This is a genomic window from Streptomyces sp. NPDC020996, from assembly GCF_040641355.1.
Taxonomy (GTDB): domain Bacteria; phylum Actinomycetota; class Actinomycetes; order Streptomycetales; family Streptomycetaceae; genus Streptomyces.
The window spans coordinates 46,848-128,957 of record NZ_JBFADM010000017.1; the positions used below are offsets into that span (position 1 = coordinate 46,848).

General features: G+C 72.3%; 79 protein-coding genes and 1 riboswitch. Of the genes, 59 read left to right on the forward strand and 20 right to left on the reverse strand.

Annotated elements, in window-relative coordinates; all coding sequences use genetic code 11:
* Positions 1-251 precede the first annotated feature (251 nt).
* The 3 genes from AB0G63_RS14970 to AB0G63_RS14980 all read left to right on the forward strand — a co-directional run bounded on the left by AB0G63_RS14970 (position 252) and on the right by AB0G63_RS14980 (position 3,356).
* On the forward strand, positions 252-1,046 hold the full coding sequence (locus AB0G63_RS14970) for a lysophospholipid acyltransferase family protein (protein ID WP_360749733.1): 795 nt from the start codon (positions 252-254) through the stop codon (positions 1,044-1,046).
* Positions 1,043-2,053 (forward strand): NAD(P)H-dependent glycerol-3-phosphate dehydrogenase, encoded by a 1,011-nt coding sequence (locus tag AB0G63_RS14975; RefSeq protein WP_360749736.1) that lies wholly within the window; start codon positions 1,043-1,045, stop codon positions 2,051-2,053. Before AB0G63_RS14970 ends, AB0G63_RS14975 begins: the two co-directional genes overlap by 4 nt.
* Before the next feature lie 145 nt (positions 2,054-2,198).
* Positions 2,199-3,356, forward strand: coding sequence for a D-alanine--D-alanine ligase family protein (locus tag AB0G63_RS14980; protein ID WP_360749738.1), 1,158 nt, complete (start codon positions 2,199-2,201; stop codon positions 3,354-3,356).
* Between the two features lie 91 nt (positions 3,357-3,447).
* Here the strand turns inward: AB0G63_RS14980 and AB0G63_RS14985 are convergent, their stop codons facing one another.
* Both AB0G63_RS14985 and AB0G63_RS14990 read right to left on the reverse strand, forming a co-directional pair.
* Positions 3,448-3,930 (reverse strand): DUF3515 domain-containing protein, encoded by a 483-nt coding sequence (locus AB0G63_RS14985; protein WP_360749741.1) that lies wholly within the window; start codon positions 3,928-3,930, stop codon positions 3,448-3,450.
* A gap of 20 nt (positions 3,931-3,950) precedes the next feature.
* A complete protein-coding gene (locus AB0G63_RS14990; protein ID WP_324788849.1) occupies positions 3,951-4,184 on the reverse strand; it encodes an Lrp/AsnC ligand binding domain-containing protein in 234 nt (77 codons plus the stop codon).
* Between the two features lie 206 nt (positions 4,185-4,390).
* On the opposite strand from AB0G63_RS14990, the gene AB0G63_RS14995 reads away from it, so the two are divergent.
* Positions 4,391-5,356, forward strand: a complete 966-nt coding sequence (locus AB0G63_RS14995; RefSeq protein ID WP_324788850.1) for a thiamine-phosphate kinase — start codon at positions 4,391-4,393, stop codon at positions 5,354-5,356.
* Complete coding sequence (thiD, locus tag AB0G63_RS15000) at positions 5,353-6,153, forward strand: bifunctional hydroxymethylpyrimidine kinase/phosphomethylpyrimidine kinase (protein ID WP_360749746.1); 801 nt, start codon at positions 5,353-5,355, stop codon at positions 6,151-6,153. Before AB0G63_RS14995 ends, thiD begins: the two co-directional genes overlap by 4 nt.
* A 101-nt stretch (positions 6,154-6,254) precedes the next feature.
* Here the strand turns inward: thiD and rpmB are convergent, their stop codons facing one another.
* Positions 6,255-6,440: a 50S ribosomal protein L28 gene (gene rpmB, locus AB0G63_RS15005; RefSeq protein ID WP_003993230.1), complete on the reverse strand. Its 186-nt coding sequence runs from the start codon at positions 6,438-6,440 to the stop codon at positions 6,255-6,257.
* Positions 6,441-6,706: 266 nt separating this feature from the next.
* Between rpmB and AB0G63_RS15010 the strand changes: the two genes are divergently transcribed.
* The gene (locus tag AB0G63_RS15010; protein WP_360749925.1) at positions 6,707-8,434 is read left to right on the forward strand and encodes a DAK2 domain-containing protein; all 1,728 of its coding nucleotides are present in this window, start codon (positions 6,707-6,709) and stop codon (positions 8,432-8,434) included.
* 587 nt (positions 8,435-9,021) lie between these two features.
* Here the strand turns inward: AB0G63_RS15010 and AB0G63_RS15015 are convergent.
* Positions 9,022-12,015, reverse strand: coding sequence for a tetratricopeptide repeat protein (locus AB0G63_RS15015; protein WP_360749749.1), 2,994 nt, complete (start codon positions 12,013-12,015; stop codon positions 9,022-9,024).
* Positions 12,012-13,862, reverse strand: a complete 1,851-nt coding sequence (locus tag AB0G63_RS15020; protein WP_360749752.1) for an HSP90 family protein — start codon at positions 13,860-13,862, stop codon at positions 12,012-12,014. Before AB0G63_RS15020 ends, AB0G63_RS15015 begins: the two co-directional genes overlap by 4 nt.
* Positions 13,863-14,026: 164 nt before the next feature.
* On the opposite strand from AB0G63_RS15020, the gene recG reads away from it, so the two are divergent.
* The 9 genes from recG to mutM all read left to right on the forward strand — a co-directional run bounded on the left by recG (position 14,027) and on the right by mutM (position 21,489).
* Positions 14,027-16,255, forward strand: coding sequence for an ATP-dependent DNA helicase RecG (gene recG, locus AB0G63_RS15025; protein ID WP_360749755.1), 2,229 nt, complete (start codon positions 14,027-14,029; stop codon positions 16,253-16,255).
* A gap of 19 nt (positions 16,256-16,274) precedes the next feature.
* Positions 16,275-16,433 carry a PT domain-containing protein gene (locus tag AB0G63_RS15030; protein ID WP_360749758.1) on the forward strand — a complete coding sequence of 53 codons (159 nt, stop codon included), beginning with the start codon at positions 16,275-16,277 and terminating at the stop codon, positions 16,431-16,433.
* Between the two features lie 48 nt (positions 16,434-16,481).
* Complete coding sequence (gene rsmD, locus AB0G63_RS15035; RefSeq protein WP_360749761.1) at positions 16,482-17,069, forward strand: 16S rRNA (guanine(966)-N(2))-methyltransferase RsmD; 588 nt, start codon at positions 16,482-16,484, stop codon at positions 17,067-17,069.
* A 26-nt stretch (positions 17,070-17,095) separates the two neighbouring features.
* Positions 17,096-17,575, forward strand: a complete 480-nt coding sequence (coaD, locus tag AB0G63_RS15040) for a pantetheine-phosphate adenylyltransferase (RefSeq protein ID WP_324788946.1) — start codon at positions 17,096-17,098, stop codon at positions 17,573-17,575.
* 58 nt (positions 17,576-17,633) lie between these two features.
* A complete protein-coding gene (locus AB0G63_RS15045; protein WP_360749764.1) occupies positions 17,634-18,713 on the forward strand; it encodes an ATP synthase F0 subunit B in 1,080 nt (359 codons plus the stop codon).
* Between the two features lie 128 nt (positions 18,714-18,841).
* Positions 18,842-19,498 carry a YceD family protein gene (locus AB0G63_RS15050; RefSeq protein ID WP_360749767.1) on the forward strand — a complete coding sequence of 219 codons (657 nt, stop codon included), beginning with the start codon at positions 18,842-18,844 and terminating at the stop codon, positions 19,496-19,498.
* 2 nt (positions 19,499-19,500) lie between these two features.
* Entirely contained in the window at positions 19,501-19,674 is a 174-nt protein-coding gene (gene rpmF / locus AB0G63_RS15055) for a 50S ribosomal protein L32 (protein ID WP_007493396.1), read from the forward strand.
* 7 nt (positions 19,675-19,681) lie between these two features.
* Positions 19,682-20,539, forward strand: coding sequence for a ribonuclease III (rnc, locus tag AB0G63_RS15060; RefSeq protein ID WP_360749773.1), 858 nt, complete (start codon positions 19,682-19,684; stop codon positions 20,537-20,539).
* An 89-nt stretch (positions 20,540-20,628) separates the two neighbouring features.
* Entirely contained in the window at positions 20,629-21,489 is an 861-nt protein-coding gene (gene mutM / locus AB0G63_RS15065; protein ID WP_360749776.1) for a bifunctional DNA-formamidopyrimidine glycosylase/DNA-(apurinic or apyrimidinic site) lyase, read from the forward strand.
* Here mutM and AB0G63_RS15070 read toward each other — a convergent pair.
* Both AB0G63_RS15070 and AB0G63_RS15075 read right to left on the reverse strand, forming a co-directional pair.
* Positions 21,462-21,863 carry a helix-turn-helix domain-containing protein gene (locus tag AB0G63_RS15070; protein WP_360749779.1) on the reverse strand — a complete coding sequence of 134 codons (402 nt, stop codon included), beginning with the start codon at positions 21,861-21,863 and terminating at the stop codon, positions 21,462-21,464. The genes mutM and AB0G63_RS15070 overlap by 28 nt on opposite strands.
* 199 nt (positions 21,864-22,062) lie before the next feature.
* Entirely contained in the window at positions 22,063-23,199 is a 1,137-nt protein-coding gene (locus tag AB0G63_RS15075; RefSeq protein ID WP_360749782.1) for a CAP domain-containing protein, read from the reverse strand.
* 168 nt (positions 23,200-23,367) lie between these two features.
* On the opposite strand from AB0G63_RS15075, the gene AB0G63_RS15080 reads away from it, so the two are divergent.
* From AB0G63_RS15080 to AB0G63_RS15095, 4 genes are all read left to right on the forward strand, one after another.
* Positions 23,368-23,649, forward strand: coding sequence for an acylphosphatase (locus tag AB0G63_RS15080; RefSeq protein WP_360749785.1), 282 nt, complete (start codon positions 23,368-23,370; stop codon positions 23,647-23,649).
* 381 nt (positions 23,650-24,030) lie between these two features.
* Positions 24,031-24,234, forward strand: coding sequence for a hypothetical protein (locus tag AB0G63_RS15085; protein ID WP_055623302.1), 204 nt, complete (start codon positions 24,031-24,033; stop codon positions 24,232-24,234).
* Positions 24,235-24,468: 234 nt separating this feature from the next.
* Positions 24,469-28,035 (forward strand): chromosome segregation protein SMC, encoded by a 3,567-nt coding sequence (smc, locus tag AB0G63_RS15090; RefSeq protein ID WP_360749788.1) that lies wholly within the window; start codon positions 24,469-24,471, stop codon positions 28,033-28,035.
* Between the two features lie 222 nt (positions 28,036-28,257).
* Complete coding sequence (locus AB0G63_RS15095; RefSeq protein ID WP_360749790.1) at positions 28,258-29,676, forward strand: sugar porter family MFS transporter; 1,419 nt, start codon at positions 28,258-28,260, stop codon at positions 29,674-29,676.
* An 88-nt stretch (positions 29,677-29,764) separates the two neighbouring features.
* On the opposite strand, the gene AB0G63_RS15100 is transcribed toward AB0G63_RS15095, so the two are convergent.
* Positions 29,765-30,736 (reverse strand): LLM class flavin-dependent oxidoreductase, encoded by a 972-nt coding sequence (locus AB0G63_RS15100; protein WP_360749793.1) that lies wholly within the window; start codon positions 30,734-30,736, stop codon positions 29,765-29,767.
* 144 nt (positions 30,737-30,880) lie between these two features.
* Here AB0G63_RS15100 and ftsY point away from each other — a divergent pair, with 144 nt between their 5' ends.
* Positions 30,881-32,086, forward strand: a complete 1,206-nt coding sequence (gene ftsY, locus AB0G63_RS15105) for a signal recognition particle-docking protein FtsY (protein ID WP_360749796.1) — start codon at positions 30,881-30,883, stop codon at positions 32,084-32,086.
* A gap of 95 nt (positions 32,087-32,181) precedes the next feature.
* On the opposite strand, the gene AB0G63_RS15110 is transcribed toward ftsY, so the two are convergent.
* Complete coding sequence (locus AB0G63_RS15110; protein ID WP_360749799.1) at positions 32,182-32,838, reverse strand: bifunctional DNA primase/polymerase; 657 nt, start codon at positions 32,836-32,838, stop codon at positions 32,182-32,184.
* A gap of 445 nt (positions 32,839-33,283) precedes the next feature.
* On the opposite strand from AB0G63_RS15110, the gene AB0G63_RS15115 reads away from it, so the two are divergent.
* The 5 genes from AB0G63_RS15115 (at position 33,284) to ffh (ending at position 41,081) form a co-directional block, all read left to right on the forward strand.
* Entirely contained in the window at positions 33,284-34,777 is a 1,494-nt protein-coding gene (locus AB0G63_RS15115; protein ID WP_360749802.1) for a hypothetical protein, read from the forward strand.
* Between the two features lie 313 nt (positions 34,778-35,090).
* The gene (locus tag AB0G63_RS15120) at positions 35,091-36,422 is read left to right on the forward strand and encodes an ammonium transporter (protein ID WP_360749805.1); all 1,332 of its coding nucleotides are present in this window, start codon (positions 35,091-35,093) and stop codon (positions 36,420-36,422) included.
* A complete protein-coding gene (locus tag AB0G63_RS15125; RefSeq protein ID WP_003997576.1) occupies positions 36,419-36,757 on the forward strand; it encodes a P-II family nitrogen regulator in 339 nt (112 codons plus the stop codon). The genes AB0G63_RS15120 and AB0G63_RS15125 overlap by 4 nt, the downstream gene beginning before the upstream one ends.
* A gap of 26 nt (positions 36,758-36,783) precedes the next feature.
* Positions 36,784-39,300: a [protein-PII] uridylyltransferase gene (locus AB0G63_RS15130; protein WP_360749809.1), complete on the forward strand. Its 2,517-nt coding sequence runs from the start codon at positions 36,784-36,786 to the stop codon at positions 39,298-39,300.
* A gap of 227 nt (positions 39,301-39,527) precedes the next feature.
* Positions 39,528-41,081 carry a signal recognition particle protein gene (gene ffh, locus AB0G63_RS15135; protein ID WP_360749812.1) on the forward strand — a complete coding sequence of 518 codons (1,554 nt, stop codon included), beginning with the start codon at positions 39,528-39,530 and terminating at the stop codon, positions 41,079-41,081.
* Between the two features lie 144 nt (positions 41,082-41,225).
* Here ffh and AB0G63_RS15140 read toward each other — a convergent pair whose 3' ends face one another.
* Positions 41,226-42,083, reverse strand: coding sequence for an SAM-dependent methyltransferase (locus AB0G63_RS15140; RefSeq protein ID WP_360749815.1), 858 nt, complete (start codon positions 42,081-42,083; stop codon positions 41,226-41,228).
* Positions 42,084-42,280: 197 nt separating this feature from the next.
* Here AB0G63_RS15140 and proS point away from each other — a divergent pair, with 197 nt between their 5' ends.
* The 18 genes from proS to AB0G63_RS15230 all read left to right on the forward strand — a co-directional run bounded on the left by proS (position 42,281) and on the right by AB0G63_RS15230 (position 57,422).
* Positions 42,281-43,705, forward strand: coding sequence for a proline--tRNA ligase (proS, locus tag AB0G63_RS15145; protein ID WP_360749818.1), 1,425 nt, complete (start codon positions 42,281-42,283; stop codon positions 43,703-43,705).
* A gap of 259 nt (positions 43,706-43,964) precedes the next feature.
* Positions 43,965-44,561 carry a hypothetical protein gene (locus AB0G63_RS15150; protein ID WP_360749821.1) on the forward strand — a complete coding sequence of 199 codons (597 nt, stop codon included), beginning with the start codon at positions 43,965-43,967 and terminating at the stop codon, positions 44,559-44,561.
* Positions 44,562-44,894: 333 nt separating this feature from the next.
* Positions 44,895-45,323 (forward strand): 30S ribosomal protein S16, encoded by a 429-nt coding sequence (gene rpsP, locus AB0G63_RS15155; RefSeq protein ID WP_351887286.1) that lies wholly within the window; start codon positions 44,895-44,897, stop codon positions 45,321-45,323.
* A gap of 2 nt (positions 45,324-45,325) precedes the next feature.
* Entirely contained in the window at positions 45,326-45,565 is a 240-nt protein-coding gene (locus AB0G63_RS15160) for an RNA-binding protein (RefSeq protein WP_003973401.1), read from the forward strand.
* Between the two features lie 278 nt (positions 45,566-45,843).
* Entirely contained in the window at positions 45,844-46,389 is a 546-nt protein-coding gene (gene rimM, locus AB0G63_RS15165; RefSeq protein ID WP_360749826.1) for a ribosome maturation factor RimM, read from the forward strand.
* Complete coding sequence (gene trmD / locus AB0G63_RS15170; protein WP_324788876.1) at positions 46,386-47,219, forward strand: tRNA (guanosine(37)-N1)-methyltransferase TrmD; 834 nt, start codon at positions 46,386-46,388, stop codon at positions 47,217-47,219. The genes rimM and trmD overlap by 4 nt, the downstream gene beginning before the upstream one ends.
* 135 nt (positions 47,220-47,354) lie before the next feature.
* Positions 47,355-47,705, forward strand: coding sequence for a 50S ribosomal protein L19 (rplS, locus tag AB0G63_RS15175; protein ID WP_324788877.1), 351 nt, complete (start codon positions 47,355-47,357; stop codon positions 47,703-47,705).
* A 45-nt stretch (positions 47,706-47,750) separates the two neighbouring features.
* A complete protein-coding gene (lepB, locus tag AB0G63_RS15180; protein WP_360749831.1) occupies positions 47,751-48,467 on the forward strand; it encodes a signal peptidase I in 717 nt (238 codons plus the stop codon).
* On the forward strand, positions 48,460-49,566 hold the full coding sequence (gene lepB / locus AB0G63_RS15185) for a signal peptidase I (RefSeq protein WP_360749834.1): 1,107 nt from the start codon (positions 48,460-48,462) through the stop codon (positions 49,564-49,566). The genes lepB (AB0G63_RS15180) and lepB (AB0G63_RS15185) overlap by 8 nt, the downstream gene beginning before the upstream one ends.
* Positions 49,454-50,449 (forward strand): signal peptidase I, encoded by a 996-nt coding sequence (gene lepB / locus AB0G63_RS15190; protein WP_360749837.1) that lies wholly within the window; start codon positions 49,454-49,456, stop codon positions 50,447-50,449. The genes lepB (AB0G63_RS15185) and lepB (AB0G63_RS15190) overlap by 113 nt, the downstream gene beginning before the upstream one ends.
* A 149-nt stretch (positions 50,450-50,598) precedes the next feature.
* Positions 50,599-51,378, forward strand: a complete 780-nt coding sequence (gene lepB, locus AB0G63_RS15195) for a signal peptidase I (RefSeq protein WP_360749840.1) — start codon at positions 50,599-50,601, stop codon at positions 51,376-51,378.
* Positions 51,368-51,874 carry an NUDIX hydrolase gene (locus AB0G63_RS15200; protein ID WP_360749843.1) on the forward strand — a complete coding sequence of 169 codons (507 nt, stop codon included), beginning with the start codon at positions 51,368-51,370 and terminating at the stop codon, positions 51,872-51,874. The genes lepB (AB0G63_RS15195) and AB0G63_RS15200 overlap by 11 nt, the downstream gene beginning before the upstream one ends.
* Before the next feature lie 56 nt (positions 51,875-51,930).
* Complete coding sequence (locus AB0G63_RS15205) at positions 51,931-52,239, forward strand: DUF2469 domain-containing protein (protein WP_003965949.1); 309 nt, start codon at positions 51,931-51,933, stop codon at positions 52,237-52,239.
* A gap of 88 nt (positions 52,240-52,327) precedes the next feature.
* On the forward strand, positions 52,328-52,690 hold the full coding sequence (locus AB0G63_RS15210) for a YraN family protein (RefSeq protein ID WP_360749846.1): 363 nt from the start codon (positions 52,328-52,330) through the stop codon (positions 52,688-52,690).
* Positions 52,690-54,315, forward strand: a complete 1,626-nt coding sequence (locus tag AB0G63_RS15215; protein ID WP_360749849.1) for a YifB family Mg chelatase-like AAA ATPase — start codon at positions 52,690-52,692, stop codon at positions 54,313-54,315. Before AB0G63_RS15210 ends, AB0G63_RS15215 begins: the two co-directional genes overlap by 1 nt.
* Positions 54,312-55,661, forward strand: coding sequence for a DNA-processing protein DprA (gene dprA, locus AB0G63_RS15220; RefSeq protein ID WP_360749852.1), 1,350 nt, complete (start codon positions 54,312-54,314; stop codon positions 55,659-55,661). The genes AB0G63_RS15215 and dprA overlap by 4 nt, the downstream gene beginning before the upstream one ends.
* 288 nt (positions 55,662-55,949) lie before the next feature.
* Positions 55,950-56,792 (forward strand): RNA polymerase sigma factor WhiG, encoded by an 843-nt coding sequence (gene whiG / locus AB0G63_RS15225; RefSeq protein WP_360749855.1) that lies wholly within the window; start codon positions 55,950-55,952, stop codon positions 56,790-56,792.
* A gap of 72 nt (positions 56,793-56,864) precedes the next feature.
* A complete protein-coding gene (locus AB0G63_RS15230) occupies positions 56,865-57,422 on the forward strand; it encodes a helix-turn-helix domain-containing protein (RefSeq protein WP_360749929.1) in 558 nt (185 codons plus the stop codon).
* A gap of 367 nt (positions 57,423-57,789) precedes the next feature.
* Here the strand turns inward: AB0G63_RS15230 and AB0G63_RS15235 are convergent, their stop codons facing one another.
* Positions 57,790-58,359 carry a M23 family metallopeptidase gene (locus AB0G63_RS15235; protein ID WP_360749858.1) on the reverse strand — a complete coding sequence of 190 codons (570 nt, stop codon included), beginning with the start codon at positions 58,357-58,359 and terminating at the stop codon, positions 57,790-57,792.
* A 271-nt stretch (positions 58,360-58,630) separates the two neighbouring features.
* Here AB0G63_RS15235 and rpsB point away from each other — a divergent pair, with 271 nt between their 5' ends.
* The 5 genes from rpsB (at position 58,631) to AB0G63_RS15260 (ending at position 63,286) form a co-directional block, all read left to right on the forward strand.
* Entirely contained in the window at positions 58,631-59,515 is an 885-nt protein-coding gene (gene rpsB, locus AB0G63_RS15240; RefSeq protein WP_360749860.1) for a 30S ribosomal protein S2, read from the forward strand.
* A gap of 179 nt (positions 59,516-59,694) precedes the next feature.
* Positions 59,695-60,531, forward strand: coding sequence for a translation elongation factor Ts (gene tsf, locus AB0G63_RS15245; protein ID WP_360749863.1), 837 nt, complete (start codon positions 59,695-59,697; stop codon positions 60,529-60,531).
* Between the two features lie 186 nt (positions 60,532-60,717).
* Complete coding sequence (gene pyrH / locus AB0G63_RS15250; RefSeq protein ID WP_360749866.1) at positions 60,718-61,476, forward strand: UMP kinase; 759 nt, start codon at positions 60,718-60,720, stop codon at positions 61,474-61,476.
* Positions 61,477-61,604: 128 nt separating this feature from the next.
* Positions 61,605-62,162, forward strand: a complete 558-nt coding sequence (gene frr, locus AB0G63_RS15255) for a ribosome recycling factor (protein WP_324788892.1) — start codon at positions 61,605-61,607, stop codon at positions 62,160-62,162.
* A complete protein-coding gene (locus tag AB0G63_RS15260) occupies positions 62,162-63,286 on the forward strand; it encodes a phosphatidate cytidylyltransferase (protein WP_360749869.1) in 1,125 nt (374 codons plus the stop codon). The genes frr and AB0G63_RS15260 overlap by 1 nt, the downstream gene beginning before the upstream one ends.
* Here AB0G63_RS15260 and AB0G63_RS15265 read toward each other — a convergent pair.
* The gene (locus AB0G63_RS15265; protein WP_360749872.1) at positions 63,207-64,511 is read right to left on the reverse strand and encodes a PP2C family protein-serine/threonine phosphatase; all 1,305 of its coding nucleotides are present in this window, start codon (positions 64,509-64,511) and stop codon (positions 63,207-63,209) included. The two genes, AB0G63_RS15260 and AB0G63_RS15265, sit on opposite strands and share 80 nt — an antisense overlap.
* A 244-nt stretch (positions 64,512-64,755) precedes the next feature.
* Here AB0G63_RS15265 and rlmN point away from each other — a divergent pair, with 244 nt between their 5' ends.
* The 4 genes from rlmN to AB0G63_RS15285 all read left to right on the forward strand — a co-directional run bounded on the left by rlmN (position 64,756) and on the right by AB0G63_RS15285 (position 69,878).
* Positions 64,756-65,862 carry a 23S rRNA (adenine(2503)-C(2))-methyltransferase RlmN gene (gene rlmN, locus AB0G63_RS15270; protein ID WP_360749875.1) on the forward strand — a complete coding sequence of 369 codons (1,107 nt, stop codon included), beginning with the start codon at positions 64,756-64,758 and terminating at the stop codon, positions 65,860-65,862.
* Positions 65,863-65,896: 34 nt separating this feature from the next.
* Positions 65,897-66,004, forward strand: a riboswitch (TPP riboswitch).
* Between the two features lie 80 nt (positions 66,005-66,084).
* Complete coding sequence (locus tag AB0G63_RS15275) at positions 66,085-67,194, forward strand: thiamine ABC transporter substrate-binding protein (protein ID WP_360749878.1); 1,110 nt, start codon at positions 66,085-66,087, stop codon at positions 67,192-67,194.
* A 62-nt stretch (positions 67,195-67,256) separates the two neighbouring features.
* The gene (locus tag AB0G63_RS15280; protein ID WP_360749932.1) at positions 67,257-68,858 is read left to right on the forward strand and encodes an iron ABC transporter permease; all 1,602 of its coding nucleotides are present in this window, start codon (positions 67,257-67,259) and stop codon (positions 68,856-68,858) included.
* Complete coding sequence (locus tag AB0G63_RS15285; protein WP_360749881.1) at positions 68,859-69,878, forward strand: ABC transporter ATP-binding protein; 1,020 nt, start codon at positions 68,859-68,861, stop codon at positions 69,876-69,878.
* A gap of 164 nt (positions 69,879-70,042) precedes the next feature.
* Here the strand turns inward: AB0G63_RS15285 and AB0G63_RS15290 are convergent, their stop codons facing one another.
* The 7 genes from AB0G63_RS15290 to AB0G63_RS15320 all read right to left on the reverse strand — a co-directional run bounded on the left by AB0G63_RS15290 (position 70,043) and on the right by AB0G63_RS15320 (position 77,049).
* Positions 70,043-70,744: an LAETG motif-containing sortase-dependent surface protein gene (locus tag AB0G63_RS15290; protein ID WP_360749884.1), complete on the reverse strand. Its 702-nt coding sequence runs from the start codon at positions 70,742-70,744 to the stop codon at positions 70,043-70,045.
* Between the two features lie 161 nt (positions 70,745-70,905).
* Positions 70,906-72,027 carry an LOG family protein gene (locus AB0G63_RS15295; protein WP_360749887.1) on the reverse strand — a complete coding sequence of 374 codons (1,122 nt, stop codon included), beginning with the start codon at positions 72,025-72,027 and terminating at the stop codon, positions 70,906-70,908.
* A 190-nt stretch (positions 72,028-72,217) separates the two neighbouring features.
* Positions 72,218-72,625, reverse strand: a complete 408-nt coding sequence (locus tag AB0G63_RS15300; protein ID WP_360749890.1) for a VOC family protein — start codon at positions 72,623-72,625, stop codon at positions 72,218-72,220.
* Positions 72,626-72,719: 94 nt separating this feature from the next.
* Positions 72,720-74,252 carry a hypothetical protein gene (locus tag AB0G63_RS15305; RefSeq protein ID WP_360749893.1) on the reverse strand — a complete coding sequence of 511 codons (1,533 nt, stop codon included), beginning with the start codon at positions 74,250-74,252 and terminating at the stop codon, positions 72,720-72,722.
* Positions 74,234-74,974 carry an ATP-binding cassette domain-containing protein gene (locus AB0G63_RS15310; RefSeq protein ID WP_360749896.1) on the reverse strand — a complete coding sequence of 247 codons (741 nt, stop codon included), beginning with the start codon at positions 74,972-74,974 and terminating at the stop codon, positions 74,234-74,236. The genes AB0G63_RS15305 and AB0G63_RS15310 overlap by 19 nt, the downstream gene beginning before the upstream one ends.
* A 192-nt stretch (positions 74,975-75,166) precedes the next feature.
* The gene (locus tag AB0G63_RS15315; RefSeq protein ID WP_360749899.1) at positions 75,167-76,549 is read right to left on the reverse strand and encodes an aspartate aminotransferase family protein; all 1,383 of its coding nucleotides are present in this window, start codon (positions 76,547-76,549) and stop codon (positions 75,167-75,169) included.
* Positions 76,534-77,049, reverse strand: a complete 516-nt coding sequence (locus AB0G63_RS15320; protein WP_360749902.1) for an Lrp/AsnC family transcriptional regulator — start codon at positions 77,047-77,049, stop codon at positions 76,534-76,536. Before AB0G63_RS15320 ends, AB0G63_RS15315 begins: the two co-directional genes overlap by 16 nt.
* A 169-nt stretch (positions 77,050-77,218) precedes the next feature.
* Between AB0G63_RS15320 and AB0G63_RS15325 the strand changes: the two genes are divergently transcribed.
* The 6 genes from AB0G63_RS15325 to AB0G63_RS15350 all read left to right on the forward strand — a co-directional run bounded on the left by AB0G63_RS15325 (position 77,219) and on the right by AB0G63_RS15350 (position 81,740).
* The gene (locus AB0G63_RS15325; RefSeq protein ID WP_360749905.1) at positions 77,219-78,658 is read left to right on the forward strand and encodes a gamma-aminobutyraldehyde dehydrogenase; all 1,440 of its coding nucleotides are present in this window, start codon (positions 77,219-77,221) and stop codon (positions 78,656-78,658) included.
* Positions 78,659-78,899: 241 nt separating this feature from the next.
* Positions 78,900-79,331 (forward strand): sortase-dependent protein, encoded by a 432-nt coding sequence (locus AB0G63_RS15330; RefSeq protein WP_360749908.1) that lies wholly within the window; start codon positions 78,900-78,902, stop codon positions 79,329-79,331.
* A complete protein-coding gene (locus AB0G63_RS15335) occupies positions 79,328-79,951 on the forward strand; it encodes a class F sortase (RefSeq protein WP_360749911.1) in 624 nt (207 codons plus the stop codon). The genes AB0G63_RS15330 and AB0G63_RS15335 overlap by 4 nt, the downstream gene beginning before the upstream one ends.
* Positions 79,948-80,439, forward strand: a complete 492-nt coding sequence (locus tag AB0G63_RS15340; RefSeq protein WP_360749913.1) for an RNA polymerase sigma factor — start codon at positions 79,948-79,950, stop codon at positions 80,437-80,439. The genes AB0G63_RS15335 and AB0G63_RS15340 overlap by 4 nt, the downstream gene beginning before the upstream one ends.
* A complete protein-coding gene (locus AB0G63_RS15345) occupies positions 80,423-80,962 on the forward strand; it encodes a hypothetical protein (protein ID WP_360749916.1) in 540 nt (179 codons plus the stop codon). Before AB0G63_RS15340 ends, AB0G63_RS15345 begins: the two co-directional genes overlap by 17 nt.
* 256 nt (positions 80,963-81,218) lie before the next feature.
* Entirely contained in the window at positions 81,219-81,740 is a 522-nt protein-coding gene (locus tag AB0G63_RS15350) for a hypothetical protein (protein ID WP_360749919.1), read from the forward strand.
* On the opposite strand, the gene AB0G63_RS15355 is transcribed toward AB0G63_RS15350, so the two are convergent.
* The gene (locus tag AB0G63_RS15355) at positions 81,733-81,891 is read right to left on the reverse strand and encodes a hypothetical protein (protein ID WP_360749922.1); all 159 of its coding nucleotides are present in this window, start codon (positions 81,889-81,891) and stop codon (positions 81,733-81,735) included. The genes AB0G63_RS15350 and AB0G63_RS15355 overlap by 8 nt on opposite strands.
* Before the next feature lie 73 nt (positions 81,892-81,964).
* Between AB0G63_RS15355 and AB0G63_RS15360 the strand changes: the two genes are divergently transcribed.
* The coding region (locus AB0G63_RS15360; protein ID WP_360749935.1) for a transposase domain-containing protein at positions 81,965-82,110 on the forward strand (146 nt) is incomplete at its 3' end.

Here is an 82,110-nt window from a genome sequence, read left to right on the forward strand (position 1 = left end):
GGAGGAGAAGGGGCGCGAAGCTCCTTGGAAGGGTGGGGGTGGGTGACGGGCCGGGAGGAGAAGGGGCGCGAAGCTCCTTGGAAGGGTGGGGGTGGGTGACGGGCCGGGAGGAGAAGGGGCGCGAAGCTCCTTGGAAGGGTGGGGGTGGGTGACGGGCGGGCGTACGGTGTTCTCGACAGACCGGCGGCCTGGGGCGACACTTGTGCGGCCCCCCGGCCCGACGTCCTTGATCCCTAGAGGAAGGTGTCCGCGTGCCCCGCCGCAGAATCGGCTTCTGGTACCGCTTCGCCGCGGTGATCTGCAAACCGCCGCTGGTGGTTCTGATCAAGCGGGACTGGCGCGGAATGGAGCACATTCCGGCCGAGGGCGGATTTATCACCGTGGTGAACCACAATTCCCACGTGGATCCCGTCGCATACGCGCACTTTCAGTACAACACCGGACGGGTCCCCCGATTTCTGGCGAAGAGCGGCCTTTTCCGGAAGGGATTCGTCGGTGCCGCGATGCGCGGCACCGGGCAGATCCCCGTCTACCGCGAGAGCACGGACGCCCTGAGCGCCTTCCGGGCGGCGATCGACGCCGTGGAACGCGGCGAGTGCGTCGCCTTCTACCCCGAGGGCACCCTCACCCGCGACCCGGACGGCTGGCCGATGACCGGCAAGACCGGCGCCGCCCGCGTCGCCCTGCAGACCAAGTGCCCGGTGATTCCGGTCGCCCAGTGGGGCGCCAACGAACTGCTGCCGCCGTACGCGAGGAAGCCGGACCTCTTCCCGCGCAAGACCCACCACGTGCTCGCCGGCCCGCCCGTGGACCTCTCGCGCTTCTACGACAAGGAGATGACTCCCGAGCTGCTGAAGGAGGCGACCGAGGCCATCATGGCCGCCATCACCCGCCAGCTGGAGGAGATCCGCGGCGAGAAGGCGCCGGGGACGCCGTACGACCCGCGTCGTGAGCGGATCGAGCAGCGCCGCAGGACCGAGGCACAGACCGGCCAGGCGCACGCCGGCCAGGCGCAGATCGGCCGGGAAAGGGACGGCAGCAAGTGAGCGAACCTGTCAAGGCGGCGGTCTTCAGCGCCGGTTCGTGGGGCACGGCGTTCGGGACGGTGCTGGCCGACGCCGGCTGCCAGGTCACCCTGTGGGCGCGCCGCGCGGAGGTCGCCGAGGCGATCAACTCCGGGCGCACGAACCCCGACTACTTCCCCGGCGTGGAGCTCCCGGAGAACCTCCGGGCCACCACCGACCCCGCCGAGGCCGCCGCGGGCGCCGACTTCACGGTCCTCTCGGTGCCCTCCCAGACGCTGCGCGCCAACCTCGCCGAGTGGGTGCCGCTGCTGGCCCCGGACACGGTCCTGGTCTCGCTGATGAAGGGCGTCGAACTCGGTTCCGCCATGCGGATGAGCGAGGTGATCGAGGACGTCGCCAAGGTCGGCGCGGACCGGATCGCCGTGGTCACCGGGCCCAACCTGGCCCGGGAGATCGTCGCCCGGATGCCGGCCGCCTCGGTGGTCGCGTGCACCGACGAGGCCGTCGCCCGGCGGCTGCAGGCCGCCTGTCACACGCCGTACTTCCGGCCGTACACCAACACCGACGTGGTCGGCTGTGAACTGGGCGGCGCGGTCAAGAACGTCATCGGTCTCGCGGTCGGCATCGCGGACGGCATGGGCCTCGGCGACAACGCCAAGGGCTCCCTCATCACGCGCGGACTCGCCGAGACCACCCGGCTCGGGGTCGCGCTGGGCGCCGACCCGCTGACGTTCTCCGGGCTGGCCGGACTGGGCGACCTGGTGGCGACCTGCTCCTCGCCGCTGTCGCGCAACCACACCTTCGGCACCAACCTCGGCAAGGGAATGACCCTGCAGGAGACCATCGCGGTCACCAAGCAGACCGCCGAGGGCGTCAAGTCCTGCGAGTCCGTGCTGGATCTGGCGCGCCGGCACGGCGTCGACATGCCCATCACCGAGACGGTCGTCGCCATCGTGCACGAGGGCAAGTCCCCGGTGGTCGCCGTCAAGGAGCTGATGTCGCGCAGCGCGAAGCCGGAACGACGCTGAGCGACCCGGCGCCCGGCGCCCGGCGCCGACGTGCTCGGTCCTGCGGGCCCGTGCGGGTTCGCGCCACCGACGCCGACGCGCCCTCCGGCTCACCGGGGGGCGCACGCTGTCTCCGGGCACCACCACCGGGTACGCTCATCGCGATATGAGCACCGAGAACCTTCCCCAGAGCCCTGAGCAGCCGCCTCGCAAGCCGCGCGTGGCCGTCGTGTTCGGGGGGCGCAGCTCCGAACACGGGATCTCCACGGTCACCGCCGGCGCCGTCCTGAGGGCCATCGACCGGACGAAGTACGACGTCCTGCCGATCGGCATCACCCGGGAAGGCCGCTGGGTGCTCACCGCCGACGAACCGGACCGCATGGCGATCACCGACCGCCGCACCCCGGAGGTCGCGGAACTGGCCGAGTCCGGCGAGGGCGGCGTGGTGCTCCCCGTCGACCCCGCCAGCCGCGAAGTCGTCTACAGCGAGCCCGGATCGGTGCCCAAGGCGCTCGGCGAGGTCGACGTCGTCTTCCCCGTCCTGCACGGCCCGTACGGCGAGGACGGCACCCTGCAGGGGCTGCTGGACCTGGCCGGCGTGCCGTACGTCGGCTCGGGCGTGCTCTCCTCGGCCGTCGGCCAGGACAAGGAGTACATGAAGCGGGTGTTCGCCTCCTTCGGGCTCAAGGTCGGCCCGTACGTGGTGATCCGGCCGCGCGAGTGGCAGCGGGACGAGCCGGCCGCCCGCAAGCGGATCGTCGACTTCGCCGGCGAGCACGGCTGGCCGCTGTTCGTGAAGCCCGCGCGCGCGGGCTCGTCCATCGGCATCACCAAGGTCGACGACCTCTCGGGCCTGGACGAGGCGATCGCGGAGGCCCAGCGGCACGACCCGAAGATCCTCGTGGAGGCGGCCGTGCGCGGCCGTGAGATCGAGTGCGGCGTCCTGGAGTTCGAGGACGGCCCGCGCGCCTCCGTGCCCGCGGAGATCCCGCCGCCGGACGCGCACGCCTACTACGACTTCGAGGCCAAGTACATCGACTCCACCCCGGGCGTCGTGCCGGCGCCGCTGACGCCGGAGCAGACCGCCGAGGTGCGGGCGCTCGCCGTGGAGGCGTTCGAGGCGGCCTCCTGCGAGGGGCTGGTGCGCGCGGACTTCTTCCTCACCGAGGACGGGGAGTTCGTGATCAACGAGATCAACACGATGCCCGGCTTCACGCCCATCTCGATGTACCCGCAGATGTGGCAGGCCAGCGGGATCGGCTACCCGGAATTGGTGGACCGGCTGCTGCGGGCGGCGCTGCGCAGGTCCACGGGCCTGCGCTGAGCCGCCGGCCCGCACGGGCGGGCCGGCGCCGAGGATCTGCGCTGAACCGGCCGGCGTCAGGCCGGCCGACAGGGAGTCAGCCGGACGCGAGTCAGTCGGCGATCCCCTCGGGGATCGCCTTCTCGACGGCCGGCGCCAGGTCCACCAGCGGCGCCAGGCCGTTGCCGGTGCGCGCCTTCGGGATCGTCACCTCCACGTACACCACGCGCAGCGTCGTGGTGAAACGGAACGAGCCGTCGTCCCGCTTCTGCAGCAGCCAGCCCACCCCGTTCGCCTCCACGCCGTCGGCCTCCGGATCGTTCATCTCCGAGGGCCGCGGCACACCGCACCGCAGTATGATCGCCGGGCTCCCCCAGCCCGCGGTCAGCGCGGACGCGGGCTGGGGATCCCGGCGGCTCTGACCGTCCACCTTCGCGGGCAGCGCCTCGTCGAGGTTCCGGCACAGTTTCGCGGCCTTCGGGGAGGGGCTGGGAACCGCCGCCGTCGCATGCCCGTCTGCCGAGGAGCAGCCGGTGACGGTGACCAGCAGGGCGAACGCGGACAGGCCGATGAGCCGGTGACGGAAGAACTTCACCGGCCAAGGGTAGACGGGGGCTACAGATGCACGACCGGGCAGGTCAGGGTGCGCGTGATGCCGTCCACTTGCTGGACCTTCGCGACCACCATTCGACCGAGGTCGTCCACGGTGTCGGACTGGGCGCGCACGATCACGTCGTACGGTCCGGTCACGTCCTCGGCCTGGATGACTCCAGGGAGCTTGCTGATCGTCTCGGCGACGGTCGACGCCTTGCCGACCTCCGTCTGGATCAGAATGTACGCCTGTACCACGGAACCTCCAGGGCGGCCACGAGGATCATGTGGGGAAAAGGAACGCCACCGTATCGCGTCGCCGCGTGCCACGGGGAGACCCGCGGTAGCCGGGGCCTGCGCGCCGCGGTGCGGGCACGACCGAAGCCGACGGCCACCTCGACCGTATCGGGGACACTGATGACGCGCGACCGGGCACGGCACGGGACGGAAGGGGAGCAAGGGAAATGAAGGGCACTGTTGGTGAGCTCGGGGAGTTCGGGCTCATCAGGGAGCTCACCTCCCGTCTCACCACCACCCCGGCGGTCCGGGTCGGCCCCGGCGACGACGCCGCGGTCGTCGCCGCGCCCGACCGGCGGGTCGTGGCCAGCACCGACATCCTCCTGGAGGGACGGCACTTCCGCCGCGACTGGTCCACCGCCTACGACGTGGGACGCAAGGCGGCCGCGCAGAACCTCGCGGACATCGCCGCCATGGGCGCCGTGCCGACCGCGCTGCTGCTCGGCCTGGTCGTGCCGGCCGAGCTGCCGGTGACCTGGCCGAGCGAGCTGATGGACGGCCTGCGCGACGAGTGCCAGGTCGCGGGCGCGTCCGTGGTCGGCGGCGACGTGGTACGCGGCGACACGATCATGGTGTCGATCACCGCGCTCGGCGACCTGCGCAACCAGGAGCCCGTCACCCGGGGCGGCGCGCAGCCCGGCGACCGGGTCGCGGTCACCGGCTGGCTGGGCTGGTCCGCGGCCGGGCACGCGGTGCTCTCCCGCGGCTTCCGCTCCCCGCGGGCGTTCGTGGAGGCGCACCGGCGTCCCGAGCCGCCCTACCACGCCGGGCCGGCCGCCGCGGCGCTCGGCGCGACCGCGATGTGCGACGTCAGCGACGGTCTGATCGCCGACCTCGGGCACATCGCCGAGGCGAGCAAGGTCCGCATCGACATCCGCTCCGGCGCGATCGACATCCCGTCCCAGATGAACGACATCGGGCAGGCCGTCGGCGTCGACCCCATGCAGTGGGTGCTGACCGGAGGAGAGGACCACGCGATCGTGGCGACCTTCCCGCCGGACGTGAAGCTGCCCGCGCGCTGGAAGGTGATCGGCGAGGTGCTCAACCCCTCGGCGCTGCCCCAGGTGACGGTCGACGGGGCGCCGTGGACCAGCAAGGGCGGCTGGGACCACTTCGGGGACATCGAGGCGTGATCCCGCGCGTGCTGACGGTGGCCGGCTCCGACTCCGGCGGGGGCGCCGGGATCCAGGCCGACCTGAAGACCATGCTGGCGCTCGGGGTGCACGGGATGAGCGTCGTCACGGCGGTCACCGCGCAGAACTCCCTGGGCGTGCAGGGCGCCTGGGAGCTGCCGGTGGAGGCGGTGCGGGCCCAGTACCGCAGCGTGGTCGACGACATCGGCGTACAGGCCGTGAAGACCGGGATGCTCGCCTCGGCCGAACTCGTCGAGGCGGTGGCCGAGTTGATCGGCGCGACGGACGCGCCGGCGGTCGTCGACCCGGTGGGCGTCTCCAAGCACGGGGACCCGCTGCTCGCGGCCTCCGCGCTGGACGCCGTACGGACGAAGCTGCTTCCGGTCGCGACCGTCGCGACGCCGAACCTCGACGAGGTGGCCCGGCTCACGGGGGTGCGGGTGGAGTCGGAGGCGCAGCTGCGCCCGGCCGCGGCGGCCGTCCTCGCGTACGGTCCGGCGTGGGTGCTGATCAAGGGCGGTCACCTGCCCGGCGACGCCGTGGACCTGCTCACGGACGGCTCCGTTGAGCACTGGCTGCGCGCGCCCCGGCTCGACAACCGGCACACGCACGGCACGGGCTGCACCCTCGCCTCGGCGATCGCCGCGCAGCTCGCGAAGGGGCGGTCCGTGCCCGAGGCGGTGGCCGCGGCCAAGGAGTACGTCACCGGGGCGATCGCCGCCGGCTTTCCGCTCGGCGCCGGCATCGGACCCGTCGACCACGGGTGGGCCCTCAGGAGGGAGACTCCCCCGCCCTGACCCGCCTCCGGGCCCCGGACACAGCAGGAAGCCGGCCCACCTGGTGGTGGACCGGCTCCGTGCAGCGAACCAGCGGTGGCCGCGCGCTCAACAGCAGAGCGTCAGCGCGAGACCTTGCCGGCCTTGATGCACGAGGTGCAAGCGTTCACGCGCTTCGGCGTCCCGCCCACCACGGTACGCACACGCTGGATGTTCGGGTTCCAGCGGCGGGACGTACGGCGGTGCGAGTGCGAGATGTTGTTGCCGAAGCCCGGCCCCTTGCCGCAGACGTCGCAGTTGGCAGCCACGGGTCACTCCAAAGACTTCAGATGCACTTACGGTTGATCCCGGCATGCCGGGATCAAGATCTAGGATCAGAGATCTGGATGGCGTTGCCAGGGGAATGGCCCGATCAGGATCGGGCAACCGGAGCAGCATACAACGACCGCGCCGGTGCAACGAAACTACCATGGCTGCTCAGACCCCCGCTCCCGGCCCCCGCCCGGCCCGCCGCCGGGCCCGCACCGGCCCGGGGTCTACGCTGCGTGCAGTCCAGCAGCTCAAGGAGGCGCAGGTGGCGCACGTGCCGCAGACATTCTTCGATGCTCTCGCGGTGCGCACCTGGTGCGGCCTCGCGCTGGAGGCGCTCGGACGCGCGCGCGAGGAGATCGACGCGATCAACGTCTTCCCCGTCGCCGACGGGGACACCGGCACGAACCTGTACCTGACCGTGGAGTCCGCCGTCGCGGCGGTCGAGGCGGTGTTCACGGCCCACGAGGCCGGCTCCCGGGCGCCGGGCAGGACCGACGGGCCCCTGCTGGCCGACGCGGTGCACGCGATGGCGCACGGGGCGCTGATCGGCGCGCAGGGCAACTCCGGGACGATCCTCGCGCAGTTGCTGCGCGGCATGGCCCAGGTCCTCGCCGACGGTGAGACACCGCACACCGACGGACCCGGCCTGCGGCGCGCCCTGCACAACGCCGCCGAGTCCGCCCGCCGGGCCGTCGAGCACCCCGTCGAGGGCACGGTCCTGTCGGTCGCCGCCGCCGCCGCGGAGGCGGCCGTCGCGGCGGACGGGGACTGCGGGGCGGTCGCGCGGGCCGCCTACGAGGGCGCGCGCGCGGCACTCGCCGCGACGCCCGGGCAGCTGGGGGTGCTGGGCCGCGCCGGGGTGGTCGACGCCGGCGGCCGGGGGCTGGTGGCGGTGCTGGCCGCGCTGGTGGAGACGTTCACGGGGGAGACGCCGAGGGCGGTGCCGGTGCGGGTCGCCCCGGTCCACGCGCGCGTGGCGGACGCGGCCGACGGGCCCGAGGAAGGCGCGGCGGACCGCACGACCGCCGGCGCCGGCGGCGAGTGCGGCGACGGCCCGGCGGACGGCGGCCCCGCCTTCGAGGTGATCTACCTCCTGGAGGCCGGGGACGCGGCGGTGGCGCGGCTGCGCGAACGCCTCGACGGCCTTGGGGACTCCCTGGTCGTGGTCGGCGGCGACGGGCTGTGGAACGTCCACGTGCACGTGGACGACGCGGGTGCCGCCGTGGAGGCGGGCATCGAGGCCGGACGGCCGCACCGGATCAGGATCACCCACTTCGGGGCCGGCACCGTGCACACGCGCGCCGGTGAGCGCCTGCCGCAGGAGCCCGCCCAGCGCGCGGTGGTGGCGGTCGTGCCCGGCGAGGGACTGGCCGGGCTGTACGCCGAGGCCGGCGCGACCACCGTGCTCGCCCGCCCGGGGGAGCCGCCCGCCAGCGGGGAGCTCGTGGACGCCGTACGGCGGGCCCACGCGCGCGAGGTCGTGCTGCTGCCCAACGACGCCGAGTTGCGCCACACCGCTGCCGCGGCGGCCGAGCAGGCGCGCGCCGAGGGCGTCCGGGTGGCCCTGATCCCGACGCGCTCCCCGGTCCAGGGGATCGCGGCGCTGGCCGTGCACGAGCCCGGGCGGCGCTTCGACGAGGACGTCGTGTCGATGACCTCGGCGGCGGGCGCGACCCGGTACGCCGAGGTGGCCGTCGCCGAACGCGAGTCCTGGACCACGGCCGGCATCTGCCAGGCCGGCGACGTGCTCGGCCTGATCGAGGGCGACGTGGCCGTGATCGGCTCCGACGTCACCGCCGTCGCCGAGACGGTCCTCGACCGCATGCTCGCGGCCGGCGGCGAACTCGTGACGCTCGTCCTCGGCGACGAGGCGCCCGAGTCCATCGCCGGCCACCTCGAAGCACGCGTGCGTGAGTCGTACCTCGCCGTCGACACGGTCGTCCACCACGGCGGACGACAGGGCGCCCCGCTGCTGATCGGCGTCGAGTAGCACGCCCCCGCGGCCCCTTGTGGACCCGCCGCCTCGCGTCCTGGCGTCCTGTGCCTCGCGGTCGTGCGTGTGCGGGCTTGTGGGGCGGGGCAGCTCGGTCGGCGTGCGGCTCCCGGACGACCGCAGCGCTGCGTTCCGCAGGCCTGGGTCCTGGCGCCTTGGGCCGGCAGCCTTGTGCCCCGCCGCCTTGCGTCACTCCGCCCGCGCGTCCGCCGCCTTGCGTCCTGGCGTGCTGTGCCCTGCGGTCCTGCGTGCGCGGGCTTGTGGGGCGGGTCAGCTCGGTCGGCGTGCGGCTCCCGGACGACCGCAGCTCTGGCGTCCCGCGGTCTTGCGTCACTCCGCCCGCGCGTCCGCCGCCTTGCGTCCTGGCGTGCTGTGCCCTGCGGTCCTGCGTGCGCGGGCTTGTGGGGCGGGTCAGCTCGGTCGGCGTGCGGCTCCCGGACGACCGCAGCGCTGCGTTCCGCAGGCCTGGGTCCTGGCGCCTTGGGCCGGCAGCCTTGTGCCCCGCCGCCTTGCGTTGTGCCGCCGCCTCGCGTCACTCCGCTCTGCGCGTCCCAGACCCGCGACCAGCAGCCCTGCGGGGCCGCTCAGCCGGCCTGCTGCTCCCGGACGACCCGCAGCAGGTGCTCCGCCTCCGCCCGCCGCCCCGCGATGGTCCCGTCGGGCTCGTCCGGCTCGTCGGTCGTCTCCGCCTCGTCGCGGCCGTCGTACGCGGCCAGCACCGCACGCGCGCGTGCCGACGCCCGCTCGGGCCGGCCGAGGTCGGCCTCCAGCCACCCGGCGGCCAGTTCGGCGCCGGTGCGGCTGTGCAGGGCGTCGCCGCCGAGGGAGGCGAACACCACGGCCGCCTCGGAGACCTGGGACAGGGCCGCCTCCAGCGTGGCCCGGATGGCGTCGCCGTCGGCGTCGTCGGCGTCCTCGGCGGCGGAACGGGCCAGCAGCTCGCCGAACTGGCGGTGCGTGTGCCCGAGTTCGGCGAGCAGGTGCGGCCGCGCCGGATCGTCGGGCGGGCCGGCGTCCAGCGCCGCCCGGCACTCCCGGACCGCGTCCGCCATCAACTCCCGTGCCGCCCCGGCCCCGTCGTCCGTTCGCAGCGCGAGCCACGCGCGGGCGCGCAGGGAGCGCACCAGGCCGTGCACGTCGCCGAGGGAGCGCCACAGCTCGCCCGCGCGCACGTAGGCCCGGTCGGCCTCGGCCGGCAGCCCCGCGTGCCCGAGGGACTCGGCGGCGAGGTGGGCGAGCGTGGCGTGGTCCTGCTGCTCCGGCCAGTGCCGGGCGATCTCGGCCGCCCGCAGCCGCCGTTCCGCGGACGCGCGGTGCTCGCCGAGCTCGCTCAGGCAGTCGCCGAGCCACCACAGCGTCTGCACGACCGAGCCGTCGCCGTGCGTCCGGGCGTGCAGGTCGGGCAGCGCGGACTCCAGCACCTCCGCGGCCTCCGCCCACCGGCCCTGGCGCAGCAGCAGGCCGCCGAGCTGGTGCCGGGCCCAGGCGCCCAGCGCGGGCCCCTCGTCGGCCTCGTCGGCCCAGTGGGCGGCCTCCAAGGCGTGCGCGGCGGCCTCCTCGGCCAGGTCCCGCCCGCCGAGCACCTCGGCGAGCTGGAGGTGGAGCTGGGCCCGTCCGACCGCCTCCAGGTACGGTCCGCCGTGCTCCAGGGCCGCCCGCAGCGCCCGTTCCGCCTCGGCGACGTCGCCCAGGTGATGCGCCAGTCCGGCCAGCCGCGCCTCGTACTCCACCGCGAACCACGGCAGCCCCGCGTCGACGAACTGCGCGGCGGCCCGCCGGAACAGCTCCGCCGCCTCCGCCACGTCCCCCGCGCCGGCCGCCAGGTCCGCCAGCATCGCCCGCGCCTCGGCCGCCCGCGAGGCGAGCCGTATGTCGCCCCCGGCGTGCCCGTCGACGAGGGTGAGCACCTCGCGCACCGCGGCCTCGGCCCCGGCGGTGATCTCCTCCGCGACGCCTGCGCCCCCGGCGGCCTCGCCCGCCTCCTGCACCCGCCGCATCCAGATCCGCGCCCGCCCCATCAGCACGGACGCCGTCTGCCGCAGGCCCGTGGCCCCCTCGGCGTACAGCGCCAGCACCCGGTCGCAGGGCTCGGCGACCGCGGCGAGGGCTTCCTCGACCCGGCCCGCCAGGGCGCGTACGTAGGCCGCACGCGTGCGTGCCGCCAGCGCCTCCCCGGGATCGCCCGCCTCCGCGTACAGCTCGGCGGCCCGCTCGAACAGTTCGGCGCCCTCCGGTCCCCGGCCCATCGCCTCGTGGTCGACGACCTCGGCGCGGTCGCGGGCGTCCAGCCGGTCGCCCCCGGCCGCCTCCGCGGCCCGTGCGACCGCCGCCCACGCCTCGACGGCGTGCGGCCGCAGGCCCTCCGACAGCCGCCGCGCCTCGGCCAGCAGGGCGTCCAGGCCGGGCTCGCTCGCGCCCGCGGCGACCGGCGGCGCCACGGGAGGCGGCGGCGCGGAGACCGGGCGGGCGGTGCGCACACCGAGCGGCAGCCGTTCCACCAGCGGCTCCTGCGCCATACGTGCGCGGGCCCGGTCGCTGACGTACGGGGTGCCGTTGCGCTGGTCGAACCGTGCCGCCAGGGCGAGCGCCTCCGCGCGTGCGTGCGCGCCCAGTTCCCGCGCCGTCCACGCCCGGCCCGCCGGACCCGGCACCTGCTCCTCGCCCAGCCCCCGCTGCTCCAGCCGGTCCATGAGCAGCGCCACGACCGCCATGAAGTCCAGCTTGCTGCGCGGATGCCCGGTGTCCGTGAAGTACGCCGGCCGCTCCGCGAGCAGTTCGAGACCGCGCGCCTCGTTGCCGGTCAGCGCGCAGAACTCCACATGGTCCGCGTACGCACCCCGCATGCTCTCCATGGACCGCACCAGCCGGAAACCCCGCAGGTGGTTGGCGCGCGCCTCGTCGGGCCGGTCCAGCCGCAGCAGCGGCACCAGGGAGGACGCCAGCACCGTGTGCGGCTCGTGCGCGCAGGTGAACTCGCCGTCCAGGACCGGCCGCCACAGCAGCAGCGCCTCCGCGTCCCGGCCCCGCTCCGCCTGCCACCAGCCCTGCCCGTGCAGCTCGCACGCGTGGCAGTCGGCCATGGCGTCCCGGTCCGCGGCCAGCCACGCCGCGTACGCCCGCTCCGCCCGCGGCACGTCCCCGACATGCGCGGCCACGCTCAACTCGGCGCTGCGCACCGCCCGTTCGGAGTGACCCGCGAGCCGGTAACGGTGCTCCATCTCGGCGAGCCACTTCTCGATCGAGGCGAGCGGGATGTGCGGCTGGTCGAGCATGCCGGCCGACATCCACTTGAAGACCCAGTGCAGCGAGTGCGTCTCGTACTCGTCGAAGTCCTCCGGACGCTCGTCCCACATACGCAGCAGGCGCGCGAAGGGGACGAACATCTTGTCCTTCTCGGAGCTGTAGTTGTAGACCTTCAGCTGGTGCCCGAGCGCCTCGATCACGGCCAGCGGGACGTCCAGCTTCTCGGCCTCGGCGAGCAGCTGCTCCGCGCGCGCGTTGCGGGCCGGCCCCTCCGGCTGCTCGGAGTTGTCCGCCATCGCCCGGCGGAGGGAGTCGATGTCCGTGATGCCGCTCACCGGTGACCGTCCTCGCCGTGCGTGGCCCACTCCAGCAGGCCGATGAACGCCCTGTTCAGCAGCGCCGAGTCGGCCGGCCGCAGCGGGCGCTGGGACATCAGCAGGGCCTGCCCGTACAGGGACTCCGTCGCGGTGCCGATCAGCTCCGGATCACCCAGCGAACTGATCCGCCGCACCAGCGGGTTGAGGTGGTTGAGCACCAGACGCGCGCGCGGGGCGCTGCCGCGCAGCGAGCCGAGGATGCCGGCCCACAGGTCGTCGGCCTGCTCCTCCGCCTCGGCGCGGGCCTGTTCGTGACGCGCCGCGCGGTCGTCCAGGTGGAGGGCGGGAACGGACAGCGGGTGGAAGGCGCGCAGCACGATGTCGCACCCCACCGGGTCCAGCCTGGCCCGCGCCGCCGCCAGGAACCCGGCCAGCGCCAGCTCCTCCGACGGGTCGACGGCGTCCAGGTGCGCGGTCACCGTGTCCGCGTCCAGCTCGGCGACCACCGTCCCCGGCCGCACCGACGGCAGCGCCTCGACCAGCTCGCTGTCGTACGTGTAGCCGCCGTTGATCACCCCGACGCCCTGCGCGGACGCGATCGGAGCGACCTGCCGGTACTCCTCGACGGTCCGCGTGAAGTGCACCACCGGGTGCCGTTGCGCGAACTCCTCCAGCGACAGCCGCCCGTCCGTCGTCTCGAAGGGCAGCCACGGCAGCATCGTGCGCAGCATCTCCCTGTCGTGCCGGGCGAGTGACTTCACGCCCAGGTGGTGCACGGCCAGGAAGGCCGCCAGCCGCTCCGGGTCCCCGGCCGCGAGCCCCGTCAGCCACGACCGGATCCGCTCGCCGAGCGCCTCCCGCACGGCCGCCAGCGTCTCGTCCTCGTAGAGCGACTCCCGCGAGGCCGTCGGCCGCAGGCTGTCCGTGTCCAGGACGCAGCGCACGAAGAACGCCCAGTCCGGCAGCAGCTGTTCGGCCCGCTCGGTCAGCAGCATGCCCTTGAGGTGGACGCGGTGCGTCGCCCGCTGGGCGGGGCTGACGGCAGAAGGCAGGACGTAGGCCACCCCGCGGATCCCGGCGAGCGGCACGTCCAGCCCGATCGAGTCCAGCGGGGTGAACCCGAACAGCTCGTGACAGTGCCGCGCCAGCGCCACCCGGCGGGCGGCGGGGGAGGGGTACGCGCGGTCCCAGGGCGCGGGCAGGTCGGTGACCGTCTCGTCGCCGACCCGGACGTCGTAGGGCAGCAGGGAGCCGAAGTGGCGCGCCAGCGTGAACACCCGCTCCGGCGACAGCCACTCCGCGGCCCCGGCCCGCGCCACCAGGTGCACGGTGGTGCCCGGTTCGGGCCGCGCCTCACGGGGCAGCGTCCGCACGGTGTACGAGCCGTCGTCGCTCGCCGTCCACTCCACGGGCGCCGCGTCCGGGGTCCGGGCGCTGCGGCTGACCACCCGGATCCGCTCGGCGACCACGAAGCAGGCCAGCAGGCCGATGCCGAACTGCCCGAGGAAGTCCGAGCGGACCTCCTGGATGCCGTCGGCGCGCTTGGAGCTGCGTCCGATGGTGGCCAGCAGGTCGTGCACGTCCGACTCCGTCAGCCCGACGCCGGTGTCCTCGATCCGCAGGGCGGCGCCGCCGTCGGGGGAATCCGCGTGGAGCCGCACCCGCGCGGGGGCGCCGGGCTCCTCCGCGCGCCGGGCCGTGATGGCGTCGACGGCGTTCTGCAGCAGCTCCCGCAGGTAGACCTTGGGGCTCGAGTAGAGGTGATGGGACAGCAGGTCCACCAGGCCGCGCAGGTCGACCTGGAACATGTGAGGTGGGTGGGGTGGGTGGGACGGCTGGGATGACTGTGAGGTCTGGGAGTCCATCGTCGCTGCGCCGGTGGGGGGACGGGGGAGGCGCGGGGTCGGGCGGTCCCTGGTGGGGCGGTGACCGCGGGATGGCCGGAGGCGCGTCATCCTAGGGCCGGACCGAACCGCCTGACCATGGGTTTCGGGGTACGTATAAGGCAATGTCAGTGCCGTGGTGTGCAATGGATCCCGTGCCCGCACTGCAAGGACCACTGCAACAGCCGCTGAAGTCGGTGCTCGGCCCCGCCACCGCGAAGGTGATGGCCGAGCACCTCGGCCTGCACACCGTCGGCGACCTCCTCCACCACTACCCGCGCAGATACGAGGAGCGCGGCCAGCTCACCCACCTCGCCGACCTCCCGATGGACGAGCACGTCACGGTGGTCGCGATGGTCGCCGACGCCCGCCTGCACACCTTCGCCTCCTCCAGGGCCCCCCGGGGCAAGGGCCAGCGCCTCGAGGTCACGATCACGGACGGCAGCGGCAGGCTCCAGCTGGTCTTCTTCGGCAACGGCGTGCACAAGCCCCACAAGGAACTCCTGCCGGGCACCCGCGCGATGTTCTCCGGCAAGGTCTCCGTCTTCAACCGACGCCTCCAACTGGCGCACCCCGCATACGAGTTGCTGCGCGGCGCGGAGGACGACCCAGGGGAGACGCCCGAGACCTGGGCCGGCGCCCTGATCCCCATCTACCCCGCCACCGCCAAGCTGGAGTCCTGGAAGATCGGCAAGGCGATCCAGACGGTGCTGCCCACCGCACAGGACGCGATCGACCCCCTTCCGCCCTCCCTGCGCGAGGGCCGCGGCCTGGTCCCCCTGCCCGAGGCCCTGCTGAAGATCCACCGCCCGCACACCAAGGCCGACGTCGCCGACGCCCGCGCCCGCCTGAAGTGGGACGAGGCCTTCGTCCTCCAGGTGGCCCTGGCCCGTCGCCGCCACGCCGACACCCTGCTGCCCGCCGTACCCCGCAGACCGTCCCCCGACGGCCTCCTCACGGCCTTCGACGCCCGCCTCCCCTTCACCCTCACCGAGGGCCAGCGGAAGGTCTCCGAGGAGATCTTCGCCGACCTCGCGACCGAGCACCCGATGCACCGGCTGCTGCAGGGGGAGGTCGGTTCGGGGAAGACCCTGGTCGCCCTGCGCGCCATGCTCGCCGTCGTCGACGCCGGCGGTCAGGCCGCGATGCTCGCGCCCACCGAGGTGCTCGCCCAGCAGCACCACCGGTCCGTGGTGGAGATGATGGGGGAGCTGGCCGAGGGGGGCATGCTCGGCGGGGCCGAGCATGCCACGAAGGTGGTCCTGCTCACCGGCTCCACCGGCGCGGCCGCCCGGCGGCAGGCACTGCTCGACCTCGTCACCGGGGAGGCGGGCCTCGTCATCGGCACGCACGCGCTGATCGAGGACAAGGTGCAGTTCCACGACCTCGGGCTGGTCGTGGTCGACGAGCAGCACCGCTTCGGCGTCGAACAGCGCGACGCCCTGCGCGGGAAGGGCAAGCAGCCGCCGCACCTGCTCGTCATGACCGCCACCCCCATCCCGCGCACCGTCGCCATGACCGTCTTCGGCGACCTGGAGACCTCCGTCCTCGACCAGCTCCCGGCCGGCCGCTCGCCCATCGCCAGCCATGTCGTCCCGGCCGCCGACAAGCCCCACTTCCTCGCCCGCGCCTGGGAGCGGGTGCGCGAGGAGGTGGCGGGCGGCCACCAGGCGTACGTCGTCTGCCCGCGCATCGGCGACGAGGACGACGAGGGCGCGGACCCGAAGAAGCGGAAGTCGCCGGAGGACGAGGCCGAGAAGCGGCCCCCGCTCGCCGTCCTCGACGTGGCCGCCCAGCTGGCGAAGGGCCCGCTCCAGGGGCTCCGCATCGAGGTCCTGCACGGCCGTATGGCGCCGGACGACAAGGACGCCGTCATGCGCCGCTTCGCCGCCGGCGAGACCGACGTCCTGGTCGCCACCACCGTCATCGAGGTCGGCGTCAACGTCCCGAACGCCACCGCGATGGTGATCATGGACGCCGACCGCTTCGGCGTCTCCCAGCTCCACCAGCTGCGCGGCCGCGTCGGCCGGGGCTCCGCGGCCGGCCTGTGCCTGCTGGTCACCGAGATGCCGGAGGCCGCCCCGGCGCGTCAGCGCCTGAGCGCGGTCGCCGCCACCCTCGACGGCTTCGAGCTCTCCCGCATCGACCTCGAACAGCGCCGCGAGGGCGACGTCCTCGGCCAGGCCCAGTCCGGCGCCCGCACCAGCCTGCGCATGCTCACGGTCATCGAGGACGAGGAGATCATCGCCGAGGCGAGACAGGAGGCGACCGCCGTGGTGGCGGCCGACCCGGAGCTGACCGGCCTGCCGGGCCTGCGCACCGCCCTGGACGCCCTGCTGGACGAGGAGCGGGAGCAGTACCTGGAGAAGGGGTGAGTCCGGCCGCCGACAGCGCGTGAGCACCCCCTTGCCCCCGGCTGCGAGACTGGACCCGTGGCCATCCGGCCGGCCGTCCGACGACCCGTCGGACCACCCGTCCGACGACCTGTCGGATGGGCCGTCCGACGAGCCGTCGGACGACCCGTCCATGACCCGTCCGACGGCCCATCCATGACCCAATCCATGACCCATCCATGACCCACCCGACGAACGAGGACCCGCGATGACCCGCGTGATCGCCGGCGCGGCCGGCGGACGCCGCCTGGCCGTCCCTCCCGGTACCGGCACCCGCCCGACCTCCGACCGCGCGCGCGAGGGCCTGTTCTCCACCTGGCAGTCCCTGCTCGGCGGCCCCCTCGACGGCGAGCGGGTCCTCGACCTGTACGCCGGCTCCGGCGCCGTCGGCCTGGAGGCGCTCTCCCGCGGCGCCGGCCACGTCCTCCTCGTCGAGGCCGACGCCCGCGCGGCCCGCGTCGTGCGGGAGAACGTCGGCCGCCTCGGCCTGCCGGGCGCCGAGGTCCGGGCGGGCCGCGCCGAACAGGTCGTCCGGTCGCCGGCGCCCGAGGAGCCGTACGACATCGTCTTCCTCGATCCGCCCTACGCCGTCCCGGACGACGATCTTCGGGAGATTCTCCTCACACTCCGCTCGCAGGGCTGGCTCGCGGCGCGGGCCCTCGTCACCGTGGAGCGCAGCACCAGAGGCGGCGAGTTCAGGTGGCCGGACGGTTTCGCCGCGATCCGGGCCCGTCGCTACGGCGAGGGAACGTTTTGGTACGGTCGCGCCGCCTCTACGTGCGAAGACGCACGATGACCGGACCGGAGAGCGAGGGATCACAAGTGCGCCGCGCCGTATGTCCCGGGTCGTTCGACCCGATCACCAACGGACACCTCGACATCATCTCCCGCGCCTCCCGCCTCTACGACGAGGTGTACGTCGCGGTGATGATCAACAAGTCCAAGAAGGGCCTGTTCGAGATCGACGAGCGGATGGACCTGATCCGCCAGGTCACCGCCGAGTACGGCAACGTGACCGTGGAGGCATTCCACGGCCTCCTCGTCGACTACTGCAAGGAACGCGACATCCCGGCCATCGTCAAGGGCCTGCGCGCGGTCAGCGACTTCGACTACGAGCTGCAGATGGCCCAGATGAACAACGGGCTCTCCGGCGTGGAGACCCTGTTCGTGCCGACCAACCCCACCTACAGCTTCCTGTCCTCCTCGCTCGTCAAGGAGGTGGCGACCTGGGGCGGCGACGTCTCCCACCTGGTGCCGCCGGTGGTCCTGGAGGCCCTGAACGAGCGCCTGCGCCAGGGCTGATGGGGCTACAGTCGTCCCGTCCGTCTCCAACACATCGGCAGGAAGTGGCGAGCACACGGTGGACGTGCAGAAGAAGCTCGATGAGATCGTCGCCGCGGTCTCCGGCGCCCGGTCCATGCCCATGTCGGCCTCGTGCGTGGTCAACCGCGCCGAACTGCTCGCGATGCTGGACGAGGTGCGCCAGGCCCTGCCCGGCTCGCTGGCGCAGGCGCAGGAGCTGATCGGCGACCGCGAGCAGATGGTGGAGCAGGCCCGTCAGGAGGCCGAGCGGATCATCGGGCAGGCGCACGCCGAGCGCGGCTCCCTGGTCTCCGACACCGAGATCGCCCGCCGCTCCCAGGCCGAGGCGGACCGCATCCTCGCCGAGGCCCGCAAGGAGGCCGAGGAGATCCGCGCCGAGGCCGACGACTACGTCGACTCCAAGCTCGCCAACTTCGAGGTCGTCCTCACCAAGACCCTCGGCTCGGTCGGCCGTGGCCGCGAGAAGCTGCTCGGCACGGGCCCCGGCCTCGACGAGCAGGGCTACGAGGACGAGGACGCCCCGGAACGCAGCCACGACCCGGAGACCCTGCGCCGCGACGCGGACGCGTACGTGGACAGCAAACTGGGCGCCTTCGAGGCGGTCCTCGCCAAGACCCTGGAGGCCGTCGGCCGCGGCCGGCAGAAGCTGCACGGCCGCATCGCCACCGACGACCTCGGCGCCCTCGCCGACGACCAGGGCACCGTGCAGCACTCCAGCGACGCCGACTACCTGGCCGACCTGGCGGCCCTGGCGGAGCAGGACGCCCAGGCGGCGGCAGGCCGGTCCCAGCAGTACGACCAGCAGCCGGCGTACTCCACCGCCTCCGGCTACGCCCCGGCGGGAGGCGCCCCCGTGCAGCAGCAGGACGCCTACGGCGGCTACCAGCAGCAGTACGGCGGCCAGCCGGACCCGTACGGCTACCAGCAGGCCGACCCGTACACCGCCTTCCAGGGCTACGACGCCCAGCAGCCCGCCTACGACCCGAACCAGGCCCCGCAGCCTCAGCAGGCCTCGCAGGCCCAGGCGGGATACGCCCTCGACGAGACCAGCCTGTTCGACACCGGCATGATCACCCCCGAGCAGCTGCGGGCGTACGAACAGGGCCGCGGCCAGTGAGCAATCCGCCGATTGGGCCGTAGGCGAAAGGTCCAGTATCCTGGCTCTTCGGTCGCGCGTACTTCCGCGATCAACGCTGCCCGCACACCTGAGGGCGGCGTCCCCCCGAGTTCGGATCGAAAGCAGGAATGGCCTCCAACGCCCGCCTCGACCACCGCAACCCTCTCGTGTTCGACACGCACGAGCTGGGCCGGCGGCCCGGCGCGCTGCAGCGCCTGAACCGCACCGTCGACGCTCCCAGGGACCTGGGTATCCAGGGGGTCATCGGAGTGCCGGAAGGCGCCCCGGTGGAACTCGAACTCCGGCTCGAGTCGGTCATGGAAGGGGTGCTCGTCACAGGCACCGCCCGTGCACAGGCCGAGGGGGAGTGCGTAAGGTGTCTGGAGCCGCTTCAGCTCGATGTCGAAGCGGACTTCCAGGAGATGTTCTCGTACCCTGACGCCGACGACCGGGGCCGCACGCACCACGCGGAACCGGGCGACGACGCCGAGGACGACGAGGACAGGCTCTTCCTCGAGGACGGCCTGTTCGACCTCGAACCAGTGCTGCGTGATGCGGTGGTGCTCGCACTGCCGATGCAGCCGGTGTGCCAGGAAGACTGCCCGGGACTGTGCGCCGAATGCGGAGCACGCCTTGCGGACGACCCGGACCACCACCATGACGCCGTCGACATCCGTTGGGCGGCACTGCAGGGACTCGCCGACACCATGACGGACGGCGAGAAGGACGAGATGAGCGGCGACGCGACTCGATCAGCGCGCGTCGACGAGAAGCAGGAGAAGTAGCCGTGGCTGTTCCGAAGCGGAAGATGTCGCGCAGCAACACGCGCCACCGCCGGTCGCAGTGGAAGGCTGCGGTCCCCACCCTGGTTGCGTGCGAGCGCTGCCACGAGCCCAAGCTGCAGCACATCGCGTGCCCGTCTTGCGGCACCTACAACAAGCGCCAGGTCCTCGAGGTCTGAGCGGCTGGTGAGAGGCACCGTGTCCACTGCCAAGAAGGCGGATGACGCCAAGGCGGACCCGTCCGCCAAGAAGAAAGCGGACAACACGGCCTCGTCCCACACGCTTCTGGAAGGGCGGCTCGGCTACAAGGTCGAGTCCGCCCTTCTGGTGCGAGCGCTGACCCACCGTTCCTACGCATACGAGAACGGCGGTCTGCCGACCAACGAGCGCCTGGAGTTCCTCGGGGACTCCGTGCTCGGCCTCGTGGTCACGGACACGCTGTACAACACCCACCCCGACCTGCCCGAGGGCCAGCTGGCCAAGCTGCGGGCCGCGGTGGTCAACTCGCGTGCGCTGGCGGAGGTCGGCCGCGGTCTCGACCTTGGCTCCTTCATCCGGCTCGGCCGCGGTGAGGAAGGCACGGGAGGCCGGGACAAGGCGTCCATCCTCGCCGACACCCTGGAAGCGGTGATCGGCGCGGTCTATCTCGACCAGGGCCTCGACGCGGCCTCCGAACTGGTGCACCGCCTGTTCGACCCGCTGATCGAGAAGTCCTCCAACCTCGGAGCCGGCCTGGACTGGAAGACGTCCCTGCAGGAGCTCACCGCGACCGAGGGGCTCGGCGTTCCCGAGTACCTGGTCACGGAGACCGGCCCCGACCACGAGAAGACCTTCACCGCTGCCGCCCGCGTCGGAGGCGTCTCGTACGGCACCGGCACCGGCCGCAGCAAGAAGGAGGCGGAGCAGCAGGCCGCCGAGTCCGCGTGGCGGTCCATCCGGGCCGCGGCGGACCAGCGCGCCGCTGCGGCGGCCGAGACGGTGGCCGAGGCGGTCGCCGAGGAAGCCGCCGGAGACGGGGAGAGCCCGACGTCGCTCTCCGCCTGACCGCACAGCGAACAGCACATCCCGAGCGCCCGTTCCCGACCCGGGACGGGCGCTCGGCTCGTACACCGGTCTGCCCACGGGGGGATCCCATGCCCGAGTTGCCCGAGGTCGAGGTCGTCCGGCGCGGCCTGGAACGGTGGGTCGCCCACCGGGTCGTCGCCGACGCCGAGGTGCTGCACCCGCGCGCCGTGCGCCGGCACGTGGCCGGCGCCGACGACTTCACGCACCGTCTCAAGGGCCACCGCGTCGGCGTGCCCAGCCGCCGCGGCAAGTACCTGTGGCTGCCCCTGGAGGACACCCGCCAGGCGGTGCTGGCGCACCTCGGCATGAGCGGCCAGCTGCTGGTCCAGCCGCACGAGGCGCCGGACGAGAAGCACCTCAGGGTCCGGGTCCGGTTCGCCGACGACCTGAACACCGAACTCCGCTTCGTCGACCAGCGCACCTTCGGCGGGCTGTCGCTGCACGACACCACCGACGACGGCCTGCCCGACGTCATCGCGCACATCGCCCGCGACCCCCTGGACCCGCTGTTCGACGACGAGGCCTTCCACCGGGCCCTGCGCCGCAAGCGGACGACGATCAAACGGGCCCTGCTCGACCAGTCGCTGATCAGCGGGGTCGGCAACATCTACGCGGACGAGGCCCTGTGGCGCGCCCGCATCCACTTCGAACGCCCCACCGCGACCTTCACGCACCCGCGCACCGCCGAACTCCTCGGCCACATCCGGGACGTGATGAACCAGGCCCTGGCGGTCGGCGGCACCAGCTTCGACAGCCTCTACGTCAACGTCAACGGCGAGTCCGGCTACTTCGACCGCTCGCTCGACGCCTACGGCCGTGAGGGGCTGCCCTGCAGACGCTGCGGTACGCCGATGCGCCGGCGCCCCTGGATGAACCGGTCCAGTTACTTCTGCCCGCGCTGTCAGCGGGCGCCGCGCGTCTCGTCGTAGCGGCGGCGGGCCTCGAGCACGTCGTCCATGCGGCCCTCCACGAAGTGGATGAGACCCAGCAGGCGCTCGGCGACCTCGCGGCCGAGCGGGGTGAGTTCGTAGTCCACGCGGGGCGGGTTCGTCGGCTGTGCCTCGCGGTGCACCAGGCCGTCGCGCTCCAGCGCGTGCAGCGTCTGGGACAGCATCTTCTCGCTCACGCCGTCGACCCTGCGGCGCAGTTCGTTGAAGCGCAGGGAGCCGTCGTGCAGCGCGCCGAGGATGAGCGCGCCCCAACGGCCCGTGACATGCTCCAACGTGCCGCGCGACGGGCAGGCCCTGGCGAACACGTCGTAGGGCAGGTCCCACGCCGGCGCGCGCTCCTCGGTGCTGTCCATGACGTCAGCGTACTCGGACACAGCGCTGCCTGACGGGGTGCGCTGCACAGCGGTCAGCGCTCCCGTCCGAGATGGCGGCGGCGTGCCCCGCCGTCGTGCCCGGCCGTTCCGACGGCGGACCCGCCTACGGCGAGCGTGTGCACACCTGTGACCCGGCGGACCGTGGACGGCCCGCCGGGTCAGGGCGACGCCGGTCGCCTCAGTAGCCGAAGTCCTGCGTCCACCAGGGGCCGCCCGACCCGAAGTGCACGCCGACGCCCAGCGTCTTGAAGTCGCAGTTCAGGATGTTCGCGCGGTGGCCGGGGCTGTTCATCCAGGCATCCATCACCGCGGCCGGGTCCGTCTGGCCGCGGGCGATGTTCTCGCCGCCGAGGTTGCTTATGCCGAGCTTCGCCGCCCGGTCCCACGGCGTCGCGCCGCTGGGGTCGGTGTGGTCGAAGAAGCCCTCCTCGGCCATGGCGTCGCTGAAGTCGCCGGCCAGCTCGCCCAGCGAGCTGTTGGCGGCCAGCGCGCTGCAGCCCACCTTGGCGCGCTCGTCGTTGACCAGCCTGAGCACCTCGGCCTCGGCGGCCGTCGCCGCCGACACCGTCACCGCGGGGGCGGCGGTCTGCGCGGGCTTCGAGGTCTGCTTCTTCGAGGGCGTCGTCTTCGGCTTCCTGGCCTTGCCCGGCTCAGGCTTCGGCTTCGGCCGCTGCGTCGTCGGCGCCTCGCTGGGCGCGGCCGTCGACGTGGACGGCGCCGGGGACGAGGGCGACGCGGTGCGGCCGGTGCCGCGGCTCGTCGAGGAGCCGGCGGCGCGGCTGTCCGCGCTGCCGGACGTGCCGCCCTGTTCGCTCGCCGAGTTGGTCGGCGAACCCGCGGCCTGCACCTTGTCGCCGCTGCTGCTGCTGCCGCCGCCGAGCTTGTAGTTGTCGAGCCCCGGCACCGCGCCGGTGCTCACCGCGACGGTGCCCAGGGCCACCGCCGCCGAGACGCCGAGCAGACCGCTGCGCACCGGCGTCACGGCCCGCTTCCTGCGCCGGCGGTGGCTGCCGCCGCGCCGCGTGCCGCCGTCGGGCGTGAACCCGTGCTCCGGGAAGACGGTGGCGAAGTCGTCCTCGCTGGCGAAGAGGTACGCGGCGCTCCTCGCCGACGCCTCGGCGTACGCCTCCGTGTCCAGGAACGGCGCGGTGCCCATGCCGGGCGACCCGCCCGGGCCGGACGTCTGCGGCGGGTCGTAGGAGTACGAGTACTGCGGGGGGTCGTAGCTGCCCGGGTAGGAGCCGCCCGTTTCTGTAACCCCCGTGGCGCGGCCCGTGGCGGCGCGGCCGGCGGCGGAGCGTCGGTGGCGTCCCATGTTCTGGCCTTCCTCGTCCTGGCGGCAGCCCGGCTCGCACGGAGCGTGCGGGTGACGCCGCTCACTCGAAGGAGTGAGTTTCATATGAGATTCATTGGGTCGGGACGGTACCGCATGCCGTGCGGGGAGGAAGTGCCCAGGGAGACATCGGCCCGCTAGGTTGCAGCCATGAGCGAGGATGTGCGACTGGTCGCCTGGGTGCGAGGACGCGTCCAGGGTGTGGGTTTTCGCTGGTTCACGCGGGCCAAGGCCCTCGAGATCGGCGGCCTGAGTGGTTTTGCTCTCAATTTGGGCGACGGGCGGGTCCAGGTGGTCGCGGAGGGCCCGCGGGAGCGCTGCGAGGGGCTGCTCGACTGGCTCCAGGGCGACGACACGCCCGGACGTGTGGACGGCGTCACCGAGATCTGGGACACACCCCGCGGGGCCTACGACGGCTTCGCCGTCCGGTGATCCGGCCCGGTGCCGTCCGGGGACCGGAGCCCGGTACATGCCGCCGGCACCTGCCCGAACCCGGACTGACCTGGTGGTTGCCAAGAACCGCTCGTCATGGCAGGCTCCGCACCTGAGGATGATCTCCCCGCCCCCAGGGGCCCCGCAGGGATCGCGGCGCTGCCCCTTCCGGCCGCGCGACCCAGGGTTGCCCGCCGATACGGGGCGTGATCGTGTTGACCGTCAAACTTTTTGGTGAGACGCTGAAAGCACCCCGCGCACCCTGGCTGTTTGGCATGGTTGAACGGCAGTGTGAGCTCAACAGTGTCAAGCACCGCGGGTGCGAATCCCTCACGACCCACACCGCATCGGTCGGTCACTCATTGTGGAGGACCATCCATCATGGCAAAGGCGCTTCTCGGTTACGTCGGCGGCTCCGACCCTCGACTCCTCGCCGAGATGCGACGGCTCCAGCAGCGCGTACAGGACCTGGAATCCGAGCTGGTACGGATCCAGGCCGAGAACGAGGCGCTGACGGCTGCCGCTTCTCACGACAGGATCATGGAGAGCATCGACGCACACCAGGCGGAGCCTGCGCTCACCTGATCACTGCAGCACACAATGACAGCGGTGGTTGGGGTGCTCGTACCAACCGCTGGGTTGTCAGATTTGCAAGGGACGCCTCGGCGTCCCTTCTTTCTTGCCCCCGCGCTGTTCTTTGTCCCCCGCGCATCCTTTCACCGTCTTAACTTCTGGTGTGCCCTGCGCCATCGTGGGTGAAACCGCAAGTGCGCCGCCGTTCACGGTGTGAGACGGACCCCGGGAGTAAAGTCCAGCGGCGTGCACCTCAAGGCCCTGACCCTCCGCGGCTTCAAGTCGTTCGCCTCGGCGACCACGCTCCGGTTCGAGCCGGGGATCACGTGCGTCGTCGGACCGAACGGCTCGGGCAAGTCCAACGTGGTGGACGCCCTCAGCTGGGTCATGGGCGAACAGGGCGCCAAGTCGCTGCGCGGCGGCAAGATGGAGGACGTCATCTTCGCCGGCACCACCGGCCGCCCCCCGCTCGGCCGGGCCGAGGTCTCGCTGACCATCGACAACTCCGACGGCGCCCTCCCGATCGAGTACTCCGAGGTCACCATCACGCGGATCATGTTCCGCAACGGGGGCAGCGAGTACCAGATCAACGGCGACACCTGCCGCCTGCTCGACATCCAGGAACTGCTCTCCGACTCCGGCATCGGCCGGGAGATGCACGTCATCGTCGGCCAGGGCCGGCTCGACTCCGTCCTGCACGCCGACCCCATGGGCCGCCGCGCCTTCATCGAGGAGGCGGCCGGCGTCCTCAAGCACCGCAAACGCAAGGAGAAGGCGCTGCGCAAGCTGGACGCGATGCAGGCCAACCTCGCGCGCGTGCAGGACCTGACCGACGAGCTCAGGCGGCAGCTCAAGCCCCTGGGCCGGCAGGCGGCGGTCGCGCGACGGGCGGCCGTCATCCAGGCCGACCTGCGCGACGCCCGGCTGCGCCTGCTCGCCGACGACCTGGTACGGCTGCGGGAGGCGCTCAAGGCCGAGATCGCCGACGAGGCCGCCCTCAAGGAACGCAAGGAGGCCGCCGAGCGGGAACTGCGCAAGGCCCTGCAGACCGAGGCACTCCTGGAGGACGAGGTACGGAAGCTCGCGCCGCGCCTGCACAGCGCCCAGCAGACCTGGTACGAGCTCTCCCAGCTCGCCGAGCGGGTGCGCGGCACGATCTCGCTGGCCGACGCGCGCGTCAAGAGCGCCACCTCCGCGCCCCCCGAGGAGCGGCGCGGCCGCGACCCCGAGGACATGGAGCGCGAGGCCGCCCGCATCCGTGAGCAGGAGGCCGAACTCGAAGCGGCCCTGGAGGCCGCCGAGCGCGCCCTGGAGGACACCGTCGCCCACCGCGCCGACCTGGAGCGGGACCTCGCCCTGGAGGAACGGCGGCTGAAGGACGTAGCCCGCGCCATCGCCGACCGGCGCGAGGGCCTCGCCCGGCTCAGCGGGCAGGTGGGCGCGGCCCGATCGCGGGCCGCCGCCGCGCAGGCCGAGATCGACCGGCTGGCCGCCGCCCGCGACGAGGCGCAGGAGCGGGCCGCCGCGGCCCAGGAGGAGTACGAGGCACTGCAGGCCGAGGTCGACGGCCTCGACGCCGGCGACGCCGAGCTCGCCGAACGGCACGAGGCCGCGAAACGGCGGCTGGCCGAGGCCGAGGCCGCCCTGACCGCCGCCCGGGAGGCCGCCACGGTGGCGGAACGCAGGCGCGCGGCGACCCAGGCCCGCCACGAGGCGCTCGCCACAGGCCTGCGCCGCAAGGACGGCACGGGGGCGCTGCTCGGCGCGAAGGACCGCCTCACCGGGCTCCTCGGCCCGGCGGCCGAGCTGCTGACGGTGACCCCCGGCTACGAGGTCCCGCTGGCCGCGGCCCTCGGCGCCGCCGCGGACGCCGTCGCGGTGACGACCACGTCCGCGGCCGCCGACGCCATCCGCCTGCTGCGCAAGCAGGACGCGGGCCGGGCGACGCTGCTGCTGGCGGGCGCCCCGGAGGAACAGCGGGACGCCGAGCCGGCGCACCTCCGCGCCGGTGCCGCGCCCTTCGCCGCCGACCTCGTCCGCGGGCCCGCCGAGCTCATGCCGGCGGTACGCCGGCTGCTGCGCGGCATCGTCGTCGTCGGCACCCTGGAGGACGCCGAGGACCTCGTCCACGCGCGCCCCGGGCTGACCGCGGTGACCGCCGAGGGCGACCTGCTGGGCGCGCACGTCGCGCACGGCGGGTCCGCGGGGGCGCCCAGCCTGCTGGAGGTGCAGGCGTCCGTGGACGAGGCCGCCGCCGAGCTGGCCGAACTCGCCGTGCGCTGCGAGGAACTGGCCGAGGCGCAGCACGCGGCGGCCGAGCGGCGCGGGGAGTGCGCCGCGCTCGTGGAGGAACTGGGCGAGCGCAGGCGGGCCGCCGACCGGGAGAAGTCGGCCGTGGCCCAGCAGCTCGGCCGGCTCGCCGGGCAGGCCAGGGGGGCGGCGGGGGAGGCCGAGCGGTCAGTGGCCGCCGCCGCCCGTGCCCAGGAGGCCCTCGACAAGGCCCTGCGGGAGGTCGAGGAACTCGCCGAGCGGCTCGCCGTCGCCGAGGAGATGCCGGCCGAGGAGGAGCCCGACACGTCGGTACGCGACCGTCTCGCCGCCGACGGCGCCAACGCCCGGCAGACCGAGATGGAGGCCCGCCTCCAGGTCCGCACGCACGAGGAACGCGTCAAGGGGCTCGCCGGACGCGCCGACTCCCTGGACCGGGCCGCCCGTGCCGAACGCGAGGCACGCGCGCGTGCCGAACAGCGGCGTGCCCGGCTGCGGCACGAGGCGGCCGTCGCCGGGGCCGTCGCCCACGGCGCCCGCCAGCTCCTCGCGCACGTCGAGGTCTCCCTCGCCCGCGCCGAACAGGAGCGGGCCGCCGCCGAGGCCGCCAAGGCCCGGCGCGAGGAGGAACTCGCAGCCGCCCGCACCACCGGCCGGGACCTCAAGGCCGAACTCGACAAGCTGACGGACTCGGTCCACCGGGGCGAGGTTCTCGGCGCCGAGAAACGGCTGCGCATCGAGCAGCTGGAGACCAGGGCGCTGGAGGAACTCGGTGTGGAACCGGCGGGCCTGGTGTCCGATTACGGCCCCCACCAGCCGGTCCCGCCCTCGCTCCCCGCCGACGGCGAGCAGCTGCCCGAGGACCCGGAGCACCCGCGCAACCGGCCGAGGCCGTTCGTCAGGGCCGAGCAGGAGAAGCGGCTCAAGGCCGCCGAACGCGCCTACCAGCAGCTCGGCAAGGTCAACCCGCTCGCCCTGGAGGAGTTCGCGGCCCTGGAGGAACGCCACAAGTTCCTCAGCGAACAGCTCGAGGACCTCAAGAAGACCCGCGCCGACCTGCTGCAGGTGGTCAAGGAGGTCGACGAACGCGTCGAGCAGGTCTTCACCGAGGCCTACCGGGACACGGCCCGGGAGTTCGAGGGCGTCTTCGGCCGGCTGTTCCCGGGCGGCGAGGGGCGACTGGTCCTGACCGATCCGGACAACATGCTCACCACCGGCGTGGACGTCGAGGCGCGCCCGCCGGGCAAGAAGGTCAAGCGGCTGAGCCTGCTCTCGGGCGGCGAACGGTCGCTGACGGCCGTCGCGATGCTCGTGTCGATCTTCAAGGCCCGGCCGAGCCCCTTCTACGTCATGGACGAGGTCGAGGCCGCCCTCGACGACACCAACCTGCAGCGGCTGATCCGCATCATGCAGGAACTGCAGGAGACCTCGCAGCTGATCGTGATCACCCACCAGAAGCGCACGATGGAGGTCGCCGACGCGCTGTACGGCGTCTCCATGCAGGGCGACGGTGTGTCGAAGGTCATCAGCCAGCGGCTCCGCTGAGCGGGAGCACCACGCCGTCAAGTTCAAAGAATGAACGCATGGCCCACTGATCTATCGCCCAAGTCACACAGATCATGCATTGACTTCGAAGCTTGAAGGAATAGCCTCAGCGGCGTTGCTTTTGTCTTCATGTCTCAGCGGCGTGTCATGGACGCGCGACGGGGCATCCGTAAGGGGCCGACCCCCACCCGGCGACGTTGCCGGTGGCCCGAGGAGTGGAACGTGACCAGCACGACGCAGACGCGGCAGTCAAGAGCCGGGACGGCTCACCCCGATCATCTCGGGCACGTCATATTCATCGCGGCGGCGGCCGCGATGGGCGGTTTCCTCTTCGGCTACGACAGCTCCGTGATCAACGGCGCCGTCGAGGCCGTCCGGGACCGCTACGACGTCGGCTCCGCGGCCCTGGCCCAGGTCATCGCCGTCGCGCTGATCGGCTGCGCCGTCGGCGCCGCGACCGCCGGCCGCATGGCCGACCGCATCGGCCGCATCCGCTGCATGCAGATCGCCGCCGTGCTGTTCACCGTCAGCGCCGTCGGCTCGGCGCTGCCGTTCGCCCTGTGGGACCTCGCCCTCTGGCGTGTCGTCGGCGGCTTCGCCATCGGCATGGCCTCCGTGATCGGCCCCGCCTACATCGCCGAGGTCGCCCCGCCCGCCTACCGCGGCCGGCTCGGCTCCTTCCAGCAGGCCGCGATCGTCGTCGGCATCGCCGTCTCCCAGCTGGTCAACTGGGGCCTGCTGAACGCGGCCGGCGGCGACCAGCGCGGCAGCCTGATGGGCCTGGAGGCCTGGCAGGTCATGCTCGGCGTCATGGTCGTCCCCGCCGCCCTCTACGGCCTGCTCTCCTTCGCGATCCCGGAGTCCCCGCGCTTCCTGGTCTCCGTCGGCAAGTACGACCGCGCCCGCGGGATCCTGACGGAGGTCGAGGGCGCGGACGTCGACCTCGACGCCCGTATCGCCGAGATCGAGCTCGCGATGAAGCGGGAGGACAAGTCCACCTTCCGGGACCTGCTCGGCGGCTCCTTCTTCTTCAAGCCGATCGTCTGGATCGGCATCGGCCTGTCGGTCTTCCAGCAGTTCGTCGGCATCAACGTCGCGTTCTACTACTCCTCGACGCTGTGGCAGTCGGTCGGCGTCGACCCCACGGACTCGTTCTTCTACTCGTTCACGACGTCGATCATCAACATCGTCGGCACCGTCATCGCCATGATCTTCGTGGACCGCGTCGGCCGTAAGCCGCTGGCCCTGATCGGTTCCGCCGGCATGGCGGTCGGCCTCGGGCTGGAGGCCTGGGCCTTCTCCCACCACCTGGTCGACGGCAGGCTCCCGGCCGCCCAGGGCTGGACCGCCCTGATCGCCGCGCATGTCTTCGTCCTCTTCTTCGCCCTGTCCTGGGGCGTGGTCGTCTGGGTGTTCCTCGGCGAGATGTTCCCGAACAGGATCCGCGCCGCCGCCCTGGGCGTGGCCGCCTCCGCGCAGTGGCTCGCCAACTGGGCCATCACCGCGAGCTTCCCGTCGCTGGCCGACTGGAACCTGTCCGCGACCTACGTGATCTACGCGGCCTTCGCCGCGCTCTCCGTCCCCTTCGTCCTCAGGTTCGTCAAGGAGACCAAGGGCAAGGCGCTGGAGGAGATGGGCTGATCCGGTCCCGCGAGAGGCCCCCGGACCCGGGGAGAAGGGCCCAGTCCCCGCCGCCCCTCTCCTCGCCCCGTGGGCGCACCGCCCCGGCTCACGCACCGAGCCGGGGCAGTACGTCCTCGCAGAACAGCCGCAGCCCGCGCCACCCCTCGTCCACCGGCATCCCGCCCGCCAGCGGGTGCAGGACGAGGCTGTCCAGGCCCTGCGCCACGCACTCGTCCGGCGTGAGGACCCGGTACACGCCCTCGGCGCGCAGCCGGTCCACGGTCGTGGCCGCCGACCGCACCGCCGACCGGATGGAGCCGGACTGCCAGGAGGCGTAGGTCCGCGCCTCGTGCAGGAAGTGCTCGCCGTACGCCGCCCAGACCCGGTCGGGATCCTCGGCCACGTGCAGCAGCGGGGTCTCGGCCGCCGGCATCATGGTCCAGCCCTCGGTGCCGTACTCGGCCAGCCGCTCCTTGTAGTACGCCGCCAGCTCCGGCAGGTGCGCGCTCGGGAAGAAGGGCAGGCCGAGCCGCGCGGCACGGCGGGCGGCGGCCTTCGAGGAGCCGCCGACCAGCAGCAGCGGGTGCGGCGCGGAGCACGGGCGCGGGGTGACCCGCACCGTCCGGCCCCGGTAGCTGAACTCCTCGCCGGTCCAGGCCTTCAGCAGGGTCTCCAGCAACTCGTCCTGGAGCCTGCCGCGCCGCTCCCAGTCGACGCCGAACTGCGCGTACTCCTCGGGCCGGTATCCGATCCCCGCGACCGTCACCAGCCGCCCGCCGCTCACCAGGTCCAGCACCGCGATCTCCTCGGCCAGGCGCAGCGGGTCGTACAGCGGGCCGATGGCGGCCGACACCGTGACCGCGATCCGCCGGGTCGCCCCGAAGACCGCGCCCGCGAAGGCGAACGGCGACGGCAGCCAGTTGTCGGCGACGCCGTGGTGCTCCTCGGTCTGCACGGTGTCGATCCCGCGGTCGTCGGCGTACGCGGCCATCTCCAGGGCGGCCCGGTAGCGGGCGGCGAGGGAGGCCGGGCCGGCACCGGGTTCGACGAGGTTGAAGCGTACGACCGTGACGGGCATGGCGGTCCCCTCGGCCGGGGTGGACGGGTGCCGGTGCCGGGACCTTAGCTGACGTACCGTCAGGTTTCCAGGGTCGCGGCACGTCTCCGTTCCCCCGCCGGGCGACGGCCCGCCGGGGGAGGGGTCGCGCATACTGGAGCCGTTATGGAATTCGTCATCCTTGCTGTAGTCATCGCCGTGGTCGTGTTCGGCGTGCTCGGCGGGCTCATCGTCGGCAGCCGGCGCAAGAAGTCGCTGCCTCCGCCACCGCCCGCCGCACCCGACATCACCGCCCCACCGGCCGAGCCGCACGTCGGCGAAGAGGCCGAGACGCCGCGCGAGGAACCTCGCCGGACCATAGAGGAGGTGGATCTTCCGGGCGGCCCGGCTCCGGTCGTCGTCGAGGAACCGATCGCCGCCGCGGAGGCGCCCGCGATCGAGATCCCGGAGCCCACCGCAGGGCGCCTGATCCGCCTGCGCGCCCGCCTCTCCCGCTCCCAGAACGCCCTCGGCAAGGGGCTGCTCACGCTGCTGTCGCGCGAGCACCTCGACGAGGAGACCTGGGAGGAGATCGAGGACACGCTGCTCACCGCCGACGTCGGCGTGGCCCCCACCCAGGAGCTGGTGGACGGCCTGCGCGGGCGGGTGAAGGTCCTCGGCACCCGCACCCCCGAGGAGCTGCGCGGCCTGCTGCGCGAGGAGCTGCTCAAGCTGGTCGGCACCGACCTCGACCGCACGGTCAGGACCGAGCCCGCGACCAGCAAGCCCGGCATCGTGATGGTCGTCGGCGTCAACGGCACCGGCAAGACCACCACCACCGGCAAGCTCGCCCGCGTCCTGGTGGCGGACGGCCGCAGCGTGGTGCTGGGCGCCGCCGACACCTTCCGCGCCGCCGCCGCCGACCAGCTGCAGACCTGGGGCGAGCGGGTCGGCGCCTACACCGTGCGCGGGCCGGAGGGCGGCGACCCCGCCTCCGTCGCCTTCGACGCGGTGAAGGAGGGCAAGGAGATGGGCGCCGACGTCGTGCTCATCGACACCGCCGGGCGGCTGCACACCAAGACCGGCCTCATGGACGAGCTCGGCAAGGTCAAGCGAGTGGTCGAGAAGCACGCGCCGCTGGACGAGGTGCTGCTCGTGCTGGACGCCACGACCGGGCAGAACGGTCTGGTGCAGGCCCGCGTGTTCGCCGAGGTCGTCGACATCACCGGCATCGTGCTCACCAAGCTCGACGGCACGGCCAAGGGCGGCATCGTGGTCGCGGTCCAGCGTGAGCTGGGCGTGCCGGTGAAGCTGGTCGGCCTGGGCGAGGGCGCGGACGACCTGGCGCCGTTCGAGCCGGAGGCGTTCGTGGATGCGCTCATCGGCGACTGAGCAGGAAACGCGCGCGAAGAAGCGCCCGCCCCCCGAGGTGCAGTCGGGGAGCGGGCGCTTCGCTGTGCGGGCTGCCGGGGCCCCGGTCGCGGGCCCTAAGCGCGCGACCGGTGGGCGACGTACGCCAGCGTCCCCAGCAGCAGGCGGGCCTGCGGTGGCTTCGAGGCCGTGTCCAGGGCGGGGGAGCGCAGCCAGCGGACCGGGCCGAGCCCCGCCCGGTCGGACGGCGGGGCGGTGATGTAGGTGCCGGGGCCGAAGCCGCGCAGGTCGAGGGAGACCGGGTCGTCCCAGCCCATGCGGTACAGCAGCCCCGGCAGCTCGGCGGCGCCGCCCGGCGCGACGAAGAAGTGGGCGCGGCCGTCGGGGGTCGCGGTGACCGGGCCGACGGGCAGGCCCATGCGCTCCAGCCGCACCAGGGCGTGACGCCCGGCCGGCTCGGCCACCTCGATCACGTCGAACGCGCGGCCCACCGGCAGCATCACCGCGGCGCCGGGGAACTCCGCCCACGCCCTGGTCGCCTCGTCGAGCGTGGCGCCGGCCGGGATCGGCGGCGCGAACTCCAGCGGGTGCGCGCCCGGCGCGCGGCAGTCCGGCCGGCCGCACGAGCAGGCGCCCGCCGCCGTCCGCGCGCCCGGCACCACGTCCCAGCCCCACAGCCCCGTGAACTCGGCGACGGCGGTGCACTCCGAGGAGCGGCCGCGCCGACGCACGCCGGAGCGGATCTCCCGGATCCCGCCGATCGTGAAGTCCATGCCCCCTCCAACGGTTCCGACGCGCCGACGGTTACGGCGCGGAAGCGGAACGTGACTCTCTGTTTCGGACTCCCCGGCTTCGCGCGGTCCATGCGGCGCATTGATGCGCCATGGGTGGTGATTCCGGCGGCGCGCGCCCCTGAGTGCAACGCTCCGCCCGCGTTCGGTTGTCCTGTGTCAAGTGAATCGTGCGGAGGCTGCTGTGGATTCATTCGAAGGGGTGGCGAATGGTGGCGTTTCCGTGTTCGCCATGGCTGGACGGGTGATCGTAGGATTACGGTGAGTGCGCGAGTCCCCGGGGCACATGCACTCATGGGTATGCCGGAGGCAAGGCGGCCCCCCGTTCGACGGGTGAGGACCGCCGGACGGGCGACCGTATCCACCGGCATTCTGGTAGGGCTTGGCGCACTCGGCGACAAGTGGTCTCAGGAATGGGGGCGTTCCAGTGAGCGGCAACGGAGGAAGCGGGACGACCGCGGTCGGCGCGGAGAAGCGTCCCAACGAGCTGCTCATGTCGTGGTTCGTCCGCAGCGGCTGGTCGAAGGGCGAGCTCGCCCGTCAGGTCAACCGCAGGGCGCGGCAGCTGGGGGCCAACCACATCTCCACCGACACCTCACGGGTGCGCCGCTGGCTGGACGGTGAGAACCCCCGCGAGCCCATCCCCAGGATCCTGTCCGAGCTGTTCTCCGAACGCTTCGGCCTCGTCGTCTCCGTCGAGGACCTCGGCCTGCGCGCCACCCGCCAGTCGGCGTCCGTGTCCGGCGTCGACCTGCCCTGGACCGGCCCACAGACAGTGGCCCTGATCAGCGAGTTCTCGCGCAGCGACCTGATGCTGGCGCGGCGCGGCTTCCTCGGGAGCTCGCTGGCCCTGTCTGCGGGCCCGGCGCTCATCGAGCCCATGCAGCGCTGGCTCGTGCCCACCCCGCAGGCGCCGCAGACCCCGCAGTCCGGCCCCGAGCCCATGCCCGCGAGCCGCCGCCCGGGCCGGCTGTCCGAACCGGAGCTGGACCTGCTGGAGTCCACCACGGTGATGTTCCGGCGGTGGGACGCCCAGTGCGGCGGCGGCCTGCGCCGCAAGGCGGTCGTCGGCCAGCTGCACGAGGTGACCGACCTGCTGCAGGAGGCCCAGCCCGAGGCCACCACCCGCCGGCTGTTCAGGGTCGCCGCCGAGCTGGCCGAGCTGGCCGGATGGATGTCCTACGACGTCGGGCTCCAGCCGACCGCGCAGAAGTACTTCGTGCTCGCCCTGCACGCGGCGAAGGAGGCGGGCGACAAGCCGCTCGGCTCGTACATCCTCTCCAGCATGAGCCGCCAGATGATCCACGTAGGGCGGCCCGACGACGCCCTGGAACTGATCCACCTCGCACAGTACGGCAGCCGGGACTGCGCGAGCCCGCGCACCCAGTCGATGCTGTATGCGATGGAGGCCCGCGCGTACGCCAACATGGGCCAGCCCGGCAAGTGCAAGCGGGCGGTCCGGATGGCCGAGGACACCTTCACCGAGGCCGGCGAGTGGGACGAACCCGACCCGGACTGGATCCGTTTCTTCTCCGAGGCGGAGCTGTACGCCGAGAACAGCCACTCCTTCCGCGACCTCGCCTACGTCGCCGGCCGCAGCCCCGCGTACGCCTCCCTGGCCGAACCCCTGATGCGGCGGGCCGTAGAGCTGTTCGCCGACGACCCCGAGCACCAGAGGTCGTACGCCCTGAACCTGGTCGGCCTGGCCACGGTGCACCTGCTGCGGCGCGAGCCCGAGCAGAGCGCGCTCCTGGTCGAGCGGGCCCTGCGGACCGCCAGGAACGTCCGCTCCGAACGCGTCAACACCCGCATCCGCAAGACCGTCGACGCGGCCGTACGCGATTACGGCGGCGTCGCCGAAGTCGTCGACCTCACCGAAAAGCTCGCGATCGCGCTCCCGGAGACCGCCGAGGCGGTCTGACCCCCCGACTCCGGCCGCGGCCGGCCCTCCCGAACTGCCCGACTCGGCTCCCCCCATGCCAGGTCATCGGAAGGCCGGCCGCGGCCGGATCCTTGCCTGCGCGGAAGGTTGCGCCACGATAACGATCGCGCGGCGGGACATCCGGGGGTTCATCGACGCGTAACACGCAAGGCGCCTTCGTCACTGCGGCGAAACAACGAGGGGCGTCCACGGAAACGGTGCTGCGCCAATCTCATGGCTCATAACCGGCCCACCCCTCACATCCGCTCAGGCTTCGCCCGCACGCGGCCGTACCAACGACGAGGAGACGCCGATGGCACCAGCCATCACGCTTGCCGCAGACAAACTGTCTGCCGCCAACACGGGCTTCATGCTCATCTGTTCCGCCCTGGTGCTGATCATGACCCCGGGCCTCGCCTTCTTCTACGGGGGCATGGTCCGCGTCAAGAGCACCCTCAACATGCTGATGATGAGCTTCATCAGCATGGGCATCGTCACCATCCTGTGGGTGCTCTACGGCTTCTCCATGGCGTTCGGCACGGACCACGGCTCCCTCATCGGCTGGGAGTCCGACTTCGTCGGATGGACCGGCATCGACAAGGCCGACATCTGGTCCGGCTACACCATCCCGGTCTTCGTCTTCGCCGTCTTCCAGATGATGTTCGCGATCATCACGCCCGCCCTGATAAGCGGCGCCATCGCGGACCGCGTCAAGTTCACCGCCTGGTCGATCTTCCTGGTGCTGTGGGCGACGATCGTGTACTTCCCGGTCGCCCACTGGGTCTGGGGCACCGGCGGCTGGGCCTTCGAACTCGGCGTGATCGACTTCGCCGGCGGTACGGCGGTCCACATCAACGCCGGCGCCGCGGCGCTCGGCGTGATCCTCGTCATCGGCAAGCGCGTCGGATTCAAGAAGGACCCGATGCGCCCGCACAGCCTCCCGCTGGTCATGCTCGGCGCCGGCCTGCTGTGGTTCGGCTGGTTCGGGTTCAACGCCGGCTCGTGGCTCGGCAACGACGACGGCGTCGGCCCGCTGATGTTCGTCAACACGCAGATCGCCACCGCCGCCGCCATGCTCGGCTGGCTGCTGTACGAGAAGATCCGCCACGGCGCGTTCACCACCCTGGGCGCCGCCTCCGGCGCGGTCGCCGGTCTGGTCGCCATCACCCCCTCCGGCGGCGCGGTCACCCCGGTCGGCGCGATCGCGGTCGGCGCCATCGCCGGTGTGCTGTGCGCCATGGCCGTCGGCCTGAAGTACAAGTTCGGCTACGACGACTCGCTCGACGTCGTCGGCGTCCACATGGTCGGCGGTATCGCCGGCTCCCTGCTGATCGGCTTCTTCGCCAGCGGCAAGGGCCAGTCCGACGTCGCGGGCCTCTTCTACGGCGGCGGCCTGGACCAGTTCTGGAAGCAGTGCGCCGGTGTGTTCGCCGTCCTCGCCTACTCCCTGGTCGCCTCCGCCATCCTCGCCTTCCTGCTCGACAAGACGATCGGCATGCGGGTCAGTGAGGACGAGGAGGTCTCCGGCATCGACCAGGCCGAGCACGCCGAGACCGCGTACGACTTCAGCGGCGCCGGCGGCGGTGCCGCCCGGACCGTCCCGGCCCCGGTCGCCGACACTGCGAGCAAGAAGGTGGACGCATGAAGCTCATCACCGCCGTCGTGAAGCCCCACCGGCTCGACGAGATCAAGGAAGCCCTGCAGGCCTTCGGGGTCCACGGACTCACGGTCACCGAGGCGAGCGGTTACGGTCGTCAGAGAGGCCACACCGAGGTCTACCGCGGTGCCGAGTACACGGTCGACCTGGTGCCCAAGATCCGCATCGAGGTCCTGGCCGAGGACGACGACGCCGAACAGCTGATCGACGTCATCGTCAAGGCGGCGCGGACCGGCAAGATCGGTGACGGCAAGGTCTGGTCCCTGCCGGTCGAGACGGCCGTCCGGGTCCGCACCGGCGAGCGCGGCCCGGACGCGCTCTGAACGGAAAGAAAGACAGGAGTCGCTGGGTGACGAGTACGGACGTGGACAAGCAAGCAGATGACTCGGGACCCAGCGGCTACGCGGCGGCCCGGCTGCGCCTCCTCACCGAGGGGGCGCGGTCCGGGCCGCCGCGCCGTACGGAACTCTCCGAGCTGACGGACGACTGGCTGTCGGGCCTGTTCGGCGCGGCGGCCGAGCGGCTGCGCGGGGTCTCCCTGGTGGCCGTCGGCGGCTACGGGCGCGGTGAGCTCTCGCCGCGCAGCGACCTCGACCTGCTCCTGCTGCACGACGGCGGCGACACCAAGGCCGTGGCCGCCCTCGCCGACCGCATCTGGTACCCCGTCTGGGACCTGGGCCTCGCCCTCGACCACTCCGTACGGACCCCCGCGGAGGCCCGCAGGACGGCCGGCGAGGACCTCAAGGTCCAGCTCGGCCTCCTGGACGCCCGCCACATCGCCGGCGACCTCGGCCTGACCACCGGTCTGCGCACGGCCGTCCTCGCCGACTGGCGCAACCAGGCGCCCAAGCGCCTGCCGGAACTGCGGGAGCTGTGCGCCGAACGGGCCGAGCGCCAGGGCGAACTGCAGTACCTGCTCGAACCCGACCTCAAGGAGGCCCGCGGCGGCCTCCGCGACGCCACCGCGCTGCGCGCCGTCGCCGCCTCCTGGCTGGCCGACGCCCCGCGCGAGGGCCTCGACGACGCCCGGCGCCGCCTCCTCGACGTCCGCGACGCCCTCCACCTGGCCACCGGCCGCGCCACCGACCGGCTCGCCCTGCAGGAGCAGGACCAGGTCGCCGCCGAGCTCGGCCTGCTGGACGCCGACACACTGCTGCGGCAGGTCTACGAGGCGGCCCGCGTCATCTCGTACGCCAGCGACGTCACCTGGCGCGAAGTGGGGCGCGTGCTCAGATCGCGCGCCGTGCGGCCGCGCCTGCGCAAACTGGCGAGGGAGCGAAGCGACTTCCTCAGAAGGGCGGTGGTGGGCGACGGGAGGGCCCTCGGCGGCGGCAAGCCGGTCACCGAGCGCTCCCCGCTGGCGGAGGGCGTCGTGGAACAGGACGGCGAGGTGGTGCTCGCCCGAGCCGCGCGCCCCGAACGCGACCCGGTGCTGCCGCTGCGCGCCGCGGCCGCCGCCGCGCAGGCCGGACTCCCGCTCTCCCTGCACGCCGTACGGCGCCTCGCCGCCACCGCGCGCCCCCTGCCCACGCCCTGGCCCGCCGAGGCGCGCGAGCAACTGGTCACCCTGCTGGGCTCCGGACAGCCCACCGTCCCGGTCTGGGAGGCGCTGGAGGCCGAGGACCTGATCACCCGCCTGCTGCCCGACTGGGAGCGGGTGCGCTGCCGCCCCCAGCGCAACGCCGTGCACATCTGGACCGTCGACCGGCACCTGATCGAGACCGCCGTGCGCGCCGCCGAGTTCACCCGCCGGGTCAGCCGCCCCGACCTCCTCCTGGTCGCCGCGCTGCTGCACGACATCGGCAAGGGCTGGCCCGGCGACCACTCGGTGGCCGGCGAGATCATCGCCAAGGACGTCGCCGCCCGCATCGGCTTCGACCACGCGGACGTCACCGTCCTCGCCACCCTCGTACGCCACCACCTGCTGCTGGTCGAGACCGCCACCCGGCGCGACCTGGAGGACCCGGCCACCGTCCGCTCGGTCGCCGAGGCGGTCGGCACCCAGAGCACGCTGGAACTGCTGCACGCCCTGACCGAGGCGGACGCGCTGGCCACCGGCCCGGCCGCCTGGTCGTCCTGGCGCGGCTCCCTCGTCGCCGACCTGGTCCGGCGGGTCTCCGCCGTCCTCGCCGGGGACCTCCTCGACGAGCCCGCGGCCGCCGCGCCCACCGCCGAGCAGGAACGTCTCGCCATCGAGGCGATCGCGACCGGCAGCCCGGTGCTGTCGCTGCGCGCCCAGACCGAGCCGCCGGCGCAGGACGAGCCGGACGAGCCGGCCGAGCCGGCCGAGCCGGAGCCGCTCGGCGTCGAACTGCTCATCGCCGTCCCCGACCAGCCGGGCGTGCTGCCCGCCGTCGCCGGCGTGCTGGCGCTGCACCGGCTCACCGTCCGCACCGCCGAACTGCGGGCGCTGGAGCTGCCGGAGGGCGTCGAGGGCTCCGTGCTGCTGCTGGACTGGCGGGTCGCCGCCGAGTACGGCTCGCTGCCCCAGGCCGCCCGGCTGCGCGCCGACCTGGTCCGCGCGCTCGACGGCTCCCTGGACATCGCGGGCCGCCTCGCCGAGCGGGACGCCGCCTACCCGCGCCGCCGGGGCGTCGTGGCGCCGCCGCCCCGGGTGACCGTGGCGCCGGCCGCGTCCCGGCTCGCCACGGTGATCGAGGTCCGGGCCCAGGACGCCCCGGGGCTGCTGTTCCGGATCGGGCAGGCACTGGAGGACGCGGCCGTACGCGTGCGCAGCGCGCACGCGAGCACGCTCGGCGCCAACGCCGTCGACGCCTTCTATGTGACGACGCCCACGGGCTCACCGCTGCCGGCGCAGGAGGCGGAGGCGGTGGCGCGGAAACTGGAGGAGATGCTGCGGGGGTGACTTCTCGGTCGTGCGCTCGTTGACAGTTGGCAGTACATGCTCCCCGCCGACGTGGGGATGATCCGGTGGCGGAGAGCCGACCGGAGAGCGTCTCCAACTGCTCCCCACCGCTGTGGGGACGCGCCCCCGTCCACTGGGTACAGCGGGCGGGGGCGATTTGCTTGCCGAGCCGGATACCCTGGAGGGCAGCCCAGTTTCGCCCCCGACTCCCGAGGACCGACGCCGCCGTGTTCGACACTCTCTCCGACCGCTTGTCAGCCAGTTTCAAGTCCCTCCGGGGCAAGGGCAGGCTGTCCGAGGCGGACATCGACGCCACGGCCCGCGAGATCCGCATCGCACTCCTCGAAGCGGATGTGGCGCTGCCGGTCGTCCGCACGTTCATCAAGAACGTCAAGGAGCGCGCGCTCGGCGCCGAGGTCTCCAAGGCCCTCAACCCCGCGCAGCAGGTCCTCAAGATCGTCAACGACGAACTCGTCCGGGTGCTCGGCGGCGAGACCCGGCGCCTGCGCTTCGCCAAGCAGCCGCCGACGGTGATCATGCTGGCGGGTCTGCAGGGTGCCGGTAAGACCACCCTCGCGGGCAAGCTCGGCCGGTGGCTGAAGGAGCAGGGCCACTCGCCGCTGCTGGTCGCCTGCGACCTCCAGCGCCCCAACGCCGTCAACCAGCTCAGCGTGGTCGCCGAGCGGGCCGGCGTCGCCGTCTACGCGCCGGAGCCGGGCAACGGCGTGGGCGACCCGGTCAAGGTCGCCAGCGACTCCATCGGCTACGCGAAGTCCAAGGTCCACGACATCGTGATCGTGGACACCGCCGGCCGCCTGGGCATCGACCAGGAGATGATGCAGCAGGCCGCGGACATCCGCGACGCCGTCCGCCCCGACGAGATCCTGTTCGTCGTCGACGCGATGATCGGTCAGGACGCGGTCAACACCGCCGAGGCATTCCGCGACGGCGTCGGCTTCGACGGCGTGGTGCTCTCCAAGCTCGACGGCGACGCCCGCGGTGGTGCCGCCCTGTCGATCCGCGAGATCACCGGCAAGCCCATCATGTTCGCGTCGAACGGCGAGAAGCTCGACGACTTCGACGCCTTCCACCCGGACCGGATGGCCTCCCGCATCCTCGACATGGGTGACCTGCTCACCCTGATCGAGCAGGCGGAGAAGACCTTCAGCCAGGAAGAGGCCGCCAAGATGGCCTCCAAGCTGGCGTCCAAGAAGGGCCAGGACTTCACCCTCGACGACTTCCTGGCCCAGATGGAGCAGGTCAGGAAGATGGGCTCGATCTCCAAGCTGCTCGGCATGCTGCCGGGCATGGGCCAGATCAAGGACCAGATCAACAACCTCGACGAGCGGGACGTCGACCGCACGGCCGCGATCATCAAGTCGATGACCCCGGCCGAGCGCCAGGACCCCACGATCATCAACGGCTCGCGCCGCGCCCGCATCGCCAAGGGCTCCGGCGTCGAGGTGAGCGCGGTCAAGAACCTTGTCGAGCGGTTCTTCGAGGCCCGCAAGATGATGTCCCGCATGGCCCAGGGCGGCGGCATGCCGGGCATGCCGGGGATGCCGGGGATGGGCGGCGGCCCGGGCCGCAGCAAGAAGCAGCCGAAGAAGACCAAGGGCAAGCAGCGCTCCGGCAACCCGATGAAGCGCAAGCAGCAGGAGCAGGAGGAGGCCGCTCGCCGTGCCGCCGCCGCGCAGGGCGGCAGCGCCTTCGGCCTGCCGGGCCAGCAGCCCGGCCAGGAGTTCGAGCTGCCGGACGAGTTCAAGAAGTTCATGGGCTGACCGCCCGCCGCACGCATGACCGGGGGCGCCTCCCAGAGCCGGGAGGCGCCCCCGGTCATGCGTATCCGTGTCCTCTTGCGCGCTTTCCCTCTTCCCCGGGCTTCCTTCACCGCACCTTTTCGGCCGATCTGCCGGGCCGGGTGGTCACGGGACGCGGGCGATCAGGTACCGGAACACGTTCGGCATCCACACCGTGCCGTCGCCGCGCAGATACGGGTGCAGCGCCTCGGTCAGCTCCTTGTCCACCTGCGCCTGGTCGGTGGCGCTGATCGCCGCGTCGAACAGGCCGGTGGACAGCAGGCCCTTCAGGGCGCTGCCCACGTCGGCGTACCCGAACGGGCAGGACACCCGCCCGGAGCCGTCCGGCCGCAGCCCGGCCCGCTCGGCGACCTCCTCCAGGTCGTCCCGGAGGGCCGGGCGCCAGCTGCCCGCGCCGCGCAACGGTTCCGCCAGCTCGGCGGCCACCCGCAGCACGGACGACGTGGCGCACCGCTCCGGCGGACCCCAGCCGGTCAGCACCACGGCGGCCCCGCGCTCGGCGAGCGGGGTCGCCGCCCGCAGCGTCTCGCCGAGCCCCTCGGAGTCGCCCGCGAGGCACCCGATCGGCGCGAAGGCGGTCACCAGGCTGTACGCGGGCGTCTCCGCGTCGGCCGCGTCCTCGGGTGAGCCTTCGACGATACGGGTACGCGCCCGCGGGCGGGTGTCCCACCCATCCGGCAGCAGCCGCCGGCGTGCGAGGGCCAGCAGCCCGGGAGAGGAGTCGACGCCGGTGATGGCCGTGGCGCCTCTCGACGCGGCCAGCAGCAGGGCCAGCCCGGAGCCGCAGCGAAGGCCCAGCAGCCGTGTGCCGGTGCCCACGGCGAGTCGCTCGTAGACGGCCTCGTAGAGCGGTACCAGCATCCGCTCCTGGATCTCGGACCAGTCACGCGCGCGTGCACACAGGTCCACGCGGGGCGCCGCGCCCGCGTGGGGTAGGTGCTGCCGCACGAGCGTAGGTGTCATCAAAAGTGCCCCAATCCGCCGAGTCTTGCAGCCGATCCCGTTTCCGTGGCCCCCGTGACATGCGCTCGCATTCCCCCGTATGCCAGGTAACTCCGCACCCGCAGCCGCGTCCAGGGGTTGCGGCGCCCGGCCTGTGCCCTGTGCGCGCCAGTGGCGAGATTTCACCTCCCGGCAATCTGGGCCCGTACGATCGCGCCATGGCAAAGGCACCCGTTCTCACGCCGCAGACGGAAGACTTCCCGCGCTGGTACCAGGATCTGATCAACAAGGCAGAGCTGGCCGACAACGGACCGGTGCGCGGCACGATGGTCATCCGACCGTACGGCTACGGGCTGTGGGAGCGGATGCAGGCCGAGATGGACGCCCGCATCAAGGCCACCGGCACCCAGAACGCGTACTTCCCGCTGCTGATCCCGCAGTCGTACCTCACCAAGGAGGCCGATCACGTCGAGGGGTTCGCGCCCGAGCTCGCCGTGGTCACGCACGGCGGCGGCAAGGAGCTGGAGGAGCCCGCCGTCGTCCGGCCCACCTCCGAGATGATCGTCAACGACTACTTCTCGAAGTGGGTGCAGAGCTACCGCGACCTGCCGCTGCTGATCAACCAGTGGGCGAACGTGGTGCGTTGGGAACTGCGGCCGCGTCTGTTCCTGCGCACCACGGAGTTCCTGTGGCAGGAGGGCCACACCGCGCACGCCACCTTCGAGGAGGCCCGCGACTTCGCCGCGCACATCCACCGCCGGGTCTACGAGGACTTCATGGTGAACGTCCTCGCGATGGACGTCGTCCCGGGCCGCAAGACGGCCCGGGAACGGTTCGCCGGCGCCGTCAACACCCTGACCCTCGAAGGCATGATGGGCGACGGCAAGGCCCTGCAGATGGCCACCAGCCACGAGCTGGGCCAGAACTTCGCCAAGGCCTTCGACACCCGGTACCTGTCGAGGGACGGCCGGCAGGAACTGGTCTGGCAGACCTCCTGGGGCTCGACCACCCGCATGATCGGCGCCCTGGTGATGATGCACGGCGACGACAACGGCCTCCGGGTCCCGCCGCGCCTCGCCCCGACCCAGGTCGTCGTGCTGGCGGTCAAGGACGACGACGCGGTGGTGGCCGCGGTCCGCGGGATCGGCGACCGGCTGCGCGCGGCCGGTCTGCGCGTGACGGTGGACGACCGCACGGACACCCCGTTCGGGCGCCGTGCCGTCGACTGGGAGCTCAAGGGCGTACCGGTACGCGTCGAGGTCGGCCCGCGCGATCTGGCGGCCGGCACCGCGATGCTGGCCCGCCGCATCCCGGGCGGCAAGGAGCCCGTCGCGCTGGACTCGCTCGCCGCCCTGCTCCCGGCGATCCTCGAAGAGGACCAGGCGCTGCTGCTTGCGCAGTCCCGCGAGCGCCGCGAGTCCCGCACGGCGGAGGTGTCGACCCTCGCGGAGGCCGTCGAGGCGGTCGGGTCCGCCGGCGCCGGCGGCTGGGCGCGCATCCCGTGGGCGGCGCTCGGCGAGGAAGGCGAGGCCGCGCTGGCCGGGCACGGGATGACCGTACGGTGTCTCGTCGCCGAGGACGGGTCGGTTCCGGCGGCCGACGACGCACCCGGTAACGTCGCGGTCGTCGCACGCGCTTACTGATACAGCGCACTCCGCACACGGGCGGCCGAAACGTCTCTTGCGCATCCACGCATCGCGGCCGCACCGGCGCGTGGACACCGTCCGATCGCCGGTGCGTACCGGGAACTACGCACCAGCTTGGTAGGAGCTGTGCCGCTTCTCCGCAGATCAGCGCACCCGCCCTCGTCAGGACGCATCAGCGGCAACTGACGGGTAAGTGCAAATTATTTGGGATGCCCCGGAATCGGAACACAGCGGCACTCCCGCTCGTTGTCATTACGTGAGCACGACACAGACACCACCTGTTCTCGCCGCAGAGCTGGCAGAGGCGTGGGCCGACATTCAGCGGTACCACCCCGAACTGCCCGATCTGGCCGCGCCCGAGTCCCTGATCGGAGAGTCGTCGTCCGCGTGCGGTCACGAGCTCTCCTTCGAGCGACTGCTGCATGAGGCAGTCCATGGCATCGCCGCCGCGCGCGGCGTGCGCGACACCTCCCGCGCCGGCCGCTACCACAACCGCAGATTCCTCGCCATCGCCGAGGAGCTGGGCCTGGACCACCCCGAGGAACCGCACCCCAGCAGCGGTTTCTCGCTGGTCACGCTCAGCCCCGAGGCCAAGAGCCGCTACCGTCCGACGATCGAGCGGCTGCAACGCGCCCTGAAGGCCCACACGGCCGCCACCTCCGCCGACACCTCCCGCACCTTCCGCGGCCCGGCCGCCCGCCACGGCTCCTCCGGGGGCGGCGTGCGGGTCAAGGCCGTCTGCGACTGCGGGCGCAACGTACGGGTCGTCCCGTCCGTGCTGGCCCAGGCGCCGATCGTGTGCGGCGGCTGCGGGAAGCCGTTCCGGATCCCCGAGGTCGCGGGAGCGGCGTAACCGCCCGGCGGGTCGTACCGGCATCTCGTGGCTGCCGGTACGGCGCGCGGCACGAGGGGGCGCCGCCCTCCTCGGCGCCCCCTCGCCACGCCGGCCGCGCATCCGGTGACCCCACCTCAGCGCCGGATGCCGACCAGGCGTGCCCGGGGACGGGCCAGGCCTCCCCCGGAGGAAGGGACCCGCCGGGTATGGCACAATGGCTAGCTGTACTCGACAGCCGCACAGGACCCCTCTCTCCTCCGGCTGACGCGTCCATCGGGCACTCGGGTACCGCAACCCCACGCGGCCGTCTCGCCGTGCCCAACCACGTCAAATCCAGGAGAACCCACTCCCGTGGCAGTCAAGATCAAGCTGAAGCGTCTGGGCAAGATCCGTTCGCCTCACTACCGCATCGTCGTCGCCGACTCCCGTACCCGTCGTGACGGTCGTGCGATCGAGGAGATCGGCCTGTACCACCCGGTGCAGAACCCCTCGCGCATCGAGGTCGACGCCGAGCGCGTGGCGTACTGGCTCTCCGTCGGCGCCCAGCCGACCGAGCCCGTTCTCGCCATCCTGAAGAAGACCGGCGACTGGCAGAAGTTCAAGGGCGAGCCCGCCCCGGCTCCGCTGCTGCAGCCGGCCGAGAAGGCCACGCGTCCGTCGTTCGAGGCCCTCGGTGGCGAAGACGAGGGCAAGGGTGAGGCCATCACCCAGAAGAAGAAGGCTGAGAAGAAGGACGAGGCAGCCGCTGCGTCCTCTTCGTCTGAGTCGACCGAGGCCTGAGCATGCTCGAGGAGGCTCTCGAGCACCTCGTGAAGGGCATCGTCGACAACCCTGACGATGTGCAGGTCGCCTCGCGCAACCTGCGCCGCGGGCGCGTGCTCGAGGTCCGGGTCCACCCGGACGACCTCGGCAAGGTGATCGGCCGCAACGGCCGCACCGCACGCGCTCTGCGCACCGTCGTGGGCGCCATCGGCGGCCGCGGTGTCCGCGTCGACCTCGTCGACGTCGACCACGTCCGCTGACGCCGAAACGCAGCACGCAGCACCGGCTCGGGCCGGCCCGGCGGATCAGGTCGCAGGGAACCGACGGTTCCTCTTCAATGCACGTGAGCGGGGCCTGGTGCGTCCGGCTGCAAGGCGGAGGAGGGAGTCGACGCGGAGCGTCGGCGACTGACGACAACGCCGCAGACGGGCATGCCAGGCCCCGCGTCTGCGACAGGATCCGCAGGGTCGGTCTGAGGGCCGGGGAGGGCCAGTGAGCCGTCCCCGGCCCGTAGTCGTATGACAGGAGATTCATACAAGTGCAGCTGGTAGTCGCGCGGATCGGCCGCGCCCACGGCATCAAGGGCGAGGTCACCGTCGAGGTCCGTACCGACGAGCCGGAGCTGCGGCTCGCGCCCGGCGCCGTCCTGTTCACGGATCCCGCCTCGGTGGGACCGCTCACCATCGAGACCGGCCGCGTGCACAGCGGCCGCCTGCTCCTGCGCTTCGAGGGCGTCGCCGACCGCAACGCCGCCGAGGCCCTGCGCAACACCCTCCTGATCGCCGAGATCGACCCGGAGGAGCTGCCCGAGGAGGAGGACGAGTACTACGACCACCAGCTCATCGACCTCGACGTCGTGACGAAGGACGGCGTGGAGGTGGGCCGGATCACCGAGATCTCGCACCTGCCCTCGCAGGACCTGTTCATCGTGGAGCGGCCCGACGGCAGCGAGGTGATGATCCCGTTCGTCCAGGAGATCGTCACCGAGATCGACCTCGAGGAGCAGAAGGCCGTCATCGACCCGCCCCCCGGCCTGATCGACGACCGGGCGGAGACCGCCTCCAGCAGGGACGACAGCGCATGAGACTCGACGTCGTCACGATCTTCCCCGAGTACCTCGAACCCCTGAACGTCTCCCTGGTCGGCAAGGCACGCGCGCGCGGACAGCTGGACGTGCACGTCCACGACCTGCGCTCCTGGACCTACGACCGCCACAACACCGTGGACGACACCCCGTACGGCGGCGGCCCCGGCATGGTCATGAAGACCGAGCCCTGGGGGGACGCCCTCGACGAGATCCTCGCCGACGGCTACGAGACGGGTTCCCGCGCGCCCGCCCTGATCGTCCCCACCCCCAGCGGCCGGCCCTTCACCCAGGAACTCGCCGTCGAACTCTCCGAGCGCCCCTGGCTGATCTTCACCCCGGCCCGCTACGAGGGCATCGACCGCCGCGTCGTCGACGAGTACGCGACCCGCGTGCCCGTCTACGAGGTGTCCATCGGCGACTACGTCCTCGCCGGCGGCGAGGCGGCCGTCCTCGTCGTCACCGAGGCGGTGGCCCGGCTGCTGCCCGGCGTCCTCGGCAACGCCGAGTCCCACCGCGACGACTCCTTCGCCCCCGGCGCCATGGCCAACCTCCTCGAAGGCCCCGTCTACACCAAGCCGCCCGAGTGGCGCGGCCGCCCCATCCCCGACGTGCTGCTCAGCGGCCACCACGGGAAGATCGCGCGCTGGCGCCGCGACGAGGCCCTGCGGCGCACCACGGCCAACCGGCCCGACCTCATCGAACGGTGCGAGCCGAAGGCCTTCGACAAGAAGGACCGCGAGATGCTGTCGATCCTGGGCTGGTCACCCGACCCGGCGGGGGAGCCGTACGGCCGATTTTGGCGCAGGCCTCAGGGCGTGGAAGAATAGGCCGCTGCTGTGCGCCGTCCGGTGTGGCGCCCCTGCCACAGGGGGACACGACGCCCGCCCCGACCGCGCACGGCTCCGTTCCGAAATCCCCGTTCCCGTTGATGACCTGTGGCATCAGCGAAGAAAGCAGACGAAATGTCTCACCTGCTCGACACCGTCGACGCCGCGTCGCTGCGCAGCGACATCCCGGCCTTCCGCCCGGGTGACACCGTCAACGTCCACGTCCGCGTCATCGAGGGCAACCGCTCCCGTGTGCAGCAGTTCAAGGGCGTGGTGATCCGCCGCCAGGGTTCCGGCGTGCGCGAGACCTTCACCGTCCGCAAGGTCTCCTTCTCCGTCGGCGTCGAGCGCACCTTCCCGGTGCACACCCCGATCGTGGAGAAGATCGAGCTCGTCACCCGCGGTGACGTGCGTCGCGCCAAGCTGTACTACCTGCGCGAGCTGCGCGGCAAGGCGGCGAAGATCAAGGAGAAGCGCGACAACTGAGCGCTTCCGGGTGGTCTCAGCGGGGGCGGATAGCATCTGACCCCGATGGACACCGAAGCACAGCCGACGGAGCGCGACCGCTCCTCACGCCCTTCCGATTCCGAGGAGACCTCGGACACCGGAGCGCGCGAGGGGCGGTCGCGTTCGTCGTGGGCGGCGCGGATCACCGACTGGCTGCCCGGCGGGCGGATCACCCTGACCCTGCTGGTCTGCCTGGCGTTCCTGCTGCTCCTCAGCATGTTCGTGGCGCAGCCTTTCCAGATTCCCAGCGCATCCATGGAACAGGGATTGAGGATCGGGGACCGCGTTCTCGTAAATAAGTTGGCGTACCGTTTCGGTGCCGAGCCGCGGCGGGGCGATGTGGTCGTGTTCGACGGAACCGGGTATTTCGGGGACGCCGACTACATCAAGCGCGTTGTCGGTGTGGGGGGAGACCACGTGGTCTGCTGCGACGAGGAGGGCAGGATCGAGGTGAACGGCCGGTCGGTCGACGAGTCGGACTTCCTGTACCCCGGTGACAGTCCGTCCACGGTGCCCTTCGACGTCGTCGTGCCCGACGGCACTCTCTTCGTCCTCGGCGACCACCGCGGCGACTCCGCCGACTCCCGCGACCACCTGGGTTCGCCCGGCGGCGGCATGATCCCCGTCGGCCGGGTCGTCGGCCGCGCGGACTGGATCGTGTGGCCGTCCGCCCACTGGGCCCGGCTGCACCGCCCCAGCGCCTACGCGCGCGTGCCCGCGACGGGCGGTGCCCATGGGTAACCGCGGCAAACCGCGCCGCACGGGGCCGAGCAGCCCCTTCGGCGCCGAGGACCTGCTGCCCACCGGCACCCGCCGCACCTCCGCCCCGTCCGCCGGCGGCCGCAGCCGCGCCGAGCGGCGCAAGCTGCAGCGCAAGGTGAAGCGGAAGCGCAGGCGCGGCGCGGTCAAGGAGATACCGCTCCTCGTCGGCGTCGCCGTCCTCATCGCCCTGGTCCTGAAGACCTTCCTGGTCCAGGCGTTCGTGATCCCGTCCGGCTCCATGGAGCAGACGATCCGCATCGGCGACCGCGTCCTGGTGGACAAGTTCACGCCATGGTTCGGCTCCAAGCCCCAGCGCGGGGACGTCGTCGTCTTCAAGGACCCCGGCGGCTGGCTCCAGGACGAGCAGACCACGACGAAGAAGGACGACCCCGTCGTCGTCAAGCAGGTCAAGGAGGGACTGACCTTCATCGGCCTGCTGCCGTCCGCCGACGAGAAGGACCTCATCAAGAGGGTCGTCGGCGTGGGCGGCGACCACGTCAAGTGCTGCGACAGCCAGGGGCGCGTCACCGTCAACGGCGTGCCGCTGAACGAGGGCGACTACCTGTACCCCGGGAACACCCCGTCCGACCAGCAGTTCGACATCACCGTCCCGCAGGGGCGGCTGTGGGTGATGGGCGACCACCGGGCCAACTCCGCGGACTCCCGGGCGCACCAGGACACCGACTACGGCGGCACGGTCTCCGAGGACTCGGTGGTGGGCCGGGCCATGGTCATCGCCTGGCCGTTCGGTCACTGGACCACCTTGAAAGAACCTAAAACTTTCGCTTCGGTGTCCGACTCGGTGTCGGGGACGACTGCGTCCTCCCGGCTGTCGCATAGGGTTGCCTCCGACGAATCGAACGGAACGATCCGACTCCCGAGCCCTGCGGAACTCCCGCTCGTTATGGGAGTAGTGGGCCTGCGCCGCGTATGGGGCAGGCGGCGGCAGAGAGTAAGGAGTTGGCGTGGGGGATGTGGCGGTTGGCGCACGGTCCGGACACGACGGCGAGGAGCACCGCGGACGCCCAGCGGAATCAGCCGTCCCGGCCGCGGACGGCGCCGTGACCTCCGGGAGTGACGCCGCGGCGGACCAGGGCGGCCCCACGGACGAGCCCGCCGGCGAGCAGGGCTCCGGGCCGCGGGACGACGGGCCGGGCGACTCGACCCCCAGGCAGCGGAAGCAGCGTTCCTTCTGGAAGGAGCTGCCCATCCTGATCGGCATTGCGCTGGTGCTCGCGCTGCTGATCAAGACGTTCCTGGTGCAGGCGTTCTCGATCCCGTCCGACTCGATGCAGAACACCCTCCAGCAGGGGGACCGCGTCCTCGTCGACAAGCTGACGCCCTGGTTCGGTTCCGAGCCCGAGCGCGGCGAGGTCGTCGTCTTCCACGACCCCGACAACTGGCTGGCGGGCGAGCCCACGCCCAACCCGAACGCGCTGCAGAAGGTGCTCAGCTGGATCGGCCTGATGCCGTCCGCCGAGGAGAAGGACCTCATCAAGCGCGTCATCGGCGTCGGCGGCGACACGATCTCCTGCAAGGGCAGCGGCCCGGTGAAGGTCAACGGCAAGGCGCTGAACGAGACGTCGTTCGTCTACGCGGGCAACACGCCCTGCAGCGTCGACGACCAGGGCGGCCAGTTCACGGTGAAGGTCCCCAAGGGCTACATCTGGGTCATGGGCGACCACCGCCAGAACTCGCGCGACTCCCGCTACAACCGGGACGACAAGCACAACGGCATGGTGCCGGTGAGCAAGGTCGTCGGCCGTGCCGTCGTGATCGCCTGGCCGATCAACCGCTGGGACACCCTCCCGGTCCCGGACACCTTCGACCAGCCGGGCCTGAACGACCGGTCGTCGGCGTCCCGCGCCCTGACGGCCGCCCCGGACGCGCTGGCGCTGGCCGGTGCGGTGCCGCTGGTGCCGTGGCGGCGCCGGCGCGGCGCGGCGGCCGGGAACGGCTGAGTCCCGCCCGGTGCGCCCCCGCCCGCCGAGAACGGCTGAGGCCCGCCCGACGTGCCCCGGCCGCCGTGTGAAACCCCGGGGGAGCTTGTGACCGTGCTCGTTCCACAAGGGCTGACCGGGTCAGGTACCGCCGGGTAGGGTGCGGACCCATGGGTGGCGAGAGCACGACGCGTACGGCCCCGCGCAGCGGCGGCACAGGCACCGGCCCGGCGGCCGGCAGGACCGGACAGCGACTGTCCGGGCTGGCCGTCGCGCTGGGCATTGTGCTGTTCCTCGGAGGGTTCGCCTGGGGAGCGGTGGTCTACCGCCCCTACACGGTTCCCACCAGTTCGATGTCGCCGACGATCGACGCCGGGGACCGGGTGCTGGCGCAGCGGATCGACGGCGGTGAGGTCCGCCGGGGCGACGTCGTCGTCTTCAAGGACAAGAGCTGGGTCACCAACGCCGCCGTGGTCAAGCGCGTGGTCGCGGTCGGCGGCGACAAGGTCTCCTGCTGCACGGACGGCAAGCTGACCGTCAACGGCAAGCAGATCGACGAGCCGTACCTGCCCGCGGGCAGCCTGGCCGAGATCAAGAACTTCCCCAGTGTCACCGTCCCCAAGGGCCGGCTGTTCCTGCTCGGCGACGAGCGGCAGGGCTCCCTCGACTCCACCGCCCACCTCACGGACGCCGCGGGCGGCACGGTCGCGCGTGGTGCCGTGACGGCCCGTGTCGACGCCGTGGTCTGGCCGATGGGCGGCATGCTGAAGAAGCCGACCGGGTTCGAGGCGCTCGGCGCGCTGTCCTCGCCGGGTCCGCTGCGCACGATCGTCACCATGATCGTCGTCGGCGCGGTGCTCGTCCTCGGCGGCGGCGCGTACGGGCCCGTCGCCAAGCGGCTGGGGGGCCGTCGCTCCCGTACCGGGACGGAGCCCGTGGGTGTCCGCTGAGGAATCCGGTCCGGACGGGCTGCGCAAGGTGGCCCGCGTGGTCCTGCTCGACCCGCACGACCGCATCCTGCTGCTGCACGGTCACGAGCCGGACGATCCGGCCGACGACTGGTGGTTCACGCCCGGCGGCGGTCTGGAGGGCGCCGAGACTCGTGAGGAGGCCGCTCTCAGGGAACTCGCCGAGGAGACCGGCATCACCGAGGTGGAACTCGGGCCGGTGCTGTGGCGGCGGACGTGCTCGTTCCCGTTCGCGGGCCGTCGCTGGGACCAGGACGAGTGGTACTACCTGGCCCGTACGAGCCAGACCGTGATCGAGGCCGCGGCCCTCACGGAGCTGGAGCGGCGCAGCGTCGCCGGAGCGCGCTGGTGGACGTGTCAGGAACTGACCCGGGCACATGAGACGGTGTATCCGACCAGACTCGCCGAGCTGCTGCGCAGGCTGCTCGACGAAGGTCCCCCGGCCGGGCCCGTGACCCTGGACACCGAAATCGTCTAGGGGCTGGCGGGACTGGCGCACAATGGTGGGATCGCACGGCTGAAGGGGAACATGCCATGAGCGCCGAGGACCTCGAGAAGTACGAGACCGAGATGGAGCTGAAGCTCTACCGGGAGTACCGCGATGTCGTCGGTCTGTTCAAATACGTGATCGAGACCGAGCGGCGCTTCTACCTGACCAACGACTACGAGATGCAGGTGCACTCGGTCCAGGGCGAGGTGTTCTTCGAGGTGTCGATGGCGGATGCCTGGGTGTGGGACATGTACCGGCCGGCTCGCTTCGTGAAGCAGGTCCGCGTCCTCACGTTCAAGGACGTGAACATCGAGGAGCTGAACAAGAGCGACCTGGAGCTTCCCGGCGGGTGACGGAGTTGTCCACAACCGGTGAGTAGTCCACCGGCCGCAACACGGTCGGGCCGGATGCGTGACGGTTGGCGCCGGAGGTGGTGCCGACATGAACGCACGAGGCGCGCTCGGCAGGTACGGCGAGGAACTCGCCGCGCGAAGGCTGGCCGAGGCCGGGATGACCGTTGTGGAACGCAACTGGCGGTGCGGCCGGACGGGTGAGATCGACATCGTGGCCCGGGACGGCGACGTCCTGGTGATCTGCGAGGTCAAGACCCGCCGGGCGGGCTCCTTCGAGCATCCGATGGCCGCGGTCACCGCGGCCAAGAGCGACCGGCTGCGCGGGCTGGCGGAGCGCTGGGCGCAGGAGCACGGAGGCGCCCCACCGGGAGGAGTCCGCATCGACCTGATCGGCGTCCTGCTCCCCGACCGCGGCGCCGCCGTGGTCGAGCACGCCCGGGGGGTGGCGTGATGGGGTTCGCCCGCACGTGCTCGGTGGCGCTGGTCGGCGTCGAGGGCGTGCTGGTAGAGGTCCAGGCCGATCTCGAACCGGGCGTGGCGGCGTTCACGCTGGTGGGCCTGCCGGACAAGAGCCTGTCGGAGAGCCGGGACCGGGTACGGGCGGCCGTGGTCAACTCGGGCGGCGAGTGGCCGCAGAAGAAACTCACGGTCGGACTCAGCCCGGCCTCGGTGCCCAAGGCCGGCAGCGGTTTCGACCTCGCCGTGGCGTGCGCGGTGCTCGGCGCCGCCGAGCGGATCGACCCGCGGGTGCTCGCCGACATCGTGATGATCGGGGAGCTGGGGCTCGACGGACGGGTACGACCGGTGCGGGGCATCCTCCCGGCGGTGCTGGCCGCGGCGGACGCCGGCTACGAGCAGGTGGTCGTGCCGGAGTGCGCCGCCGCCGAGGCGTCCCTGGTGCCCGGCGTGTCCGTCCTCGGAGTGCGCACCCTGCGGCAGCTGATCGCCGTCCTGGCCGACGAACCCGTGCCCGAGGAGGAACCGGACGAGCAGGGCCGCCCGGACCCGCTGCTCGCGGGTCTGCGGGTGCCGGGCGCCGGCGCGGCCACCGGGAGTCCCGGCGCGGGCGCCGCACCGCACGACCCGGGCCACGACCTGGCCGACGTGGTGGGGCAGCTCTCGGCGAGGACGGCGGTGGAGGTGGCCGCGGCGGGCGGCCACCACCTGTTCCTCGAAGGGCCGCCGGGCGCCGGGAAGACGATGCTGGCGGAGCGGCTGCCCGCCGTGCTGCCCCGGCTCACCCGCCAGGAGTCCCTGGAGGTCACCGCGGTGCACTCGGTGGCCGGGCTGCTGCCGCCGGGCAGACCCCTGATCGACGCGGCCCCCTACTGCGCCCCGCACCACTCGGCGACCATGCAGGCGCTGGTGGGAGGCGGCCCCAACACCGCCCGGCCCGGCGCCGTGTCGCTGTCCCACCGGGGCGTCCTGTTCCTGGACGAGACACCCGAGTTCAGCAGCAAGGCCCTCGACGCGCTGCGGCAGCCCCTGGAGGCCGGGCACGTGGTGATCGCCCGCAGCGCCGGTGTGGTGCGGTTCCCGGCGAAGTTCCTCATGGTGCTCGCGGCCAATCCCTGTCCGTGCGGCCGCTTCTCGCGGACCGACGACTTCTGCGAGTGTCCGCCCTCGGTGATCCGCCGCTACCAGGCCCGGCTGTCCGGACCGCTGCTCGACCGCGTCGACCTGCGGGTCGAGGTCGACCGCGTCACTCGCGCCGAGCTGACCGGGCACGGCGCCCGGGGCGAGACCACGGCGACGGTCGCCGACCGGGTGCGGGCGGCCAGGGAGCGGGCGGCGGCCCGGCTCGCGGGCACCCCGTGGCGCACCAACGGCGAGGTGCCCGGCCGTGAACTGCGCGGCCGCTGGCAGGCCGCGGCGGGCGCGATGGACGAGGCGGAACGCCACCTGGAGCGCGGCGTCCTGACCGCACGCGGCATCGACCGCGTGCTGCGGGTCGCCTGGACCGTCGCCGACCTGGCCGGCCGCGACCGGCCCGACGCGACGGATGTCGCCCTGGCACTGCAACTGCGCACCGGCGTGCCCCGAGGGGTGCCCATGGCGATCGGGGCACTGACATGAACAACAGCACCAGCGGCCCCGTCGCCCCCGTCGGCCCCGCCGGCCGCGACCGGCACGACGACCGGAACCGCGACGGCGACGACCGCGCCTGGGACCGCGACAGCGGCAACCGCGACGACCGCGACCGGGATCGCGACGATCGCGACCGGGATCGCGACGATCGCGACCGCGACGATCGCGTTGGGAACCGTGACAGCGGCGACCGCGACCGTGAGCTGCTCGCCCGTGTCTTCCTCGCCCGTGTCGCCGAGCCGGGCGACGAGGCCGTCGGACGCTCGGTGCGGGAGCACGGGGTGTGCGAGGTCGCCCGGCGCCTGGCGGGGGACCACGCGCCCCTGCCGGGGATCAGCCGGCGGCGGTGGGACGGGCTGCGGGCCCGGGCCGAGCGTGCCGACGCCCGGCGGGACCTCGCTCTGGCCGGTGACGCGGGGGCGCGGTTCGTGGCGCCCGGGGACGTGGAATGGCCGGGGCAGCTCGACGACCTGGGGGACGCGCGGCCCCTGGGCCTGTGGGTGCGGGGACGGCCCAGCCTGCGGATGTGGGCGCTCAGATCGGTCGCCCTCGTGGGCGCCCGCGCCTGCACCGAGTACGGCGCGCACATGGCCGCCGACCTCGCCGCGGGCCTCGCCGAACGCGGCTGGGTGGTGGTCTCCGGCGGCGCCTACGGAGTCGACGGCGCCGCCCACCGCGGCGCGCTCGGCGCCGGCGGCGCCACCGTCGCCGTACTCGCCTGCGGGGTCGACCGGCCCTACCCCCGCGGCCACACCGCGCTGATCACCAGGATCGCGGAGCAGGGACTCGTGATCGGGGAGCTGCCGCCCGGCGACCACCCGACGCCGAGCAGGTTCATCGTGCGCAACAGGGTGATCGCCGCGCTGACCCGGGGCACCGTGGTCGTCGAGGCCGCCTGCCGCAGCGGCTCGCTGGCCACGGCGCGGGCCGCGCTGCGCCTGGGCCGCCACACGATGGGCGTCCCGGGGCCGGCCACCAGCAGCCTCTCCGCGGGCGTGCACGAACTGCTGCGCTCGGAGGCGGTACTGGTCACCGATGCCGCGGAGGTCGTCGAACTGGTCGGCGACATGGGAGAACTGGCACCCGCGCGCCACGGCCCCGTGCTGCCCCGCGACCTCCTCGAACCCGCGGCCCGCCGTGTCCTCGCCGCGCTGCCCGGCCGCGGCGCCGCGCCGCCCGGCGAGATCGCGCGCGGCGCGCAGACCACGCAGGACGACGCCATCGCGAGACTGTACGAACTCCGATCACTCGGTTACGTCGAACGACACGGCGATGGCTGGAAGTTGACACGCCAGGCGATGATCTCGGTCCGCGCGGACCCCGGCCGGTGCTGACCGAGCGTGTTCGGCCGTCCGGGGGAGGCCGGACACCGGTGGAAATTCCCGCAGTTGGCCCGCCGTGCCGATCACGCAGAGCGATCAGTGTGACGCCGGGCGTGCCTCACGGAACGTATCTGCGGACGCGTGGCACTCCACCCTTCGCGCACCGCGACGCCGCAGTCACGCTACGCTCACGAGGATTCCGGCGCAGACCGGCCATGGCAGGCAATCTCGACACTCGACACCCAAGCGGCAGCTCCCCCAGGCATCCCCACTTCACGGCAGAACGGCACAAGGCGACGAATGCCCCAGCACACCTCCGGGTCCGACCGGGCGGCGATCCCCCCAGCCGCCCGCGACGGTGGCAGCGTGCGGCCGCCCGCTCCCTCGACGCTCGACGAGCTGTGGCGGTCGTACAAGGCGACGGGAGACGAGCGGCTGCGGGAGCAGCTGATCCTGCACTACTCGCCCCTGGTGAAGTACGTGGCGGGCCGGGTGAGCGTCGGTCTGCCGCCCAACGTGGAACAGGCCGACTTCGTCTCCTCCGGGGTCTTCGGGCTCATCGACGCGATCGAGAAGTTCGACGTCGACCGGGAGACCAAGTTCGAGACGTACGCGATCACCCGCATCAGGGGCGCGATGATCGACGAACTGCGGGCGCTCGACTGGATCCCGCGGTCGGTGCGGCAGAAGGCGCGGAACGTGGAGCGGGCGTACGCCGCGCTGGAGGCGCGGCTCAGGCGCACCCCGACCGAGGGGGAGGTGGCCGCCGAACTGGGCGTCACCGTGGAGGAACTCCATTCGGTGTTCAGCCAGTTGTCGCTGGCCAACGTGGTGGCACTGGAGGAGTTGCTGCACGTCGGGGGAGAGGGCGGGGACGGCCTCAGCGTCATGGACACGCTGGAGGACACCGCCGCCGACGACCCCGTGGAGGTCGCCGAGGACCGCGAGCTCAGACGGTTTCTGGCGCGGGCGATCAACACCCTGCCCGAACGTGAGAAGACCGTCGTCACGCTCTACTACTACGAGGGGCTGACGCTCGCCGAGATCGGCAACGTGCTCGGCGTCACCGAGAGCCGGGTCAGCCAGATCCACACCAAGTCGGTGCTGCAGCTGCGGGCGAAGCTGGCGTCCTTCGGCCGCTGAACGACGCGTCACTCCCGCCCGCGGCGGCGCGTCCGTAAAGTGGTCGACGTGCCAAGGATTCGAGCGGCCTCCGTGGCCGAGCACAGGTCGATGCAGCGAGCCGCCCTGCTGGACGCGGCCCGGTCGCTGCTGTCCGAGGGCGGGACGGAGGCGCTGACCTTCCCGGCCCTCGCCGAGCGCACCGGCCTCGCGCGGTCGTCGGTGTACGAGTACTTCCGCTCGCGCGCCGCGGTCGTCGAGGAGCTGTGCGAGGTCGACTTCCCCGTCTGGGCGGCCGAGGTCGCCGCGGCGATGGAGCTCGAGCGCACGCCCGAGGCCAAGGTCGAGGCGTATGTGCGTCGGCAGCTGGCGCTGGTGGGGGACCGGCGTCACCGGGCCGTGGTCGCGATCTCGGCGAGCGAACTCGACGCCGGCGCCCGGGAGAAGATCCGGGCCGCGCACGGCGGCCTCGTCGCGCTGATCGTCGAGGCCCTCGGCGAGATGGGCCACGCCGAGCCGCGGCTGGCCGCGATGCTGCTCCAGGGCGTCGTGGACGCGGCCGTACGGCGGATCGAGCTGGGGGCGGCCGAGGACCCGGCGGCGATCACGGAGGCGGCCGTGGCGATGGCACTGCGCGGCGTACGCGGCTGACCCGCATGCCCCGCGGCGACGGCGGCGGACGGAGCGCGGACGGCGCGGCGGGGCGGCACACGGTCGCCGCAGAGGGACGGTACGCGGTCGCGACGCCGGCGCGGCCCGGTCATGCCTTCACCGCGGTTTGCGATCATGGCGGCGGCTCGGCCACCTCGCGGCAACGGCACACCTCGCGGCATGCGACACAGGCACGCGGCGGCGCACGGGGCAAGCGGCGGGGCACGGGGCAAGCGGCGGGGCACGGGGCATGCGGCGGGGCACGGGGCATGCGGCGGCGCACGGGGCACGGTCGTGGCGCCCGGACAGCAGCGGCCCGGCCCGCGGCAGTGGTTACGTCGTCGGCTACGTCGTCGGCTACGGTCGGCTACGGCAGCGGTACGCCGAGTACCGGCAGCAGGCGGGATGGTCCCCTGCCCAGCAGCCACGGCGGCAGCAGCGACAGCGGGTCGAGATAGGTCCCGCCCCGCAGCAGCCCCCAGTGCACGCACACCACCGCGCAGTGCGCCGCCACCGGCTCCACCGTGCCCACCACCTCGCCCGCCGCCACGTCGTCCCCCGTCCGCACCGACGCCCGCACCGGCTCGTACGTCGTCCGCAGCCCGGTGCCCGCCAGCGCCACGGAGACCACTCCCCGGCCCGCCACCCGGCCCGCGAAGGACACCCGCCCCGCCGCCACCGCCCGTACCGGCGTCCCGGCCGGCGCCGCGAGATCCACGCCCCGGTGACCCGGGCCGTACACCGTGGCCGGGGGTTCCCAGCCGCGCAGCACCGCCGGCCGGTCGCCCACCGGCCATACCCGGGCGAGGGCGGGCACCGGAGGAACCGACCCGTTCGGCCCAACCGGGGCGTCCGCCCATGCCCAGGGCGCCAGGACGGCCGACACCACCCCCAGCAGCACCGCGCCCGCCCGGCCCGTGTCTCGTTTCGCTCGCATGCCGGAACCGTCCCGCACCCCCGTCGGCCGGGGCCGGGACCTGTGGACCACCGCCCGGTTGTGGACAACGGCGTCACCCGGCACCTCGCCGGTCCCGTACACTTCTTCTGGCGATCCGGGTCACCGGGTCGACTTCGCACGCCCCGACACCTGGTGATCACAAGCCGGAGTCAGCGCCCCTCGGTCCCTTGCGGCACGGCGCACGCGGGCGTCAGGCGCGGGAGCCGTCCGGCATCCGCGGCACAACCGAGAACTTCAAGGAGATACGGCCATGGCCGTCGTCACGATGCGGGAGCTGCTGGAGAGCGGCGTCCACTTCGGTCACCAGACCCGTCGCTGGAACCCGAAGATGAAGCGCTTCATCTTCACCGAGCGCAACGGCATCTACATCATCGACCTGCTCCAGTCGCTGTCGTACATCGACCGCGCCTACGAGTTCGTCAAGGAGACCGTCGCCCACGGCGGCACGGTCATGTTCGTCGGCACGAAGAAGCAGGCGCAGGAGGCCATCGCCGAGCAGGCCACCCGCGTCGGCATGCCCTTCGTCAACCAGCGCTGGCTGGGCGGCATGCTCACCAACTTCTCCACCGTCTACAAGCGTCTGCAGCGCCTGAAGGAGCTGGAGCAGATCGACTTCGAGGACGTCGCGTCCTCCGGTCTGACCAAGAAGGAGCTCCTGGTCCTCTCGCGTGAGAAGGCCAAGCTGGAGAAGACCCTCGGCGGTATCCGCGAGATGCAGAAGGTGCCCAGCGCCGTCTGGATCGTGGACACCAAGAAGGAGCACATCGCGGTCGGCGAGGCCCGGAAGCTCAACATCCCGGTCGTCGCGATCCTCGACACCAACTGCGACCCCGACGAGGTCGACTACAAGATCCCGGGCAACGACGACGCCATCCGCTCCGTCACCCTGCTCACCCGTGTGATCGCCGACGCCGTCGCCGAGGGCCTCATCGCCCGTTCCGGCGTCGCCACCGGCGACAAGGGCGAGAAGGCCGCGGGCGAGCCGCTCGCCGAGTGGGAGCGCGACCTGCTCGAGGGCGAGAAGAAGGCGGACGAGGCCGAGAAGCCGGCCGAGGCCGCCGCGGAGGCTCCGGCTGCCGAGGCCCCCGCCGCGGAGGCCGCCGAGGCCCCCGCCGCCGAGGCCGAGCAGGCCTGACCCGTCAGCGTCCGTGGTGACGGCGGGAGCGGTACTGCATCCGGTACGCCTCCGGCGCGGTGAAGACCGCTCCCGCCGTTCACCCGTGGATCAGCGGAGCGTCAGCGGCATCCCTCTTGATGGGTGCCGCGAACCCCGTAGATCTTCGATCTTCCAGACTTCGAGAAAGATTCAGACTCATGGCGAACTACACCGCCGCCGACGTCAAGAAGCTTCGTGAGCTCACCGGCGCCGGCATGATGGACTGCAAGAAGGCGCTGGACGAGGCCGAGGGCAACGTCGACAAGGCCGTCGAGGCGCTGCGCATCAAGGGCCAGAAGGGCGTCGCCAAGCGTGAGGGCCGCTCCGCCGAGAACGGCGCCGTGGTCTCCATCATCGCCGACGACAACTCCTCCGGCGTCCTGGTCGAGCTGAAGTGCGAGACGGACTTCGTCGCCAAGGGCGACAAGTTCCAGGCCGTGGCCAAGGCCATCGCCGAGCACGTGGCCCAGACCTCCCCGGCCGACATCGAGGCCCTGCTCGCCTCCGAGATCGAGGCCGGCAAGACCGTCCAGGCGTTCGTCGACGAGGCCAACGCCAACCTCGGTGAGAAGATCGTCCTGGACCGCTTCGCGCAGTTCGCGGACGGCTACGTGACGGCGTACATGCACCGCACGATGCCCGACCTGCCCCCGCAGATCGGTGTCCTCGTCGAGTTCGACAAGGAGAACGCCGAGGTCGCCAAGGGCGTAGCCCAGCACATCGCCGCCTTCGCGCCGAAGTACCTCTCCAAGGAGGACGTCCCGGCCGAGGTCGTCGAGTCCGAGCGCCGCATCGCCGAGGAGACCACCCGCGCCGAGGGCAAGCCCGAGGCCGCGATCGGCAAGATCGTCGAAGGCCGCCTCAACGGCTTCTTCAAGGACGCCACGCTCCTCGGTCAGCCGTACGCGCTCGACAACAAGAAGTCCGTCCAGAAGGTCCTGGACGAGGCCGGTGTCACCCTGAAGCGCTTCACGCGCATCAAGGTCGGCATCTGAGTCCGTGCCGCGACGGGTACTCGATCCCTATAGGGTCGGTAGCAGTCGTGCGCGTACAGCGTCGAGCACGCGTGCGTGACGGACAGCAGAACTGACGAGGAGGCCATTGCCGAGCAAGGGTTGCGAACCACCCCCACCGGCAGTGGCCTTCTTCGTATGTGCAACACGTGAAAGAGGCGGATCTCGATGACCACCAAGCCCGAGAAGAGCGACGACGGCAAAGTACGCGGCCGGTTTCTGCTGAAGCTGTCCGGAGAGGCCTTCTCCGGCGGCGGGGGCCTGGGCGTCGACCCCGACGTGGTGCACAAGATCGCCCGCGAGATCGCGGCCGTCGTGCGCGACGGCGCGCAGATCGCGGTCGTCATCGGCGGAGGCAACTTCTTCCGCGGCGCCGAACTCCAGCAGCGCGGCATGGACCGGGCCCGCTCGGACTACATGGGCATGCTCGGCACGGTGATGAACTGCCTCGCCCTCCAGGACTTCCTGGAGAAGGAGGGCATCGACAGCCGGGTGCAGACCGCCATCACCATGGGCCAGGTCGCCGAGCCGTACATCCCGCTGCGTGCCGTGCGCCACCTGGAGAAGGGCCGTGTGGTCATCTTCGGCGCCGGTATGGGCATGCCGTACTTCTCCACCGACACCACCGCCGCCCAGCGCGCCCTGGAGATCGACGCCGAGGCGCTGCTGATGGGCAAGAACGGCGTGGACGGGGTCTACGACTCCGACCCGAAGTCCAACCCGGACGCCGTAAAGTTCGACTCCCTCGGCTACGGCGAGGTCATCACGCGCGAGCTCAAGGTCGCCGACGCCACCGCCATCACGCTGTGCCGCGACAACAAGCTCCCCATCCTCGTCTTCGAGCTTCTGGCGGAGGGCAATATCGCCCGCGCCGTCAAGGGTGAGAAGATCGGCACGCTGGTGGGTGACCAAGGCAGCCAGGGCTGAGGAGCCTGACCGGGGGATGGACAATGTCCCGCCGGTCGGGAACCGTTCAGGAAGAAGACGCGACGAAGCCGGCCGCCGCCCCCACCAAGGACGCAGCCGGGCCTACTCAAGACACGCAGGAGCAAGTGGTGATCGAAGAGACCCTCCTCGAGGCCGAGGAGAAGATGGAGAAGGCCGTCGTGGTCGCCAAGGAGGACTTCGCCGCGATCCGCACCGGCCGTGCGCACCCGGCGATGTTCAACAAGATCGTGGCCGACTACTACGGCGCGCCGACGCCGATCAACCAGCTGGCTTCGTTCTCCGTGCCGGAGCCGCGCATGGCCGTGGTGACGCCGTTCGACAAGACCGCGCTGCGCAACATCGAGCAGGCGATCCGCGACTCCGACCTGGGCGTCAACCCGAGCAACGACGGCAACATCATCCGCGTGGTGTTCCCCGAGCTGACCGAGGAGCGCCGCCGCGACTACATCAAGGTCGCCAAGCACAAGGCGGAGGACGCGCGCGTGTCCATCCGCTCGGTGCGCCGCAAGGCCAAGGACGCCATCGACAAGCTGATCAAGGACGGCGAGATCGGCGAGGACGAGGGCCGGCGCGCGGAGAAGGAGCTCGACGACACCACGCACAAGTACGTCGCCCAGGTGGACGAGCTCCTCAAGCACAAGGAAGCAGAGCTGCTCGAGGTCTGATGAACGACTCTTCCTGGGGGGCGCCGCCACAAGCCGGGTACTGGGGGCCCTCCGAGCAGGGGGCTGCCCAGGGGGCTGCCCCGGCGGGTCCCGCGTACGATGCGCCTGAGACGCAGCAGACCCGCCCCATGCCCATCGTGCCCGACGTACCCGCCCATGGCGGACACCAGGATGACGACCGGGGGGCCGCTCGGCTGAGCGGCCCCTTGTTCCGCGACGAGACCACGTCGGCGCAGCCGCGAGCGGCGGCGCCGCAGAATCCGGAGCCCATGCCCGACGCCCCTCAGCCCGCACCCCGGCGGCAGAAGAAGAGCGCGGGGCGCGACCTGAGCGCGGCGATAGGCGTCGGCCTCGGGCTCGGCGTGGTGATCATCGCGTCGCTGTTCGTCGTCAAGGCCGCCTTCGTGGGTGTGATCGCGGCCGCCGTCGTGGTGGGCCTGTGGGAACTGACGAGCCGGCTGGCGGAACGCAAGCAGATCAAGGCGCCCCTGGTGCCGCTCGCGGTCGGCGGCGCGGCGATGGTCGTCGCCGGGTACCTCCGGGGCGCCGAGGGCGCGTGGGTGGCGATGGCGCTCACCTCGCTGGCGGTCCTGGTCTGGCGCATGGCCCAGCCGCCGGAGGGCTATCTCAAGGACGTCACGGCGGGCGTCTTCGCCGCCTTCTACGTGCCGTTCCTGGCGTCGTTCGTCGCGCTGCTGCTGACCGCCGCCGACGGGCCGTGGCGCGTCCTGACGTTCCTGGTGCTGACCGTCGTCAGCGACACCGGCGCCTATGCCGTCGGCTGGCGCTTCGGCACGCACAAGCTGGCCCCGCGCATCAGTCCCGGCAAGACCCGCGAGGGCCTGCTCGGGGCGGTGTCGTTCGCGATGGCGGCGGGCGCGCTGTGCATGCAGTTCCTGATCGACGACGGCACCTGGTGGCAGGGCCTGCTCCTCGGCCTCGCGGTCGCCGTCAGCGCGACCCTGGGCGACCTCGGCGAGTCGATGATCAAGCGGGACCTGGGCATCAAGGACATGGGCACGCTGCTGCCGGGGCACGGCGGCATCATGGACCGGCTGGACTCCCTGCTTCCGACGGCGCCTGTGGTGTGGCTGCTGATGGTGGCCTTCGTCGGGTCCGGCTGACGAGGGCCGGGCGGGTCAGCCTGACAGGGGACCCGTCGGGCCCGCCGCCGCGGGAGTCCGACGGCGTGCTCGCGGGACGGCCGGCCGCCGGCTCGGGCGCCGGGGTGCGCTGGAGGACCACCATGGCCACGTCGTCGGTGAGCGGGCCGTCCACGTGCCGGCGGAGGTCGGCGCGGACCGCGGCCAGCAGGGCGTCCGGAGGCAGGCGGGTCCAGTTCCGCAACCGGTCGGCGAGCGGGTAGAAGTCGCCGGCCGGGCTCCGTGCCTCGGTCACGCCGTCGGTGTAGAGCACCAGGGTGGCGCCCATCGGGAAGTCGGTGGTGTCCACCACCACCTCCCCGCCGTTGAGGTCTTCGAGGCCCAACGGGGGCACCGGCACCGTCGGCTCCAGCGCGGTGACCTCCCCGTCGTGCAGCAGCAGGGGCTCGGGATGCCCCAGGTTCACCAGGCGCATCGGCCCCTCGTCGGGCAGTTCGCACAGGACGGCGGTCACGAACGACTCGTCCGAGTACGCACCGGGACCGCAGGGAGACGCCTCGGCCACGGCGGACATCTCCCGCACGTCCTCCTGGAACCCCGCCGCCAGCTCCCGTACCACCGTCGTGAGCGGGCTGCCGTGCCGGACCGACTGCCGGAAGCCGTTCAGCACCGAACTGACCATGTCCAGCGAGGCCAGTCCCTTGCCCTGCACGTCGCCGAGCAGGAGCCGGGAGCAGTTCCCGTGCCGGGCTATCGCGTACAGGTCCCCGCCGACGGCGGCCTCCTCGTCCGCCGACTCGTACAGCGAGGCCACGTCGAAGGACCCGATCCGGCGCGGCAGCGGATGCAGCAGCACCCGCTGGGTGACCTCCGCGACCCAGCGGGCCTGTGCCAGCTGGCGCTCCCTTTGCACCCGCACGGAGGTGGCGGCCACGGAGGCCGCGATGATCAGGGCGGTGGTGACCAACTGGACCAGGAAGTTCTCGGTGCCCAGCTGCTGGTTGGACCAGGAGGCCAGGACCACGCACGGCAGCGTCATCGCGGACACTCCGAGCACCCCCGCCGGAGCGCAGAACGCCGCCGCGAACGCGGGCGCCGCCACCATCAGCGGTCCCAGACGGATGGAGGGCGTGTTGATCACGTCGATCACCAGGAGAACCAAGGGGAAGAGCGAGATCCCCACCGCGGGGGGCACGAGCCACCGACGGGTGCCGCCGCGTGACCGCCTGCCGAGGACCTTCCGCATTACGCCCACCTCCGGCCCCCACGCCCTGGTTGCCATCACGTCCGCCATCACCACGAACCGTCACTTCAAGAAAACGGGCACCGCCCGCAGGAGAAAAGGGGCTTTTGGTCCCCTAAATAGGAAAATGCCCCGCAGCACTTGCCTTTCTCCGCGCACGGGCCGCACGGATGCACGGACGCCGCAGGGATCACGCACCTCCGGACCGGACGGGGGTCCGGCTCCGATCTGCGACACTGGACGCACCATGCCCAAGCCCGGAGAACTCACTTTCGTCGCCCCCCGCGGAGCCAAGAAGCCGCCGCGGCATCTTGCCGATCTCACGCCTGCCGAGCGCAAGGAGGCGGTGGCCGAGATCGGGGAGAAGCCGTTTCGCGCCAAGCAGCTCTCGCAGCACTACTTCGCGCGGTACGCGCACGATCCGGCCGAGTGGACCGACATCCCCGCGGGGTCGCGGGACAGGCTGCGGGAGGCGCTGCTTCCCGAGCTGATGACCGTGGTCCGGCATCTGTCGACCGACCAGGGCACCACCCGGAAGACGCTGTGGCGGCTGTTCGACGGCACGCTCGTGGAGTCGGTGCTGATGCGCTACCCGGACCGGGTGACCATGTGCATCAGCTCGCAGGCGGGGTGCGGGATGAACTGCCCGTTCTGCGCGACCGGGCAGGCGGGGCTGGACCGGAACCTGTCGACCGCCGAGATCGTGCACCAGATCGTCGACGGGATGCGGGCGCTCAGGGACGGGGAGGTCCCCGGCGGGCCGGCGCGGCTGTCCAACATCGTCTTCATGGGCATGGGCGAGCCCCTCGCCAACTACAAGCGGGTCGTCCAGGCGATCCGGGCGCTCACCGACCCCGCCCCGGACGGGCTAGGACTGTCGCAGCGCGGGATCACCGTCTCCACGGTCGGTCTGGTGCCCGCCATCCACCGGTTCGCCGACGAGGGCTTCAAGTGCCGCCTCGCGATCTCGCTGCACGCCCCCGACGACGAACTGCGCGACACCCTCGTCCCCGTCAACACGCGGTGGAAGGTGCGCGAGGTGCTCGACGCCGGGTTCGAGTACGCGGAGAAGTCGGGGCGCCGGCTGTCCATCGAGTACGCGCTGATCCGCGACATCAACGACCAGGCCTGGCGCGGCGACCGGCTCGGGCGGCTGCTCAAGGGCAGGCCGGTGCACGTCAACCTGATCCCGCTCAACCCGACGCCGGGCTCGAAGTGGACCGCCTCCCGGCCCGCGGACGAGAAGGCGTTCGTCGAGGCCATCGCGGCGCACGGGGTGCCGGTGACCATCCGGGACACCCGCGGGCAGGAGATCGACGGGGCGTGCGGTCAGCTGGCCGCCACCGAACGGTAGTCTGACCCCCGTAAGGACTCGTAAGAACATCTTCATATTCCGACAGGGGAGCGCCACAGCGCTGAGAGTGCGGCAACCGGGCCGCAGACCCTCTGAACCTCGCCCAGGTCATTCTGGGTAGGAAGTTCGGTCACCACTCAAGCTGTTGCGCCCTGCCCGGGCACCCCTCACGGGTCCCGGGCAGGGCCGCGTCTCTTCCTGGTCAACCCCAGGAGGAATCCAGTGCACCACAAGACCCTCGTGGCCGTCGCCGCCGGGCTCGGTCTCGTCGCGTTGTCGGCGTGCGGATCGTCCGGCGGCTCCGGCGCGACGGACTCCAGGACCGTCACCCTCGTCAGCCATGACTCGTGGGCCGTCTCCAAGAGCGTGCTCAAGGACTTCGAGAAGTCCTCCGGCTACAAGGTCAAGGTCCTCAAGGACGGCGACGCCGGCCAGGCCGTCAACAAGGCCATCCTGACCAAGGACAACCCGCAGGGCGACGTCTTCTTCGGCGTGGACAACACCCTGCTCTCCCGGGCCCTCGACAACGGGCTGTTCCAGCCGTACCGGGCCAAGGGCTCCGACCAGGTCCTGCCCGAGCACCGGGTCGACCAGGACAAGCACCGGGTCACGCCGGTCGACTACGGCGACATCTGCGTCAACTACGACAAGGCGTACTTCAGCAAGCACAAGCTGGCCCCGCCGGCGTCGTTCGGCGACCTGGTCAAGCCCGCGTACAAGAACCTCCTGGTCACCGAGAACGCCGCCACCTCCTCGCCCGGCCTCGGCTTCCTGCTCGGCACCGCCGCGAAGTACGGCGACGGGGGTACCTCCCGCTCGAGCGCAGCCGAGAGTGGGGGAGGCTGGCAGGGCTACTGGAAGAAGCTCAAGGCCAACGGCGTGAAGGTCGTCGACGGCTGGGAGCAGGCCTACAACGAGGAGTTCTCCGGTTCCGCCGGCGGCCGGAAGGCGGGCGGCGACCGTCCGCTCGTCGTGTCGTACGCCTCCTCGCCGCCCGCCGAGGTCGTCTTCGCCGACCCGAAGCCGACGACCGCGCCGACCGGGGTGTCGTACGGGACCTGCTTCCGGCAGACCGAGTACGCGGGGCTGCTGAGCAACGCGCGGAACGCCGCGGGCGGCAAGGCCCTCATCGACTTCCTGCTCACCGAGAAGTTCCAGCAGGACATGCCGCTGAACATGTTCGTCTACCCGGTGCGCGAGGGCGCGCAGGTGCCGCCGGAGTTCGCCGAGTACGGCAAGCCGGCCGCGGACCCGCAGACCCTGGCCCCCGGCAAGATCGCCGCCGACCGTGACCAGTGGGTCAAGTCGTGGACGTCGCTCGTACTGAAGTAGCGGTCCGCTCCGAGGCAGCGGTCCGCCGCACCCGTGCGGGGAACGCGGCGCGGCTCGCGCTGATGGCCGGGCCGGCCGCGTTCTTCGCGCTGTTCTTCGCCTACCCCGTCGCCGCGATCGTCGCCCGCGGGCTGAAGACGGACGGGGTGTGGCACCTCGGCCGGATCGCGGACGTGCTCGGGCAGGACGGCATCCGGCACGTGCTGTGGTTCACCACCTGGCAGGCGTGCGCCTCCACCGCGCTGACGCTGGCGGTCGCGCTCCCCGGCGCCTACGTCTTCGCCCGGCTCGACTTCCCCGGCAAGCAGGTGCTGCGGGCCGTGGTGACGGTGCCGTTCGTGCTGCCGACGGTCGTCGTCGGCACGGCGTTCCTCGCGCTCGTCGGACGCGGCGGACTGCTCGACGCTTGGTGGGGCGTGCGGCTGGACACCACCGTGTGGGCCATCCTGCTCGCGCACGTCTTCTTCAACTACGCGGTCGTCGTCCGCACGGTGGGCGGGCTGTGGGCCCAGCTCGACCCCCGGCAGGAGGAGGCGGCGCGGGTGCTCGGCGCCTCCCCGTTCGCGGCCTGGCGGCGGGTCACCCTGCCGGCGCTGGCGCCCGCGGTGGCCGCCGCCGCGCTGATGGTGTTCCTGTTCACCTTCACCTCCTTCGGCGTGGTGCAGATCCTGGGCGGCCCGGCCTTCTCCACCCTCGAAGTGGAGATCTACCGGCAGACGTCCGAGATCTTCGACCTGCCGACGGCCGCCGTCCTCACCATCGTCCAGTTCGCGACGGTGGGCGCGATCCTCGCCGTGCACGCCTGGACCGTACGGCGGCGGGAGACCGCGCTGCGGCTGGTGGACGCCGCCGTGACCGCGCGGCGGCCGCGCGGCGCCGGGCAGTGGGCGCTGCTGGCCGGGGTCCTCACCACGATCGCGGTCCTGCTCGTGCTGCCGCCGGCCGTCCTGGTGCAGCGGTCCCTCACCGCGCCCGGCTTCGGCTACTACCGGGCGCTGACCGGTCAGGCCGGCAACGTCTTCCTGGTCCCGCCCATCGACGCGGTCGGCAACTCTCTTGAGTACGCTCTCGCCGCCGCCGGGATCGCCGTGCTGATCGGCGGCCTGGCCGCCGCCGCGCTCGCCCGCCGGGACGCCGGCCGGCTGGTCCGCGGCTTCGACGCGCTGCTGATGCTGCCGCTCGGGGTGTCCGCGGTGACCGTCGGGTTCGGGTTCCTGATCGCGCTCGACGAGCCGCCGCTGGACCTGCGCGGCTCGTGGATCCTGGTGCCGCTGGCGCAGGCGCTGGTCGGCGTCCCCTTCGTGGTGCGGACCATGCTGCCGGTGCTGCGGGCCGTGGACGCGCGGCTGCGGGAGGCGGCGGCCGTGCTCGGGGCGTCGCCGTGGCGGGTGTGGCGGGAGGTCGACCTGCCGATGGTGCGGCGGGCGCTGCTGGTCGCCGCCGGGTTCGCGTTCGCGGTGTCGCTGGGGGAGTTCGGGGCGACCGTGTTCATCGCCCGGCCGGACAACCCGACGCTGCCGGTCGCCGTGGCACGCCTGCTGGGCCGGCCGGGCGACCTCAACTACGGGCAGGCGATGGCCCTGTCGACGATTCTGATGGTGGTGTGCGCGGTGGCGCTGCTGGTGCTGGAACGTCTCCGCATCGACCGGACCGGGGAGTTGTAGATGCTGCTCAGCCTGCGGGGCGCGACCGTGCGGTTCGGGGGGCGGGCCGTGCTCGACGCGGTCGACCTGGACGTCGCCGAGCACGAGACCGTGTGTGTGCTCGGGCCGAGCGGCAGCGGCAAGTCGACGCTGCTGCGGGCGGTGGCGGGGCTGCAACTCCTGGACGCCGGACGGGTCCTGCTCGGCGGCCGGGACCAGGCGGGCGTGCCCGCGCACCGGCGCGGGGTCGGGCTGATGTTCCAGGACCACCAGCTGTTCCCGCAGCGGGACGTGGGCGGCAACGTCGCCTTCGGGCTGCGGATGCGCGGGGCCGCGAAGCGGGAACAGGCCGAGCGGGTGAGGGAGCTGCTCGACCTGGTGGGCCTGCCGGGGGCCGCCGGACGGGCCGTGGCCTCGCTCTCCGGCGGGGAGCAGCAGCGGGTGGCGCTGGCCCGCGCGCTCGCGCCCCGGCCGAGCCTGCTGATGCTCGACGAGCCGCTCGGCCAGCTCGACCGCTCGCTGCGGGAGCGCCTGGTCGTCGAACTGCGGGAGTTGTTCGGCGCGTTGGGCACGACCGTGCTCGCCGTGACGCATGACCAGGGCGAGGCGTTCGCGCTGGCCGACCGGGTGGTGGTGATGCGTGACGGGCGCATCGCGCAGTCCGGTACGCCGCTGGAGGTGTGGCAGCGGCCGGCGGACGCCTTCGTGGCACGCTTCCTCGGCTTCGAGAACGTCGTCGAGGCCACCGTGAGCGGCCAGGCCGCGGACACGCCGTGGGGCAAGGTGCCGGTGGCCGAGGACGCCCCGCAGGGCACCCGGACCCTGCTGGTGCGGCCCGCCGGGGTGCGCCTGGTGCCGGCCGACGAGGGGCTGCGCTGCACGGTCGCCGGCCGCACCTTCAAGGGCACCCATGTCGCCCTGCACCTGCAGCCGCGGGACGCCCCGCGCCTGGAGGCGGCGTGCGCGCTGCGGGAGGCGCCGGAGGCCGGGGCGAGGGTGGGAGTGCGGTTCGACGCGGCGGAAGTCGTCGTGCTCGGGTGATCCGGCACCGTGGGCCTGGCCACGGCCGAGGACGTGAACCGCGCCGCGGCCCGGGCCGCCGACGCGCGGGCCGTCGAGCCCACGCAGGAGGCCCGTCCGGATGGACGACCGTGGCCCGCCCCCGGATACGGGGACGGGCCACAGCGGTGGTACCGGGCGGGGCGTCAGCGGTTGCTGTTGGCTCCGCGGCGGCGCATGCCGAAGAAGACGGCACCGCCGCCGACGACGACCAGCGCGCCCGCGATGCCGGCGATCAGGCCGGTGTTGGAGTTCGCACCGGTCTCGGCGAGGTTGGAGTCACCGGCGGCCGGGGACGGCTCGTTGCCGGCGGTGTCGGCCGGAGCGGTGCTGCTCTCCGAGGCCGACGGGGTCGAGGTCGGGGTGGGAGACTCCTCGGCCGGGGTCGAGGCGGACTCCGACGGCGACGGGGTGGCCGGCGGCGTCGACTCGTCCTTCGAGCAACCCTCGGACGGAGTCGTCAGGTTCGGCTGGATGTCCTCGTCGACGATCGGGCGTTCGCCGGTGCCGGCGGTGACGTGGATGCGGTACTCGGCGTTCGGCTTCCAGTCCTCGTCGAACGTGATGACGGTGCCTTCGCGGGAGCCCTTGACCTCCTGCTCACCGATCTTCTGCTCGTCGGCGCCGTTGTTCTCCAGGAACACGGTGATGACGGCCGGCACCCCGGAGGGGTCCTTGTCGGTGACGGTGATGACGCCCTTGGCGCCGTCGCACTTGGCTTCGGCCGAGAACTCACTGATGTTGCAGGCGAGCGCGTTGCCTGCGACACCCAGCGCGAGCGCGGTCGTCGCGGCGGCGACACCCAGGACTCGCGCGGAACGACGGGCGGTACGGCGGGTTATGGACACGTTTGCCCTTCACGGGGATGCACAACTGCGGGGGGGTGGCGGAGACAATGACGCCCCAGTGACTGAGGCTTCAGGATCCCCAGGAGGCTCACAGGTCTATAAGCGCTCCATAAGGAGTGTCAATCCGTAAGCCCATCCTACGCGTTGGCTTTGCCGTCTTATTAACCGCAGAGACGTTTCAACGCCTCCGGAGCCTCCTCGATCCGGTCAACGAGGGCGATACGGGACTGCATCGAACGTTCCCGGGCGAGTGCCTGCAAGAGAGGCCAGGCCGGCAGCCGCTCGGTCCAGTGGGCGCGGTCGACGAGCACCATCGGCGTCGGTTCGCCGCGGGACTCGTAGTAGTTGGGGGTCGCGTTGTCGAAGATCTCCTGTACGGTCCCCGCGGCGCCCGGCAGGAAGACCACGCCCGCGTTGCAGCGGGCCAGCAGCCCGTCCTCGCGGGTGGCGTTGGCGAAGTACTTGGCGATGTGGGTCGCGAAGGGGTTCGGCGGCTCGTGGCCGTAGAACCAGGTCGGGATGCCGATCGAGTGGTTGCCCTTCGGCCAGCGGGTGCGCACCTCGAAGGCGCAGCGGGCCCAGTCGGTGATCGAGGGGGTGAACGACGGCACCTTGCCGAGCAGCCGGCATGCCTCGTCCAGCATGTCGTCCTCGTACGGCGCCGCGTACGCGCCCAGGTTCGCCGCCTCCATCGCACCCGGGCCGCCGCCCGTCGCGACGGTGAACCCGATGCGGCTCAGCTCGCGGCCCAGCCGGGCGGCACCGGCGTACTCCCGTGTCCCGCGCGCCATGGCGTGGCCGCCCATCACGCCCACCACCCGGGCGCCGCGCAGGAGTTCGTCGAGGGCGTCGGAGACGGAGTCGTCGTGCACGGCGCGCAGCATCGAGGCGAAGATGTCGCCGTCGGCCCTGGTCCGCTGGAACCAGGCGTAGGACAGTGCGTCGGGCGTCCGCTCGTATCCCCGCTCCAGCGAGGCGAACAGCTCGTCGGCCGTGTAGAGGCGCCCGCGGTAGGGGTCGAAGGGCAGATCCGGGACCGGCGGGAAGACCAGGGCGCCGTCCGCGCGGACCTTGGCCTCGGCCTCGTGCCGCATCGGGCAGCCGAGGAAGACGGCCCCCGCCGTGTCCGTGGTGAGCAACTCCCGCGTACGGTCCGTCAGGTCGACGCCCTGCAGGCGGTGTCCGGCGAGGGTGCCGCCGGCCGAGACGGCCGCGTCGAAGTCCTCGAGCGTCTCTATCTCGTGTCGGTCGTGGTGGGCCGCATGGGCCGGGCTCGTCTGCACCGGCCCATGCTAGGGGGTGTCCGACAAATGCCCGCGGCGTCGCGGCGCCTGGCACGCACGCTCGCAGCGTTGCCGAAACGCCCACCTGGCTCCGCCACGAGGACGCTCCGGCGCCTTGCGGTCGCACGCACCAGACGCCGCTCCTTCTCCCACGCTCATTTGTCAGACACCCCCTAGGCATGCCCGTCCCTCAGCCCTGCACCGCCGCCGGGTCCATCCACACGACCTCCCAGGTGTGGCCGTCGAGGTCGTCGAAGGAACGGCCGTACATGAAGCCGTGGTCCTGCGTCTCCCCGGCGATGCTGCCGCCCGCGGCGATCGCCCGGTCGACCAGCTCGTCGACCTTCTCGCGGCTCTCGGCGCTCAGGCACACCAGCACCTCGCTGGTCTTCCTGGAGTCGGCGATCTCCTTCTTCGTGAACGTGGCGTAGTGCTGCTTGCTGAGCAGCATCGCGATGATCGTGTCGCTGATCACGACGGAGGCGCAGTCGTCCGTGCTGAACTGCGGGTTGATGGTGTAGCCGAGCTCCGTGAAGAACTTCTTCGACGCCTCGACGTCGTCGGTGGCCAGGTTCACGAAGATCATCTGCTGGTACATGGGGCCTCTTCCGTGGGTGTCGTGCCGTTCGCCGGGTAGACCGGGGGCCGTCGCGGAACTCATCGGCGTTCCCGGATCTTTTTCGCGGGATTTTTCAGCGGGCCAGCGGGAGCGCCGCCAGCTCGGCGACGACCAGGGTCAGCGGGCCGAAGAGGGCGAGCAGGGCGCCGGTGCGCAGCGCCGCCGCGCCGCGCAGCAGTGTGGCCGGGGCGCCCAGACGCAGGAGGGCGGCGGTGATCTCGGCGCGGGCGTGCCTGGCCTCGGCCGCGGCGGTGAGCAGCGTGGCGCAGGCGCAGCCGGCCACGAGCAGCGTGCCGAGGGTGGTGAGCGGGCCGAAGGCGAGGGGCCCGGTGCCGCCGTACAGGGCCGTCATGGCGTACGAGCCCGAGACGACGGCGCAGACGATGCCGAGGGGACGGCCGATGCGGGTGGCCTCCGCCATCAGGACCCGGCCGGCCAGGAGACGCAGGGCGCCGGGGCGGACGGCCTGGACGAGCAGGCCGGTGAGGTGGGTGAGCGCGGGGGCGGCGAGCGCCAGACCGAGGGCGGTGAGGGCCCAGCCGGCGAGCACGGCGGGGGCCGAGCCGGTCACGGCGCCGGTGAGGGAGGCGGCGGTGGACTCGGTGCGGCTCGCGTACGCCTCCACGGCCAGGCCCGCGGCGAGGACCGCGATGCCCCAGGGCAGGCCGGTGGGCGGCTGTTTCGGCGCGGGGACGACGGCGTGGATGCCCGGTGCCGGTGACCCCGCCGCGCCGCCCGGCCCCTGCGGGGCGCCGTCGGCCGCCGGGCCGGCCGCCGTGTGGAGCTCCGCCCGGAGTTCCGCGTCGAGGTCGGCGTCGAGTCTCGTGTCGAGGTCGGCGTCGAGGTCGGCGTCGAGTCTCGTGTCGGGTCCCGCGTCGAGACCCGCCTCGAGTCCCGCGTCCGGTTCCGGGGCGGGCGCCGTCGGTGCGGTGCGCCGGCCGGCGGCCGCGCGGGCGGGCCGGCCGCCGGCCTTCGTACCGGACGCGCGTGCGCCGAACCAGTCGTACGCACCGAGGGCGGCCGGCCTGCCCCGCCCCGTGCGTGCGCCGGACCGGCCGGACGCCCGCGCGGCCCCGCGGGCCGCCGCCGGCCGCAGGTCCCGTGGCCTGAGCACCACCGCCACGGCCACCGAGGCGATCCCCGGCACCAGCGCCAGCAGGGTCAGCGTCGCCGGCAGCGGCAGCGGCCGGTCCGCGGCCAGGGACCGCGCCGCCGCGCCGTCGAAGGGCAGGCCGGTGAGGTCGCCGCGCAGGTGGAGGAAGACCAGCAGCGCCAGCATCGAGCCGAGGGCGGTGGACAGGGCCGTGGTGGTCGCCGAGACCGCCATCAGGCGGGCCGGACCCAGACCGATCGCCGAGAGGCCGGGGCGGGGCCGGGTGCCCGGGTCGGTACGGGCCGCCGCGACCGCGAAGTGCACGGTCGCCGCCAGCGGTGTCAGGCACCAGGCGAGGCGCAGCAGCGAGGTGCCGGGCGTGTCCGGGTGGCCCAGCGCGTGGCCGAGGGTGCACAGCAGCAGGAAGCCCGTGCCCGCCGAGGCCACCGCCACCAGCAGCCGGCGCAGCTGGACGGCGGGGTGGGCGCCGCGGGTCAGACGGAGAGCGAGCACGCGGCCCGGCCTTCCGCCTCGGTGACCGGCGGCAGGTGCACGGTCTTCACGCGCCGTCCGTCCAGCAGCGACACCGTGCGGTCGGCCTGGGCCGCGGTCCGCGGGTCGTCGGTGGCCAGCACCACGGTGATGCCGTGCGAGCGGGCCGCCGTGGTGAGCGTGCGCAGCACGTGGACGCGGTCGGCGCGGTGCAGGGGAGCGGTCGGCTCATCGGCGAACAGCACCGTCGGTTCGGGGGCCAGCGACCGCGCGATGCACACGCGCTGCCGTTCCGCCTGGAGGAGCTCGTGCGGCCGTTTGCGCGCCTTGGCGCCGACGTCGAGGCGCTCCAGCCACTCCAGGGCGGCCGTCTTGGCGCGGCGGCGGCTCGTGCCGCGCAGCATCAGGGGCAGCGCGGCGTTCTCCCAGACGTTCAGCTCGGGCACGAGGACGGGGGCCGGATCGATCCAGCCGAAGCGGTCCCGGCGCAGTCGTTCCCGGCTCGGGGCGCCCATGGTGTGCACGGGCGTGCTGTTGAACCACACCTCGCCGCGCTGCGCGGGCAGCAGTCCGCACAGGCAGCGCAGCAGGGTCGTCTTGCCGCTGCCCCGCGGGCCGCTGACGGCGAGGATCTCGCCCTCCCGGACGCCCAGCGAGACACCGCTGAGCGCGGGCGAGCCGTCGTTGTGCTGGTAGTGCAGGGCGCGGGCCCAGAGCACGTCGTTGTCCGGCGGGGCCACCATGGGCGTACACCTCGGTTCAGATCCGTGATTGCCGTGCCAATCCCCCGTCCGGGGGAACGAAGACAGCGCCTATCGGTCACTGGGCACGCTAGGCAGCTCGCCGGGGGAGGCCGGACAGCACGCGGCCCCGGGCGCCCGTTTCTCACTCGAACGGGCGGCACCGGGGCCGTAGATGATCTTCTTGGCGGACGATCAGAGCTTCGTCCACGCCTCCGTCAGCGTCGCGCGCAGGATCTGCTCGATCTCGTCGAACGTCTCCTGGTTGGAGATCAGCGGCGGGGCGAGCTGGATGACCGGGTCGCCACGGTCGTCGGCACGGCAGTACAGGCCGTTGTCGAAGAGGGCCTTCGACAGGAAGCCGTACAGCACCCGCTCGGTCTCCTCGTCGTTGAAGGACTCCTTGGTGGCCTTGTCCTTCACGAGCTCGATGCCGTAGAAGAAGCCGTTGCCGCGGACGTCGCCGACGATCGGCAGGTCGTGCAGCTTCTGCAGGGTGGACAGGAACGCGCCCTCGTTGTCGAGCACGTGCTGGTTGAGGTTCTCGCGCTCGAACAGGTCGAGGTTGGCGAGGCCGACCGCGGCGGAGACCGGGTGGCCGCCGAAGGTGTAGCCGTGCAGGAAGGTGTTGTCGCCCTTGTAGAACGGCTCGGCCAGCCGGTCGGAGACGATGCACGCGCCGATCGGGGAGTAGCCCGACGTCATGCCCTTGGCGCAGGTGATCATGTCCGGGACGTAGTCGAACTTGTCGCAGGCGAACATCGTGCCCAGGCGGCCGAAGGCGCAGATGACCTCGTCCGACACCAGCAGCACGTCGTACTGGTCGCAGATCTCGCGCACGCGCTGGAAGTAGCCGGGCGGCGGCGGGAAGCAGCCGCCGGCGTTCTGCACCGGCTCCAGGAAGACCGCGGCGACGGTGTCCGGGCCCTCGAAGAGGATCTGCTGCTCGATCTGGTCGGCGGCCCAGCGGCCGAACGCCTCCGGGTCGTCGCCGAAGATCGGGGCGCGGTAGATGTTGGTGTTCGGGACCTTGTGCGCGCCCGGGACGAGGGGCTCGAAGGGGGCCTTCAGGCCCGGCAGGCCGGTGATGGACAGGGCGCCCTGCGGGGTGCCGTGGTAGGCGACCGCGCGGGAGATGACCTTGTACTTGGTCGGCTTGCCGACGAGCTTGAAGTACTGCTTGGCGAGCTTCCAGGCGGTCTCGACGGCCTCGCCGCCGCCGGTGGTGAAGAACACCTTGTTCAGGTCGCCCGGGGCGTGGTCGGCGAGGCGCTCGGCCAGCTCGACGGCCTTCGGGTGGGCGTAGGACCACACCGGGAAGAACGCCAGTTCCTGGGCCTGCTTGAAGGCGGTCTCGGCGAGCTCCGTGCGGCCGTGACCGGCCTGCACCACGAACAGGCCCGCGAGACCGTCGAGGTAGCGCTTGCCCTTGTCGTCGTAGATGTAGGTGCCCTCGCCGCGCACGATGGTGGGCACGGGCGAGTTCTCGTACGAGGACATGCGGGTGAAGTGCATCCACAGGTGGTCGTACGCGGTGCGGCTGAGGTCCTTTGAGCTCACGGTTATCGGGTTCCCCACATATAGGTCTGCTTCTTGAGCTTGAGGTAGACGAAGCTCTCGGTGGAGCGCACGCCGGGCAGGGCCCGGATGCGTTTGTTGATGACGTCCAGCAGGTGGTCGTCGTCCTCGCAGACGATCTCGGCGAGGATGTCGAACGAGCCCGCGGTCATCACCACGTACTCGACTTCCGACATGTCGGTCAGCGCGTCGGCCACAGGATCGAGGTCGCCTTCGACGTTGACGCCGACCATCGCCTGCCGCCGGAATCCCACGGTGAGCGGGTCCGTGACGGCGACGATCTGCATCACGCCCTGGTCGAGCAGCTTCTGGACGCGCTGGCGCACGGCCGCCTCGGACAGGCCGACGGCCTTGCCGATCGCGGCGTACGGCCGGCGGCCGTCCTCCTGGAGCTGCTCGATGATGGCGAGCGAGACGGCATCCAGATGAGGGGTGCCGTTCCTGGACTCGCGGGAGTCCCTCTGGTCTGCGCTTCGACTGGCCACCAGGTCACTGTGCACGACGTCTCGACAGTTCCGCAAGGGTGAGGCGATGAAATTCGTTGTTTACGTGACTGAGACCTGCGGATTTCGCAGCGATGACGCGATCGGGGGTGTTGAAAACGTCGGCTCGCCGATTAGTGTGTGGGTCTCAGCAATCGGACACCAGAAACCCGACAGGAGGCCGGCAGTGAGCACCGAGCTGCGTCGTCTGCGCAACTACATCGACGGTGAGTTCCGGGACGCCGCCGACGGACGGACCACCGAGGTGGTCAACCCCGCGACGGGCGAGGCGTACGCGACCGCCCCGCTGTCCGGTCAGGCGGACGTGGACGCCGCCATGGCGGCCGCCGCCGCGGCCTTCCCGGGCTGGCGCGACACGACCCCGGCCGAGCGCCAGAAGGCTCTGCTGAAGATCGCGGACGCGTTCGAGGAGCGTGCCGAGGAACTGATCGCGGCCGAGGTGGAGAACACGGGCAAGCCGATCGGGCTCACGCGGTCCGAGGAGATCCCGCCGATGGTCGACCAGATCCGCTTCTTCGCGGGCGCGGCCCGGATGCTCGAGGGCCGCTCGGCCGGCGAGTACATGGAGGGGATGACCTCGATCATCCGCCGCGAGCCGGTCGGCGTCTGCGCGCAGGTCGCGCCGTGGAACTACCCGATGATGATGGCCGTGTGGAAGTTCGCCCCGGCGATCGCCGCCGGCAACACGGTCGTGCTGAAGCCGTCGGACACCACCCCGGCCTCGACCGTCCTGATCGCCGACATCCTCGGCTCGATCCTGCCCAAGGGCGTCTTCAACGTCGTCTGCGGCGACCGCGAGACCGGCCGCATGATGGTCGAGCACCCGACCCCGGCGATGGCCTCCATCACCGGCTCCGTCCGCGCGGGCATCCAGGTCGCCGAGTCCGCCTCCAAGGACGTCAAGCGCGTCCACCTGGAGCTGGGCGGCAAGGCGCCGGTCGTGGTGTTCGAGGACACCGACATCGCCAAGGCCGTCGAGGACATCTCGGTGGCGGGCTTCTTCAACGCCGGCCAGGACTGTACGGCGGCCACCCGCGTCCTCGTCCACGAGTCCGTCCACGACGAGTTCGTCGCCGCGCTCGCCAAGGCCGCGTCCGAGACGAAGACCGGTCAGCCGGACGACGAGGACGTCCTCTTCGGCCCGCTGAACAACCCCAACCAGCTCAAGCAGGTCTCCGGCTTCATCGAGCGGCTGCCCGCCCACGCCAAGGTCGAGGCCGGCGGTCACCAGGTCGGCGACAAGGGCTACTTCTACGCCCCGACCGTCGTCTCCGGCCTGAAGCAGGACGACGAGATCATCCAGAAGGAGGTCTTCGGCCCGGTCATCACCGTCCAGTCCTTCCGGGACGAGGACCAGGCGGTGGAGTGGGCCAACGGCGTCCAGTACGCGCTGGCCTCCTCCGTGTGGACCAAGGACCACGGCCGCGCGATGCGCATGTCGAAGAAGCTGGACTTCGGCTGCGTGTGGATCAACACGCACATCCCGCTGGTGGCCGAGATGCCGCACGGCGGCTTCAAGCAGTCCGGCTACGGCAAGGACCTGTCGGCGTACGGCTTCGAGGACTACACGCGGATCAAGCACGTGATGACGTCGCTGGACGCGTAAGGCCTTCGGCGCCTCGGCGTCCGCCCACGGCCCCTGGACGGGACCTGTCACCGGGACTTCTCACCGGGACTTGTCCCGTCCGGGGGCCGTGCTGTTTCCGGAGGGCCTCCTCCAGGGGTCCTCACGCCCGTCGGCTTTGCCTTCTCTTTACAACCCCTTCGGGGGCTGCCTCGTCTCTCCGCTCGATCCGTGACCATCCCGCCGGTCCACCGGCGGGCGGACCGACGAAAGAGAGCGATCCATGCGCCGAACCGGCCTCAGTGCCCTGGTACTCGCGTGCACCGCCGTCCTGGCGGGCGCGGTGCCCGCGTTCGCCGACGGGGCGACGGCGGCCTCCTCGCCCACACCCCGCCAGCCCACCACCGCCCCCTCGACCGGGCCCACCGACGCCCCCTCGACCCGGCCCACCGTCGCCCCCTCGACCCGGCCCACCGACGACCCCACCCCGGTGCCGAGCGCCACCGACCGCACGCGGACGAGCCCGGCTCCGTCCCAGCGGCCCTCGGACCAGGTCACCGTCGTGCCCAGCGGGGCGCCGGACACCGGCCGGGCGCCCGCCTCGCCCGAGTCCGGCGGCGTGGCCGGGCTGATCGGCGGTGGCGCCGCCGCGGCGGTCGTCGCGGGCGGGGGCGCGGTCCTCCTGGTACGGCGTCGGCGGGCGACGGGGGAGTGACCCCGCTCGCCAGGCGCGCCTTCCTCACCTCGGCGGCGGCCGTGCTGCTCGCGGGCTGCGGTGGCCCCGGGCCGGCGAAGGTCTCGCCGGAAAGGACGCTGGGAACCGAGAGGACCGGTTCCGCCGCAGCGGGCGCAGCGGGGCACGCCTCCGCGCGCTCGGCTCCGGTACGGCTGCGCATTCCCGCCATCGGGGTCGACACCCCCGTCCTGCGGCTGGGACTGGCCGCCGACGGCACCGTGCAGGTCCCCCCGATCACGGCGCACGACCGGGCGGGCTGGTACCGCCACTCGCCGGCGCCGGGACAGACCGGTCCCTCGGTGATTCTCGGTCATGTCACCGTCGGCGCCTACGGGGACGGGGTGTTCCGGCACCTCGCGGAACTGCGCCGCGGCGACCGGATCGCGGTGCGCCTGGCCGACGGCGGGACGGTGCGGTTCGCCGTCACCGCCGTGCGCACCGTCGCCAAGGCGGACTTCCCGACCGACGACGTCTACGGGAACGTGGACCGGCCGGAGTTGCGTCTCGTCACGTGCGGCGGACCGCGCAGCGGCGACGGCTACCGCGACAACGTGATCGTCTTCGCCGCACCGGCACCGAGTGCTGCGGGAGAACGGTGAAACGGTCCCGTGAGAGGGCGGCGTCCGAGCTGTTCGCCGCCCTCTATCCGCGCCTCGCCGGCTGGTGCCGCCGTCTCGTCGACGACGACGAGACGGCCCACGAGATCGCCTCGGAGGCGTTCACCCGGCTCTGGGCCCGCTGGACGGCCGTGGCCGAACCCCAGGGCTTCCTCTACGTGACCGCCGCCAACCTGGTCCGCGACCACTGGCGCAAGCTGGAGCGCGAGCGCCGGGCGGTGCGCCGGGCCACCGTCGAGGCCGCGGTGCGCCCGCCCGCCGAACCGGCCGACCCGTCGGTGCGCCTGCTCGTGCAGTCCCTGCCGGACCGGCTGCGGGTGCCGATCCTGCTGCACTACTACGCTGACATGCCGATCCGGGAGGTGGCCGTGCTGACCGGGCGCAAGGAAGGGACCGTCAAGGCCGATCTGCACACGGCTCGCGAGCTGCTCCGCGCCCACCTGAGGAGAAGCCTTGATCACACACGCTGACGACGGCCCGGACTTCGACCCCGACGACCCCCTGACCGTCCTGCTGCGCCCCCCGGCCGGCCATCTCGGTCCGCCTCCGGGCCGCTACGAGGCGATCCGCCGCGGTGCGGCGCGCCGCCGGCTGCTGCGTGCCGCGGCCGGAGCCGGCGCCGTCTGCGCCGTCGCCGTGCTCGTCGCGCTGCCGCTGCGGTCGTTCGGCCCCGGGACGCCCGCGCCCCCGGCGGTCCCGCTCGCCCCGCCGCCCGCGAGCGGCCCCGCGACCGGGCCGAGCCCGTCGACCTCGCCGCCGACCGTGACCGGCCCCACCCGCCCCGCAACCGTCGTCCCTACCCCGGCCGACGGGACCGACCGGACCGGCCGGAGCGGCCGCACCGGCCAGACCGGTCGGCCGGAGCCCACCGGCCCGACCTCCCGTACGCCCTCGACGGGCTCGACCAGCTCGACGGGCTCGCGCAAGGCCGCGCCGTCGACGTCCCCCAGCCGGGGCCCCGTCCCGTCCTCCACCGCGGAATCACGGGGATGAGCGAAGCGAGGCACGACCCGCCGGGCGGCGAACGTGCCTGCGGCGCGGATGCCTTGGGGCCGCCGACGGCCTGGTTCCCGTGCGACGCCGGTGAGTCGGCCGCGCTGACGGATTGCCGCAGCGCGAACTGCCCGCGTCGCACGAGCGGTTCCCGGCCGCGCCGGATGCGGTGTGGCGGCGCGCGGAGCGGATCGACGCGCGTCTCTTCCGGAGGGGCACTTTTGAACACGTTCAAATGCAGGGCTACGCTGCCGTCATGAGCGACAGAGCCGCCCTGCTGAAGGGCATACGCGCCTGGTTGGTCCTCTTCGTCGTCTGCCTGGTGCTCAGTGGTGCCACGGCCTTCCCCCTCGTCCACGAACTCCGCTGGACCGAGGACCTGTTGCGGTCGCTGTCCGGGTCCGACCAGCTGCCCGCGCTCACCGACTGGATCGAGCGCGTGCGGCGCGGAGTCGACACCGCCGACGCCGACTACCCCTTCCTGCTCTATGGCACGGACTGGCTGGCCTTCGCCCACCTGGTGATCGCGGTGGCCTTCTACGGCCCCTACCGCGACCCCGTCCGCAACATCTGGGTGGTCGAGTTCGGAATGATCGCCTGCGCCGGGATCGTCCCGCTGGCGCTGGTGTGCGGGCCGATCCGCGGCATCCCCTTCTGGTGGACGGTGATCGACATGTCGTTCGGCGTCTTCGGGGTGATCCCGCTGTACGTCGTGCGCCAGAAGATCAAGCGGCTGGCGGCGCTCGCCCCGGACACCGCCCCCGTACCGGCTACTTGAGCGCCGCCGCGGCGATCCGCTGCGCGACCGGGTTCAGGTCGCGGGTCGCGGCGATCACGGTGCCGCAGCCGTACCGCGCCCCCGACTTGAGCCGGCGGACCCGGCCACGCGGCTGCGTGCCGCACCTGCGGTCTGTCGCCGTCCGGAGCACGTCCGGAGCGCGTCCGGAGCGCGTCTAGAGCCAATGCCGGTGACTTAAGTGGTTGTGTCTCGTTGTTGTTCGTGTGGCGAGGGCGGGGCAGGCCAGGACGCCTGCGGGTGAGCGGTTGTCGGACCGGATTGCGGTCGGGGTGCTGACGCAGGCGTTTCCGCCTCATCTGGTGGATGAGGTGATCGCCGGGACCGGCCGCGTTGAGCAGCGCAACCGTCT

Bases quoted from the DNA above. Each gene is read 5' to 3' on its own strand.
- AB0G63_RS14980 (WP_360749738.1), top strand. From the start codon at position 2,199: ATGAGCACCGAGAACCTTCCCCAGAGCCCTGAGCAGCCGCCTCGCAAG.
- AB0G63_RS14995 (WP_324788850.1), top strand. From the start codon at position 4,391: ATGAAGGGCACTGTTGGTGAGCTCGGGGAGTTCGGGCTCATCAGGGAG.
- AB0G63_RS15020 (WP_360749752.1), bottom strand. From the start codon at position 13,862: ATGGACTCCCAGACCTCACAGTCATCCCAGCCGTCCCACCCACCCCAC.
- recG (WP_360749755.1), top strand. From the start codon at position 14,027: ATGGATCCCGTGCCCGCACTGCAAGGACCACTGCAACAGCCGCTGAAG.
- rsmD (WP_360749761.1), top strand. From the start codon at position 16,482: ATGACCCGCGTGATCGCCGGCGCGGCCGGCGGACGCCGCCTGGCCGTC.
- AB0G63_RS15050 (WP_360749767.1), top strand. From the start codon at position 18,842: ATGGCCTCCAACGCCCGCCTCGACCACCGCAACCCTCTCGTGTTCGAC.
- mutM (WP_360749776.1), top strand. From the start codon at position 20,629: ATGCCCGAGTTGCCCGAGGTCGAGGTCGTCCGGCGCGGCCTGGAACGG.
- AB0G63_RS15070 (WP_360749779.1), bottom strand. From the start codon at position 21,863: ATGGACAGCACCGAGGAGCGCGCGCCGGCGTGGGACCTGCCCTACGAC.
- AB0G63_RS15075 (WP_360749782.1), bottom strand. From the start codon at position 23,199: ATGGGACGCCACCGACGCTCCGCCGCCGGCCGCGCCGCCACGGGCCGC.
- AB0G63_RS15080 (WP_360749785.1), top strand. From the start codon at position 23,368: ATGAGCGAGGATGTGCGACTGGTCGCCTGGGTGCGAGGACGCGTCCAG.
- AB0G63_RS15085 (WP_055623302.1), top strand. From the start codon at position 24,031: ATGGCAAAGGCGCTTCTCGGTTACGTCGGCGGCTCCGACCCTCGACTC.
- AB0G63_RS15100 (WP_360749793.1), bottom strand. From the start codon at position 30,736: ATGCCCGTCACGGTCGTACGCTTCAACCTCGTCGAACCCGGTGCCGGC.
- ftsY (WP_360749796.1), top strand. From the start codon at position 30,881: ATGGAATTCGTCATCCTTGCTGTAGTCATCGCCGTGGTCGTGTTCGGC.
- AB0G63_RS15110 (WP_360749799.1), bottom strand. From the start codon at position 32,838: ATGGACTTCACGATCGGCGGGATCCGGGAGATCCGCTCCGGCGTGCGT.
- AB0G63_RS15120 (WP_360749805.1), top strand. From the start codon at position 35,091: ATGGCACCAGCCATCACGCTTGCCGCAGACAAACTGTCTGCCGCCAAC.
- AB0G63_RS15125 (WP_003997576.1), top strand. From the start codon at position 36,419: ATGAAGCTCATCACCGCCGTCGTGAAGCCCCACCGGCTCGACGAGATC.
- AB0G63_RS15140 (WP_360749815.1), bottom strand. From the start codon at position 42,083: ATGACACCTACGCTCGTGCGGCAGCACCTACCCCACGCGGGCGCGGCG.
- proS (WP_360749818.1), top strand. From the start codon at position 42,281: ATGGCAAAGGCACCCGTTCTCACGCCGCAGACGGAAGACTTCCCGCGC.
- AB0G63_RS15160 (WP_003973401.1), top strand. From the start codon at position 45,326: ATGCTCGAGGAGGCTCTCGAGCACCTCGTGAAGGGCATCGTCGACAAC.
- trmD (WP_324788876.1), top strand. From the start codon at position 46,386: ATGAGACTCGACGTCGTCACGATCTTCCCCGAGTACCTCGAACCCCTG.
- rplS (WP_324788877.1), top strand. From the start codon at position 47,355: ATGTCTCACCTGCTCGACACCGTCGACGCCGCGTCGCTGCGCAGCGAC.
- lepB (WP_360749831.1), top strand. From the start codon at position 47,751: ATGGACACCGAAGCACAGCCGACGGAGCGCGACCGCTCCTCACGCCCT.
- lepB (WP_360749834.1), top strand. From the start codon at position 48,460: ATGGGTAACCGCGGCAAACCGCGCCGCACGGGGCCGAGCAGCCCCTTC.
- lepB (WP_360749840.1), top strand. From the start codon at position 50,599: ATGGGTGGCGAGAGCACGACGCGTACGGCCCCGCGCAGCGGCGGCACA.
- AB0G63_RS15205 (WP_003965949.1), top strand. From the start codon at position 51,931: ATGAGCGCCGAGGACCTCGAGAAGTACGAGACCGAGATGGAGCTGAAG.
- AB0G63_RS15210 (WP_360749846.1), top strand. From the start codon at position 52,328: ATGAACGCACGAGGCGCGCTCGGCAGGTACGGCGAGGAACTCGCCGCG.
- AB0G63_RS15215 (WP_360749849.1), top strand. From the start codon at position 52,690: ATGGGGTTCGCCCGCACGTGCTCGGTGGCGCTGGTCGGCGTCGAGGGC.
- dprA (WP_360749852.1), top strand. From the start codon at position 54,312: ATGAACAACAGCACCAGCGGCCCCGTCGCCCCCGTCGGCCCCGCCGGC.
- whiG (WP_360749855.1), top strand. From the start codon at position 55,950: ATGCCCCAGCACACCTCCGGGTCCGACCGGGCGGCGATCCCCCCAGCC.
- AB0G63_RS15235 (WP_360749858.1), bottom strand. From the start codon at position 58,359: ATGCGAGCGAAACGAGACACGGGCCGGGCGGGCGCGGTGCTGCTGGGG.
- rpsB (WP_360749860.1), top strand. From the start codon at position 58,631: ATGGCCGTCGTCACGATGCGGGAGCTGCTGGAGAGCGGCGTCCACTTC.
- tsf (WP_360749863.1), top strand. From the start codon at position 59,695: ATGGCGAACTACACCGCCGCCGACGTCAAGAAGCTTCGTGAGCTCACC.
- pyrH (WP_360749866.1), top strand. From the start codon at position 60,718: ATGACCACCAAGCCCGAGAAGAGCGACGACGGCAAAGTACGCGGCCGG.
- AB0G63_RS15260 (WP_360749869.1), top strand. From the start codon at position 62,162: ATGAACGACTCTTCCTGGGGGGCGCCGCCACAAGCCGGGTACTGGGGG.
- AB0G63_RS15265 (WP_360749872.1), bottom strand. From the start codon at position 64,511: ATGCGGAAGGTCCTCGGCAGGCGGTCACGCGGCGGCACCCGTCGGTGG.
- rlmN (WP_360749875.1), top strand. From the start codon at position 64,756: ATGCCCAAGCCCGGAGAACTCACTTTCGTCGCCCCCCGCGGAGCCAAG.
- AB0G63_RS15280 (WP_360749932.1), top strand. From the start codon at position 67,257: ATGGCCGGGCCGGCCGCGTTCTTCGCGCTGTTCTTCGCCTACCCCGTC.
- AB0G63_RS15285 (WP_360749881.1), top strand. From the start codon at position 68,859: ATGCTGCTCAGCCTGCGGGGCGCGACCGTGCGGTTCGGGGGGCGGGCC.
- AB0G63_RS15300 (WP_360749890.1), bottom strand. From the start codon at position 72,625: ATGTACCAGCAGATGATCTTCGTGAACCTGGCCACCGACGACGTCGAG.
- AB0G63_RS15310 (WP_360749896.1), bottom strand. From the start codon at position 74,974: ATGGTGGCCCCGCCGGACAACGACGTGCTCTGGGCCCGCGCCCTGCAC.
- AB0G63_RS15330 (WP_360749908.1), top strand. From the start codon at position 78,900: ATGCGCCGAACCGGCCTCAGTGCCCTGGTACTCGCGTGCACCGCCGTC.
- AB0G63_RS15350 (WP_360749919.1), top strand. From the start codon at position 81,219: ATGAGCGACAGAGCCGCCCTGCTGAAGGGCATACGCGCCTGGTTGGTC.